112 protein-coding genes, 2 tRNA genes and 6 pseudogenes (2 of these 120 cut by a window edge) are annotated in these 112546 nt (G+C 54.9%); 52 read left to right on the plus strand and 68 right to left on the minus strand.

All coding sequences use genetic code 11. The features are described 5' to 3' along the window. Positions 1–259, minus strand: the 5' portion of a protein-coding gene (locus AC0L7S_RS18690) for a hypothetical protein (protein ID WP_473472368.1). 233 nt of this gene lie to the left of the window's left edge; the window shows 259 of its 492 coding nt (coding positions 1–259); it begins with the start codon at positions 257–259; its stop codon lies beyond the left edge, outside the window. A gap of 122 nt (positions 260–381) precedes the next feature. Here AC0L7S_RS18690 and AC0L7S_RS18695 point away from each other — a divergent pair, with 122 nt between their 5' ends. From AC0L7S_RS18695 to AC0L7S_RS18725, 7 genes are read left to right on the plus strand one after another with little or no spacing between them, the layout of a single operon-like run. Then, complete coding sequence (locus AC0L7S_RS18695; RefSeq protein ID WP_473472369.1) at positions 382–702, plus strand: head-tail connector protein; 321 nt, start codon at positions 382–384, stop codon at positions 700–702. Then, positions 702–1079 carry an HK97-gp10 family putative phage morphogenesis protein gene (locus AC0L7S_RS18700; RefSeq protein ID WP_473472370.1) on the plus strand — a complete coding sequence of 126 codons (378 nt, stop codon included), beginning with the start codon at positions 702–704 and terminating at the stop codon, positions 1077–1079. The genes AC0L7S_RS18695 and AC0L7S_RS18700 overlap by 1 nt, the downstream gene beginning before the upstream one ends. Then, positions 1076–1495, plus strand: a complete 420-nt coding sequence (locus AC0L7S_RS18705; protein ID WP_473472371.1) for a DUF3168 domain-containing protein — start codon at positions 1076–1078, stop codon at positions 1493–1495. The genes AC0L7S_RS18700 and AC0L7S_RS18705 overlap by 4 nt, the downstream gene beginning before the upstream one ends. Further along, on the plus strand, positions 1495–1815 hold the full coding sequence (locus AC0L7S_RS18710; RefSeq protein WP_473472373.1) for a phage head closure protein: 321 nt from the start codon (positions 1495–1497) through the stop codon (positions 1813–1815). Before AC0L7S_RS18705 ends, AC0L7S_RS18710 begins: the two co-directional genes overlap by 1 nt. After that, positions 1812–2219 carry a phage terminase small subunit P27 family gene (locus AC0L7S_RS18715; protein ID WP_473472374.1) on the plus strand — a complete coding sequence of 136 codons (408 nt, stop codon included), beginning with the start codon at positions 1812–1814 and terminating at the stop codon, positions 2217–2219. The genes AC0L7S_RS18710 and AC0L7S_RS18715 overlap by 4 nt, the downstream gene beginning before the upstream one ends. Then, a complete protein-coding gene (locus AC0L7S_RS18720; protein ID WP_473472375.1) occupies positions 2188–3819 on the plus strand; it encodes a terminase large subunit in 1632 nt (543 codons plus the stop codon). The genes AC0L7S_RS18715 and AC0L7S_RS18720 overlap by 32 nt, the downstream gene beginning before the upstream one ends. A gap of 8 nt (positions 3820–3827) precedes the next feature. Beyond that, complete coding sequence (locus AC0L7S_RS18725) at positions 3828–5642, plus strand: hypothetical protein (RefSeq protein WP_473472376.1); 1815 nt, start codon at positions 3828–3830, stop codon at positions 5640–5642. 32 nt (positions 5643–5674) lie between these two features. Here AC0L7S_RS18725 and AC0L7S_RS18730 read toward each other — a convergent pair whose 3' ends face one another. Beyond that, positions 5675–5851, minus strand: a complete 177-nt coding sequence (locus AC0L7S_RS18730) for a DUF2158 domain-containing protein (RefSeq protein WP_473472377.1) — start codon at positions 5849–5851, stop codon at positions 5675–5677. 70 nt (positions 5852–5921) lie between these two features. Then, entirely contained in the window at positions 5922–6089 is a 168-nt protein-coding gene (locus AC0L7S_RS18735) for a hypothetical protein (protein WP_473472378.1), read from the minus strand. A 100-nt stretch (positions 6090–6189) separates the two neighbouring features. Between AC0L7S_RS18735 and AC0L7S_RS18740 the strand changes: the two genes are divergently transcribed. The 7 genes from AC0L7S_RS18740 (at position 6190) to AC0L7S_RS18770 (ending at position 9810) form a co-directional block, all read left to right on the plus strand. After that, positions 6190–6468 carry a hypothetical protein gene (locus AC0L7S_RS18740; RefSeq protein WP_473472379.1) on the plus strand — a complete coding sequence of 93 codons (279 nt, stop codon included), beginning with the start codon at positions 6190–6192 and terminating at the stop codon, positions 6466–6468. Next, on the plus strand, positions 6465–6605 hold the full coding sequence (locus tag AC0L7S_RS18745) for a hypothetical protein (RefSeq protein ID WP_473472380.1): 141 nt from the start codon (positions 6465–6467) through the stop codon (positions 6603–6605). Before AC0L7S_RS18740 ends, AC0L7S_RS18745 begins: the two co-directional genes overlap by 4 nt. A 6-nt stretch (positions 6606–6611) precedes the next feature. Further along, a tRNA-Arg gene (locus tag AC0L7S_RS18750) sits at positions 6612–6688 on the plus strand. A gap of 307 nt (positions 6689–6995) precedes the next feature. Continuing rightward, entirely contained in the window at positions 6996–7286 is a 291-nt protein-coding gene (locus AC0L7S_RS18755; RefSeq protein ID WP_473472381.1) for a hypothetical protein, read from the plus strand. After that, positions 7270–7872 carry a hypothetical protein gene (locus AC0L7S_RS18760; protein ID WP_473472382.1) on the plus strand — a complete coding sequence of 201 codons (603 nt, stop codon included), beginning with the start codon at positions 7270–7272 and terminating at the stop codon, positions 7870–7872. Before AC0L7S_RS18755 ends, AC0L7S_RS18760 begins: the two co-directional genes overlap by 17 nt. A gap of 676 nt (positions 7873–8548) precedes the next feature. After that, a complete protein-coding gene (locus AC0L7S_RS18765; RefSeq protein WP_473474365.1) occupies positions 8549–9310 on the plus strand; it encodes a copper homeostasis protein CutC in 762 nt (253 codons plus the stop codon). Continuing rightward, complete coding sequence (locus AC0L7S_RS18770; RefSeq protein WP_473472383.1) at positions 9307–9810, plus strand: GNAT family N-acetyltransferase; 504 nt, start codon at positions 9307–9309, stop codon at positions 9808–9810. Before AC0L7S_RS18765 ends, AC0L7S_RS18770 begins: the two co-directional genes overlap by 4 nt. Before the next feature lie 95 nt (positions 9811–9905). Here the strand turns inward: AC0L7S_RS18770 and AC0L7S_RS18775 are convergent, their stop codons facing one another. The 12 genes and pseudogenes from AC0L7S_RS18775 to AC0L7S_RS18830 all read right to left on the minus strand — a co-directional run bounded on the left by AC0L7S_RS18775 (position 9906) and on the right by AC0L7S_RS18830 (position 25338). Further along, positions 9906–10700, minus strand: a complete 795-nt coding sequence (locus AC0L7S_RS18775) for an FAD binding domain-containing protein (protein WP_473472384.1) — start codon at positions 10698–10700, stop codon at positions 9906–9908. Between the two features lie 11 nt (positions 10701–10711). Next, a complete protein-coding gene (locus tag AC0L7S_RS18780) occupies positions 10712–13060 on the minus strand; it encodes a xanthine dehydrogenase family protein molybdopterin-binding subunit (RefSeq protein WP_473472385.1) in 2349 nt (782 codons plus the stop codon). A gap of 116 nt (positions 13061–13176) precedes the next feature. Beyond that, positions 13177–13677 (minus strand): (2Fe-2S)-binding protein, encoded by a 501-nt coding sequence (locus AC0L7S_RS18785; RefSeq protein ID WP_473472386.1) that lies wholly within the window; start codon positions 13675–13677, stop codon positions 13177–13179. Positions 13678–14046: 369 nt separating this feature from the next. Next, complete coding sequence (tatC, locus tag AC0L7S_RS18790) at positions 14047–14862, minus strand: twin-arginine translocase subunit TatC (RefSeq protein ID WP_473474366.1); 816 nt, start codon at positions 14860–14862, stop codon at positions 14047–14049. Between the two features lie 214 nt (positions 14863–15076). After that, entirely contained in the window at positions 15077–15667 is a 591-nt protein-coding gene (gene tatB / locus AC0L7S_RS18795) for a Sec-independent protein translocase protein TatB (RefSeq protein ID WP_473472387.1), read from the minus strand. A gap of 31 nt (positions 15668–15698) precedes the next feature. Continuing rightward, entirely contained in the window at positions 15699–15926 is a 228-nt protein-coding gene (locus tag AC0L7S_RS18800; protein ID WP_473472388.1) for a twin-arginine translocase TatA/TatE family subunit, read from the minus strand. Positions 15927–16160: 234 nt separating this feature from the next. Further along, a pseudogene (gene scpB / locus AC0L7S_RS18805) lies at positions 16161–16900 on the minus strand (SMC-Scp complex subunit ScpB). Then, positions 16897–17697 carry a segregation and condensation protein A gene (locus AC0L7S_RS18810; RefSeq protein ID WP_473474367.1) on the minus strand — a complete coding sequence of 267 codons (801 nt, stop codon included), beginning with the start codon at positions 17695–17697 and terminating at the stop codon, positions 16897–16899. The pseudogene scpB and the gene AC0L7S_RS18810 overlap by 4 nt, the downstream one beginning before the upstream one ends. Before the next feature lie 61 nt (positions 17698–17758). Next, positions 17759–18778: a beta-N-acetylhexosaminidase gene (gene nagZ, locus AC0L7S_RS18815; RefSeq protein ID WP_473472389.1), complete on the minus strand. Its 1020-nt coding sequence runs from the start codon at positions 18776–18778 to the stop codon at positions 17759–17761. 244 nt (positions 18779–19022) lie between these two features. Beyond that, positions 19023–22187, minus strand: coding sequence for an SPOR domain-containing protein (locus AC0L7S_RS18820; RefSeq protein ID WP_473472390.1), 3165 nt, complete (start codon positions 22185–22187; stop codon positions 19023–19025). Positions 22188–22290: 103 nt separating this feature from the next. Next, on the minus strand, positions 22291–24048 hold the full coding sequence (gene argS / locus AC0L7S_RS18825; protein WP_473472391.1) for an arginine--tRNA ligase: 1758 nt from the start codon (positions 24046–24048) through the stop codon (positions 22291–22293). Positions 24049–24109: 61 nt separating this feature from the next. Then, positions 24110–25338, minus strand: a pseudogene (locus AC0L7S_RS18830) (deoxyguanosinetriphosphate triphosphohydrolase). A gap of 84 nt (positions 25339–25422) precedes the next feature. Here AC0L7S_RS18830 and erpA point away from each other — a divergent pair. Further along, a complete protein-coding gene (erpA, locus tag AC0L7S_RS18835) occupies positions 25423–25761 on the plus strand; it encodes an iron-sulfur cluster insertion protein ErpA (protein ID WP_473472392.1) in 339 nt (112 codons plus the stop codon). Between the two features lie 69 nt (positions 25762–25830). Here erpA and AC0L7S_RS18840 read toward each other — a convergent pair whose 3' ends face one another. After that, positions 25831–27315 (minus strand): nucleobase:cation symporter-2 family protein, encoded by a 1485-nt coding sequence (locus tag AC0L7S_RS18840; RefSeq protein ID WP_473472393.1) that lies wholly within the window; start codon positions 27313–27315, stop codon positions 25831–25833. Positions 27316–27439: 124 nt separating this feature from the next. On the opposite strand from AC0L7S_RS18840, the gene xth reads away from it, so the two are divergent. Further along, positions 27440–28234, plus strand: a complete 795-nt coding sequence (xth, locus tag AC0L7S_RS18845; RefSeq protein WP_473472394.1) for an exodeoxyribonuclease III — start codon at positions 27440–27442, stop codon at positions 28232–28234. A 118-nt stretch (positions 28235–28352) separates the two neighbouring features. Further along, positions 28353–28637 (plus strand): hypothetical protein, encoded by a 285-nt coding sequence (locus tag AC0L7S_RS18850; protein ID WP_473472395.1) that lies wholly within the window; start codon positions 28353–28355, stop codon positions 28635–28637. 132 nt (positions 28638–28769) lie between these two features. On the opposite strand, the gene nirK is transcribed toward AC0L7S_RS18850, so the two are convergent. The 6 genes from nirK to AC0L7S_RS18880 form a co-directional block, all read right to left on the minus strand. Next, positions 28770–30005 carry a copper-containing nitrite reductase gene (gene nirK, locus AC0L7S_RS18855; RefSeq protein WP_473472396.1) on the minus strand — a complete coding sequence of 412 codons (1236 nt, stop codon included), beginning with the start codon at positions 30003–30005 and terminating at the stop codon, positions 28770–28772. Between the two features lie 22 nt (positions 30006–30027). Further along, positions 30028–30258: a hypothetical protein gene (locus AC0L7S_RS18860; protein WP_473472397.1), complete on the minus strand. Its 231-nt coding sequence runs from the start codon at positions 30256–30258 to the stop codon at positions 30028–30030. 287 nt (positions 30259–30545) lie between these two features. Continuing rightward, on the minus strand, positions 30546–31400 hold the full coding sequence (locus AC0L7S_RS18865; RefSeq protein WP_473472398.1) for a tetratricopeptide repeat protein: 855 nt from the start codon (positions 31398–31400) through the stop codon (positions 30546–30548). Positions 31401–31750: 350 nt separating this feature from the next. Beyond that, positions 31751–32986 (minus strand): OmpP1/FadL family transporter, encoded by a 1236-nt coding sequence (locus AC0L7S_RS18870; protein WP_473472399.1) that lies wholly within the window; start codon positions 32984–32986, stop codon positions 31751–31753. Between the two features lie 352 nt (positions 32987–33338). Further along, positions 33339–36122, minus strand: coding sequence for a valine--tRNA ligase (locus tag AC0L7S_RS18875; RefSeq protein WP_473472400.1), 2784 nt, complete (start codon positions 36120–36122; stop codon positions 33339–33341). A 68-nt stretch (positions 36123–36190) separates the two neighbouring features. After that, positions 36191–37735: an NAD(P)H-hydrate dehydratase gene (locus tag AC0L7S_RS18880; RefSeq protein WP_473472401.1), complete on the minus strand. Its 1545-nt coding sequence runs from the start codon at positions 37733–37735 to the stop codon at positions 36191–36193. A gap of 382 nt (positions 37736–38117) precedes the next feature. On the opposite strand from AC0L7S_RS18880, the gene AC0L7S_RS18885 reads away from it, so the two are divergent. From AC0L7S_RS18885 to AC0L7S_RS18900, 4 genes are all read left to right on the plus strand, one after another. After that, positions 38118–38456, plus strand: coding sequence for a P-II family nitrogen regulator (locus tag AC0L7S_RS18885; protein WP_473472402.1), 339 nt, complete (start codon positions 38118–38120; stop codon positions 38454–38456). Positions 38457–38512: 56 nt separating this feature from the next. After that, positions 38513–39922, plus strand: a complete 1410-nt coding sequence (glnA, locus tag AC0L7S_RS18890; RefSeq protein ID WP_473472403.1) for a type I glutamate--ammonia ligase — start codon at positions 38513–38515, stop codon at positions 39920–39922. A gap of 342 nt (positions 39923–40264) precedes the next feature. Then, positions 40265–40354: transfer RNA gene (locus tag AC0L7S_RS18895), tRNA-Ser, on the plus strand. Between the two features lie 699 nt (positions 40355–41053). Continuing rightward, positions 41054–42805, plus strand: coding sequence for a hypothetical protein (locus AC0L7S_RS18900; RefSeq protein WP_473472404.1), 1752 nt, complete (start codon positions 41054–41056; stop codon positions 42803–42805). Between the two features lie 255 nt (positions 42806–43060). Here AC0L7S_RS18900 and AC0L7S_RS18905 read toward each other — a convergent pair whose 3' ends face one another. Next, positions 43061–43864, minus strand: a complete 804-nt coding sequence (locus AC0L7S_RS18905; RefSeq protein WP_473472405.1) for a thermonuclease family protein — start codon at positions 43862–43864, stop codon at positions 43061–43063. 242 nt (positions 43865–44106) lie between these two features. On the opposite strand from AC0L7S_RS18905, the gene AC0L7S_RS18910 reads away from it, so the two are divergent. From AC0L7S_RS18910 to AC0L7S_RS18950, 9 genes are all read left to right on the plus strand, one after another. Then, the gene (locus tag AC0L7S_RS18910; RefSeq protein WP_473472406.1) at positions 44107–45372 is read left to right on the plus strand and encodes a Y-family DNA polymerase; all 1266 of its coding nucleotides are present in this window, start codon (positions 44107–44109) and stop codon (positions 45370–45372) included. Further along, on the plus strand, positions 45369–45623 hold the full coding sequence (locus AC0L7S_RS18915; protein WP_473472407.1) for a hypothetical protein: 255 nt from the start codon (positions 45369–45371) through the stop codon (positions 45621–45623). Before AC0L7S_RS18910 ends, AC0L7S_RS18915 begins: the two co-directional genes overlap by 4 nt. A gap of 412 nt (positions 45624–46035) precedes the next feature. Continuing rightward, positions 46036–46506, plus strand: a complete 471-nt coding sequence (locus tag AC0L7S_RS18920) for a helix-turn-helix domain-containing protein (protein WP_473472408.1) — start codon at positions 46036–46038, stop codon at positions 46504–46506. 50 nt (positions 46507–46556) lie between these two features. Continuing rightward, positions 46557–46766: a hypothetical protein gene (locus AC0L7S_RS18925; RefSeq protein ID WP_473472409.1), complete on the plus strand. Its 210-nt coding sequence runs from the start codon at positions 46557–46559 to the stop codon at positions 46764–46766. Positions 46767–47276: 510 nt separating this feature from the next. After that, positions 47277–48224 carry a SagB family peptide dehydrogenase gene (locus tag AC0L7S_RS18930; RefSeq protein WP_473472410.1) on the plus strand — a complete coding sequence of 316 codons (948 nt, stop codon included), beginning with the start codon at positions 47277–47279 and terminating at the stop codon, positions 48222–48224. Between the two features lie 283 nt (positions 48225–48507). Next, positions 48508–48822 (plus strand): hypothetical protein, encoded by a 315-nt coding sequence (locus AC0L7S_RS18935; RefSeq protein WP_473472411.1) that lies wholly within the window; start codon positions 48508–48510, stop codon positions 48820–48822. A 200-nt stretch (positions 48823–49022) separates the two neighbouring features. Continuing rightward, positions 49023–49664, plus strand: coding sequence for an SOS response-associated peptidase (locus AC0L7S_RS18940; RefSeq protein WP_473472412.1), 642 nt, complete (start codon positions 49023–49025; stop codon positions 49662–49664). A 542-nt stretch (positions 49665–50206) separates the two neighbouring features. After that, the gene (locus AC0L7S_RS18945) at positions 50207–51094 is read left to right on the plus strand and encodes a tyrosine-type recombinase/integrase (RefSeq protein WP_473472413.1); all 888 of its coding nucleotides are present in this window, start codon (positions 50207–50209) and stop codon (positions 51092–51094) included. A 12-nt stretch (positions 51095–51106) separates the two neighbouring features. Next, positions 51107–52300: an IS91 family transposase gene (locus AC0L7S_RS18950; RefSeq protein WP_473471428.1), complete on the plus strand. Its 1194-nt coding sequence runs from the start codon at positions 51107–51109 to the stop codon at positions 52298–52300. 477 nt (positions 52301–52777) lie between these two features. Here the strand turns inward: AC0L7S_RS18950 and AC0L7S_RS18955 are convergent, their stop codons facing one another. The 6 genes from AC0L7S_RS18955 to AC0L7S_RS18980 form a co-directional block, all read right to left on the minus strand. Next, on the minus strand, positions 52778–53164 hold the full coding sequence (locus AC0L7S_RS18955) for a DUF302 domain-containing protein (RefSeq protein ID WP_473472414.1): 387 nt from the start codon (positions 53162–53164) through the stop codon (positions 52778–52780). A 481-nt stretch (positions 53165–53645) separates the two neighbouring features. Then, entirely contained in the window at positions 53646–54317 is a 672-nt protein-coding gene (locus AC0L7S_RS18960; RefSeq protein WP_473474368.1) for a DUF1236 domain-containing protein, read from the minus strand. Between the two features lie 295 nt (positions 54318–54612). Then, positions 54613–55071, minus strand: coding sequence for a MarR family winged helix-turn-helix transcriptional regulator (locus AC0L7S_RS18965; RefSeq protein ID WP_473472415.1), 459 nt, complete (start codon positions 55069–55071; stop codon positions 54613–54615). Between the two features lie 311 nt (positions 55072–55382). Then, a complete protein-coding gene (locus AC0L7S_RS18970) occupies positions 55383–56594 on the minus strand; it encodes an NAD(P)/FAD-dependent oxidoreductase (protein WP_473472416.1) in 1212 nt (403 codons plus the stop codon). A 141-nt stretch (positions 56595–56735) separates the two neighbouring features. After that, positions 56736–56975: a hypothetical protein gene (locus tag AC0L7S_RS18975; protein ID WP_473472417.1), complete on the minus strand. Its 240-nt coding sequence runs from the start codon at positions 56973–56975 to the stop codon at positions 56736–56738. 191 nt (positions 56976–57166) lie between these two features. After that, the gene (locus AC0L7S_RS18980) at positions 57167–57472 is read right to left on the minus strand and encodes a DUF982 domain-containing protein (RefSeq protein ID WP_473472418.1); all 306 of its coding nucleotides are present in this window, start codon (positions 57470–57472) and stop codon (positions 57167–57169) included. Positions 57473–58119: 647 nt separating this feature from the next. On the opposite strand from AC0L7S_RS18980, the gene AC0L7S_RS18985 reads away from it, so the two are divergent. Both AC0L7S_RS18985 and AC0L7S_RS18990 read left to right on the plus strand, forming a co-directional pair. Further along, a complete protein-coding gene (locus tag AC0L7S_RS18985; RefSeq protein WP_473474369.1) occupies positions 58120–58860 on the plus strand; it encodes a MauE/DoxX family redox-associated membrane protein in 741 nt (246 codons plus the stop codon). A gap of 15 nt (positions 58861–58875) precedes the next feature. Then, entirely contained in the window at positions 58876–59385 is a 510-nt protein-coding gene (locus tag AC0L7S_RS18990) for a DUF305 domain-containing protein (protein ID WP_473472419.1), read from the plus strand. A 131-nt stretch (positions 59386–59516) separates the two neighbouring features. Here AC0L7S_RS18990 and AC0L7S_RS18995 read toward each other — a convergent pair whose 3' ends face one another. Continuing rightward, on the minus strand, positions 59517–59864 hold the full coding sequence (locus tag AC0L7S_RS18995) for a hypothetical protein (RefSeq protein ID WP_473472420.1): 348 nt from the start codon (positions 59862–59864) through the stop codon (positions 59517–59519). Between the two features lie 254 nt (positions 59865–60118). Between AC0L7S_RS18995 and AC0L7S_RS19000 the strand changes: the two genes are divergently transcribed. The 4 genes and pseudogenes from AC0L7S_RS19000 to AC0L7S_RS19015 all read left to right on the plus strand — a co-directional run bounded on the left by AC0L7S_RS19000 (position 60119) and on the right by AC0L7S_RS19015 (position 62474). Next, positions 60119–60835 carry a Crp/Fnr family transcriptional regulator gene (locus tag AC0L7S_RS19000; protein WP_473472421.1) on the plus strand — a complete coding sequence of 239 codons (717 nt, stop codon included), beginning with the start codon at positions 60119–60121 and terminating at the stop codon, positions 60833–60835. A 67-nt stretch (positions 60836–60902) separates the two neighbouring features. Then, entirely contained in the window at positions 60903–61154 is a 252-nt protein-coding gene (locus tag AC0L7S_RS19005) for a DUF6894 family protein (RefSeq protein WP_473472422.1), read from the plus strand. A 347-nt stretch (positions 61155–61501) separates the two neighbouring features. Then, positions 61502–62199: pseudogene (locus tag AC0L7S_RS19010) on the plus strand (DUF899 family protein). A gap of 140 nt (positions 62200–62339) precedes the next feature. Further along, positions 62340–62474: a DUF1428 family protein gene (locus AC0L7S_RS19015; RefSeq protein WP_473472423.1), complete on the plus strand. Its 135-nt coding sequence runs from the start codon at positions 62340–62342 to the stop codon at positions 62472–62474. 167 nt (positions 62475–62641) lie between these two features. On the opposite strand, the pseudogene AC0L7S_RS19020 reads toward AC0L7S_RS19015, so the two are convergent. The 3 genes and pseudogenes from AC0L7S_RS19020 to AC0L7S_RS19030 form a co-directional block, all read right to left on the minus strand. Then, a pseudogene (locus AC0L7S_RS19020) lies at positions 62642–63999 on the minus strand (IS5 family transposase). Between the two features lie 281 nt (positions 64000–64280). Next, entirely contained in the window at positions 64281–64448 is a 168-nt protein-coding gene (locus AC0L7S_RS19025) for a VOC family protein (RefSeq protein WP_473472424.1), read from the minus strand. Then, positions 64445–64696 (minus strand): VOC family protein, encoded by a 252-nt coding sequence (locus tag AC0L7S_RS19030; protein WP_473472425.1) that lies wholly within the window; start codon positions 64694–64696, stop codon positions 64445–64447. The genes AC0L7S_RS19025 and AC0L7S_RS19030 overlap by 4 nt, the downstream gene beginning before the upstream one ends. A 147-nt stretch (positions 64697–64843) precedes the next feature. Here AC0L7S_RS19030 and AC0L7S_RS19035 point away from each other — a divergent pair, with 147 nt between their 5' ends. Next, a complete protein-coding gene (locus AC0L7S_RS19035; RefSeq protein ID WP_473472426.1) occupies positions 64844–65053 on the plus strand; it encodes a DUF1059 domain-containing protein in 210 nt (69 codons plus the stop codon). A 485-nt stretch (positions 65054–65538) separates the two neighbouring features. Here AC0L7S_RS19035 and AC0L7S_RS19040 read toward each other — a convergent pair whose 3' ends face one another. Beyond that, a complete protein-coding gene (locus tag AC0L7S_RS19040) occupies positions 65539–66153 on the minus strand; it encodes a hypothetical protein (RefSeq protein WP_473472427.1) in 615 nt (204 codons plus the stop codon). Positions 66154–66613: 460 nt separating this feature from the next. Here AC0L7S_RS19040 and AC0L7S_RS19045 point away from each other — a divergent pair, with 460 nt between their 5' ends. Beyond that, on the plus strand, positions 66614–68293 hold the full coding sequence (locus tag AC0L7S_RS19045) for a sensor histidine kinase (protein ID WP_473472428.1): 1680 nt from the start codon (positions 66614–66616) through the stop codon (positions 68291–68293). 157 nt (positions 68294–68450) lie between these two features. Here the strand turns inward: AC0L7S_RS19045 and AC0L7S_RS19050 are convergent, their stop codons facing one another. Beyond that, positions 68451–69413: an SDR family oxidoreductase gene (locus AC0L7S_RS19050; RefSeq protein WP_473472429.1), complete on the minus strand. Its 963-nt coding sequence runs from the start codon at positions 69411–69413 to the stop codon at positions 68451–68453. 832 nt (positions 69414–70245) lie between these two features. Here AC0L7S_RS19050 and AC0L7S_RS19055 point away from each other — a divergent pair. Both AC0L7S_RS19055 and AC0L7S_RS19060 read left to right on the plus strand, forming a co-directional pair. Continuing rightward, positions 70246–70818 carry a DUF421 domain-containing protein gene (locus AC0L7S_RS19055; RefSeq protein WP_473472430.1) on the plus strand — a complete coding sequence of 191 codons (573 nt, stop codon included), beginning with the start codon at positions 70246–70248 and terminating at the stop codon, positions 70816–70818. Between the two features lie 282 nt (positions 70819–71100). Next, positions 71101–72216: a cation:proton antiporter gene (locus AC0L7S_RS19060; RefSeq protein ID WP_473472431.1), complete on the plus strand. Its 1116-nt coding sequence runs from the start codon at positions 71101–71103 to the stop codon at positions 72214–72216. Positions 72217–72253: 37 nt separating this feature from the next. On the opposite strand, the gene AC0L7S_RS19065 is transcribed toward AC0L7S_RS19060, so the two are convergent. From AC0L7S_RS19065 to AC0L7S_RS19105, 9 genes are all read right to left on the minus strand, one after another. Beyond that, positions 72254–72697 carry an MgtC/SapB family protein gene (locus AC0L7S_RS19065; RefSeq protein ID WP_473472432.1) on the minus strand — a complete coding sequence of 148 codons (444 nt, stop codon included), beginning with the start codon at positions 72695–72697 and terminating at the stop codon, positions 72254–72256. A 47-nt stretch (positions 72698–72744) separates the two neighbouring features. Continuing rightward, a complete protein-coding gene (locus AC0L7S_RS19070; RefSeq protein WP_473472433.1) occupies positions 72745–73791 on the minus strand; it encodes a glutathione synthetase in 1047 nt (348 codons plus the stop codon). Positions 73792–73800: 9 nt separating this feature from the next. Beyond that, complete coding sequence (locus tag AC0L7S_RS19075; RefSeq protein WP_473472434.1) at positions 73801–74910, minus strand: flavohemoglobin expression-modulating QEGLA motif protein; 1110 nt, start codon at positions 74908–74910, stop codon at positions 73801–73803. Further along, positions 74901–75674 (minus strand): hypothetical protein, encoded by a 774-nt coding sequence (locus tag AC0L7S_RS19080; RefSeq protein WP_473472435.1) that lies wholly within the window; start codon positions 75672–75674, stop codon positions 74901–74903. Before AC0L7S_RS19080 ends, AC0L7S_RS19075 begins: the two co-directional genes overlap by 10 nt. Further along, positions 75671–76492 (minus strand): N-formylglutamate amidohydrolase, encoded by an 822-nt coding sequence (locus AC0L7S_RS19085; protein ID WP_473472436.1) that lies wholly within the window; start codon positions 76490–76492, stop codon positions 75671–75673. Before AC0L7S_RS19085 ends, AC0L7S_RS19080 begins: the two co-directional genes overlap by 4 nt. A gap of 117 nt (positions 76493–76609) precedes the next feature. Then, positions 76610–76963: a PRC-barrel domain-containing protein gene (locus AC0L7S_RS19090; protein WP_473472437.1), complete on the minus strand. Its 354-nt coding sequence runs from the start codon at positions 76961–76963 to the stop codon at positions 76610–76612. A gap of 169 nt (positions 76964–77132) precedes the next feature. Beyond that, on the minus strand, positions 77133–77945 hold the full coding sequence (locus AC0L7S_RS19095; protein ID WP_473472438.1) for a PRC-barrel domain-containing protein: 813 nt from the start codon (positions 77943–77945) through the stop codon (positions 77133–77135). 442 nt (positions 77946–78387) lie between these two features. After that, the gene (locus tag AC0L7S_RS19100; RefSeq protein ID WP_473472439.1) at positions 78388–78597 is read right to left on the minus strand and encodes a CsbD family protein; all 210 of its coding nucleotides are present in this window, start codon (positions 78595–78597) and stop codon (positions 78388–78390) included. Between the two features lie 295 nt (positions 78598–78892). Beyond that, positions 78893–80029, minus strand: coding sequence for a flavin-containing monooxygenase (locus AC0L7S_RS19105; RefSeq protein ID WP_473472440.1), 1137 nt, complete (start codon positions 80027–80029; stop codon positions 78893–78895). Between the two features lie 161 nt (positions 80030–80190). On the opposite strand from AC0L7S_RS19105, the gene AC0L7S_RS19110 reads away from it, so the two are divergent. Then, positions 80191–81228 carry a phosphatidylglycerol lysyltransferase domain-containing protein gene (locus AC0L7S_RS19110; protein WP_473472441.1) on the plus strand — a complete coding sequence of 346 codons (1038 nt, stop codon included), beginning with the start codon at positions 80191–80193 and terminating at the stop codon, positions 81226–81228. 158 nt (positions 81229–81386) lie between these two features. Here AC0L7S_RS19110 and AC0L7S_RS19115 read toward each other — a convergent pair whose 3' ends face one another. The 3 genes from AC0L7S_RS19115 to AC0L7S_RS19125 are packed head-to-tail and all read right to left on the minus strand — an operon-like array spanning position 81387 to position 83843. After that, positions 81387–81728 carry a response regulator gene (locus tag AC0L7S_RS19115; protein ID WP_473472442.1) on the minus strand — a complete coding sequence of 114 codons (342 nt, stop codon included), beginning with the start codon at positions 81726–81728 and terminating at the stop codon, positions 81387–81389. A gap of 28 nt (positions 81729–81756) precedes the next feature. After that, on the minus strand, positions 81757–83622 hold the full coding sequence (locus AC0L7S_RS19120) for a PAS domain-containing sensor histidine kinase (RefSeq protein ID WP_473472443.1): 1866 nt from the start codon (positions 83620–83622) through the stop codon (positions 81757–81759). Beyond that, positions 83613–83843, minus strand: a complete 231-nt coding sequence (locus AC0L7S_RS19125; RefSeq protein WP_473472444.1) for a hypothetical protein — start codon at positions 83841–83843, stop codon at positions 83613–83615. The genes AC0L7S_RS19120 and AC0L7S_RS19125 overlap by 10 nt, the downstream gene beginning before the upstream one ends. A 653-nt stretch (positions 83844–84496) precedes the next feature. Between AC0L7S_RS19125 and AC0L7S_RS19130 the strand changes: the two genes are divergently transcribed. Then, positions 84497–84790 carry a hypothetical protein gene (locus tag AC0L7S_RS19130; protein ID WP_473472445.1) on the plus strand — a complete coding sequence of 98 codons (294 nt, stop codon included), beginning with the start codon at positions 84497–84499 and terminating at the stop codon, positions 84788–84790. 29 nt (positions 84791–84819) lie between these two features. On the opposite strand, the gene AC0L7S_RS19135 is transcribed toward AC0L7S_RS19130, so the two are convergent. The 9 genes from AC0L7S_RS19135 to AC0L7S_RS19175 all read right to left on the minus strand — a co-directional run bounded on the left by AC0L7S_RS19135 (position 84820) and on the right by AC0L7S_RS19175 (position 92176). After that, positions 84820–85473: a cytochrome c oxidase assembly protein gene (locus tag AC0L7S_RS19135; protein ID WP_473472446.1), complete on the minus strand. Its 654-nt coding sequence runs from the start codon at positions 85471–85473 to the stop codon at positions 84820–84822. Next, positions 85470–85865, minus strand: a complete 396-nt coding sequence (locus AC0L7S_RS19140) for a c-type cytochrome (RefSeq protein ID WP_473472447.1) — start codon at positions 85863–85865, stop codon at positions 85470–85472. Before AC0L7S_RS19140 ends, AC0L7S_RS19135 begins: the two co-directional genes overlap by 4 nt. Then, positions 85865–86104, minus strand: a complete 240-nt coding sequence (locus AC0L7S_RS19145; RefSeq protein ID WP_473472448.1) for a hypothetical protein — start codon at positions 86102–86104, stop codon at positions 85865–85867. The genes AC0L7S_RS19140 and AC0L7S_RS19145 overlap by 1 nt, the downstream gene beginning before the upstream one ends. Before the next feature lie 439 nt (positions 86105–86543). After that, positions 86544–87194 carry a cytochrome c oxidase subunit 3 gene (locus tag AC0L7S_RS19150; RefSeq protein WP_473472449.1) on the minus strand — a complete coding sequence of 217 codons (651 nt, stop codon included), beginning with the start codon at positions 87192–87194 and terminating at the stop codon, positions 86544–86546. Next, positions 87187–89139 carry a cytochrome c oxidase subunit I gene (ctaD, locus tag AC0L7S_RS19155; RefSeq protein WP_473472450.1) on the minus strand — a complete coding sequence of 651 codons (1953 nt, stop codon included), beginning with the start codon at positions 89137–89139 and terminating at the stop codon, positions 87187–87189. The genes AC0L7S_RS19150 and ctaD overlap by 8 nt, the downstream gene beginning before the upstream one ends. A gap of 12 nt (positions 89140–89151) precedes the next feature. Beyond that, the gene (gene coxB / locus AC0L7S_RS19160) at positions 89152–90117 is read right to left on the minus strand and encodes a cytochrome c oxidase subunit II (protein WP_473472451.1); all 966 of its coding nucleotides are present in this window, start codon (positions 90115–90117) and stop codon (positions 89152–89154) included. After that, positions 90114–90887, minus strand: a complete 774-nt coding sequence (locus tag AC0L7S_RS19165) for a c-type cytochrome (protein ID WP_473472452.1) — start codon at positions 90885–90887, stop codon at positions 90114–90116. Before AC0L7S_RS19165 ends, coxB begins: the two co-directional genes overlap by 4 nt. A 278-nt stretch (positions 90888–91165) precedes the next feature. Further along, a complete protein-coding gene (locus AC0L7S_RS19170; protein WP_473472453.1) occupies positions 91166–91609 on the minus strand; it encodes a CHRD domain-containing protein in 444 nt (147 codons plus the stop codon). 156 nt (positions 91610–91765) lie between these two features. Further along, on the minus strand, positions 91766–92176 hold the full coding sequence (locus tag AC0L7S_RS19175) for a host attachment family protein (RefSeq protein WP_473472454.1): 411 nt from the start codon (positions 92174–92176) through the stop codon (positions 91766–91768). 183 nt (positions 92177–92359) lie between these two features. On the opposite strand from AC0L7S_RS19175, the gene AC0L7S_RS19180 reads away from it, so the two are divergent. Continuing rightward, entirely contained in the window at positions 92360–93628 is a 1269-nt protein-coding gene (locus AC0L7S_RS19180; protein ID WP_473472455.1) for a cation:proton antiporter, read from the plus strand. 189 nt (positions 93629–93817) lie between these two features. Here AC0L7S_RS19180 and AC0L7S_RS19185 read toward each other — a convergent pair whose 3' ends face one another. Then, positions 93818–94309 carry a hypothetical protein gene (locus AC0L7S_RS19185; protein WP_473472456.1) on the minus strand — a complete coding sequence of 164 codons (492 nt, stop codon included), beginning with the start codon at positions 94307–94309 and terminating at the stop codon, positions 93818–93820. A gap of 334 nt (positions 94310–94643) precedes the next feature. After that, the gene (locus AC0L7S_RS19190) at positions 94644–97226 is read right to left on the minus strand and encodes a glucose/quinate/shikimate family membrane-bound PQQ-dependent dehydrogenase (RefSeq protein WP_473472457.1); all 2583 of its coding nucleotides are present in this window, start codon (positions 97224–97226) and stop codon (positions 94644–94646) included. A gap of 441 nt (positions 97227–97667) precedes the next feature. Between AC0L7S_RS19190 and AC0L7S_RS19195 the strand changes: the two genes are divergently transcribed. The 5 genes and pseudogenes from AC0L7S_RS19195 to AC0L7S_RS19215 all read left to right on the plus strand — a co-directional run bounded on the left by AC0L7S_RS19195 (position 97668) and on the right by AC0L7S_RS19215 (position 100151). After that, positions 97668–97877 (plus strand): FAD-dependent monooxygenase, encoded by a 210-nt coding sequence (locus tag AC0L7S_RS19195; protein ID WP_473472458.1) that lies wholly within the window; start codon positions 97668–97670, stop codon positions 97875–97877. Continuing rightward, a complete protein-coding gene (locus AC0L7S_RS19200) occupies positions 97874–98461 on the plus strand; it encodes an FAD-dependent monooxygenase (protein ID WP_473472459.1) in 588 nt (195 codons plus the stop codon). Before AC0L7S_RS19195 ends, AC0L7S_RS19200 begins: the two co-directional genes overlap by 4 nt. Positions 98462–98610: 149 nt before the next feature. Next, the gene (locus tag AC0L7S_RS19205) at positions 98611–98805 is read left to right on the plus strand and encodes a helix-turn-helix domain-containing protein (protein WP_473472460.1); all 195 of its coding nucleotides are present in this window, start codon (positions 98611–98613) and stop codon (positions 98803–98805) included. Continuing rightward, positions 98732–99556 (plus strand): annotated as a pseudogene (locus AC0L7S_RS19210) (IS630 family transposase); the annotation flags it as partial. The gene AC0L7S_RS19205 and the pseudogene AC0L7S_RS19210, both read left to right, overlap by 74 nt. Before the next feature lie 88 nt (positions 99557–99644). Further along, positions 99645–100151: a nuclear transport factor 2 family protein gene (locus AC0L7S_RS19215; protein WP_473472461.1), complete on the plus strand. Its 507-nt coding sequence runs from the start codon at positions 99645–99647 to the stop codon at positions 100149–100151. A gap of 355 nt (positions 100152–100506) precedes the next feature. On the opposite strand, the gene AC0L7S_RS19220 is transcribed toward AC0L7S_RS19215, so the two are convergent. Continuing rightward, positions 100507–101781, minus strand: a complete 1275-nt coding sequence (locus AC0L7S_RS19220) for a tyrosine-type recombinase/integrase (protein ID WP_473472462.1) — start codon at positions 101779–101781, stop codon at positions 100507–100509. Positions 101782–102029: 248 nt separating this feature from the next. Next, entirely contained in the window at positions 102030–102986 is a 957-nt protein-coding gene (locus AC0L7S_RS19225) for a LysR family transcriptional regulator (protein ID WP_473472463.1), read from the minus strand. Between the two features lie 114 nt (positions 102987–103100). Here AC0L7S_RS19225 and AC0L7S_RS19230 point away from each other — a divergent pair, with 114 nt between their 5' ends. From AC0L7S_RS19230 to AC0L7S_RS19245, 4 genes are all read left to right on the plus strand, one after another. Continuing rightward, on the plus strand, positions 103101–103736 hold the full coding sequence (locus tag AC0L7S_RS19230) for a sulfotransferase family protein (RefSeq protein ID WP_473472464.1): 636 nt from the start codon (positions 103101–103103) through the stop codon (positions 103734–103736). Between the two features lie 90 nt (positions 103737–103826). Further along, positions 103827–104258 (plus strand): YybH family protein, encoded by a 432-nt coding sequence (locus AC0L7S_RS19235; protein WP_473472465.1) that lies wholly within the window; start codon positions 103827–103829, stop codon positions 104256–104258. Positions 104259–104441: 183 nt separating this feature from the next. Continuing rightward, positions 104442–104591, plus strand: coding sequence for a DUF6538 domain-containing protein (locus AC0L7S_RS19240; protein ID WP_473472466.1), 150 nt, complete (start codon positions 104442–104444; stop codon positions 104589–104591). A 47-nt stretch (positions 104592–104638) separates the two neighbouring features. Beyond that, positions 104639–104908 (plus strand): hypothetical protein, encoded by a 270-nt coding sequence (locus AC0L7S_RS19245; protein WP_473472467.1) that lies wholly within the window; start codon positions 104639–104641, stop codon positions 104906–104908. A 56-nt stretch (positions 104909–104964) separates the two neighbouring features. Here the strand turns inward: AC0L7S_RS19245 and AC0L7S_RS19250 are convergent, their stop codons facing one another. From AC0L7S_RS19250 to AC0L7S_RS19285, 8 genes and pseudogenes are all read right to left on the minus strand, one after another. Continuing rightward, positions 104965–105330, minus strand: coding sequence for a methyltransferase family protein (locus tag AC0L7S_RS19250; RefSeq protein WP_473472468.1), 366 nt, complete (start codon positions 105328–105330; stop codon positions 104965–104967). Between the two features lie 530 nt (positions 105331–105860). After that, positions 105861–106637, minus strand: coding sequence for an L-fucose dehydrogenase (locus tag AC0L7S_RS19255; RefSeq protein WP_473472469.1), 777 nt, complete (start codon positions 106635–106637; stop codon positions 105861–105863). After that, complete coding sequence (locus AC0L7S_RS19260; RefSeq protein ID WP_473472470.1) at positions 106638–107918, minus strand: L-fuconate dehydratase; 1281 nt, start codon at positions 107916–107918, stop codon at positions 106638–106640. After that, positions 107915–108774 (minus strand): annotated as a pseudogene (locus AC0L7S_RS19265) (fumarylacetoacetate hydrolase family protein). The gene AC0L7S_RS19260 and the pseudogene AC0L7S_RS19265 overlap by 4 nt, the downstream one beginning before the upstream one ends. A 73-nt stretch (positions 108775–108847) precedes the next feature. Then, a complete protein-coding gene (locus AC0L7S_RS19270; protein WP_473472471.1) occupies positions 108848–109795 on the minus strand; it encodes a substrate-binding domain-containing protein in 948 nt (315 codons plus the stop codon). 71 nt (positions 109796–109866) lie between these two features. Continuing rightward, positions 109867–110874, minus strand: a complete 1008-nt coding sequence (locus tag AC0L7S_RS19275; protein WP_473472472.1) for an ABC transporter permease — start codon at positions 110872–110874, stop codon at positions 109867–109869. Further along, positions 110759–112396, minus strand: a complete 1638-nt coding sequence (locus tag AC0L7S_RS19280) for a sugar ABC transporter ATP-binding protein (RefSeq protein WP_473472473.1) — start codon at positions 112394–112396, stop codon at positions 110759–110761. The genes AC0L7S_RS19275 and AC0L7S_RS19280 overlap by 116 nt, the downstream gene beginning before the upstream one ends. Continuing rightward, positions 112393–112546, minus strand: partial view of an amidohydrolase family protein gene (locus AC0L7S_RS19285; RefSeq protein WP_473472474.1) — the final stretch only. The gene runs 719 nt beyond the window's last position; 154 of the gene's 873 nt are visible here — the last part of the coding sequence; its start codon lies beyond the right edge, outside the window — the gene reads right to left on this strand; it ends in the stop codon at positions 112393–112395. Before AC0L7S_RS19285 ends, AC0L7S_RS19280 begins: the two co-directional genes overlap by 4 nt.

Consider the following 112546-nt stretch of genomic DNA (forward strand, 5'->3'; position numbering starts at 1 on the left):
ATACCGTACATTTGATTTCATCGCTGTCTCCAGCAAGAGAATATAGTACTTGTATATTTATCTCCTCGCCGTGCGTTGGTTGGGTCATCTCCTTAACATCTTCTGCATGCAAACGGCATGCTGCATGCCCCTTAACTACGCGGGTAGCTTGATAGACGCGGAAATCTTCGTCATCGCCTTTGAGTTCAATCCCCGGCACGAACTGAAACACAGCTTCAACGTACTGCGGGAATTTGTCCTCCCAGAACCCTTTAGCCATTCAGCCCTCCGATCGGACGTCCACCATGCACCTACCGGGGCGGGTTTTCAACTTTACGCCCCTACGTCCTGACCACCCGCGCCCCACTTTTCGCATTTCTCTCTAAATAGGATTTTAAACCTATGTCAATCGTTGACCTGACCGTCATGAAAACCGAACTTGGCATCACCGACTCGGTCGACGATGCACTGATCCAATCAAAAATCGATACCGCCGAAGCGCATCTGGCGCGCCTGCTGGGCTTCGATTTTGCTACCGAATTTCCAGACACTGTGGACGATGATTTTCCCGACACAGTGCCGGCCGATCTGGTTGGCGCCATCAAGATGCTGGCGGCTCATTTTTACGAGAACCGGGAGGCTACGGTAATCGGAATCTCGGCCGCGGATTTGCCGCTCGGCGTTTGGGATCTGGTGCGCGAGCGCCGGAACTATAGTTTCTGATGGCCCGCGATGATTTGGCCAGCGTGATGAGAGCGTTCGATGCCATTCCCAAAGAGGCGCGGAAGGCCATCCGAAAGTCGATCGACAAGGGCGCAGATGAGCTTCTGGCGCGGATGCAATATCTCGCCCCGGAGGATTCCGGCGAACTCAAGCGCAGCATCAAGAAGACACAGCTTTCTGAGCTTGCGGTGCGAGTTGGCAGCGACGATCCAGTCGCGCTTTATCAGGAATACGGCACGCTTCACGGTGGCAGCGGCACACGATCGGCAAACTCACAACCGTGGTTCTGGCCGTCAGTCAACACGCTCAAAAAGCGCGTGCGCCGGCGCGTTGATCGGGCAATCGGCAAGGCAGCGAAAGAGGTTTTCAAAAAATGACTGAAGCAACTTTAGCAGCGCAAAAATTCTTGCGCGCGCTGTTCATTGCACGTGATGCGCTAACAGTGCTGGTGCCAGCCGCGTCGATCTTCGACCGCAATTCTAGGCCCGAAACTTTTCCATGCCTCATTATCGGTGAGGCCCAATTCGTGGCTGATGATGCGGGATGCGTGTCGGCTGGCGACGTCTACGCCACTCTGCATGTCTGGACGACTGAAAACGGCTTCGCGGCTTGCAAGGGAATTGTCGGAGAGATCAGGCGCGCGGTTCGCGACAAGTCGGACGTTGTCGATGGTTTCGCGCTTGACGCTTATTTTCAAGATGCGATTTACCTACGAGATCCGGACGGTGTGCATTCACACGGTGTCGTGTCGATCAAGTTGTTGGCTGAAGACACCTTAGCGGGAGTCGTATGATGCGCGCTGGTAAACTCGATCGCACGATCATCATCCAAGTATGGGGCGATGGCCCGCCGGATGAATACGGAATTCCAACTGAAACGTGGACTGATTTTGCTACGCTTCGAGCGCAGCTCATTGAAGCTTCGACTGAAGAATTCCAACGTGCATATGGTGCGAGCGGCGAGACTGCAATCGTATTTCGCACGCGCTTTATCGACGGCGTTACGCTTGCCCATCGAATTTCATACGATGGCGAGATTCACAACCTTGTCGAGATCAAGGAGATCGGCCGGCGTCGCGGGTTGGAACTGCGCACCAGAAGGATAGGCGAATGAGCCGGGGAAGGAAAGCCGCTGTAACCGCGCTGGATGGGGCGTTGAGCCGCGTGCCATCCGTACCCACCGCAATGCCAACACGGGCCGCTCGCGAGTGGCGCAAGGTGTTGGGGGTGCTTGTGGCACAGCGCAAGATTGCCGATCACGAACTTCCGCTCGTTGAAGCTTATTGTCGCGTCGTGGCGCACATTGTCGACTGCGAGGCGGCCATTTCGTTGAACGGATTGACGATGGTTTCACCTACAGGCGAGACGAAGCGGCGGCCCGAAACCACGCTGCTCAAGGAATATCACGCCACCCTTGCCCGCCTTGCCGGCGAGCTTGGCTTAACACCGGCCAGCCGGACCAAGAACAAAGGCGGCGCTGTTGGCAATGACGAAGACGACGACCTCGGGGATATCTGATCCAAACGCATGGTTATTTGATGAATCGGAAATCCCAGATCCGCAAGGCAAGGGCGAACGTGCCGTCCGATTTATCCGGGCTTTACGACACCCTAAATCGGGGCTTGCCGGACGAGCATTTCAGCTTGATCGTTGGCAGGAGCGTCTTATTCGGCGCGTGTACGGCGACACACGCCCGGACGGCACGAGGAAAATCAAAACCGTCTTTGCGCTAATCCCGCGCGGCAACAGAAAAACTACGCTAGGCGCGGCGCTCGCGATGCTCCACCTCGGCCCGGATCGCATTGGCCGTTCGCAGGTTGTGTCATCCGCAGTCGACCGCGACCAGGCGCGTATCGCGCTGGAAGAGATGGTTGGGATCATTCGGGCGCATCCACGTACCGCAGAAGCATTCCAGATTCAGGATACGAAGAACCGTATAACGCACGGAAAGTCTGGCGCGTTTTATCGGGCTATGTCCGCCGATGCCGCGACCGCACACGGGCGCACGCCTGTCTTTGCGTTGGTCGACGAACTTCATGCATGGAAAAAGCGCGACCTGTGGGACGCCATCAAGACCGGCCTTGTGAAGACGCCCGGCTCGCTGCTAGTCGTTACGACAACGGCAGGTGTAGGTCGAGAAAACATCGCCTACGACATGTATTCATATGCGCGGCAGGTGGCGTCCGGCGCCATTGTCGACGATGCATTTCTGCCCATCCTTTTCGAAGCTGACAAGGACGATGACTGGCGCGATGAGGCGGTATGGCACCGCGTCAATCCTGGTCTAAGTTGCAGCCCGCCTTATCCTGATATCGACGGCCTGCGCCAAATGGTGCGGGAAGCGGAACACCGGCCTGCCGATCGGGCAATGTTCCAGCAACTCCACCTGAATATCTGGCAAGACGGTGCTGCTAATCCCGAATGGGACTTGTCCATATGGGACGAGTGTACCGGATCGGTTGATTTGGAAAGCATGCGCGGGCGTCGGGCATGGCTGGCAGTCGATCTTGCAAAGCGCACCGACCTTGCCGCCGTTGCGGCATGCATCGAGCTTGATGACGTCGATGGCGTACAGCGGTATGTCCTTCACGTCCAATCGTTTGCGCCGGATGAAGGCATCAGACGGCGAGCAGACAACGACTCCGCACCGTATCCGCTATGGCGCGATCAAGGGTTTCTGACGGATTGTCCCGGCGACATTGTTGATCGGCTGGTTATCGAGGACCACATCCGACATATGGCCGACCTATTGGACGTGCAGGAAGTGGCCTTCGACCAATATCTGGCCCGCGAGATCATGGAAAATCTTGAGGCGGACGGCATTCCGGTTGCGGCATTTCCGCAGACGCTGGCAAATTTCGCCAAGCCGGTTGATGACTTCGAATCCCTGATGCTCACTCGCGCAATTGTCCACGACGGCAACCCGCTGTTGCGGTGGGCAATTGGCAACGTGGTGATGATGAGCGACCAGTCCGGCAATAGACGTCCAAACAAGGCAAAAGCTGCTGACCGCATAGATCCAGCGGTGGCAAGCATCATGGCTTGCGGTCGGGCTATGGCAGGCGCCAGCGGTGCGTCGATGTACGAAACAGCGTCCGAAGATGCGTTATTCTTTTAAGGAAAACAATGGCAAACGACCAATCAAAATCGCTCGCAATCGATGTCATCGCGCGTGTCGATAAGCTGGAAAAAGGCATGGCGCGGGCGAAGAAAGTTTCGTCGGATTCGTTCCGCGATATCGAAAAGCGCAGCGCGACCATGACGTCGCGCGTCAACGCGCAATTTGGAAAAATCAGCTCCGGCATCAAGAGTTTTGGACTCGGAATCAGCGCCGGAATGATTACTGCGCTGGCACCAATGGCGCTGTTTTCCAAGACGCTGGACACGATTGGTGAAGCGTCCAGTTTGGCCAAAGCCGCCGACCGCGTTGGTTTGACCACCAAGGCTTTCCAACAGCTTAGTTTTGGTATGCAGTTGGCAGGCATTGATGCCACCGCTTTTGAAGACAACATGGACCAATTCACCCGGCGCATGGGCGACGCCGCGACAAAAGGCGGACGGCTGGCCGACATACTTAAGGCCAACGGCGTTGCGCTGCGGGATGCCGGCGGTAACATTCGTTCGTCGAACGATTTGCTTCGCGATTATGCGGACTTGGTCAAGAACGCCGCCACAGAGCAAGAGCGGGCTATCTTAGCTCAAGAGGCGTTCGGGCGCGGTGGCGCGGACATGGTCACGGCGCTCAAGGGCGGCAAGGAAGCGCTCGATGACATGGCCAAAGCTACCGAGAAAGCCGGTGGTGTTATCGATGAAAAGCTACTCCGGAAGGCCGAAGAACTCGACGATCGATTTGCCATCCTGTGGCGCAACTTCACGGTAAATTCCAAGGCTGCGATCCTGACCGCAGCCGATGCTATGGACGGCCTGCTCGCAAAATATAACGAATTCGAACAGCGGAAGGCTGCGGCTGACGTCGGGTCGTTGGCCGGGTCACTTGCCGGCCAACCTGGTGATGTCCTAACTACCGGTAAGTCCGGCCGCGCGTCGCCACTTGATGCGCGCATGGGCGGTGCGGTTGACACGGCGCTATCCGAGGCGGATCAAAAGCTTGTTTCGGCGCTACAAGCGCGCTACGGCGCCGCTGCCGATAAGGCGACTGTGATCCCCATAACAGGCGGTGGTGCGCGTAGTGGCGGCTCTAGCGGGGCATCACGCAAGGCCTCGCTGGCGAGCGCGAACACAGAAGCGGAAGGCGTTCTTCGGGTTATTGAATCGCTCAAGGAAGAACAAAAACTTATTGGCGCGACTGACCTCGAACGCGAAAAATCAAACGCCTTGCGCGAGGCAGGTGCCAGCGCCACAGCAAGCCAGCGCGGCGAGATCGAGCAACTTGTTACGGCAATTTACAGCCAGCGCGAAGCGACAGAAAAAGCCGCAGACGCAGCCGCCGATTTGCGCGACATCGGTAAGGAAGCTGTGAATGGCTTCGTGTCGGATTTGATGAACGGCAAGTCAGCAGCAGATGCACTTGCGGATTCACTAAAGCGGGTTGCTGACCGCCTGTTGAACACCGTGACAGACAATGTATTCGGGAGTCTGTTCGGCGGATTCGGGATACCAGGATTCGCGAGTGGAACGAATTTTTCGCCGGGTGGCTTGTCTATTGTCGGAGAGCGCGGGCCTGAGTTGGTAAACTTGCCACGCGGTAGCCAAGTCACGCCAGCCGCAGCCACTGCGAGAGCGCTGGCGAACATAGCACCGACCACACGTTCTAGCGGCGGCGGGCAGGTGATAAACATGCCTGTGACAATTAATGCTCCCGGCGCGGACTCTACGGCGTTGGCGCGTGTGGAACGTAGTGTACAGGAGTTAGGTAGGAACATCCCCAAGATGGTGGATGCACGCACCGACACGCGACGCGTGCGGGGCACAAGGGCTTAGTGGTGAGTTATGGTGTTGGCGTTTTAAGAACATTATTCTTGCAGTAAATTGATAGAACTAAGCGGAAATCTTGCGCCTCCATTTTTACCAGTTGGTTTATCTGTAGGGAACCATTCGCAATAGGCTTCATTATCCTCTACCCATCGAACCGTCATTCTCGGGCCGCCCGACTTCAAAACAACCACGCTACCAGCTTTGATATCCGCCAACTTCTCGACTCCCCAAAATGATCTAGATCAATATGCAACCGCAGGGTGAGTTGGAATATTAGACTCTAGTCTAATCCGCAGCGCCTTTCGGAAGGAATCCTTTAGCTTCAAGATCGGCAATAATCAGCATCTCAACATAGGCTGATATTGATCGGCGATCGGCTTTGGCGGCCGCGTCCAGTGCAATTTTGACGTTCTCCGTGAGCCTTATCCCTATACTACTGTCGCGGCGAACCATGGGCGCTCCAAGAAATGTTCAACATTGTTGAACTTTGTTGTTGACGATTGTTGAACATCGTTTTATACCGTTCAACATCAGAACGCAAGGAGACAACACAATGCCCGCAACACCGTTTGCGGCAGCCGCCGAAGGCTTGCCGCGCCACAAGATTGAAAAAGCTATACAGCAGTTGATCGACCTTCTCGACGCAACCGAACCCGATCCCGATTTCGAACCGGCGCTGGGCTGGTGCAATCCCACCAGTTACAGCGGCTTCACACGGGGCGGTTCTGACGATCGAGAAGAAGAAACAGACTGCGAGCCGGACACGGACATGGAAATTAACGCAGCACCACAGCTTGCCGACAGGGCGCTATTTTATGGGGAACGGTCATGACCGCCGCAGAAATACGCGCCAAACGAGCCTCGAACCGCAAACGGATGAAAACCGCCACTGGCGAGATGCTGGCGCTTTGCGAGCAGTTGGAAGACGTGCTTGCCGTTATGGCGTACCGGACACGCCATCCGCTTTGATAGTTTGGTCCCGTAGCTCAGCCGGATAGAGCAAACGACTTCTAATCGTTAGGTCGCAGGTTCGATTCCTGCCGGGATCGCCAAGTTCAACCACGAGCCCAACCCGTCGTCAGCAGATCGGCGGCGGGCGCCAGTCCCTCTGAAATAATGTCGGCCCATCGATCGATTTCCCGATTTTCTCATCACCGAGAAGAACGAGAATTGCGCGCCATTTCGAGACACCATTGCTAGTTGGGCGAGAGCAAACTATCTATACCGTGAGATTTTTGCCACCAATGACACTTAAGGTAAAATTAACTAATTTTTGTCAAAATATTTCTATTAGTTGGAATAAATTTCCAATTTCGATCGAGATTTAACCTCTCATCTAATCGTCCTTTAGACGATTAGATGAGAGGCGACACCTTGTCAAGCGGCGGTCACGACTATATATACTTTATCAATATGGGCCGCAAATCGATGTGGTTCATTTACAATGGAATGGAGATGAACATGGATAGCCAAATGGAGGTCGCCAAGCATCGGCTTTTCGCTATTGACGAGCTGCATGCTTCTGATGTCAAGCTGTTCCCTGGTTCCGATAGGGACGTCACGCCGCATCAAATGGCAGTAGAAATCAACAAAGCGATAGCTCAGATCATTAGTGGAAATTCCACACCACTTGATGAAGACGCCGACTAAGTGTGTTAGTCAGTACATGAGTTACTCGCAGCTCTTTGATTTCTGTCAAGACAAGCCAATATACATCCGCCGTAATGTTATACGCGACAAGGTTCTCGAATTGACCGGGACACCGAGAGTCGCAGTCTGCATTGTCGACTTGGATACGGCGATCACGAGAGGGTTTTACTTCTCTGCGCGGAATAATGATCATGTGATCGTAAGACAGAATGGTTGCGACGTGATCGCCCTCTCCCGCGGCCTTAACAGGTGCTGGCAGCGTTTTGTGATCGTCAAAGAGTTAATGCATCTTCTTTGCGGTGAAGATCAGGCTGTCGCATCTGGCGAAAGTTTTGAAGAGTTGCTCGAAGAGTTTGCAAGTGCTTCTGCTAGCCCGAGCGATCAGATGCGATCTGAGTATGATTGCTTCTGGATGGCTTTGGGTGTTCTGTGTCCGGAACATTTGCGTGTTGAATACCAAGCTCGCCGTGCAGCAAACGAGATCGATGATTACGCGATAGCACTCGAGCTCAAGATTCCACAACAATATGTGCCTAGGCTTTTTGAGAAAAGGTATGTTCCAATATTGGAGCGGCTTAAGGCTTGACGGCTTGCAGAAATTAGCGGTGCGTACCTTTAAGCAATTACGCGGCCGGGAATACCATGTAGGAGACTGCGCAAGCCCGCGATCAGAAATGGTCGCGGGCTTGTCAACTTTATGGAAGGACGCTCCACATTCAAGTGGGTACAACAAATAGTACAACACACCCCAAAAGCCCCCCTACTTTACAAGGCAGTCCGTCCAATCCATCATGGGGGCGATGGAAATGACAGGCGGGCGCGTGGCGGTGCCACCAGCGCTCGAAACCGGGTAGAGAAAATTCATCAAATTCGGCCCGCTTGTCGTCTCAAAATCTTGTCTCATGCGTGAAATCGGCCCACCCAAGTGACATTGTCCGGTGCTGCATAGCGTGTCGCGGTAGCATTTCGCAAGAAACGTACAAGAGATGACGTCCCTGTCCACCTACCGAAACGGTGAAGGGCTGCCCGAGTAATTTTTCGGATGCGCTGAGATAAACAGCAGTCTGTGACCCGGCCGCTGCTTCTTCCGTATCGTGTGAGGCAATGATACACCGGTCAAAATCATAGCTAACGGGTAGAATCGACCTTGAGTGACGACAAAGCCCATCATGCGCCGTTAGAGCATCGGGCGACTAAATAGAATCATAGGTTTGCCAGTGTCCTTATCGAAACCGAAATCCGCACAGCGACCCTCGAATGAGATAACGAATTTCAAATTCGGGACACTGGTTGAAATTTGCGTTGAAGGCATTGACGGACTGATCTCCGCGCAAAATGCCGGAGCGGACCGCGTCGAACTTTGCGCCAGCCTCGTTGAAGGCGGCATCACGCCAAGTCTTGGAACGGTGCGTGCGGCGCTGGCCTGCGCCAAAATTCCGTTCCATGTCATTGTGCGTCCGCGTGGCGGCGACTTCCTCTATAGCGAGGCAGAATACCGCTCCATGATCGCCGATGTTGAGGCATTTCGAGACATGGGGGTAGCGGGCGCGGTTGTCGGCTGCCTGTGTGAAGATGGCACCATCGATGCACAACGTATGGGCGAACTGGTTGAGGCAGCGGGGCCGATCAATGTCACCTGCCACCGGGCATTTGACATGACGCGAGACCCGACAGAAGCGCTTGAAACCCTGATCGCCTGCAAGGTTGGCCGCGTTCTTACCAGCGGGCAACGCGACACCGCCATCGAAGGCGCAAGCCTGCTCGCAAAACTGGTTCAGCAGGCAGATGGTCGAATTACCATTCTTGGATGCGGTGCGCTCGATCCCGCCAACATCGCTGCGGTATGCAAAATGACCGGCCTTACCGAAGTCCATTTTGCCGCGCTCAAAGACATGCCGAGCGCCATGAGCTATCGCAACCCAAATGTCGGGATGGGCGGCACGGATGCAGAGCGCGAGTATCGCAACACCGTGACCGATGAAGAGCTTGTTGCGGCGACCATCGCGGCGGCGCGCATATCATGAGGCATTCTTCACCATCCCGGATTGAGAACATCTCATCGGCTGATGAAGCGGCAATTCTGACGCTGAACAACCGGCACGCGGCAGAACTCTCGTGGCTGGAGCCGGAACGCCTCAGCACCCTGCTTGGCGAAGCCTTCTATGCGCGCCGCATCGGCTCGATCGAAGCTTTCATCATGACCTTCGATCAATCTGCCCATTATGACAGCCAAAACTTCCAGTGGTTTTGTCAACGTTACCCGCGTTTCATCTATGTCGACCGCATTGCGGTTGATGAAGCGGCACGCGGGCGCGGCCATGCCCGCCAGCTTTATGAGGAGCTGTTTGCGCATGCAGCGAATTCCGGCCACGCCCTGGTTACCTGCGAGGTCAATGCGCAACCTCCCAACCCGGCGTCTGACGCTTTCCATGCCAAACTCGGCTTTGATGAAGTTGGCGCTGCCGTCATCCACGATGGCAAAAAGGCAGTCCGATACTACGCGCGCGGTCTCGGAGCGGGATGAGGAAAAGTGGGGCGCGGGACTGAGGAACGGACATTGTCACAAACAAGCCGGCGGATGATCCGCCGGCCCTTGTCGAGCGTGAATGTTTGTTCGGGTCAGGAGTTGGCTGTCGCCAGAGCACGCCGCGCCATGACCACGACGAGATGAGCCCGGTAATCCGCCGATGCATGCATATCGCTCATCAATGCCTTGGCTGGAACTTTGGCCGCGTCCAGCGCCGACGCGTCAAACTTCTTGGCCAGCGCAGCCTCCAATTCCTTTGAACGGAATACGCCGTCATCGCCTGCACCGGTGACTGCCACGCGCGCACCGTCACTGCTTTTTGCGACAAACACCCCGACAATAGCGTAACGCGAGGCCGGGTTGCGGAACTTTTCGTATCCCGCCTTTGCAGGTGCCGTGAATTTGACGCTTGTGACGATTTCACCGTCCTTCAAAGCGGTTTCAAAGAGACCCTTGAAGAATTTGTCGGCAGCAATTTCACGTTTGTTGGTAACAATGGTCGCGCCAAGCGCGAGCATTGCTGCGGGATAGTCGGCTGCTGGATCATTGTTGGCGATCGAGCCGCCTATTGTTCCTTTATGACGCACCGCCGGATCGCCAATCAGCGATGCCAGATGGGCAAGAGCCGGACAAGCCCTCTTCAGCTTCTCGTCATTGGCCACTTCGAAATGCGTTGTCGCGGCGCCAATGGTGACTGTCTTGCCGGAAACCTTGATGCCCTTGAGGGCAGCAATCCGCGAAATGTCGACAATGTCCGAAGGCGCAGCAAGCCGCGTCTTCATTGCCGGAATAAGCGTCATGCCGCCAGACAGAACAGCCGTGTCTCCCTTGGCCAGTTTCACAGCCTCGGCTAACGAGGTGGCACGATGATAATTGACAGAATACATAGTCGTGCCCCTCAGTGTTTCGTTGACTGGATTGCCGCCCACACTTTTTGCGGTGAAGCGGGCATTGTCAGGTTTTCGGTACCGATCGCATCGGTGATGGCATTGATGACCGCAGGCGGCGAACCGATCGCACCCGCCTCCCCGCAACCCTTGAGACCGAGCGGGTTTGATGGCGAAGGCGTGTTTGTCGTCGATACTTTGAAGGACGGCAGATCGCCTGCGCGCGGCATGGTGTAATCCATATAGCTCGCCGTCAGCAATTGGCCTGTTTCGTCATAATTCGCGCCTTCGAGCAGCGCCTGACCAATCCCTTGAGCAACCCCGCCATGCACCTGACCTTCGACGATCATCGGATTGATGATGTTGCCGAAATCGTCAGCGGCAACAAACTGGATAATGTTTGTCTGCCCGGTCTCGGGATCGATCTCGACTTCGCAAATGTAGCAACCCGCCGGAAAGGTGAAGTTGGCCGGGTCGTAGAAAGCGGTTTCCTTCAACCCCGGTTCGAGGCCAGCAGGAAGATTGTGCGCGGTGTAGGCTGCAAGCGCCATCTGGAACCAAGGCACGTTCTTGTCGGTTCCGGCAATTTTCAATGCGCCGTCCTCGATGACGACATCACTTTCGTCAGCTTCCATCAAATGCGCGGCAATCTTCTTTGCCTTTGCCTCGACCTTGTCGAGCGCCTTGACGATTGCACTCATGCCGACCGCACCAGAGCGCGAGCCATAGGTGCCCATGCCCATCTGTACCTTGTCGGTGTCACCATGAACGATGGAAATGGAGTCCAGCGGCACAGCGAGGCGCTCGGCTACCAATTGTGCAAATGTCGTCTCATGGCCCTGGCCGTGGCTGTGCGAGCCGGTCAACACTTCAATCGTGCCGACTGCGTTGACGCGCACTTCCGCCGATTCCCACAGGCCGACACCAGCACCCAGCGAACCAACCGCAGCCGATGGTGCGATGCCACAGGCTTCAATGTAACAACTGAAGCCGATGCCGCGCAATTTACCGGCTTTCCTGGCCTTCTCCCGGCGTTTCTCGAAGCCCGCATAATCGGCCGCTTTCATTGCCGCATCGAGCGATGAGGCAAAATCGCCAGCGTCGTAGCACATGATAACCGGCGTCTGGTGGGGGAAACTGGTGACGAAGTTCTTGCGACGAAGTTCGGCTGGCGACACGCCAAATTCGCGGGCCGAGACTTCCATCATCCGCTCAACCAAGAAGGCCGCCTCCGGGCGTCCGGCTCCGCGATAGGCGTCGACCGGCGCGGTGTTGGTGTAAATAGCCTTCACATTGGCATGGATGGCCGGGATATTATACTGGCCGGAGAGCAATGTCGCATAAAGGTAGGTCGGTGTTGCCGACGAAAACAGCGACATATATGCGCCGAGGTTTGCCTTGGTTTCGACCTTGAAGCCGAGGATATTATGATCCTTGTCGAAGGCCATTTCCGCGTGGGAATGATGGTCACGCCCATGCGCATCGGTGAGGAAGCTCTCGGTGCGGTCGGCAACCCATTTGACTGGCACGCCGGTCTTTTTCGAGGCCCAAAGGCACACGATCTCTTCTGGATAGATGTAGATTTTCGAACCGAAGCCGCCGCCGACATCCGGTGCAATGACGCGCAGCTTGTTTTCGGGCGCGACGTTATAAAAGGCACTCATCACCAGACGCGCCACATGCGGGTTCTGTGAAGTCGTCCAGCAGGTATAGTGATCTTCAGCCTTGTCGTAATGGCCAAGTGCGGCGCGCGGTTCCATGGCGTTGGGAACAAGGCGATTGTTGATGACATCCATCTTGACGATGTGAGCCGCCTTCTTGAAGGCCGCTGCGGTGTCATCGGCATTGCCGATATCCCAATCGAAGATCAGGTTGTTGTCTGCTTCGGGATGAATTTGCGGTGCGCCCTTGTCCATCGCCCTGGATGCGTCCACGACGGATTTGAGTTCCTTATAGGTGACCTCGACCGCTTCGGCGGCATCGCGCGCCTGTCCTTTGGTATCAGCCACGACGATTGCGACTGCATCACCGACATAGCGAACCTTGTCTGTTGCCAATGGTGCCCATGCGCCCATCTTCATTGGCGAGCCATCTTTGGAATGGACCATCCAACCACAAATGAGATTGCCGATGCCGTCCGATTTCAATTGTTTGCCGGTCAAGACGCCAATCACACCCGGCATGGCCTGGGCCGCTTTGACGTCGATCTTCTTGACTTGCGCATGGGCGTGCGGGCTGCGTACGAACACTGCATGCTTCATGCCCTGCACCACCATGTCGTCGACATAGCGCCCGGCGCCCGTGATGAAGCGTTTGTCTTCCTTGCGCGCAACTCTTGCGCCTACGCCTTCAATACCCATCTGGAAACTCCTCCGTATTCTGGCACCCACGGTCTGACCGTGCATTGCGCTGGCCTCACGGGATGCGTCGAAAAATGTGGCAACCGCTCGGCTTTGCTTTTCTCAAACGCTGGAACTCAGGCGGCCTTTCTAGCCTTACCCTTCGCGGTCTTGGCCATACTCTTCGACGCGGCAAGTATGGCTTTCACGATGTTATGATAGCCGGTGCAGCGGCAAATATTGCCCTCAAGTTCCTCGCGCACAGTGGCCTCATCAAGCCCTTCCGGGTGGCGCGCTATCATGTCCGTTGCAGCCATGATCATGCCCGGCGTGCAGAACCCGCATTGAAGGCCGTGATGTTCCTTGAACGCGGCCTGAACCGGGTGCAGATCAGCATCTTGCGCCAGCCCCTCGATTGTCACCACCGTCGAGCCGGAGGCTTGAACCGCCAACATCGAGCAAGATTTGACTGCCTTGCCGTCGACATGGACAACACAGGCGCCGCATTGCGACGTATCGCAACCAACATGCGTGCCGGTCAGGCCCACATGTTCTCTCAAAAAATGAACAAGAAGTGTGCGGTCTTCGACTGTGGCACTGACGTGCCTGCCATTTACCGTCAACGATACATCCGACATGAAGCCTCCCTGGGTGTGAACCTTGGTATCCGGCATCCGTCGCCATGCCGGAAGAATTATTCATATACCGAACGAGACGAGGAAAACAGCCCTCACCTGTCGCGCTACTGTGCGGCATTCATGCCTCGCGCGAAAGTAGACTTTCTGCTGCCAAGGCAGTTCGAGCGAACCTTCATTGAAAGTGCCCGCAACTGACCCTGCTGCATGCCGGCGACAGCTATTTTCGTCGAAATCTCTGGAAGCCAAGAAACCGCGCATTCGGCAGGCTTAGAGCGGCTCAGCTTTTGATAAAAGCACTGAACCGCTCCAAGGTTTTTTACGCAATTCCGGACGGAAAACCGCTGCACACTTTTCCTGGAATTGCTCCAGTTATGCGTCACCGTCTGCGGACGGTTCATCCGACGCTTTTTCGGTCGTCTCGCTTTCGTCGCTGTCACTGGCCGCACGTTCCTGCTCGCGTTTGCGCTCAATCATGCGCGCCGTCCAGATGGACACCTCGTAGAGAAGGATCGTTGGAAGCGCGAGGCCGATCTGGCTAAGCGGGTCCGGCGGTGTCAGCACAGCCGCCACCACGAAGGCGATGACGATGGCCCATTTGCGTTTGTCTGCCAGCGCTGCCGAAGAAAGAAGGCCGACGCGCGTCATCAGACTGGTTACGACTGGCAACTGAAATACCAAGCCGAACGAAAAGATCAGTGTCATGATCAAGCTGAGGTATTCGGAAACCTTGGGCAGGAGCGAAATCTGCACTTCGTCGCCGCCACCCGTTTGCTGCATGGCCAGGAAAAACCACATCACCATGGGCGTAAAGAAGAAATAGACCAGCGAAGCACCCAGCAAAAACAGGATAGGTGAGGCAATCAGGAACGGCAGGAAGGCATTGCGCTCATTGTTATAAAGACCGGGCGCGATGAATTTATAGATCTGGGTTGCGATCAACGGGAAGGCGATGACCATGCCGCCGAACATCGCCAGTTTGACCTGCGTGAAAAAGAATTCCTGTGGCGCGGTGTAGATCAATTCTACCTTGTGCGGATCAAGCCCCGCCCATTGCGTTGCCCATTTGAAGGGAACAACCAGCAGATTGAAAAGCCGTTTTGCGAAGAAAAAACATACGAGGAATGCGATAAAGAAACCGCCAATCGACCACATCAACCGCCGACGCAATTCAATCAGATGCTCCATAAGCGGAGCCGCTGACTTGTCTATCTCATCCCTGTCTGTGCTACTCACTATGCGGTCCCCGCCGACTTCTTAGCTGATGTGGCAGGCTTTTTTGCCGTCGTTTTTCTGGTAGCGGATTTGGTTGCGTCAGGCGTTGTACGCGTCTTGGACGCGGCCTGACCTTTCGGCTTGACGCCAGCCATATCTCCGTTTGCAACCGATTTGGCCTTCGTCGTTACCGCCTTGGCTGGCGCAGCACTTTTTTCTGGTTCGCGGACGCTGGTGCACTGGCAGCCTTGCCAGCAGTTTGCGAAGCACCAGCCTTTGCCACCTTGGTCTTTCCCGCACTTGCCGAGGTCTGCTTTTTGGAGGTCGCTTGTTTTCGCGCTTTCGGCGTTGTCGTTGCGCCATCCGTCATCGCGGGGAATGTGGGGGACGCAGGCATCGTCTCAGGGCCTTCCGATGCGATTTTCGCATCGCTCGCCTTCGAATCGGAGTCCTGCGCCTTAGCTGCCGGTTTTGGCTTCATCACATCATCAAGACCGGAGCGAACATCGGCCGCAGCTTTCTCGAACGGATTAAGCTGCTTCTTGATCTCGGACATCGGATTGAGACCGCGCAAGGAATCGACCGATTTCTTGACATCATCAAGTTCGGCTTCCTTCAACGCATCATTGAATTGCTTTTGAAAGTCGCCAGCCATACCGCGCATTTTCGCCGTCATGCGGCCAAATGTGCGCAGCATGTTGGGTAAGTCCTTAGGGCCGACAACCACAATCATGATGATTGCGACTACCAACATTTCGGTCCAGCCGATATCAAACATCGTTATTTATCCGACTAATGCCGCAGCGGGATCAGCTCTTTTTGGCTTTTTCCGATGGTGTCGACATTGCCTCGTCGGCACGATGTTCAACGGTGCGCTTGTCTTCTGTCACCTCATCGTCGTCGTCGGCCATACCCTTTTTGAAACTCTTGATGCCTTTGGCCATGTCACCCATCAGTTCGGGAATTTTTCCTCGGCCAAATACCAAAAGCACGATCACCAGAACGATCATCCAGTGCCAGATTGAAAATGAACCCATTTTAACTCTCTCTCGAATGTTTTCCCAAACACTGATCTATGCGTTTTCGCATTTGGATTCAAACACAACCACAGTAATTTCGACGAATGAATGGCGCACGTTACGTGTTTTCGACCATTACAGCCATCGCAAAACCAAACTTATAAAGGGTAAATCGACGCATGTTGCGGAGCGGGCGCACATTTGTAGCGATTTCCAGCGGCCTTGTTCACACTCACAGTTGTCCGTGACGCGTCAGTCGTCAGTAACACGTGGCGTCAGCAGACCGAGTTCTTCCAGATCAATATCCGTCAGCGCGTCCTCGTCTTCGGTCAATTCATCAGGATCTGCTGGCGGCAAAGGAATGGAAAAACTTGCAGGCATCCGGCCGGACAGCAATCCAGCCCCTTCAATTCATCCATTCCGGGGAGGTCGCGCAACTCTTCGAGCGCGAAATGATCCAGGAACCCTTCGGTTGTGCCATAAGTTACGGGCCGGCCTGGCGTGCGGCGCCTACCGCGCATGCGCACCCATTCCGTTTCCAGCAGCGTATCCAGTGTTCCCTTCGATGTTTCGACACCGCGAATATCTTCAATCTCAGCGCGTGTCACCGGCTGGTGGTAGGCAATGATTGCCATGACTTCGAGCGCTGCGCGCGACAATTTTTTCTGTTGCACGGCATCGCGGCTCATCAGAAATGCGAGATCACCAGCCGTGCGAAATGCCCAGGCATCCCCGACACGCACAAGATTTATGCCGCGGCGCGCATAAATCTGCTGTAGCTCGTCCATCGCGGCTCCAACATTGATGCCGTCGGGCAAACGCGTGGCAAGTTGCTTTTCGCCGACCGGTTCGGCGCTGGCAAAGACAATCGCCTCGGCCATCCGAACCGCCTCGGCCATGTGTAGCCGTTCGGCCGGATTCTGAAGATGGGTGTCGCTCTCGTCATCATCCGCCTTGAAGGGGATGACCGATGCGTTGACGCGGTCATTCATGGTGCAACCTCGACGGTCTTTGCGGCGGATGGGCGGCCTCTCAAATAAAGCGGCGCAAACGCCTGTTGCTGGCGCATCTCGATTTTGCCTTCGCGCACCAATTCAAGTGAAGCGGCAAACGAGCTTGCGGTCGCAGTGCGCCGGTCATTCGGTGTTGCCAGATATTCGATCAGGAAACTGTCCAGTGCCGTCCAATCGGCGAACGAACCGACCATTCTTGCCAGAAGATCGCGCGCCTGTTTGAGCGACCAGACGCCGCGCTGCGCTATCTGGACATTGGTGATCGCCTGGCGTTGGCGCTGTGTCGCATAGGCCGTCAACAGATCGTAGAGCGAGGCCGAATATTCATTGCGCTTATCGACGATCACCAATTCAGGCATGCCGCGTGCAAACACATCACGACCGAGCCGGTTGCGGTTGACCAACTGCGCCGCGGCTTCGCGCATGGCTTCAAGGCGTCTCAGACGAAATTGCAAAACAGCGGCCAATTCCTCGCCGCTTTCCCCCTCATCACCCGGTTGCTTGGGGATCAGCAGTTTCGATTTCAGAAAAGCAAGCCACGCAGCCATCACCAGATAATCGGCGGCAAGTTCCAGCCGCACCGCCCGCAGCTTGTCAATAAAGACGAGATATTGCTCCGCCAGTGCCAGAACGGAAATGCGCGCAAGATCGACCTTCTGGTTGCGGGCAAGGTGAAGCAGCAAATCCAGCGGCCCTTCAAAACCGGCTACATCGACAACCAGTTCGGGATCGCTTGTGAGACGGTCATCCTCGGTTTGCGTCCACAGCCGATCCATCGGCGCGGCAGTCTCGGCCCTGGGATTTCGTATGTGCGCCACTTCGCTGTTCCCCTCGCGGTTACGCGACCGCCTCAAAATACTGCCCAAACTCGGCACGCAACTCCGCTTCGATGCCCTCGTCACGCTTGGTCACCGATGAAAGTGCGCGATTGGCACGCTCAAGCGCCCTGCCCTCAAGTGGTTTTGCCCGCGAGGCCGCCGCCGCCATTTCTTCCATGACGCCGTTGCAGTGAAGGACCAGATCGACCCCGGCTGCAAGGATGGAGGCAGCCTTTGTCTGGAAATCCCCAGAAAGTGCCTTCATTGATATATCGTCGCTAATCAAAAGGCCTTCGAAGCCGATTTCGCCACGAACGATCTCTTCAATCACTTTGGGCGAAGTCGTTGCGGGTGCATCTGCATCTATCGCGCTGAAGATGACGTGTGCGGTCATGGCGATGGGCAAATGGTTCAGCGCTTTGAACGGTGCAAAATCATGTGCCCGCAACTCATCGAATGACGTATGCACGGTAGGCAATTCGAAATGCGTGTCGGAGACAGCACGCCCGTGCCCTGGAATATGCTTCATTACTGGCAGAACGCCGCCAGACATCAGGCCATTAGCCGCCGCCCCGCCAAGTGCGGTGACTATTTCGGGGTTCTTGCCATAGGCGCGCGCGCCAATAACGTCGCTCGCCCCCTCAACAGGTACGTCGAGCACTGGCAAGCAGTCGGCATTGATGCCGTAGCGCAGAAGATCGAAAGCGTGAAGCCTGGCGAGCAGCCAAGCAGCGCGCAACCCTGCATTCTCGTCATCATTATAAAGCGCGCCAAGTGCTGCACCTGCCGGGTAATTCGGGGTCAATGGCGGTCGCAATCGCTGCACGCGGCCACCTTCCTGATCAATGAACACCGGTGCCGATGCACGCCCGACACAATCGCGCAAGGAATCAACGAGATCACATATCTGTTCAGGCTCGCTGATATTTCGAGCAAACAGAATAAAACCCCAAGGACATTCGCCGCTAAAAAAGGCGATCTCCTCGCGGCTCAGTGATTTCCCGGCACAGCCGAGAACGAGTGTCTTTGATTCGCTCATATCTCGATTCTAGAACTTTCCTCTCAGAAAGGGAATCGCGTCAGACTCGATCACCACAACATCTCATGGATCTTACAACATTGAATCGTCAAATTGCGATAAGACTTTGCTTTTGCATGATTTAGTGATCTAGCCATGAAAGGCAACAGGCCAGGATGCGGCTTCCCGTATCCCCCAACCCTTCGTCAAAATAAAAACCGGCGCAAGCTCTCGCGCCGGTTTCCTGTAATATGCAAGGACAATTTTACTTGGAAACGAAACAGTTCCCGCCTGCTGCCTTGTAGCTGGTGCAGAGATTGACCGCATCATTGCGCGACTGTGCGGCAACCCTGACACGATAGAATGTGCCTTTGCCCGCTATCTCAGCTTTGACGATGTTAACCGCTCGTCCGCCAAGAACATTTTCATAACGGCGCGCCAGATTCTGGTAGGTCGTCTGCGCACTTTCGACACTTGGCTGCGAAGCAATCTGCATCGACCATGCGCCCGAGGCGGGAACGACTGCCGCAGGATCGATTGCCGCGACCTGATCCGGCTTGACCTCGCCGACGATATCGACCGGTTGTTCCGCCGGTCTCTGCGGTGCGACAGGGACAGCTTGTGGCGTGTTGCTGGATTGTTTCCTGGCAACAGGCAGTGCCGTGGCCGGTTCTTCCGCAGTTGCGGAGGCTATTTCCTCAGTATTGTCTGCCGAAGGAGTTGAAAGCGCGCCGGTCTGATCCTGACTGGATGAACTGACGACGTTTTGTGGAGCCGGATCGGCCGGTTCTGTCGCGGCTACCTTTGGCGCATCCTGTGGCGCTTCTTCGCGTGGCACCAGCGATCCATCAGGCCGGACCACGAGGGTACGAACCTTGTGCGGCGTGACCGCGATAATTTCCGAATTGGCATCGGTTGCTTCATCGGCTTGCGCGATTGCCGATGCGACGCGGTCTTCAGACTTGCCGACAGGGGCTTGTGCTTGCGTATCAGCACTTGTCGAAGAACCTACGACACGCACATCGGGCGTCGCAGCTTTGACATCAACCGGCTCTTGCGCATCTGTCACAAGTGTCTGCTGCTCTGGCGCCACCGGCTTCGCCCCGTTGGCCACCATGTCATAGACCTTATTGTCCTGATTGGGGATGACTGTGCCACCGGGATTTTCCGGCTTTACCTTGATCGGTTGATTATCAGCCTTGACGAGAACCGGTGCGCCAGCTTCACCATCACCGCCAAAAGAAAGCGCAAAGGCACCAAGCCCGCCAACGACCACCAAAGCACCGAAGAGGCCAGCAATCATCAACCCACGACTGCCTCGATATCTGCTGGCTGAGGTTTCGACCGGACCGGCAGGGCCCTCTGCCCCATCCAGATCAGGATCGTAGTCGAATGCGTCATCACCGATGTCGCTTCTTGCCGCTGCGAACGCAACGTCATCTGAAACGGCATCCATATCGAAGTCATCGGAATGGGTCTGACCAGCCGGGTACACCCTTGAACCGCCCGCAATTTCTTCAATCTGTTGTGGAACATCACCAGCGTGCGCACTGTCGGACTTGTATGAGAAGCCCGCATCATAGGCGTCGTCGTCATAAGTTGTGGCGCGCGTTGGAACAGACGTCGGTTGCGAAGAATTCATTTCGGTGATCAGGTTTGAAAATTCCGCATCCAGGTCATCGTATCCTGCCACCTCGGGCGGCTCATTTTCAAACGCAAGTTCCGGTATATCAAGATCATCGTTCAGGGACGCAACCCGCTCCGGCACTTCGACCGTTTCGATGTCCGGGCGCTCGTCGTAAGCAGACGATGCAATTTGCGTGATGGCCGCCGGCATCATTGGCGTATCCTGTGGTGCAGGCACGTCATCAACGCCTGGCATTTCCGCGACAGGCTGCTCAGCAACAGGCTGTGGCGCGACGGTCGGCTGTGGCTGCGCAAACGGTGTACCTCGGCTCCACAACCGGCTTGGCTCCTCTGGAACGGCGGCAGGCTTGTCGGCAAGCCAATTCAGGGTACCTGTCTGATTTTCAGCGGCATCTGACGATGTTGGCTCGGCGAGATCGGCGACAGTCTCGGCCTCCGGGGCATCGACCATGACTTCAGTGGCCATGACTTCGGTGGCCATATCTTCGTCGGCCGTGATTTCATCGAAAGCCGCTTCATCAGGGGTGGTTGTCGCCAAACTGGCTTGGTCGTCATCTGGAAGCAGATCGACTTCGGCAAATTGCAACTCTTCCAACAGCTCTTCGTCGATGCTCGCCAGTTCCGTTGACCCAACCAGAATTTCGTTCTCCGGCGCAAAGGATGGCGTTTCAAGCGCCTGCTCGGCTTCTTCGGCGGCGCCGAGTGCCTCCACGGGAGAGGCGTCCTCAGGTGCCGATGACGGCAGATCAGGATTTTGACTATGGGCACCAGCCGCGAGTAAGGCTGGAGCAGACATCCTGTTGAGAAGTGCGTTCAGCTCGTCTTCCAGGCTCGTGCCCGCTTCGGGTTTTGGCGAAATCTGATTTTCAGCACCCAGGTCGCCAACGGTCTGGAGTGACTCGTTCAACTCGCCGCCAGCCGTGCCGTCATCAATGACAGAACCCTCATCAGAAATATCAGAGGCGCTCGGTGCATTTTCATGTGCAACAACGCTGTTTTCACCGTCCACGGAATCAGTCGCAAAGTCGGGGGTGTCCGCTTCAGTCACACGCGGCGTGAAATCCATATCGACACCTGCCATCGCAAGGCCGAGATCCTCATCGAAATCCTCGCTAATGAGAGATTCGACCGGCGCGGCTTCCTCCACAGGTTCAGCTTGATCGAACTCGTGGGAGGCCAGTTCGTCGAAATCGCCATCGTCGAACGCATCATCGGACGAAAATTGATCGTTTGCCGATTGTGTAAAAGGATCTGTCGCCTGTGCCTCGTCCTCAAACGATACGTTTTGGTCAAGTTCAGGCTGACCAAGTTCGGGTTGACTTGGCTCAGATTGGGCTAGTTCAGGCTGCGCCACATCAGGCACAAAGTCCTGTGCTGGCTCCGGTGCAATCTCGGCAACAGGCTCAGCAAACCCGGATTCCGCTATCTCATCGAAATTGAAGTCTTCCTCAAGTGACGATGCAATCGCCTCGTCGAAATCGGTGATTGCAGAAGCGTCATCAAACGGCTGCTCGACGATCTCAGTTGCACCATCCGACATGGACATTTCCGAGACAGCGGCGCTATCTTCGTCGCCAAACTCGCCCATCAATTCCTTTTCGAGATCGATCCCGAAATCGTCAGCAGATACGAGTTCGTCCGAAGCGTCCTCCACAGAAGACGGCTCCTGCGGCTTGGCAGGCTCGCGGGGGTCAAACCCCATGATGCGCGTCAATTCCGCAAACGGATCGTCATCGGCGAAGTCGCCATTGTCGGCAAGTCTAGACTGGTTTCTGTCTGCCATTGTCGTTCCCGAACTCGCACATTATCGGACGCCATGGACGCCGCACAAGGTTGGCCCTACCAGCGTAATGTGGGCAAACGGTGACAGTTTATCTTGGTCTTGACTAGCGCATCTCCGACGGCGCGTCTGCCCCAATGAGGGCAAGACCGGACATCAATACGACCAAAACAGCCTGCACCAGCCCTAGTCTGGCATAAGTCGATTGTGGATCGTTAACCTTAATAAACCGTAAGTCGGGGTTTTCGGTACCCCGGTTCCATTGTGCATGGAGGGAACTGGCCAAATCATACAGGTAAAATGCCACCCGATGCGGCTCCAGCGCAAGTGCTGCCTGATCAATGACCCTCGGGTATTGCGCGAGTTTCCTGATAAGGCCGATTTCGCCCTCGTCTTTCAAATTGGAAACGGCCGCCGCGAGTTGGCGTGGATCGAACTGATCAACTTCGAACAATTCCCGCGCTTGCCGAAACACGGAATGACAGCGCGCCGAGGCATATTGGACATAGAAAACCGGATTGTCCTTGGATTGCTCCGTCACCTTGGCAAAATCGAAGTCGAGCGGCGCATCGCTCTTGCGATAGAGCATCATGAAGCGGATCGGATCGCGCCCAACCTCTTCCACCACCTCCCGCAAGGTGACAAAATCGCCGGAACGCTTGGACATCCGTACCGGTTCGCCATCGCGGTAGAGTTTCACCAATTGACACAGCAGAACGGTGAGCTTTACCCGGTCACCGGCAACGGCACGAGCGAGCGCCTCCAGACGCTTCACATAACCTCCGTGATCGGCACCCAAAACATAGATCAGATCGCTAAATCCCCGATCAACCTTGTTTTTTAGATAGGCCACATCGGCGGCGAAATACGTGTAAGAGCCATCTGATTTGACCAATGGGCGGTCGAGATCATCACCAACGGCAGTTGAGCGGAACAGCGTCTGCTCGCGATCTTCCCAGTCATCTGGCCGCTCACCTTTTGGCGGAGGCAGCGTGCCTTGGTAGATATGGCCTTTCAGCGTCAGATCATTGATCGCGGAGCGGATCGCCCTGGCGTTGTCGGCGTGCAGGGAGCGTTCCGAGAAAAAGACGTCATGATGCACGTTGAGCAGCGCCAGATCTTCACGGATCATCACCATCATAGCATCAATGGTGCGGTCTTTGACGATGGCAAGAGCTTCGTCCTCTGGCATTTTGAGCAACCCGGCGTCGAACTCCTTCGCCAATGCCTGCCCTACCGGCACAAGATAGTCGCCCGGATAAAGCCCGGTGGGGATTTCGCCGATTGCTTCGCCCAGAGCCTCACGGTAGCGCAGCATCACGGAACGGGCCAACACATCTATCTGCGAACCCGCGTCGTTGATGATGTACTCCTTGGTTACATCGTAACCGGCAAAAGCCATCAGATTGGCAAGCGCATCGCCAACCACCGCACCACGACAATGGCCGACATGCATCGGTCCGGTCGGATTGGCCGAGACATATTCGACATTGACCTTGCGCCCTGCCCCGATGCCTGAGCGTCCGTAATCGACGCCCTTCCCGATGATACCGGCAAGATGCGCCTGCCAAAATCCATCGGTAAGGCGCAAATTGACAAACCCGGGTCCAGCAACTTCGGCTTTGGCAACGTCCTTGTCGCTGGCCAGCGCAGCCACGAGCCTTTCGGCAAGAGCGCGCGGATTTTGGCCTGCCGGTTTGGCGAGGACCATTGCAGCGTTGGTTGCCAGATCACCGTGACTGGCATCGCGTGGCGGGTCTATGGTTATGCGGGAAAGATCAAGTTGGCCGCCATCTTTATCTCTCAGATCAAGGGCTTCGACAATCTTTATAATTCGCGCGTTGAAATCGGCGAAAATATTCATGGATATGGCTCTGACAGCTTGCGGGACAGCCGGAAATGTGACCGGCAAAATATGGCTCGACCTAGCTCAAATCTGGCGTATGGTCAAATAAGCGGCGGTGTTCTTTCAAGGCATAGGTATCCGTCATCCCGGCCAGAAAATCGGCAACGTGGCGAGCTTTAACTCGTTGCACAGTCCATTCGCGTCCCTCGCGCCAATCTTCCGGCAGAAGACTCGGGTCTTCGAGATAGATGTCGAACAAATCCTTGACGATCTTCTCGGCGTCCACGCGCACGCGCATGACCTCTGAATGGCGATAAAGGTGCTTGTAAAGGAACGCCTTCAATTCCTTCTCAACCGTTGCCATTTCTCGCGTGAAGGTGACGACGGCCTCACCAGCTGCCCTGATATCATCTGCACTCTCCGGTCTGATACGCGCCAGATTGGCATGTGAAGCCACGATCACATCCTCGACCATCTGCGTGATCTGGCGACGCATCAATTCATGGCCGGTTCTGACGTGGTCGAGCGCGGGATATTGTTGACGCACGGCTTGAAGGAGCGCGCCGGGCAGCGACACGTGCTCCAGCATCTCCAGCGTCAGCAATCCAGATCGCAGCCCGTCATCTATGTCATGGGTGTTGTAGGCGATATCGTCGGCAATCGCCGCACATTGCGCCTCGATGCCGGCAAAGCGATCAAGCTCGAGGTCATGGCGTTGGCAATATGCAAGGATCGTTGGCGGTACCGACTCATTCAGGCCCTGCCCGCTGGCACAGGTCAGTGGCCCGTTGTGCTTGACCAGTCCTTCGAGCGTTTCCCACGTCAGGTTGAGACCGTCGAACTCGGCATAGCGCCGTTCCAAGCGCGTGACAATGCGCAGCGACTGCGCATTGTGATCGAAACCGCCCCAGCCAGCCATCTTTTCGTTCAATGCGTCTTCGCCGGTATGACCAAAGGGGTGTGGCCGAAATCGTGAACCAGCGCCACCGCTTCGGCCAAATCCTCATCACCGCGCAATGCACGCGCCAAGGCCCGCGCAATCTGCGCCACTTCAATCGAATGTGTCAGACGTGTCCTGTAATGATCGCCCTCATGAGCGACGAATACCTGCGTCTTGTGCTTCAGCCGCCGAAACGCCGTGGAATGAATGATACGATCACGATCTCGCTGAAATGGCGTGCGGGTCGGACTTTCCATTTCATCAAACAAACGTCCGCGCGTAGCCGCGGGATCAGTTGCGTAAGATGCTCGCGGGCGGTAGCCGAAACCGATATCGCCGAGAGCTTGCCCGGTCTGCCGCTCACTCATTTTATCACCAGTAGACGCTCGACCGTTGACTTGGCCACGCAGGCTTCATACCTATCATGCATACTGAAACGCAAGGTGACGTTTATGAGCGCCGAAGCCACGAATGTCGAAGTAACCGATGCCGCAGCCCAGCGCATCGCCCGCATTGTTTCGGGCGAACCGGGCAAGACGGCACTGCGGGTGTCCGTTGAAGGTGGCGGATGCTCGGGCTTTTCCTACAAATTCGACCTCGTCGAAAGCCGCAATGATGACGATATCGCCATCGAGAAAGATGGCGCGACCGTGCTGATCGACGATCTCTCCCTTGTCTATATGGGTGGTTCGGTGATCGACTTTGTCGATGATTTGATGGGCCAATCGTTCCAGATCAAAAATCCGAATGCTGTTGCCTCGTGCGGTTGCGGCACCAGCTTTACGGTGTGAAGCGGTTCATCGCGCGCTCTGGCGTGATCGAAAGAGGCCGCCCTTTCGCGACCTCTTTCGCGGGATAGTTCACGCTTCGGCAGACATAGCCGCCTCGCGCAAACCCTCCGCATCGCCACTTGCCCCGTTGAAGATCAGGTTCAGCACGACTGAAGCGACCGATGCGAGAAGAATCCCCGAATCGACCAGCGGACCAATCGCTTTGGGCAGCCACATGTGAAATTGCGGTGCGACGACCGGGATCATGCCGAAACCCAAGGCAATGGCCACGATGAACAGATTGTTGCGATTTCGCTTGAAATCGACTGCTGCAAGTATGCGAATGCCGGTTGCGGCAACCATGCCGAACATAACGAGCCCGGCACCGCCGAGAACGACGGTCGGCAGTGCCTCTACAAGTGCGCCCATCTTGGGTATGAGGCCAAGTACGACCATTATCAGGCCGCCTGCCACGCATACGAACCGGCTTCTGATGCCGGTTACTCCGACCAGCCCGACATTTTGCGAAAAACTGGTGTAGGGAAATGTATTGAAAATGCCGCCGAGCAGCGTGCCAAGGCCGTCCATCCTGAGACCCGCCGAGAGCATGGGCCGCGAAATCTTGCGGTCCGTCATCTCGCCCAGCGCCAGAAACATGCCGGTCGATTCGATCATCACGACGATCATCACCAATACCATGGTGAGGATCAGCACCGGATTGAAGATAGGCGCACCGAAATGAAACGGCATGATCGGCGCAAACCAGGCCGCGCTTGCCACCTTGTCAAAATGCATCATGCCGAGCGATGCAGCAATAATGCCGCCGACGACAATGCCGATCAAAACGGCGACGTTGGACAAGAAGCCCTTGGCATAACGGGCAACGCCGATAACGACGGCCAGCACGACAAGTGACAAAATGATGTTGGAAACCGGTGCGTAAGCCACGTTGGGTACGGTAGGCGTAAGCGACAAGCCGGCGGGAACGGAAGGCAAATTTGAACCGGCCGTGCCTGCCGCATCGGTGATCGCCTTCAACCACGCCGCGTGTTCGGGATTGACGATTTTTGGCGCGGTCGGCCCGAACGGAAGACCGAAAATCCAGTTGATGCCGATTTTCATGAGCGAGACGCCGATAACCAGGATTATCGTGCCCGTAACAACGGGCGGAAACAGGCGCAACATGCGGCTGACGAAGGGAGCGATCAGAATGGTGATGATGCCCGCACCAATGATTGCTCCAAATATCATCCGCGCGCCTTCGGTGCCCGGATTGACGACAGCCATCGACACCATAGGACCGACTGCAGCAAAGGTAACACCCATCATCACCGGCAATTTGATGCCAAACCACTGGGTCGCGCCCATCGACTGCAAAATCGAGGCGATGCCGCAGACGAACAGATCAGCTGAAATGAGAAATGCCACATCGGACGGTTCGAGTTGCAATGCGCGGCCAATGATGAGCGGAACAGCGATGGCGCCCGCATACATGACCAGAACATGTTGAAATCCAAGTGTGAACAGCCGAGGTGCCGGCAACATTTCGTCGACGGGATGCGTCGATGACGACATGGTAGTTCCTCCCCTTCGCGTCACCACCAGGAATCGGGTTCCCTAATCAGTGACAATGGTGCAGGATCGCCCCGATTTATCTTTTGCACCATCAAGAATCGTTTGAAATTCTCGCGAGTTTTTTATGAAAATCGTTACGTGGAACATAAATGGCGTGCGCGCCCGTATCGCAAACCTTGTTCATTGGCTTGGCGAAAGCGCCCCCGACATTGTGTGCCTGCAAGAGATCAAGAGCATGGACGACCAGTTTCCGCGCGCTGAAATCGAGGCACTTGGCTACCAGGTCGAAACGCATGGGCAAAAAGGCTTCAACGGGGTCGCCATTTTATCGAAAATCCGTTTCGACGAGGTCAATCGCGGCCTTCCCGGCGACGATGAAGACGAGCAAGCGCGGTTCATAGAAGGCGTCTTTTCCACTGACAAAGGCGCATTGCGGGTCGTTTCGCTCTATTTGCCCAACGGCAACCCGGTCGATGACGACAAGAAATTTCCTTACAAATTGTCATGGATGGCGAGACTTGAACGATGGGCTGGCGAACGCCTCCAATTGGAAGAAGCGCTGGTTCTGGCTGGCGATTACAATGTCATTGCCGAACCGATCGATGCGCGCCATCCCGAAAACTGGTCAGGCGATGCGCTGTTCCAGCCTGAAACGCGACAAGCGTTCCGACGGCTAACCGGTCTTGGTTTCACCGAAGCGGTGCGCGCTGTAACCGATGCACCGGAGGTTTACACCTTCTGGGACTATCAGGCTGGCGCGTGGCAAAAGAACAATGGCATCCGTATTGACCACCTGCTGTTATCGCCAGAGGCGGCCGACAGATTTGCCTCGGCATCAATAGAAAAGCATGTTCGCGCTTGGGAAAAACCATCCGATCACGTTCCCGTCGCTATCGACTTGATGCTTTCTGCGGCCTGAAGATCGTTTTATCGCCACATTTAACCTTCTGGCTAAAGCAGTTGCGTTGAACAGGAGACGCTGTGTGGCTCGATCTCATTGTACAAGTATCGGATCTTTCCGAAAGCGGTTGAAGTTCATGAAAACAGAATTTGCACGCCATGTCTTTCTTGCGGCGTTATTGGCGACGCCTTTTGCATCCCCTGCTCTTGCGGCACCGATGTGCATCGCAAATGGCGAGTCTTTTCCCGTCGGAGAGACGACCTGTTTGACTATTACCGGCACCAGTCACCTCGCGCGCTGCGATATGGTACTTAATATCACCTCATGGACGAAGATCGAGGATACATGTCCTGCCGACTCCAGCGGCGCGCCAGACAAAGCGGCACCGGACCCGAATATTGCCGCTCCAACTGCCAATTAGAGCATGATGCCCAACAGTGTGCAGCGGTTTTCCTGGGACTGTTCTGGGCTTGATATGCCTGCGCCAAATCCGGCGGAGCGTAGATAGAAAAAGGCCCGAAACCAGAGCGGTTTCGGGCCTTGTACATTGGCGCTATTTTGCTTCTTCGGTGGCCGGGCCAGCATGCATGAACTCGTCGTTTTCCGGCCCATCGACGATAAGATACCCGGCCAACCCGCGCTCGGCACGTGACAAGGCATGATCCACCAGCACGTAATGTCCAGCGCGTTCGATGGTAAAGTCGACCATCGTTGCGCCGCCCGGCGGCACGCTTACCGTCTGCACGTCAGTAAGGGTCGGCGATCCAACACTGCCCAGCGAATAGACATGATCGAATATCTCGCCAATGACATGGAATGACGACGTAAAATTGGGGCCGCCCACTCCAAAGAATATCCGAACCGTTTCTCCGGCATTGGCATAAAGCGGGTGTGATTTGGTCAACGCGCCGACAGATCCGTTGAAGAGGAAATACTCAGGGCGCTCGGAAATGAGCTTGTCATAGTCCATTTCCATCTCACCCTTCGTGCCGAATGGCTCGACGGTATAGAGTTCACCCTGCATCACATAGAATTCACGATCGACCTGCGGCAAACCACCCTCGGGTTCGACCAGGATCATGCCATACATGCCGCTTGTTATGTGGTGAGCCACGCTGGGTGTTGCACAATGATAGACGAAAATGCCCGGCTTCAGCGCCTTGAACGTCACCACGGTTTCTTCGCCGGGAGCCGTTTGTGTGAATTCCGCCCCACCTCCGGGCCCGGTCGCGGCATGGAAATCGACCGAATGCATCATGACGCTATCGGCTGGATTCTTGAGATGAACTTCGACGGTGTCACCTACCCGGACCCGTAAAAGCGGCCCCGGCACTTTGCCATTGAAGGTCCAGTAGATGTAGCTTGTGCCATCATCCAGCTTGCCCTCCAGTTCCACGGTTTCAAGATCGACGCGCACCACCTGAGAGGCACGCTTACCGATCGGCCCGGGAATATCTGCAGGATCATGAACGATGTCGGCCGCATCCGTGCCAGCGTCGGTGCGCGGTCCAGGCAATACCTGGATCAGCCCTTCCATACCGGCAGCACGATGACCGGCGATCGAGCAGAAATAGGAAAACTCTCCGACCTTTGTTGCAACGAAAGAGAAGGTGGACGAGGCGTTCTTTCCTACCACCACGGAGGAACGGGCGGCATATTGATCGAGTACGATGTCGTGTTCGGCACCCTCGCCATTGATCAAGTTGATCTGAATGAGTTCGCCTTCATGCACCACCAGCTTGGGATTGACCGCACCATCAATGCTGCCGCCAACGCCCAGATAGACCATGCGCCCCCGGCGATGCCGGTTTTCAGGGTAAATGTGGTTGGTGCATGATAGTTGACGGCTGCTCCAGCCCCTGAAACTGGGGCGCGGGGTCAGTTGCCGGCTGGGTTTGTGCAAATGCTGTGGTTGCACAAATGCCGATGACCGAGAAAGTCATCGCTATCAAGCGCATGATTTTAGGCGGCCCATGCCTGACCCCATTCCAGATTTCCTGAGACATGATCTGCTCCATCGTTTCTTCGGTGAGACGGTTCATATGCTACGACGCTACTGATTATCGACGGCGGCCTCGATTGACACGCGACCGATTTCCCAGCGGCATGTCTTCCTATAGTCAGAGGTGAGGAGAAACATTGTTGCAGCGCAAACTGCCGTGCATTCGATTGAATGCACCAAGGATGCTCCAGCTTATCGACAGAGCACCACAATGATCCGAAAACCGGAAACGACTTTTCGGCCTTACGTTCTGAATTTTCGCGAAGTTCGCTGAAACAAGGCTGTTCTTGTCAGAAAAATCTCACCGCAAGCCGAACAGATGCAAGCCTATTGGGCCACGCCTTTGTTGAGCATGTCGGCGGCAAGCGATATCGCAGTTCGCCGATCAGCCTCAGGCGCCAGCGCGAAGGCTTCTTCCTGCAATCCACGTATCCATGTTTGGTCAACGGGTGCGGCTCTTTCAAGAGCCGCCGTCATCATGGCGAGCCCACGAACGACCTTGCCACTATGGAAGAGAAGATTTCCAAGCGTCGCCTGAGCGCCCGCATGCCCCTTTGCAGCGGCCAGATGAAGCCAGCGCCCAGCAAGTTTTGCGCTTGCCTTGACGCCGCCTTCGCCACTCAGGAACATTTTGCCCATCTCATACTGGGCAACCGGATTGCGATAATTGGCGGCAGCACGCATGAAATATTCCTGAGCCGCCGCCGGATTGGCGCTGATCGGGGTGCCGGGAATACCACTTTTCAAATAGTCGCCCAGTGCCACGAGCGCATCCGAAATATAGCTTTCATCGGGCGAACCGGGTTCCACGTCCTGATCGACAATCTCGCTGAAGAATTTGTAGGCTTCGTAGTCATTCTGAGCGACACCGTCGCCTTGCGCATACATGCGTGCCAATTTCCACGTCGCACCAATCTGGCCGTTTTCAGCGGCATATTTGTATGCCTTGACCGCCTGACCCTTGTGACCGCTCTTATAGGCAGAAAAGCCAAACTGGAAAACCGCCCACGGGCTGGACTCCGGCTTTACCCCGGTCTTGTCGTCAAACACCTTGTCATCAAAAGCCAGGGCACGATCAACGGCCCCCAAAGTCGCCACGACGACAAGCGCCGAAAGCGCCAACGACCTGACCAGCGCAGCTACGCCGGGCGTTACTCCAGAAATTGGCGAACGAACAGGCAACAGTGCTCCAGAGCCGCGCTCACTTACGCAACTGCTTGTCAAACCAATCCTGGAATTCACCGTGGCTTCCATATTCTTCCTAGCCGCCCTGTTGCGACCTGCCCCCGCTTTCGCAAAGAGTTTATGTCCAGAGCCTGATTGAAGTGCTCCGGGTTTATGGCGGGAAGTGGGCGATTTCGGTTGAACAACTTGCCGCCATCATGAACAGCAGGCTGATGTTGCAGAATCGCCACAACTTTCATGGCGGGATAACACTCGATACAGAAATCCCCACCCGTCAGAAGCCGAAGCTGTCATGAGCGAATGGGGACAAGCGGTTCAATAGTATTTTAGTATTTAATTTCAGCTTCTTACCACTTGACCTTCAAGGAAGCTGAAAGAGCGCTGACGAGATCGTTGCCGAATGTATAAGAAACACCATTGTTGATGCCGCCGACAACTTTCGTCTGACCGCTGGTCAAAATGCCAAGTGCGCCACCGAGGCGAATTTCGACATTTTCGGATGGCGTGTAAGATGTGCCTGCCGAGAAGGTCCATGTATCGGTCTGGGCGCTTAGGCCGGTCGTCGTTCCGCGATCCCAGGTAATTGACGCCGCGCCGCTCCACTGATCGTTGAATTTGTGGCCGACACCACCTGAAACCGTCCAGCCGTCGCGGTAGAGCAGGTCGAGCGATGTTACAAAGCCTGTTCCTTTGTAGGTACACCCAAGACCCGCAGCCTTGATCGCAGGCGAGCAGAAGCTCACAATGCCGATTTCGCTCCATTCGACCCATTTGACCGAACCGAAAGCCAACCAGCCGGGTGCAATACCCGACTGAACCTTGAACTCGAGGGATTGCGGCATGGTTTGATTACCGAATACCGGGATGACCGAACCATTGACCTGTGAAAGATCAACCGCTCCGGTAATGTCACCAAGATCGACCTTGCTGTTGTAAACGAGGCTGGCGCGCAGTGCGATTTCCGGAATTTCATACGCCGCGCCGATGCGCCAACCCACACCTTTTCCCGCAAGATCCAGCCGGCCGACACCTGTTCCTACCGCTGCAAATGCAGGCGCAACCAGCCTGGTCTTGAAACCACTTACTTCCTGATAGAAGACACCGCCGATAAAGCGCAATTGACCTTTGCCAGCATCCATCTTGTAGGAACACGTAGCCGCGTAATTGTCACTGTCGATCTTGGTTTCGATATTGTTGTTTGCGCCCATCCAGTTGGCGCCGGGATTCGTATGAGCACCCCAAGGCTGCGAATAATCCGCCATACAATCGATGTTCTGGCCGATACCGACTTTGAAACCCACGCGAGGAGAGAAGTAGCTGTCAGTTTCACGAACCCCTTGGGTGGCGCCGCCGCCAATACCATTGGAGCCAATCCCGTCTGCGGGGTTGGTGTCCACCACGTTGTCCAGTTTTCGTTGCGGCATGACATAAGTGCCGGAGACTTCCCCGGTAATCCGAGCCGGATCAAAAAGCAGATCAATATTATAACCGCTGCGCTCAAGGCCACCGGCCTGGGCAATCCCAACTGCGGCTACGGTAAGTGCTGATGCCCCCAGCAATACCTTAAGATGGCTCATGTTCATGCTCGTCTCCCCGAAACTAACTTGCATTAGCAAGGGCCATTTCAGTTAACGACGCAATAACGATTTGTGGAAACTGCCGATACGCGGTTGCTCACGGCGCACGACTGGGTCGCTGTACCAGCAAATTCGGTACAAAAAATGCTCTATTCCACGGCAGGAACGATCACTTTTCCGAATTTTCCTCCAAAAACCGGCCTAATTCAGGCAATTTTTGGCGCTTCAGCCCAATTTGTCACATTACGGCAACAATACGGCCAAAACTTACGTGCACGTCAAAACTTACGTTGCGGCACATCGCGAAATATGGGTTTCGCGTCTTGCGGCATCAGCCAAACCGAGATGATTCGCGCGATTATCCCGCGTCGCGAACCCGTTCCAACGCCACGGACAGCTTGCCTTGCACCTCGCCATACTCGGCGAGTTTTTCCCGTTCGGCTGCGACCACATCTTCCGGCGCATTGGCGACGAATTTCTCGTTCGACAGCTTCTTGTGCAGGCGGGCAATCTCATCAGTGATCTTGGCGAGTTCCTTTTGCAGCCGAGCTGCTTCGGCCTTCAGGTCGATGAGACTGCCGAGCGGCAAGCAAATCGTCGCCTCATTGACGACCAACTGGGCTGCGCCTTGCGGGGCGCTCTGTTCCACCGAAATCTCGCCAACACGTGCAAGGCGCTTGATGGCGCTGTCATGGCGTTGCAGGCGTTCATTGGTCGTGACGTTGGCGTCAACAACCACCAGAGGCGCGACAGCAGCCGGCGGCACATTCATTTCCGAGCGGACGGAACGAATGCCCGAAACCAGATCGATCAGCCAATTGATGTCGGCTGCGGCATCCTCATCTTCAAAATCGGGCGTTGGCCAAACCGCATGGCACAACAATGTCGACCGTTCATCGCCCTCGCCTGCCGTCTTTGCCCATAATTCCTCGGTCATGAACGGCATCATCGGATGCAGGAGCTTGAAAATCTCGTCCAGCACGAATGCGAAACAGGCACGGCTTTCCACTTTTGCCGCCTCATCGGTTCCCATGAAAACCGGTTTCAGCAGTTCCACATACCAGTCGCAGACCAGATTCCAGACGAAGCGATAGGCCGCGCTTGCCGCATCATTGAAGCGGTATGAAGTGATGCCGTTGGTGATTTCGCGTGCCGCGCGTGTCAGTTCGGTGAGTATCCAGCGGTTGACTGCGAGTTTGGCGTCTTGCAGCCAGAATTCGTCGTTGCGCGCAACGCCATTCATCTCGGCAAAACGGGTCGCATTCCAAAGCTTGGTACCAAAATTGCGGTAACCGGCAATGCGTGCCGGGTCCAGCTTCACGTCGCGCCCCTGGGCCGCCATGACCGTCAGCGTGAAGCGCAGCGCGTCCGCGCCATACTCGTCGATCAGGTCGAGGGGATTGATGACGTTGCCTTTCGACTTCGACATCTTCTGTCCGTTCTTGTCACGCACCAGAGCATGCACATAGACCGTGTGGAACGGCTCCTCCTCCATGAAGTGCAGGCCCATCATCATCATGCGGGCAACCCAGAAGAAGATGATATCGAAACCTGTCACCAGAACATCCGTCTGGTAATAGGTTTTCAGTTCCGGGGTTTTGTCAGGCCAGCCAAGCGTCGAGAACGGCCAGAGGGCTGAGGAAAACCACGTATCCAGCACATCCTCATCGCGCGTCAGGATTTCGCCCGGCTTGAAATTTTCGAGTTGTTCTTCAACCCATGCCTTCCACGGACCCTCATGCGCCAAATAGTGCTGGATAGCGGCTTCGAGTGCTGCTTCCTCGCTTTTTTCGACGAAAACGGCACCATCGGGACCATACCACGCCGGAATCTGATGCCCCCACCAAAGCTGGCGCGAGATACACCATGGCTGGATGTTCTCCATCCAGTCGAAATAGGTCTTTTCCCAGTTCTTTGGCACGAAATTGGTGCGGCCTTCACGCACCGAGGCAATTGCCGGCTTGGCGAGTTCGGCAGCGTTGACATACCACTGATCGGTCAGGAACGGTTCGATCGGCACGCCGCCACGGTCGCCATGTGGCACCATATGGCGATGCGGCTCGACCTGATCGAGAAAACCGCCCTCCTCCATCAACTCAACAATTTTCTTGCGCGCCGCAAAGCGGTCCAGACCGTGTAGTTGATCCCATACGGCTTGCTGTTGAGGATTTGATTCAAGACCGTGCAGGAAGTCTTCGTTTTCATTGATGTCTATGTGCGCATCGACAGTCAAAGTATTGATGGCGGGCAAATGATGACGCTTGCCGACCTCAAAGTCGTTGAAGTCGTGCGCAGGCGTGATCTTGACTGCGCCGGTGCCTTTTTCGGGATCGGAATATTCGTCGGCAACCACGGGTATCTTGCGGCCAACGATTGGCAATATGAGGTTCTTGCCAACCAACTCGGTGTAACGCTCATCATCGGGATGTACGGCAACGCCGGTATCGCCCAGCATGGTTTCCGGGCGCGTGGTTGCGACCGTGATGTAGGTTTCTGGATTTCCGGGATCGTATGTTGCGCCTTCAACGGGATAGCGGAAATGCCAGAGATTGCCGTTGACCTCATGCTGCTCGACCTCGAGATCGGATATGGCAGTGAGCAGTTTCGGGTCCCAGTTAACAAGGCGCTTGTCCTTGTAGATCAGACCTTGCTTGTAAAGTGTCACGAAAACTTCCAGCACGGCTTTCGACAAGCCTTCGTCCATGGTGAATCGCTCACGCGACCAGTCTGCCGAGGCACCCAGCCTTTTCAACTGGTTGAAAATAACGCCGCCGGATTCAGCTTTCCATTCCCATACCTTGTCGATGAACTGCTCGCGCCCGATGTCGCGGCGATGAATCTGCTTTTCCTGCAACTGACGCTCGACGACCATCTGCGTGGCAATGCCTGCGTGATCCATACCCGGCTGCCACAAGACGTTTTTGCCGCGCATACGCTCAAAGCGCACCAATATGTCCTGCAAGGTGTTGTTGAGCGCATGGCCCATATGCAGGGAGCCAGTGACATTTGGGGGTGGGATGACGATTGTGAATGGATCAGCACCCTCGTCTGCGCCTGCGCCAGCACGGAAAGCATCTGCCTCTGCCCAGATTTTCGCGATCTTCGGCTCGACGGCATTGGCGTCGTAAGTCTTCTCAAGCATGGGAAACGGTCCGGGCTGTCGGGATTTGTTGATGATGGTGTAAATCGGAAGGCTGTTGCCGAGTCAACCTAGGACGGGTCTCGTTCGTCAACACGGTCCAAATGCTGCGCAACCAGTTCACACAGCAATGGCAAGATTGCATCTGGCAGGTCTTCTGCAATCAGGCCGGGGCCAAAGCAGCGACCAGCCTCAGCATGTAGCCACACGCCAGCACAAGAAGCTTCGAATGCAGCCATGCCTTGCGCCAGCAATCCGCCAATGAGCCCCGCAAGAACATCGCCCGAACCAGCGGTTGCCAGCCATTGTGTCGCGTTCGCATTGATTGCCGCGCGGCCATCAGGTGCTGCGATCACCGTATCCGCGCCCTTATAGACGATCACACCATGCGAACGTGACGCGGCCTTGCGCGTCTTTTCGAGCTTGGATAATTTTTCATCCGCTGCGAGGTCGCCAAACAGCCGCGCGAATTCGCCCTCATGTGGCGTCAGGACAAGTGAGGGCGCATTGGTGGCACCCGCTGCAATGAACAACGAGGCTGGGGCATCGCGAAAGGATGTTATGGCGTCGGCATCGAGCACCAGCCCTTTAACGCTTTCGGGGCGGCCATCTCCATTGCCGAGCATGGCGAGTGAAAATTCGCGTGCCTTTTCGCCAATGCCGAAACCCGGCCCCAACACGCAAGCAGAGGGCCGCCGCTCGGTAAGAAAATCATGCAATTCCGTGGCATTTGCCAATGGATGCAGCATGATCGACGTCAGATGCGCGGCATTGACCAGCAATGCATTCGGTGGCGAAAGGACGGTCACCGCCCCTGCCCCGCTTCTGGCCGCGGCAAGTGCGGACAGGCGCGCGGCCCCCGTGGCATGGGGGCCGCCTGAGAACACACAGGCATGGCCGCGCCTGTATTTGTGCGTATCCACCGCAGGTGACGGGAATTGGTGCAGCCACAATGCGGGCGCGTTTTCGAATGTTCGGGTTGCCACTTGATCAATGAGCACATCGCCAATGCCTATATCGGCGACGACAACTTCACCGCACATTTCGCGGCCAGGGAAAAGCAGATGGCCCGGCTTTTTCCTTGCAAATGTAACAGTCATCCCGGCGCGAAATGCGCATCCGATGATTTGTCCGCTTTCGCCCGAGATGCCGGAAGGCAGGTCGATAGCAACGACCGGGATGTTTAGCCGGGCCGCGCGTTCGATTGCGCTTGCCGCTTCATCTTCGAGAGGCCTTGAAAGACCCGCGCCGTAAAGTGCGTCAACGATGACAGAACCCGGTTCGGGCGCAAAATCCGATATGGGCATTGCCACCACCGGGCATGTTGCAGCAGCGATTGCTGCGTCGCTTCCATGTCTTGGCTTGCCCGAAAACCATACCGACACGGCACAGCCACTTTCGTGCAGCAAGCACGCCACGATATAGCCGTCGCCACCATTATTGCCTGGGCCACAAAGAACGTGAACCCTGTCTGCCGACGCGTAACGAGCCAGAACCAACGCCGCGACCGCCGCCCCCGCATTGCGCATGAGTGCCATTCCATCAAATGGCCCCTGCTCCGCCGCCATGAGGTCGACCCTTGCCATTTCTGACGGCGAAAGAAGTTCGTTGCTCATTCTGTTTTATTCCGTCCCATGCTTTCGCCGCCCACAGATAGCCGGTTTCCCGCATTGCGCAATTCATGACTTCGACGAGTAGATGACGTCGACAGGCAGATGATTCAACGCGACGCTCCGGGGCGCAGACTTTCCGCCATTGCCTGCTCAAACCACAGGCTTCCTGCTTAAAAATTATGCACGCCATTGCCATAACGCCGAAACAGCACGGTTCCAAAACGCTCTTTCGGACAACAAAACATTGCTAAATCCTCGATTTTTCTACCGGTCAGTCTGGATTTCAGACATATGTACTGGCTCTCCTTCAGACTGGCACGGATCGTGCTTTAGATAGCGCATGCAGAGTGAAATCTGTTGAATGGCAGTGGAGGCCCTTACTTACATGAAAAAGATTGAAGCGATCATCAAACCGTTCAAGCTCGACGAAGTAAAAGAAGCGCTTCAAGAAGCTGGACTGCAGGGCATCACCGTCATTGAAGCCAAGGGCTTTGGCCGACAGAAAGGCCATACCGAACTTTATCGCGGCGCCGAATATGTGGTGGATTTTCTTCCCAAGGTGAAAATCGAACTGGTGCTAGGTGACGATTCCGTCGAGGCGGCCGTCGAGGCCATTCGCAAGGCGGCACAAACCGGGCGCATTGGTGACGGCAAGATTTTCGTTTCCAACATCGAGGAAGTCGTGCGCATCCGCACCGGCGAGACCGGCATCGACGCGGTCTGATCACAACACAACACATCGAAATCCAAGTTAAACGGCATCACACAGGAAATCATAATATGACGACAGCCGCCGACATCATGAAGCAGATCACGGATATGGACGTAAAATTCGTCGATCTGCGCTTTACCGACCCCAAGGGCAAATTGCAGCACGTCACCATGGACATCGCGGAAGTCGAGGAAGACATGTTCGCCGATGGCGTGATGTTCGACGGATCGTCCATCGCCGGCTGGAAGGCAATCAACGAGTCTGACATGGTGTTGATGCCTGATCCGGAGACGGTCCATATGGACCCGTTCTTCGCACAATCCACCATGGTTATCTTGTGCGATATTCTTGATCCGGTTTCCGGCGAATCCTACAACCGCGATCCACGCGGCACCGCGAAGAAGGCCGAAGCCTATATGAAGGCCGAAGGCATTGGCGACACCGTTTTCGTCGGCCCCGAAGCCGAGTTCTTCGTGTTCGACGACGTTAAATACAAGGCGGACCCATATAATACCGGCTTCAAGCTGGATTCCACGGAACTGCCTTCCAATGACGACACCGATTACGAAACCGGCAACCTCGGCCACCGGCCGCGCGTCAAAGGTGGTTACTTCCCGGTTCCGCCGATCGATTCATGCCAGGATATGCGCTCCGAAATGCTTACGGTGCTGGCCGAAATGGGCGTGCGCGTAGAAAAACATCACCATGAAGTGGCTGCAGCGCAACATGAACTCGGTATCAAGTTTGACGCGCTGGTGCGCAATGCCGACAAGATGCTGATCTACAAATATGTCGTGCATCAGGTCGCCAATGCTTATGGCAAGACGGCAACCTTCATGCCGAAACCCGTTTTTGGTGACAACGGCTCAGGCATGCATGTCCATATGTCGATCTGGAAAGACGGCAAGCCCACTTTCGCTGGCAACGAATATGCGGGGCTCTCGGAATCCTGTCTCTATTTCATCGGCGGCGTTATCAAGCACGCCAAGGCGATCAATGCGTTCACCAACCCGCTGACCAACTCCTACAAGCGATTGGTGCCAGGTTATGAAGCGCCGGTTCTGCTGGCTTACTCGGCCCGTAACCGCTCAGCTTCCTGCCGTATCCCCTTCGGCTCTTCGCCGAAGTCGAAACGGTTGGAAGTGCGGTTCCCCGATCCGGGCGCAAACCCGTATCTGTGTTTCGCGGCTCTGTTGATGGCCGGGCTCGACGGCATCAAGAACAAGATCCACCCCGGCCAGCCAATGGACAAGGATCTTTACGATTTGCCGCCAAAAGAGCTGAAGAAGATCCCGACCGTTTGCGCGTCGCTGCGTGAGGCTCTGCAGAGCCTCGACAAGGACCGCAGCTTCCTGAAGGCTGGCGGCGTTTTCGACGACGACCAGATCGACAGCTATATCGAGCTCAAGATGGCCGAGGTCATGCGCTTTGAAATGACACCGCATCCGGTTGAATTCGACATGTATTATTCGGTCTGATTCAAAGCCGTTTTTACTAACAAGGCCCCGGCTGGCAAACCGGGGCCTTGTTGATTCCATGCAATATGGTCGGTTTTGCACGTTCGATATTGAAATGGCTTTGGACATCCATCGGTTAGCAAACCCCACTTCGTGCAACTGTTTGCTGGTTATGGCTTGGCAACCGGCGTCGGATCGACTAGATGAGCCCCGCACCCTTTTCATCAGCGATCAGGGCGCACTGGACAGGATACCATCCGGTTGACGGTATCCACGGCGTGATCTCTTCACGCGCAAGCTCCAAAGGGACATGCGATATCCCCAACCAGCACGGCAAAACCGGCCGCTGCAAGACGCATGGATGGAGAGGTGGCCGAGTGGTTGAAGGCGCACGCCTGGAAAGTGTGTATACGGGGAACCGTATCGCGGGTTCGAATCCCGCTCTCTCCGCCAATTTTTTTATAAACATCTTATATATAACGATCTTTTTACTCTTATTTAGATGAGCCCAACATATGGCCCCACATTCGGCTGGGTCTTATACATAAAGATGCGTCATTCAATCTGCATTCGGCACCTCAAATCCGGACCCGATAATTCGGCCAGTTGAATAATTTCGCGAATCAGTGCAGTTTTCGTAGACCTTGGATGCAATTTGACTCACCAAGGCTAAATTTTAACATCGCGCATGACGTGCACCAACTCCGCAACGCGGGGGAGCACGCACATGCCGACACCGAGATTTTCTTCCCAATTTGATCTATTCCCTGCCGCGCCACCGCAAGAGTGCGTGCCAGAAAAGCCGTGTCCAACCACGGCAATTCCCTCCCCGCCTTCACGGAAACCGGGGCCAGATGAAGAAATAAGCGGTGCGGCGGCGCCCCAATCATATCCAGATGAAACGGGCAACACCCTCGAAGCGACACAGAAAGTCTTTCTGTCTGACCGAGAAGTGGCCCAGCGTTACGGTGTTTCCAGACCCACCATATGGCGCTGGTGCGACACCAATCCCGGTTTTCCACGTCCCAGGCAGGCATCGCCCGGTACAACCCGTTGGACCCTTTCAGAACTACTGGTGTTCGAAAGGCAAATGCCGTCGAAGGAAAGGCGCAACGCCGTAAACCGGAACAGAGCGGAAAAAGGGAGCGGAAAATGAGCCGCTCTTACCGTGGCATCCGACCCAAGGCCAACCGGGTCTATTCGATTGAGGACGCGCTGTCACTCTACGGCATTTGTCGAAATACCCTCTTCAACTGGGTCAAGGCTGGTCTGCAACCGGTCGATGAAGGCCATAAACAGCTGTTTCGTGGTTTGGAGCTCAAACGCTTTCACGATCAGCGGAAACTCAAAAACAAAAGCCCGCTGCGTTTGAAGGAATTTAAATGCCTCACATGCAAATTGCGCGTTGTTCCAGACGTCAGCACATTGTCTCTTGAGGAGTTCCTTCACCAGCATTCATGGGCAAAAGCCAAATGCCCTGACTGCGCCCGCTCACTGCCCAAACTACTGAATGAGACAGCATACAACACGCTCAAAAAATGCCTTGAATCCAATACGAGCCTGCATTGCATAGACGAAGTGCAGGGCGCAACCCCGACTGGTATTGGGATAAAACCGGGGCAAACTTGTGTGTCTTGCACAGCTGAGAACGAGCGGGTCATCTATGACTACCAGATATATGCGGGACGGTATGGCCCTAAAACCCTCGATGCTCATCTCAGTGCGATCAGGCATTTCGAACAATTTCACAATGGCAAAGCCTTTTCGACGATCAAAAAAGAAGATGCTGCCGCGTATCGGGATGAATTGATCAAGCTCGCTGGAAAAGACCGGCCAAATCCTCTCTGCCGCTCAACAATTTGTCACATGGCTTCTCATCTCGCAGCATTCTTTGGTTGGTTGGTGCAACAGGAAGGCTATCGCCGCATGAACAAGACCATCGGCGACTATTTTAAGCTGCCTCGCAGCCAGACTGCCAAAGCGATACGACTGAAACCTCGGGAAATTCCAACAACGGCAGAAGTCAATTTGATCTTTTCTACAATGCCGCTTGAAACACTCATCCAGCACAGGGACAGCGCTATTGTCGCCGCAAGCTTCCTGTTTGGGACCCGATCAAATGCCACGGCCTCGCTGCTGATTGGAAACGTGGATACAGAGGTCCGCAAAGTCTATCAGGATGCAACCGTCGTACGGGTGAAAAATTCGAAAAGTCAAACGACGTTTTGGTTTCCGGTTGGCGAGCAGATCGAGGGCATAGTCGTATCATGGATCAAAAAGTTGCTAGCCCTTGGGTGCACTCCAGAAGATGCTCTGTTTGCGCCCGATGAATTTCTCACCAACAGCAGTCGGCTCCCATTGCAATGTCGCTTGCCAATCGAACCGTGGAAGACCGATAGCGGGGTACGACGTGCTTTTCGAGAAGGATGTGATTGCGCGGGCCTTGGATATTTCAATCCTCACTCAGCAAAGCATTACTTGCGGTCCATACGTGACGAGTTTTGCATGACGGATGACCAACGAAGAGCCTGGTCATACAATATGGGCCATGAAAACGAGCAAATCACCGAATCCAACTACGCCAAGATGACGGATAAGCGTCGTGACGTGATCTTCACCAATCTCCACACCGGAAATGTTGAAACCGAAGAAGAAAAGGATTTGCTTTTGGCCTATCATGACCACGAACTTGTAAAGGGGACATTGGAGTTCGATCGAGCGGTCAAACTAGTGGAAGCCAGGCGTAAACGACAGAAAAAAAGCAGCAGCGCGAATGATTGCAAAACTTCACCGAATTGTGGTCAGCCTGCTCAGAAACATCAACCAACTGATTCCACAAGGCTTTCAGGTGTTGGAATAATCCTGTGTCGGCGCAATTTTCGTCCATATGGAAACGTCGTATGATGTCGTCATGTCCGTCGTCGGACATTTGGTGTGAATTTTCACCCAACTTGGCCCTGGCATAAAATTGGCTTTATCGCGCTGATTTATGACCTTAAATTGGCATCCTCATAAGGACAAAATTGCATTGTTCGCACCCCCTGCCAGCGTCCGAAAACTTTGCGGTATCAGATGGATGTTGTTCGGCAGCCAACCGTCGCAATTCGACTTAATTTCTCAGAATGTTTGAGCTCTTGCTCATAGCATCCATCTGTCCCCTCACCTCTTCGCAGGACGCCAACCAGAAGCTCGCGCCTCATCTTCAGAACAAAACCATCTCTCGCCTTTGGACGTCGAAATCCGCGTCTTCGTATAATTTTTCTGCCCGGGAACGTGGTATATGCGCTCGCCGTGCCTGGAAATGTTTCCCTTGATATTGCATCCGCTACCGCCCTTTGTGGTCACCAATGGCACGATCGACGAATTCGTCTTCTCGCGCTGTGCGGCTCGCCATTCCCACGGCCGCTGAAATTCGCCCTGCCAGATGCCGATCTTTTCCGTTTGTGCAGATTGTTGCTCTTTCGAGAATGCACCACGGCTATATCGTGGCCAATCCATGGCGTGCCCGTTGCGAACGAGCCACCGCTGCACACTTTCATTGTCTGCCCGCGAGCAATTGCCGACAAAGCGTCCATATTGGTCTCGCTCTACGTATTCGCATCGTGTCGGGGATGAAGCCGCCAGGAATTCAGACAGGGCATTCGCAGCTCGCGCTCCGCATCGGTAATCCCGACCGCCACCGTCTTTGCAAAGTTGACTGCTCTCAGGCGCATCGATGCCGTTGAAACGGATGCGTTCGCCGTGGATTTCGATTGTGTCGCCGTCTACAACGGATGCCTTGCCGACAATGGTTTCCACTGTACTCGACGTGACGACCTGCGTGGCATCTGGGATTGGTTGTTTTTCGAACAGACCGGGACCGAAATAACCAGCCGCTCCCGCGCACACCATGGCGGCCAGTATAGTGCTGATGCCGCGTCCCTTCTTCGGTCCCTGCTGCTTGAACCGGACGACCTTGCTCATTTTCGAGCTCCCTGTTGCCCATCGAAAAGGGTATCAGAGAAAACTGAACACGGTCTTTCAGGATTTGGTCAAAACAAACTGGACCTACGCCCAGCGAGTCGCGAATAGGATTTATTTCCTCGCCTGCTTGACTCTCTTTCCCAATGAGAACATTTTAGGAACATCGCTAGCGAAGGTGCGAGCGATCATATCTTGAAACATCGGCGAAATGCGCGTTTGCCGCGCCACGGGAGAGCTTTGCCTTGCGCAAACCAGAGACTATCGAGCGCATGTATCTTGATTTCGACGGCTTCTTTGCGTCAGTCGAGCAACAGGCAGACAGGCGGCTGCAGGGCCGTCCGGTCGGCGTTGTCCCGTTCGAAGGTACAGACCGCACCTGTGTCATCGCCTGTTCTCGTGAGGCTAAGGCGTTTGGCGTCAAGAACGTGATGAAAGTTGCCGATGCCCGAGCCGCCTGCCCTGATATTGTTCTGGTACCGCAAAAGCCCGATCTTTATCGCCGCGCCCACAACACGTTGCTTGCCGAGATTGAGACCGTCATTCCGATCGATACGGTCAAGTCGATCGATGAATTGACATGTGTGCTGGACGAAACAGGACGCGACGATCCCGAGGCACTGACTACGCGCCTCAGGTCGACGCTGGCCCGCAATGTCGGTGAGCACATCACCGCATCGGTCGGGTTTGCGGCCAATCGCCAATTGGCCAAGATGGCCTGCAAGGCCGGGAAACGATCTAACGGAACATATGGCAATGGGTTGATGATCTGGCGGCCGGAAGACTTGCCGGCACCATTGCTGGCGCAGCCACTGTCTGATGTTCCCGGCGTCGGTCCGAACATGGAGCGCCGCCTGGCCAGATCGCACATATTTACGACTGAGGACCTGTATCGGTTGCAGCCCAAGCATATGCGCAAACTGTGGAACAATGTGACGGGCGAGCGTCTTTGGTACGCGCTGCACGGCTATGACATTCAGGCTCCCAATGCGGAACGCGGCATGTTTGGGCATGGTCGAGTACTCCCGCCAGAAAGCCGAACAATGGCAGGTGCGTTCGAGATTTGTCGCCTGCTTTTGATCAAGGCCGCCCGTCGGTTGCGACGCGCCGGATATTATTGCCGGGGCTTGCTGCTTTGGCTCTCCATTCGCAATGGCGACTGGTCAGGAAAGATCACACTACCGATCATAAATGACGATCAGGCAGCACTCGCAGGGCTCGACCGGCTATGGGCGCGAATGAAACGCGACCATCCGCGGGGCACTCAGGTGTTTCGCGTTGGCGTCACGCTTTGCGATATTTCACCGGCAGACGAGCGCCAACTCGACATGCTCATCAACGATGACCGTGCTCGCCAGAAATGGGAACGTGCATCCGGCGCGATCGACAACCTCAATGCCCGCTATGGCCGTACCGTCATGAGCTTAGGCATGTGGAGGCCCTCGGCCGGTGGCCATGTTGGCGGCAAGATCAGCTACACGCGCATTCCAACTGCGGAGGACTTTTGGTGACCAACTGGAAACAGAACGTCCAGGTTCGCGATCTTGATCCTGGTCAAGAGCTCGAAATCACCTGCAAGCAATGCGGCTATGTCCACTATCTCACACCTGAACTGATCTGCTCATCGCCGGAGCGGGAATTCCTCTATCTCGACGAGATCGAGAGGGAAACGCATTGCCGGGCTCGTAGCTGCAGGGGTGCCGTGCGCCTCGCCATGAAGAGAAAGGGCGATACGAGCGCGTTTGTCGGTGGGCTGGCGTAAGATCGAGGCAACCGGGGCCTGCTTGTAAATCGAGTGGACAGTATTGGCTAACTAAGCCATTGCCCGTTTATCAACGAGAATTTTAGTCACTACTTAAACGTGAGACGCCGTCGTCCGAGCGAGAATGGACTCATCATTCGGGCTAAGAGTTTACAACGCTCATTTTGACCAATGTTGGGCTAATTGAGGCAATTTTCTGGAACTATTTATCGGTTCCCGGGTTTCCCATCCAAGGCGGCGTCGACCAACCTAGGGCTGTTTTTACAATTGAAGCCGGATAATTTGAAACCGGATGAAAAGCTAACCTACGGAATAAAATAAGTTTTTTTGTGTTACTTACAATTTTAATAATCGTATCGTTTCCCGCAGAGCAAATGATCATGCACGACTTTGGCATTTGGGGGACAGATAAATGGAAATTCGCGCGGTTTTTGCCGCAAATCTCTCGCGGCTATGTAGCTCCCAGAAATCCATCAGCGCAATCTGCAGAGGCTTGCAAATCAATCGCACTCAGTTCGAGCGCTATCTACGGGGAGAAGTGTTACCGCTTGAACCGGTGCTCACGAAAATCTGCAACTATTTTTCAGTGCCCCCAGATGAACTTTTCAAAGTTGTTGGCTCAGAAACGATGGATATTGACACAAATGTGCTTCGTATCTACCAGCGTTTCATTGCGTCTCCGCCCCCATTAATTGAGGCGGGTACTTATTTCACATATTTCGCGGTACCAGACCGGGACGACATGGCAGTGCGCGCCATCACGTTTGTCCGGAGAGATGACGTTGCCGTTTCGTTTCGTCGCGTGACTGGTTGGGCTGAACGCAGTTCGACCAGTTGGCGCGCGCGCGCGGCAATCACTATGGGATCATCGTTGGGCGGCTGAACTGGATATATTTTTGTGCCATCAATCGCCGTCAGACAGCGGAACCTTCGATGATTGCGGTTCAGTGGGCTCCGATTTCGGACCCCGCACTAACTGGTGTCGCTTCGCTGATGACGGAAAAAGGTCCGGCCTTTGTTCGTGCGGTCCTCATCAAGGACAGAACCAACATGGCACCTCGCAGAATTATTCGAATGGCGCAAGCCGTATCCATCGATCAGGTCGATTCCGTCGCAAGGTCACTCCTGTCGCAGCCGGGCTGACTGGTCGCTCCTGCCGCCGTTCACAGTTACGCACTTATTGCGTTTCTTTATGCGCAAATCTGCAGCATAGGTAATTTAGTGCGTAATTTTGTATTATATTTATGCTGCCATCGAAGTATTTTAATCTGTAATTAATAGAATTAATGCAAATCTATATTCTATAATGTAAGTATTTTAACCATTTTTTATTAAATTGATACCTAGCCTTCACCTGCCTCGATGTCGAGGTATGGAAAGGTAAAACAATGTCCAAGAAATCATCCTCAGCACCAAAAATCACCAGTGTTGCAGCGGGCTCATCGCTCTTCGTGTCGCAGGGCATGCACTACAACAAGCGCTGATCACGGTAGCGCCGGCGAGATCCTCTCGCCGGCGTACTGACATGATGGGACTGACATGAAACTACGCAGATCACGAACTCTGATATTCTATCCTGAACAAGACGCAATTATTGGCTGTAATTTTCTCACCAAGAATGTATTTCATTGCAATCAATCAGTTGTTGAGCTTTTGAACTCTTGGAACGACTGGGCGACAATTGGAAATGTCAGCAGAAATATCGGCTTCGATTTAGATGAGCTATCAGCTCTCGCCGAGGAACTGCGTGACCATACGGCGCTAGTCGAATACGACTCAGAACTCGAGGCGCGAGAGCAGGAATTCTCCCAGCAATGGCGATGGAGTTTGCCCACCGCGCTCATGCATTTTTGTGTCCAGGACGCTGAATACATCAGCGCCGAAGAGTCTGAGCGCCAGCAGCTTGTTCATCTGAATGATGAACCTTCACCAGCCCTGCATCGGCACAATACGGCAGGCGCTCTGCCTCTGCCATCGCCAAGTGACACAGAAGTCATTCGAGTTATGGCGCGTCGTCGTACAGTTCGAACGGCGGCAGAGAAAACCATCGATTTGCAGCAATTGTCCGACTGCCTATTTGCCGGACTGGGAATCACAGGTGAAACTTCAAACTGCACTGGAAAGCTGCCTCTTGCCATGACCCCTTCGGGTGGTGCCAGAAATCCCTATGAAGCTTTTGTCGTGGCCCGCGCGGTCCAGGGGCTTGACCCAGGTATCTACCACTATTCAGCTTTAGACCACGATCTTGGCAGATTGACTGCAAATCATTTGCCGCGATTTTCGGAACTGGTCGGCGGACAGGATTGGGCAGATGACATGCCCTGCCTCATTCTGCTCTGCGCCGATCTTGGACGCACGATGTGGAAATATTCAGACGCCAATGCCTATCGCGTGGTCATGATCGAGGCCGGTCACATAGGCCAGAACATCATGTTGGCGGCCACTTGCCACGGCCTTTCCGCCTGCCCAACAGCCGCCTTGAACCATTCGACCATCAATCAACTGCTAGGCGCCGAGCGGCTGATAGATGCACCCGTCTACGCGTTAACCCTCGCGAATCCGGGAAATATGCATGAAGCACATCCGAGTTACCTGAATTAATTCTCCTTCTTTTTGAGTATGCGTAAAATTAGAGTTTATCCAAGCAAGGAAACAAGGCATGATATCTAATAAATTACGCGCATCAGAAGCAGAAACTCTAAAATATATCATGACATTACTTAAGGAATTGATCCAAATGGCCGAAGCGGGACGTATGCCGTTGATCAGTCACTTCATGAGTATGGCTTACATTGAATCTGGCGATGTTCTGCGTGGCTCCCGACCCGTGCGACCATCCTCAAAAGCGAGTTCGACTTTGACCCATAAAAAAGCGGCTTAACCAATGAATATGATCGCGCCATATATTGTTGCGGACCAGCAATCAAATCACTTTACCAAATTGAAGCAATTGATTGCAGAACCGCGGACTCCGCGCGAAGCAGCCTATCTGAAAGCTTGTCAGCTGCTGTCGAGCGCAACCGCAGAAGCCTGCCCACATGACAATCTATGGGGTGCCAAGGATGCGTTCTTGGCACACTTCAATCTGATGTCGCACGGGGCTGAAATTCACGGATCTGATGATCCAGCTTTGTCTGATCTGAAAGATCAATGCAGATATTACCTGGAATTGGTCGAAGCGATGACGCTTCAGCAATAACCTGACCGCACTAAGTTAGGTCGCGATATTGCGTCTGCCTGGTACCATCCGGGCGGTCGCAATCATGGTTCATCGATTCAGTCTGCGGGCTCAGAATCATCTCGCCCGACCGCTTGTCACTGTTGCCCTTTTTCCCATTCACGAAGGAGGGGCGCAAAAGTCCATTGCGGTAATGGACCCACGGTGGCATCGTCGGCGGAATGTGCAACCTTTACAACATCACCACCAATCAGGAATCCATCCGGCAACTTGCCCGAGTGATGAGCGATGTTTCAGGAAATCTGGAACCATCGCTCGATGTTTACCCTGATCGACCGGCACCTGTAGTTCGAAACATGGATCATGGCCGCGAATTGGCCCGCCTCACCTGGGGCATGCCGTCACCGTCATTTGTAACAAAAGGCCGTCCCGATTCAGGTGTCACTAATATACGCAATACCGATTCCGCGCACTGGCGACGCTGGTTGAAACCGGAAAATCGCTGTGTGGTGCCGTGGACAACATTTTGCGAATGGGAAGATACCAAGCCGAGGAAAACAAAACGCTGGTTTGCGCTGGATAACGACAAGCCTTTGGCCTTCTTCGCGGGCATCTGGACAACATGGGAGGGCGAGCGAGGCTCAGCCAAGACACCCCGTCAGGGCAAGCACGAACTGTTCGGCTTTCTCACTATTGAGCCTAACTGTGTCGTCAAACCGATTCACTCCAAAGCCATGCCGGTTATTTTGACGTCATCGGACGATGTCGAGCTCTGGATGAATGCCCCGTGGGAAGAAGCAAAGGCGCTTCAAAGACCTCTACCTGACGATGAGCTGGAATTGTTGCCGTTCGAAACGGATTAGCGGAATTTGTTTTGACATGTCTGCATTTGACGCACTTGACAGGCTGATTGAAGAAGTACCCAACCCTATGAACTGTTGCATTTGCGGGCGAGACGGCTCGTTTTGAAGGCAGTTTAAAATATGCCAATGAGTGACCAACTGGATTCTGTGATCGAAGCCTTCCACGCCGATCTCGAATACATGACGCTGAGCTGTGACACTTACAATCGAGAGCAGATAAGTCTGAAGTCCTATCAGGATATTTGCCGCGCCAGTCTCGAAGCTTTGAGAGAGTTGTGCAGCACGTTACACTGATAAATCGCAGAAATATGCTTCGCGACCAATACCACCAACTGGACCGACAAATGACGCCGGCTATGAGGCCGGAAGCTGCCGGATCGCATCAAATCACTATGTCTCGATCTGGGTGGAGGGACTAAGCCGCTCGCGCGGCAATGGCGCTTGTGACAAGCGGTGCGCCTGCTGATTGACCGTGCTTCTTTGTAACTCGGGTTCCTGGCCTGACAATTGGGGTCTTCTCAATCATCAGACAGGAGGTTCCTATGAAGGAGGAGAGGACCACCCCACTGCGCGCGCGCATGATCGAAGACATGCGTATTCGTGGAATGGGCGACAAGGCTCAAGAAGCCCATATTCGGGCCATCAAGGATTTCGCCGGGTTTTTGAGGCGATCTCCGGACCTCGCGACACCCGACGATTTACGCGCCTATCAACTGCATATGACGAATGCCGGGGTGTCACCCTGGATATTCAATTCCCGGATTGTCGCGCTGCGGTTTTTCTTCGGCACCACCTGCGGTCGCGAAGAGATGAAGCGGCATATGCAGTTTCAACGCAAACCGCGCAACCTACCGATTGTTTTGAGCGTCGAAGAGATCGCCGCGGTTATGGCTGCGGTTCCCGGGCCGGGTCTGAAGTATCGCGCTGCGCTTGGCATCAGTTATGGCGCAGGATTGCGGGCCTCAGAGGTTTGCCACCTCAAGGTCATTGATATCGACAGCGAGCGCATGTTGATCCACGTCGACGAAGGCAAGGCCGGTAAGGATCGCAAGGCCATGCTCTCGCCGGCCTTGTTGGCCTTATTGCGCGAGTACTGGCGGGAATCGCGGCCGCGGGGATGGCTATTTCCGGGCCAGCCGAAGATCAATCCGCTGTCGCCGCGTCAACTCAACCGAGCCTTCACCTCGGCCAAGCACAAGGCGGGCATCGCCAAGCCCGCCACGCTGCACACCTTGCGCCACTCATTCGCCACACACCTTCTGGAGGCCAACACGGATGTACGGGTGATCCAGGTTCTGCTCGGCCACGCCAAGCTGAGCACGACTGCCCGATATGCCCATGTCGCCACAAAGATAATCCGCGACACCATCAGCCCCTTCGAGCGCCTGAAGCAGTTGGAGGATCAAACCCTTATGCGTCGGCTGGAGTGACACGCCGTCGGGGTGACCCGGCCGAAGCTGGAGATCGCTGATATTTTCCGTGCCCATGGGCCTGCGTGGCGGCAGGCCAATGCGGGGCATGTCAGTCTGAGCCAGCTCAAGGTCATGTCGGCGATCGAGGCCTGCCGGACGGAGGCGCTGGGCGGGCACGTGGCCGCCTGCGCAAAATGTGGACACCGCCATATCTCTTACAATTCCTGCAAGAACAGGCATTGCCCGAAGTGTCAGGGGCCCGCAGCGCGCGACTGGATGGCAGCGCGGATAGAAGATCTGCTGCCCGTGGAATATTTCCATGTCGTATTCACTGTACCCGCAGAGATCGCGCAGATTGCCTATTGGAACAAGGAGGCGATCTATGGGCTGCTGTTCCGGGCGTCGGCCGAGACGCTAACCACCATTGCGGCCGATCCACGCCACCTCGGTGTCCGCATCGGCATGACCAGCGTACTGCACAGCTGGGGCTCGGCGCTCACCCATCACCCCCATGTCCACATCATCGTGCCCGGCGGCGGGCTGTCGCCGGACGGCACGCGATGGATCGCCTGCCGTCCGGCGTTTTTTCTGCCAGTGCGGGTCCTGTCGCGGCTGTTTCGACGGTTGTTCATCGAAGGGCTGCTGGCGCTGCATCGCACACGCAATCTGGTATTCTTCGGTGATCTGGCCGGGTTGGCTGAAGCTGACACCTTCGCCGCCTGGCTTGCCCCCTTCCGCAAATCCGAATGGGTGGTCTACGCCAAGCCTCCCTTCGGCGGGCCAGAGGCCGTGCTGGCCTATCTCAGCCGCTATACGCATCGCGTGGCCATCTCCAACAACCGCCTGATCAGCGCCGATGCCAAGACGGTGACCTTCCGCTGGAAGGATTACCGGATCAAGAACGGCGACCGTCAAAAGGTCATGCGGCTGGCCACTGACGAGTTCATCCGCCGCTTTCTGATCCATGTGCTGCCCGATGGCTTCCACCGCATCCGCCATTACGGATTTCTGGCCAGCACAGGCCGCAAGGCCGCAATCGCAAAAATCCGAACCCTGCTCACAGCGGAAGCGGTCAGACAGGATGATCCGCCAAGCGCCGAGATCGTTCCGCTCACCCTACGCGAACCATGCCCAGCCTGCGGCGGCCCGATGCGCATCATCGAGATCTTTCGACGCGGCCAGAAGCCGAGATCGCGTGCCCCACCAAGGGAGCAGGCAGCATGACGAGCCGCCCGTCAACGTGGCCAAAGCTGCCCCGGAAAGATATGACGCTCCGGGATGGCATCGGTTTGCGCCACACAACGCTGAACACCGCAAGACCGTCGAACGCGGCAAGAAGGAGGCCGTCAGACCTGCTTCCGATCATGTCATCGCACGCCCCCAGATCAGCCCGTCTGCTTCTGCCGCCAGCGTCGAACTCCACAACAGGCGTTCGCTCCCGCGCGCTTTCCCCATAGGTCCCGCCCAAACTCCGCGGCTTCCTCCTTCCAAGGTTTGTCAACGCGGGCCGCCAATGCCGGTGGCCAACATCGCGCTGCGGCCCGCATCGAAAAACCTTCAGGTTACTAGTCGAGCAGCTTTTAGGTCGAGATTTGAGATAGCGGACGGTCTTTCGATTACCAAATTGGGGCCGGCAACAGATCGTCAACTCTCGGTGCGTCGTCTGCGCTTAGCAAGTTTCCTGAAACATTACAGTGTCCGTCAAATCGCGGCGACGGTTTCGACTAGAAGGTCACGCACCTGACCCGCGACCGCATGCAGAGCCGGATTTTCGATAGCCTGCATGGACGCTACCGGGTCGATCGCACTGACCTCGATCCCGCCATCAACCTCGCGAAGAATCACATTGCAGGGCAGCATTGCGCCTACGCGCGGTTCCATCCCAATGGCCTGGTGAGCCATCTTCGGGTTGCAAGCGCCGAGGATGCGATAAGAGGGCATCTCCACATCCAGCTTCTTCTTCATCGTCGCCTTGACGTCAATTTCCGTGAGGATTCCGAACCCGTTGTCGGCCAGCGCCTTGCGGACGCGGGCATCCACCTCGCCAAAGCTCGCCCCGCTGATCATATTGTTGATGGTATATTCCATGTAAGGTCTCCGTCCGATGTTCATTTACGCAAGTATTTGAGTAATGCTGCGATCGCCAGACCGACAAGAATGACGATAAGGATCATCCAGATCCAACCGAAGCCCATTCCATAACCGTTCATCATCGTCGTATCCTACTCGCACATTGTGGAAATTCACCGACCCGCACCCCTTTACGGTGGAACATCAGCCGACTGATTTCGCTACCCTTTCGGATCTTGCCTCATGGCATGATACCCAGCAAATCTAGCCCAATGGGAATGGCAGGTTCTCCTGTTGAATCGGAAAGATAAAACCTGATCGATGACGGCCTCAAGTTGAGTGTATCGTCACATTTCAGGTTCAGAGCCGAGTGAAACACAAGTCACATGCCTGATCGGGATTTGCCCTTTCCATTCTGCACTCCGCATATGCGAAAGCCGCGTTTCAATCGCGGCTTTCGTTCCTTGTTAACGATGCTCAACAATCGAGAGCAAGAACGTCAGCGAACTACATAGACGATCTGGCGAGTTTGCGCGTCCACCAAAACAGGCTGACCATTCACGTTAACGTAGCGATATTCGTAGTCTGGGATCTCCTGGAGCTCGACCGTGTCGGGAAGACTCGCTCCAAGAACTACTTCACCATCAAGATAAACAGGCTTCAGCTGGTTGGAGGTCACGTAAGTGCGCACTTTTTCCGGTGGATCGATAACAGTTCCTGTTGCCCCACCGGCGACAGTTCCCACTGCTCCACCAACGACTGCGCCGACTGGCCCCCCGATGATCGCCCCAGCGACGGCACCTGTTACCCCGCCTGCTACGGCACCAGTGTCACCACCACCTTTATCCGCAGGCGCAGGTACCAACTTCACTTCTGAATCAGGTGGCCGCTGTGTCACTACGACTTGGTTTCCTCCGAAGTCCCCAGTGAGGTAATCGGAGTAAACCCAGCCCTCTCCGTTATTGGTGGCGACAACGCACCATTTGCTATTTTCCAAGCAGCCATTGAGAGTTGCGCTTTGGCCAGCACCAATCATGCCAACGACAGTATATTGTGGCCCTGGGCCGGATCGCACGTTCAAGTCGGTTGTAGCTGAAACCGCGGATTGAGCCATGGCTGCACCAGAAAATGACCCAAGCAACAGCGCACTAGATAATAGAACATTTCTCATATTTTCAATCTCCGTTTGTCCCTTCAAGCGGAAAACGGAGTTACAGCAATTCAGTTCCCTTTTTCTGCCGACGATCTGCGACGATGAAATATGCGTCATAATAGGAGCCGACAGCAGTCTGTCGGGTAATGGGTCCAACGTTATGAGAAGCTGCCGTTCTGCACACGACCCCAGTCCGGACATCTGGTTGCCGCGCATTATGCCCTCAAGCGGACGTTCACCGCATGAAGCGGAATACTACGATGCTGGCTCAATCGGGGAAGTCGAACGCCAATCCAGAATCGATGTGATAGCGTCATTTTCCGCCCTGTCCCTTCGCACTACCGGGCACGACTCCGCCAAGCGCGTCACGCAATTCTCGTGTCAGCACGGCAAGCTGTTCTGTCTTCTCGTGCCCCATCTTGGCATTGATCATCAAATCTATGTCCTCCCAGGCGCTGTGGATCTCTGAGAGCCGGCTGCGACCTTTGGCAGAGAGTTGCAGGACATAGCTGCGGGCTTCATCCGGGTGAGACGCACGCGAGATCAAACCTGATTCCAGCAACCGCACGGTCATCGTGCTCATGCTGGCAGGCGTCAGATCAAACTCACGCGCAAGTTCTGCCTGTGAGGCTTGGCCCATCCGGTCGAGCGCGTCGAGAATGCGGGCCTGACGATGTGAAATACCAACACTGGCGAGCCGTACCCGGAGCCGTTCCTCTACAAGGTTCGCCGAGTGCAGGAGGAAATGGAGTTTCGAAGAGCTATGTTGCATGTTAATCTGTGAATTTTCACGGTATCGGAACCCCGCGGCGGAAGAAAACCAACCAACTGATTCCGCTACACTTTGAGATGTTGAAGTGGGGTTACGACTGGCGAATAATTCGCCATTGTAAGACGGTCTATTTTTTACGTAAATCAACGTGTTAGAGCCAGTTCGTGTGGGGCCCATGTTCTACGCGATTTTACACTCTTGTGAATCCCAAGTGTCCACACTTCCTAGGGATTAATGTCAAAACTAAATGACACGCGTTGTCTATGCAATCTCGAACGCAACGTCGCGATCACACCTTCAGAACGGTTTTCCTAGCGGTCAAAAGCAAACAAACGGGCATCGGCGTCGTGTAACCCGTCAAGTGAAGCAGAGACGATCTCGGAAGCAATCTGTGAGAAGGTTATACCGTTGCCACCATACCCCATCACGACAAAAATACGAGGGTGATGGGGTACTACACCAATATATGGGAGGCCTGTCGAAGTCGTGCCGAAGGAGCCTGTCCAGGCGAATTCGGGGGTCACGTCGAGCCGGGGCATCAGCTTCTTCAATTTCTCCGATATCCGCAACGTCTTTTGCGTGATCAATTCGTCGCGTTTTTTTTCATTGGTGAATTCCTCGTCTTCGCCGCCGCAGATGACACGTCCATCCTCTGTCGCGCGTATATAAAGATACGGGTCCGAAGCCTCCCAGATGAAAGCTGAAGATGGCCAAAGGTTTCCAGCCTGTGGTCGCGTCGCGATGGCCCAGGTCGAGATGATCTGATGAGCTGTCGCGGGAACAATATCGGTTAGTTCGTAGCCGGTCGCCAGCACCAAATGTTTTGCCGTAATTGTCGGGCCGCTGTTTGTGCCAACTATCACCTCATCGCGCGTGTCCTCGAACTTGATGGCCTCCACCGGTGCATATAACCGCGCCTTGCGTTGCTGTGCTATGCGCAGCAGGCTGGCAGTCAGCTTGCATGGGTCAAGCGCCAGATTGTCGTGGCTAAGAATAGCGCCGTCGCGTTCTATTCCAAATTTGTCCTCTAGATGCGTTGCCGTCAGATAGCTGGCCGCAATGCCAGCCTCGCGTCGTGCGTTGGCCTCCGCTCGCAAATCTGAAGGACCAAGATCGGTGCCTGCCAGATAGAGCGACTGCCTGCTTGTGACGTCGCACTCAATGGCAAGTTGTGCAATGCGGCCCCGAAGATTGGTGACGGCTAGGCGTGAGCGTCGCCACGCCTGCTGCGCAGCACCTTTTTCGATCATGCGTGAAAGTGCTTTCAGCGGTTGATCAATTTCGAACTGTACCAGAGCAGTGGTGGCAGGTGTCGAGCCTTTAAGGGGCCCGCGTCTGTCGATGCAGATCACGGAGTGGCCATCTGCGGTTAGGGCTTCGGCCATCATGGCGCCGCTTATGCCCATGCCGACAATCAGCACATCGGCTTTGGCATTACGGGCCAAACTATCAACGGGAACGGTGGGCGCGCGATAAGCAAACCAAACCGGGCGCCCGGTTCTCAAATCAAGTTTGCGGGGCATAAAATGTCTCCACTCAGACCTTGTTAGCGCGCTGGAATGCCCGTCTTAGCGTTCAAAATGCACAGATTGCGTTTTTCTTTTCGACACGAACGCGGCCGCACCGCCGAATTTCTCTCCGCTTCGTTTGGGCCGCAACTACTCTTACGGCTTGTCTGTGGGCAGAGGTGGTTTTCCGGCTTCTCTCGGTACGTCGTTCTTTCTGCCAGCGAATGGGACAAGCAACGGTCCCTTGCTCCTATCGGTTGTGCCAGACGTCTTGGGGATAACCGTCGTTTTGCCGCCGGCTTTTCCTGTCGTTCCCTTGCGCTCTATTTCAGTCCCGGCGGCTTCCGGCTCCCGCACGATGGCATTGGTATTCTTCGGATCTTTGATTTCAGTCATGTGAGAATCTCCTTGGCCAGCCAACGGCGAACACCGATGATGAGTTCCCGAAAGTGCCGATGATTAGCAATACAGAAGCAATATTCCGCAGACCGACTTTCGAGCGGGTTTCTGCAACCGAGTTCGATCACCAAGCTTTCGACTAGGAAGATCGCTTCGTCACTTTCAGCACGGTCCCGATCGGATCATTTTCAAAAACGGCGCGCGACTGGAACCCTCTTGAGGATGCCAGCATCCGACGCAAGCTTGCTAAATGCCATGAGGGCAAATGTGGATTTGCAATGACCTGATAGTGCATCGTTGGCAATACGCACCGCTTCAGCATATTCTGCTGCATCCCTGTTGGGCCAGCGGGGGTCAGCGAGCAATTTCACCGCGTCTGCTACACAAATGACGGAATGGCACGTTCCATTGGGAAAGCGGACAGTAACCGGTGATTTTAGCGTCAACACACAGCTCCGAAATAGAGTCCTGAAATCGATTGGCGTTTCACACACCAATGCGCCAGATGGGTGAAAGTTGCATTCGAATTAGAGAAACTTCGGAGTGGAAGCTTGCCTGCATGAAAATATCAAGCATTTAACGAAAATAACCGATCCAACCGAACGGGTGCTGCTTCAAGGACGAGAGCTGGTGCGAACGCACATCGCCAAGGCCAATTATCCCCCTTGGTGCCTTCGATACATTGCAGATGTGGCTCAGTGCTGGAAAGCCGTGTCATGTAGATCGATCTTAGCTAGCGATCGATGCCGACTCATCAGTGAACACTGCAGCAATGCGCGACATCAACTCAAAGTGGAACAATCACATCGCTGGCGGGTTTTTCACTTATTGAGGCTATGGAACTCAGCATTTGCGGGGATACAGAACGGTCGAAAATAGTTCGATTAAACCGGATCGCTTGGTAGGTTCGAGGCTTTGCGCACATGGTTTTACAAGACCGTTACTGCCTCGCATTCTTCATCAAGTGCAGGCTGCGAAGCGGTGTCAGGGCGAGCTGGATGGGAGATTCTTTTTAGTGTTGCCGCTCATTGTGTCGCCGATGCAATTGCAGTGCGCGATGCTGTCAAGCAGCGGCAAAAGGTTGATCAAGTCGTTGATTTATTCGACCACACCACACGCTAATTCAAGCGGAGATGAGTTGATGAGTGCTAATCCACCCAAAGCAATACTTTATCGAATGGTCATGCCGGAGCATATCTGCCCTTTCGGATTGAAATCGCTCGATTTGCTTAAACGTGAGGGATTTGCCGTCGATGATCGTTGGCTGAAAACGCGCGAAGAAACGGACGCCTTTATGGTTGAGCATAATCTCAAGACGACACCCCAGACTTTCATCAACGGCAATCGCATCGGTGGGTATGACGACCTCCGGCGTTACTTTGGAAAATCTGTCTCCGATCCCGGCACGGTAACATATCAGCCTGTTGTTGCAGTCTTTGCCATGGCAGCGGCGATGGCACTCGGTTTCAGTTGGGTGGCATTCGCAGATCTACTAACTGTCAGAACGGCTGAATGGTTTATTGCTATTTCGATGTGCATCCTGGCGATCCTGAAGCTTCGCGATATCGAGAGCTTCTCCAATATGTTTCTTGGATATGACCTGCTTGCCCAAACGTGGGTGCGCTACGCCTATTTCTATCCTTTTGGTGAGGCTCTTGCGGGCGTCCTGATGATCGCCGGCGCGCTCCTGTGGCTCGCCATTCCCATTGCACTTGTTATTGGCACCATCGGCGCGGTCTCAGTATTCAAGGCCGTCTATATCGACAAGCGCGAGCTTAAATGCGCCTGTGTCGGGGGTGATAGCAATGTGCCATTGGGTTTCATTTCGCTGACCGAGAACCTGATGATGGTCGCCATGGCAATCTGGATGCTCATAAAATAGCAAATGGAGACAAGCATGACCTACGGCCGTTTCGCCGCAATGATAATCACCTCGACCATCGTCATGTTCGGGCTGATGTATCTGAACACCTACGCTCTCGATCACGTCACCTACAGCCAGACAAGGATCTGGATGGCCATATTAATGGGTGCTGTTATGGCCATCATCATGATGGGATTCATGCACTCAATGTATAAGAATAAAACTGTGAACGCAGCTATCATTGCGTTGAGCGTTGTTGTGTTCGCTGTGTCTCTCTGGCTCGTGCGTAGTCAAGAAACTGTCTACGATGTCGGCTATATGAAAGCGATGATTCCACATCATTCGATCGCGATCATGACCAGCGAACGAGCCCACCTCAGAGATCCGCGAGTGAGAAAGCTGGCGGACGGCATTATTGAAGCGCAGGTCAGGGAAATCGATGAGATGAAGTCATTGATCGCAGATTTGCAGGCACATCCAATTCCCGAAAAAGCGCCAGATCTTCCATCCTATCGGGAGCGAGGTGAGCCACCGCCACAATAGGAGCTGTAGATCTGGCTGTGGTTTCTGCGTGTCATGCTCCGTCCGTTCCGAAGCGCCGCGGCGATCACGAACAGGTATAAACAACGATGTGCGCGATTGTCGGCTGCTTGCCGCGCGCTGCCCGGTGTAGGTTACGTCGCAGAATCCTCTGCCTTTGAAACGAGCACTACCTCGGTACTTGTTTCGCGGGAGCGCACAAAGACCGAGGTAGCACGCTTAGGCGGCCGTGAGTGTAATTCAGCTTTATCCCCCTCGTTGGCGTCAAAATGGATATCGAGACCTCTCAGGATGGCATGATCGGAAACGATATCCGCAACTTCACGAAACGTCAGTCCGTCAGTATTGGCAACATCTTGCAAGCGTTCGACCGTGTTTTTGATGGAAAGAGGCCGATCATGCGGCTTGAGGGTCGCGAATATCTCGTTCAACGCAGCGTGAAGTTCCTGACGTAGTGTGGATGGGCGCGCGTAGCTTCCCATGGCAATGACCTCCTCTATGCAAAAGGCCCGGCCCCATGTTCTTCAAGGTTTAGGGTGCGAGCAAAGTTGTTAAAACAAACTTAGATTAACGCCGTTTTTCGCCCAAGGGCGATTTTGTCTGATAGCGTACATTTCTGCAGGTTGTACTTGTTTTGAGCACATTGGTCAGGCAGAGTAGTTTCATCGTTTGCAGACCAACGGGCGCAAACGGCTGAGAGACGCGAATATGGCTCTTGCCCTTTAGGGAGAGAGCCATGCTGGCACCTAGCCAATCATCTATTTCCAATCGTTTGTTGTCATACGCTACAGAGGCCGATTTCCAGTGTCTTGCACCGCATCTTGAACAAATCGATTTGCCGAATAAATTTATGCTGGCAGATGTCGACCAGCCAATTGGTTACGGCTACTTTCTTTCTTCAGGAATCGGTTCAATCGTCGCACAATCACCAGAGGGAAACCGCGTCGAAGCGGGGCTCTTTGGACGCGAGGGCAGTACCCCGCCTACCCTTATTCTCGGCTCTGACATCAGCCCTTATGACATTTTTATGCAAGTCGCTGGCGACGGATATCGCATTGAGCGCGGTCGGCTTGTCGAAATACTGCAAGCAAGACCGACCTTTCAAAGGTTGATGATGCTTTATGTTCAAACACTTTCGACACAAACGGCATTCACTGCTCTCTCTAACGCGACCCACCACGTTGATGAGCGTCTCGCGCGGTGGCTCTTGATGTGCCACGACCGTGTTGATGGCGACGAAATTGCACTCACCCATGAATTTCTGTCACTGATGCTGGCGGTGCGTCGACCGAGCGTGACGACCGCATTGCATGTTTTGGAGGGCAACCATTTCATTCGCGCCGAACGTGGCTATATCACCATAAGAAACAGGCAAGCCCTTGAGGCGTTTGCAGCCGACGCCTATGGCAAGCCCGAGGAAGAATATCAGCGTCTCATTGGATCAATGCGCTAATCTTGATCACTGATTGCTCATCATGAAAAATGTTTGAACCCGATCACCACTTCCCGCGTTGCGTACTATGCCGCGCTATTTCTTCGACATTGACGACAATGGTGAGGTTTACCCAGACGGTGAAGGGACCGATTGCAAAACGCTTGCCGTAGCCAAGAACGAAGCAATTGCATCCTTGGTCGAAAGCCTTGGTGATGCGTTGCCGAATGGAAATCATCATACCACGACCATCAAGGTTCGCGGGGAAAACGGTAATGTGGTTCTTGTTGTTACATTACAATTTGATGTTCGGTTCGAACAAGAAATCTCGGGCGGTTAGAGCTAAATCGCGTGCAAAGGCATTCGCCCACATATTGTGGCACGTTTTTCGACTATGGGGGTTAAGCGGCCACGCACCTCACCTCCAGTCTGTCTAATGTTCGTGAACGAGCGTTGTGAACTTGCACGACAATTCCGTGCACGAACACAGTTACTCAAGCGTCGAAAAACTATTGTCTCGCACGGCGAGGTAATTGTAACAGGCCTCGGCAACCGCCCATCTAACGAACTTCAGATAATTTCTAGGTCCTGGAAGCGCCCTCGTTTGCGCTGGTGACAGGGAACTTAGCTCAAGAAGCAACGTTAAAAAGGTTGATCCATCCGAGTCCGCGAATAGGAGAAGGTCACGTGACAAATGCTCAGACTCTTACGCCAGCGAAAGAGTTGGCGGACAAAAACAACGCCCGTTTTCCCAACGAAACCGACGACTATCGCAAGTCACGTAATGAATTGTTGGCTGAGGAGATCGAACTTCGCCGTCACATCTGGCGTGTCGGCGCGATGCGCCGCTCACTGCCTCCGGGAGGCGAGGTCACAACCGAATATCGTTTTGAAGGCCCGGAAGGTGATGTTGGGCTTGCCGATCTATTCGGCGACAAGGAAACGCTTGTCATTTATAGCATGATGTACGGGCCAAATCGCATGGAGGGCTGCCCAATGTGCACCGCCCTGTTAAGTTCATGGGACCCTGAGGTTCCACATCTGGAGAAGCGCATTGCCTTGGCAGTCGTTGCTCGTTCGCCGTATGAGCGCATCAGGGATTATGCCGACAGCCGCGGCTGGACACACCTAAAACTCTATTGCGACACCGATGGTGAGTACACCAAGGACTTCGCCGGCGAACGCGATGCCGATATGCCAGCTTACGCTGTTTTCCGGCGAGATGGCGAAAGCATTCGCCATTTCTATAGCGCAGAAGGCAACTTCGAAATGGCCGATCCGGGGCAGGATCCTCACAATGCACCGGACATGAACCCGTTATGGATCATTCTCGATACCACCCTGAAGGGCGTGGGATGGACTGGTATCCGAAATTGAACGACTGAAATCGAAATCAAATCAGGGAGTACGACCCATGTATATCAGCCGCTTTCTGCTCCCCGTTTCTACCGTTCGAAAGGAGGACTACCCTAAAAATAGCTGCGGACGTATTCAATGATTACCGCGCGCTTGAGATCATGGAGGCGTGGGGCGAGGATGTGCGCGAAGGGGAGTAACGGATTTTCGCCGCGCCGTCGCCGCCAAAGAGGGCGAGGCGGTAGTATTTTCCTGGATCGTATGGCCGGATCGAGCCACTGCTGATGCGGCGGAAAAAGGATGAAGTCTGATGATCGCATGAAGCCCCTGCCGACGCACCTTTCGACGCCAAGCGCATGATTTTCGGAGGCTTCGCTCCCATTTTCAGCATGGATCGGTAGATTGGGAAGCAAGCACTTTCGGAATCGAACTAGTCGGTCGTGAAGAACGCGAACTTGGCGATTTGTGAGTTTAGTCGAACGCCGGTCGGCTCATTGTGATCGAGGTCTGCGCTCCGACGGGGCCGAGCATTGTCAGGATCAAAGCGCAATAAATCCTCAGCCATGCTAGGAGCAGGCGGATGTTGTGTCCGGCGGCGGCGAGGATGACGTTTATGGCGTCGCCCTGGGCGCCCTTCAGCCAGTGGCGTTCGAGTTTTCCGTCGGCCTTGGTGTGCCCGATGATCGGCTCGACGGCGCTGCGCCGCCTGAGTTCGCGCTTGATGGTTGGCGATGCGATGCCGCGGGTGTTGGACAGGTAAACCTGCGGTGCAGCCAGGCGGTGACCACGATAGCCACGGTCGACATAGGCGCGCTTGACCGTGGCGCCGGTCAGACGTTCGACCTGGGCGATCTGGCTTTGGAGGGTATGGCCATCATAGGGCAAACCAGGGCAGGCTTGGGCGCCGACGATGAACTGTCCGCCCCTGGCGCGGGCGTTGGTGACGGCGAAGGACGCCTTGACCCCGAATTCATAGCGGGTGCGAGCCTTGCCCTTGGCGATGCATTCCACCTCAGGAGCATGCAGGGCATACAGCTTGTTGGCGTCGCCGGCCTTCTGTGCGAGCAGCCGGGCGATCGGCTCAGCGACCGGCCGAAAGGCCACTTCCAGATCCGGCTGACCAGCAATCTTGCGGCCGATGTCACGATAGAGCCGGCCGACAAAGGTGCGCATGCGGCGGACTTCACGCAGCGCCTGCTTGTGGCCCCGGGTGTGGATCAGCCGTGAGACCTCGCGTCGGGCGCGGCTCGCCAGCCGAACGAAGGATTGACGAAACACCAGGCCATGTTGCCTGGCGAAACGGTTCAGCCACTCCACCGCACGCAGCAGCAGGCCACTGTCGGTCGGGTGTGCCACGGCCTTGGTCTGGGCGGTCGCGTATCGATGGTTATGCGTTCAAACTTGCCAGCATCCACCGCTTTGGCCTTCTGGGCTGCCGTGAGGGTCTCGGCCAACAATTCCTCCAGCTTGTCCTGGCCAATCCGGCGCCGCCAGCGCGTCATGGATGAGCGGTCCAGCGGCAGCTGGTGCTGGAAATGGGTTTCGCCGCAGAAGACCTGGAAATAGGGGTTTTAGAGCCACTGGGCGCACACCGCATCGTCGGACAGGCCCTTGGCGTGCTGGAGCAGATGTAGCCCGGCCATCAGCCGTGTCGGCAACCCAGGCCGGCCTTTCTTGTCCACGTAAAGCCCGCCAAACGCCACCTCGAAGCGGTCCAAGTCGATCAGACCGGCCAGCCGAACCAGTTCGTGGCGGCCATCCACAATCGCATCCAGCCGAGAGCGGAACAGGTCCTCGTTGCGAATTTTCGACGGAAGCTTTGGACGCATCGGGCGCTCTCCGGTTTCGATCCGAGGAGAGAATCCCACTTCTCAAACGCCCAAAAACCTCAAATCCGGGCGCCCGACGAAAACACAAGCTTTTGCGCACCAAAGTCCAAATCCCTTGTGAAATAGAATACTTGAAACCGTCGAAAACCCCAATCCGCGCAAGCAGTTGCGAGTTTTTCACGACCGACGAACTATTCAGAGAAATTTTTCGCGACAGTACAATGGCCGAGGCCGAGCTAATGCTGTCACTACACGAATTTTACGCTCGTCAAAAGCTGTCGTTACTGGTCCGCCCAAGGGTCATAGCTTCCAAAGCTCCAGACATTTCCTTCAGGATCGCGCGCTGAGTAGCCGCGCCCACCATAGTCTTCATCGTTCGGTCCGAGAATGATTTCTGCGCCTGCAGATCGCGCCCGTTCCGCATGGGCGTCCACATCTTCAACAATCATAGGCCAATAGTCGGTCCTCCGACTTCAGTGACCGTCTTCATCTGAGCCACGCGAGCATATTCAGTGTCGTACGTGCTGGAGACCATAACCATGCGATCGGCCCACACCAGTTGCGCGTGCTGAACTATCTTTGGATCGGCTTCGCTCAGATAGACGGCGCGTTGTTCAAATCCGAATGCCGCACATAGAAACTCAATCGCCGCCAGCGCGTCAGCATAACGAAGGTTGGGAATGATCTCGTGGCGCATGGCAGATGTCTCCTTTTCTCGTCTTATCAACGAACGTCTGTCTACAACGTCCGGTTCCAAGTCGCCATGTCGGTCGCATCACGCCTGTAACCAATAGGTGAGTAATTTCGTTCGAACTGACGGGATACCCTAAAAGAGAGATACGTGATGAAGACCCTGACCTGCATAGAACTTGGCGGAAAATGCGATCACAAGCTTTCGGCCGAAACGTGGGACGAAATGGTCAAGAAGATGACCGCGCATGTAATGGACAAACACCCCGACGTTGCCGAAAAGATGAAGAAAATGCACGAGGAAGACCCAAAAAAATGGGCACGCGAGATCAAGCCAAGGTGGGATGCCGCACCGGAAACATAAAGTATCCGGCGTCTGTGCCCATATCGCCAAAATGATGTTGTGATGGGGTGTTTTGGTCTCGTTACGATCAAGAGAGATCGAATATGAGACCGAAGCGTTTGAACGCCACGAAGCCTGCAGAACAGGTAGTAAAAGACATCCGTCGTGCGACGCGCAAAACAACACCTGATCGAAAGAGAGTCTATGGGAGCGAACTTTGCCGTTAATTTCGATTTCCTTTCGACAACGATATTTATGGAACCGGAAGTTCGCGGCTGCGTTGCAACTGAGTTGTGTGCCGACCCCATCTTTTTCCCAAGCCCTTCGGCAGACAATAGAAGGCGGATCCTCCCCGGGATCCGCCTTTGGCCATTTGCATAGAATGCATAGCTGGTGCAATTCTGAGCATCCTTGCGAGCATGGACACTCAGCTACTATTGGATAGCTCGCCTATTCGCCGTTATCGACAGTCGCATTGCGACCGTGACATTGACACTGCTCGGTCGCTAGCGCCTGCGCAGCATAACCGGTACAACTTCGTGGAAGCTGGTTCCTTTATCGCGGTGTTCGCCTCCGATGATTGCGGCAAACCATGCAGCTGCAGCACCAAGTGCAGAACCTGCCGCCGTCGCGAAACTAAATATCGCCGTGACGTTAGCCGACAGACGAACCGTTGCATCACTGAGTTTCGTATCTACCGCATTTATTAAATCGGCGCCGCCCCCACTGGCGGTAATGGCAACGAAAAATGCCACGCCGAGCGTTGCGAGGGCCCATACAGCAATGCCGTGTATGCCATCGCGAAATTCACTCTCACCTTCGTTTCCGTCGCCCCAGCGCGTACGCATGCGACCGGCAACATAACTGCCGGCAGTGGCGCTAGTGATGGCGACCACAACTACCCACAACCCAGCCACCAGCACGTTCCAAGACGCGCTGCCGTCGGAAAGGGTAGCGGATCCAAGCGCCAAGCCGGCACTTGACCCGAACTGCAAGAGGACGACGGAAATAGCGCAGGCGATGATGCCGCCGCCAAAAATGCCACCCCATTCGAGATAGGACGATCCGGTCGGATTTGCCGGGGCGAGTGAAACGTTTCCAGTAGGGCTTTTTTCGACCATGGATTTACCGCAATCCAAGAAGTGACAAGATGAACAATACGACCACAACGAGGCCCACGAGGTAAATGATTCCGTTCACGACGATCTCCCTTTGATTGTCTGACAGTCAGGTAACGTATTCGTGACGCTTTGGTTGCAAAGCGCGTCCAGAAGGCAATCAGATTTTTCGATAGTTACCGTGTCGTATTGGGTTCAGATCCAACGTCTTGACACGATTAAAGACCTCCCCGAAATGGCCAACTGGGGCGGGAAAGGATTACATCGGCTCGCTCGACCTCCAAATTGTCTCCGGCAGCAATCAGCTTCGTCTGCAAAGCTCCATCGAGGACAGCAACTTTTTTGAGATTATCGACAAAATTTTACTGCCGAAACGGGCTGCCAAACACATGAAAGACATTGAATTTCCAAAGAATGTCTGCTCGATTGGATGGTTGAAATAAAGGCAAACAGGACGATGGCAATGCGTTCGCGGCGTCCCAAATCGATCGGCGTCTATTTGTTTGGGATGGCAGCGGCAATTATCCTGCCATTGCTTGTATTCGTTACTGTCTTGCTGGTTCAAATAGAACGTAACGAGAAAGAAGCTTCGCTTCGGCGAACCAACCGCGAGGCGCTTGGTTTGGCTAGTTCGATTAGCAGGCAAATTCAGGATACCAAAACTACCTTGCGCTTATTGGCAACATCGCCTGATTTGAAAGTCGGCGACCTCAAAACTTTCTACAGTAGAACCCAAGCAGCTCTGAACTCCAGCTCGATGTTCGTGCTCGTGGTTCGTGCCGATGGCCAACAACTGTTTAACACCAGAGTGCCGTTTGGAACGTCTCTCGGAAAAATTACCAATCCAGAGTCAATCCAGTCTGTTTTACGTTCAGGGCAAATTGAGGTTTCTGAGGCTTTCTTTGGCCAGACCAGTGGCAAATGGGTTTTCAATGTCACGATGCCCCTCGAGGATAAAAATCCTTCGGGTGCGGCGGCACTCATTATCACGCACAATGCGACAGACATTGCCCGCTCGATTGGTAAAATCGCGCCTGAAGCGTCGGTAGTCCTGATTGATGATTACAGCCGCATATTGATAGCTGTGGGAAAAGCCGATGGCAAAGTCGGTGAGGTCTATGCATCTTCGCCGCCTTCAGCATTTGGATCCTCCAGTGGGGTGTTCGAGGAGGGATCAAATACTGTGGCCTACGCCCGCCCACTGGAAACGCAATGGCGGCTTATCTTGTGGAGGCCGACAATCGCAACCACAACCGTCCTGAGTGACTGGTGGATGCTTTTGCTTGCCGGCCTAGCTCTTATTGGTCTCACGTTGTGCGCTGCGTTCGTTCTAAGTCGGGAATTGCGCAAATCGATCAAGGGCATCTCCGAGATGGCAGAGCAATTGGGTCTTGGCGAAGTCGTCGCGCCGATCGCGACGCCGATCGTTGAGGTCAATCGAGTCGGAGTCGCACTGACTGAAGCTTCCTATGAGAGAAGCGAGGCCGAGAACAGACTGTGGCACACAATGCGCGAAGCCGTTCATCGCACGAAAAATATGATCAGCGTGGTGCAGGCTATGATGCGTCAGACGGCTCGGCACAGTTCGTCGGCTGAGGAATTTCGATCAAAAATGCAGGGTCGATTGGCGGGGCTTGCTCACACTGTCGACCTGTTGACAGCAGAGAAATGGACCGGAACTTCAATACGCCAACTAGCGCAATCTCATCTCGATACATTTTCCGCAGAAAATGGTCGGATCACCATTATTGGTGATGACTTCACCGTAAGGCCGGAGGTTGTTCAGGCGCTCGGTATGGCGCTGCATGAATTGGCGACCAACGCCGTCAAATATGGAGCCTTATCTGGCCCACAAGGGGCCGTTGTCTTTAGCTGGGAGGCAAACCGCTCCGATAGTAGCGAGATCATCTTTCGCTGGATTGAAAAAGATGGCCCTTTGATTGTGTCCCCCGAGATAACTGGTTTCGGCACTGCGCTTCTTGATGGATTTGTCGCTGCGGCTGTGAACGGTCGCGTCCATTTGGACTATCTGTCCTCAGGATTTGTAAGGCAGCTTACTGCCCCAAAAAGTGCTGTCGAGGCGGACCGCGACAAGCATTTCCCACCAAAGATCAAAAAACATGCTGATCTTGGAGAAGGCTAAAGCCCTCTTTGCGCGACCACCAAAATCCGGCATCCTAGCGGTAACAGCTGCCGTCAACATTTTCGCCTGCTCATGTGGTCTTAACTATCTGGGGTGCTGGAATTTCGATCACCGGCAAGTTTTATCACTGGTATTCAAGAATAAATGATAGAAAATTTTAATACCCGCCTATCACGGGAATGACTTCACCGGTGATGTAACTTGAGCAATGCGGCGACGCCAAGAACACATAGGCGGGCGCAATCTCCTCTGGTTGGGCCGGTCGCTTCATGGGTGTGTCTCCACCGAACCTGGTAACATCTTCGGCTTCCTTGTCTGATGGGTTTAGGGGCGTCCACACGGGCCCCGGCGCAACAGCGTTTACACGAATGTCTTTATTGACGAGGCTGCCCGCCAATGCTCTTGTGAAGGCATGGATCCCGCCCTTGGTCATTGAATAGTCAACCAGCCGCGCTGATCCATTGATGCCGGTTACCGAACCCGTGTTGACGATAGCGGAGCCGGATTCCATGAATGGAACCGCTTCCTGCGCCATATTGAAATAGCCATAAAGATTAGTCTTCACTGTAATGTCGAAATGTTCTTCGCTTAGGTCGGCGAAGTCCTCTGCATGATATTGAAAGGCTGAGTTGTTGACCAGCACATCTAGTCTGCCCAACTGCTTAACCGTCTCGTGAATGGCGCGGCGGCAGTCATCCCGCTTGCTGACATCGGCTTTTATGACAAGTGCGCGTCTCCCTTCGGCTTCAACAGCCTCTTGCGACTCATGAGCATCTCCATCCTCCGACAAATAGACAATTGCCACATCTGCTCCTTCGCGAGCGTACAAAACGGCGACAGATCTACCGATTCCGGAATCCCCTCCTGTTACAATGGCAACCTTTCCGTCAAGTTTTTTGGAGCCAACATAATACGGTGCATCAAAAAGCGGTGACGGTTCGATTTGGGATTCGATTCCAGGTTTTTGGTGATGTTGCTTTGGGAACGGAGGTTCGGGATAGATACGAGCGCCCGCTTGCATGGCACAATCGGTCCTTGTTGAGCTTGTCTTCCCGTCTTTCTTGTCAATCCGGGCTTGAATCTCCCGATGTTGTTCGACAACGTCAGTGTTTTCGGCCATGTTGATCGTTCCTCCAAATTGCGGCAGGTCGGGTGGGACAAGAGCTCGTCTGCCATTTCGTTGGCCAAAGCGAGAAGCCGGAAAAATCTGCTCTGTTCTCTTTACCACCGGGTCCGGCTGACGCGACCCGCGTAAGGCAACGGCTTGCCTAACAACATGTTCCCGCAAATTGTTGCGAATCATTTTCCACGGTTACGACAAGTCGCATCTGGAATTATGTGTTCGGGGGCATTGCCGATTTGGCCACGACCAAGATTTCCCAAACTGGTGAAGAGCTACTTCTGTGCTTCAACCGCCTGCGTAACTGAACTGCGTTATATATCTCTACATCACTGGTGCTTTGACCGCCCGATCGTTGATGCAGCAGTCGGAAAAACATTGTCGAAATCAATGCTGATTGTGTCCACGTAAGTTTTGGCCAATGGGGCAGCCTCAGGAAACTCCGGAGGCGAAGCGTTGCCGGTGGTGTCAACATCGTAAGCGGTGGTTGACAGAACTAGTCCCGCCGTGATGAGCGCGCCGGCTGTGAAGTTAAGCCGGAAGGTGCCTTTTTTCGGTTTTCCGCGCTGCTTGGTAATGACCGCAATAGGCGCTCGGAACAAAATAAAACTAGCTACAACGACTACAACGATCTGTAAGAACACGATGGCGGAGAGATTTTGACTTGGGTATTTTCATCATGAGAAATGGGAATCTTGTTTATCATTCCCCAAGGCCACGGACGGTCACCTATTCGGAATGACTACGAAAAACACTAACCAATGGAACATCAGTTATACCGCTTCGTTCGTTTGGTATAGCAACAGCGCGACGTAGAGATAGAAAGAATTTGATGTCGGACCCGGTAATCCCCTTCGATTTGGCGCGTATGTTCGTCGGAGATCAGCCTCCACTGTTTTTTGCTGAAATTGTATTTCGAACGGTAGTAATTTACGGTTACGCGTTTTTATTGGTGCGCTGGGTTGGGGGCCGAAGCATCGCTCAGCTTTCCGTGGTGGAATTCATTCTTGTAATCGCGCTGGGATCGGCTGTCGGCGATCCGTTGTTTTACCCCGACGTGCCGATCCTCCACGCTATGACCGTTATTACTGTAGTGGTGCTGCTCAACAAAGGCTTAGACAGTTTGATCTTCAAGTTTACGTCTGTCCAACAGGCTATCGACGGCATACCGCTCCTGATTGTGAAAGACGGGGTGTTGCTGACCGACAATGCTGCGGCGCGCAAATTGGGAAAGGCTGAAATTTATGAACAGCTGCGCTTGGCTGGAGTTGAAAATCTTGGTGAAGTCGCCAACGCATATCTGGAATCAAATGGACGAATTAGCGTGTTCAAAACTGATACTCCAGTAAAGTACATACAGATCGTTCCCCCACCCGAGAGCGAACCACGCACAGACCGTCGATAGCGACTCCCAGCTTTATATCTGAAAACGTATTGGAATGAGTTTTTGGGTCTGCGGTTTATGATTACGGTTCGTTGCAATTTTGCTGGAGAGGCTTTGAAATCCGTTGGAGTTCCGGACAATTTTTTACTGTACGAAAATGAGGTCGGCTCAAACTTGCAAAATGATGCGTTTTTTTCATTAGAGTCCTATCATGTTGCTCTTGCTGTCGTTGGGGCGATCGTGATCCTCGCGCGATGGTTCCCTCGACTGATTTCCAATCGAGAACCGGTGGCCGCGCCTTTGATGATCATATTTGGCGCGGGCGCTGCGATGTTCTTGCCCAACCTGCCGATATTGCCAGACCCGCGCCAGACCCCCTTGCCGTGGGAATTGGTAAGCGAACTGACGGTCATAGTGGCTCTATTCGGCGCCGGCATGCGCATAGATAATCTGCGCCCTTGGAAACGGTGGAAGCCTACCTTTCGGATGCTGGTTATCGCCATGCCGCTGACTATTTTGGCCGTTGCGTTACTGGGTGTCGGACTGGCGGGCTTGACGGTGGCCGGAGCGATCCTTTTGGGAGCCGTGCTCGCCCCTACCGATCCGGTATTGGCAGCCGATGTTCAGGTAGGCCCGCCGCAGGAGGGAAAAGAGCATCCCGTGCGCTTTGCCCTGACGACCGAAGCGGGTTTGAATGATGGGCTTGCGTTCCCATTCGTCTATCTGGGTCTGATCGTGGCTGCGCAAGGTTTGAATCCCGGCGCATGGGCGCTGGATTGGATTGTCAGGGATGTCCTGTATCGTATTGCTTTGGGTACCGTTATGGGATGGGCAGGTGGCAGGGCCTTGGGCTACATCCTGTTCACCGTGCCCAAAGGTTCAATCCTGGCTGAAACAGGGTCTGGCGTTATTGCCCTTGCCGGGGTGTTACTTTGCTACGGCTCGACTGAACTGGTTGAGGGATATGGTTTCATTGCCGTCGCAGTCCTCGGCCTCACGTTGAGACGGGTTGAAGTTGACCACCATTTTCACCGCCGGCTACACGATTTTTCAGAATCTATTGAACACGCCCTGACAGCCGTGTTGCTTGTGGCCATCGGCAGTGTTCTTCCGATACTTTTTGTCGATCTGACATGGACGCATGTCTTCATTGCCGTAGCGCTGATAATGGTGGTTCGTCCAATTTCGGGGTGGGTCGCTCTACTCAAGACCGACCTGAGCCAACGCGACAGAGCTGTGGTTTCCGTCTATGGCGTGCGAGGGATCGGATCCATCTATTACCTGTGCTATGCGGGCGGCCACATGGAATTCGCGAACGAGAGCCAGCTTTGGTCGCTTGTCGGCCTCGTCATATTGATTTCGACGGTCTTGCATGGTTTCAGCGTAGGCTGGGCAATGGAAAAACTGAACAAGGAATAAGTCACGACGCAGTCGGCTGATTTTGACCTGATTACCTTCACTCGTCGCTCCCATGCGTGCCTGCCTGTTGTTCCAGCTTTCGCACGAGCGCGACAATGATCAGCGTCAAGACGACCGTGAGGCCAGCGATGGTCCATTCACCCAAGCCACAAGCGACACCTACGGCCGCGGCAACCCACATGCTGGCACCCGTCGTCAGCCCACGCACTTTTCCTTGGGAAAATACGATCAGACCTGCTGCAAGGAAAGCAACACCACCCGTGACAGCTTCAATGATTCGCAGGGGATCCATCCTCACAGTTTCGCCGAATTCGGTCGCTCGGGACAAAAGTGCGAGGGTCAGAAGACAGTAGATGCAAGCAGCAAGACCGATCAACATGTGTGTGCGCAAACCGGCCGGACGTTGCGCCGCCTCACGCTCCAGCCCAATGAGGCCGCAAAATACAACTGTCGCAAGCGTGCGTGCTACAATTACGCTCACAGGCAAGCTCGGCTCCCGCCCGAATTCTGTAATCAGATCGCCCCACATCAGAGCACGGCCAGTTCTCGGTTCGAAAGAGTGCCCTGGCTGCCTGCGCGCATCGCAAGTTTCTTTTCCAGCGATTTGATGACCGTCTCTGAAAAATCGATGCCTTGCATGTCGCAAATGCTCCACATGCCACCCGGTGTGAACACATTGATCTCTAGAATTTTGTCGCCGACGATATCCAAGCCGACCATGAAGAGCCCGTCGTGAATGAGCTTGGGTCGAACCAGTTCCGTCACTGCAAGAATCTCATCAGTCACCTCGACTTTCACCGCAGTGCCCTTAGCGTGCATATTGGAACGTACATCCCCCTTAGCGGGCACACGTCGCAATGCTGCGTAGTTCCCATCGCTTTCCAGCGGTATTCCGTTCATCACAAATACCCGAACATCGCCATCTTTGGCCTCTGGCATGAAGCCTTGCGCAATCATGTAACCCTCTTCGCTTACGGCCTCGAATATCTGATTGATGTTTGCATCATCGGGACCGTCAATCTTAAACACATTCTTGCCGCCCGACCCCTGCAACGGCTTGATAATGACCCCCTTCGGCTGAGTACCAATGAAATCGCGGATTTCTTCGAGGTTTTTCGAAATCAGCGAGGCAGGACGTGCGGCTTTGGGAAATCCTTGCAGGTATAGTTTGTTCTGGGCGAGTGCCAGTCCGTCTGGATCATTGACCACCAAAACACCTCGGTCCGCCGCAAGTCGACCGAACATGGGGCCAGCGTGCGCGGCCCACGGATGTTTTTCGGTATCCTGGGACGGGTCGTTGCGCAGCATGAGGATATCGATTTCCGTCACATCGATTGTTTCGCGTCTGGTTTCATCTGACTGTAACGCCTTGTGAAGTGTCTCAACTTTCTGAAACGTTTTGTCAGGCAGGTTCAACACGCTGACATGGAGCGTATCGTCGGCCCGCAATACAAAATCCCCAGGCGTAATGTAACAAACCTCGTGCCCGCGGGTGCGAGCGGCCAACGCGAAAACTGTTGTTGTGTAACGGGGATATTCATCCTTGATGGCATTGACGAAAAAAGCGATGCGCATGGGTTTGTCCTAACCTGATATAAGGTCGGCAGGCGTCATGCCTGCACGAGCTGCAGCAAGACGCTTTTCTGCACAAATGCCTTTGAGAAATGCGGGAGTGATCGGCGGCCTTTTGAGCAATCCGCGTGTTGCAAGTTCATAAATCATTGGAAACTGGGCTTTCGAGAATTTTCCGAGCCAGAATGGATCGAGCGATTTTCCCGCGCCAACATGTTGCAGAACGTCGCGCAGGCCGCGCAGATAAATAGCATCTTTTGCCAAGCCACCAGAGCGATAGAGCCGCACAGTTAGGTTGAACGCGGCACCGGCGGAAAATCCGTGTTCCCGCGTTAACATCCGATAGGTTTCAATGAAACTCGCCCCTTCCAACATGGCCGCACAACCGACGACCCGCGCCGCTAGAAGTCGCAAACGGCCCGTTGTAAGCCCACCGGAAAGATATTCCGCGAATACTGCCAATCCTTCCTGTGTTCCTTCATAGCCCGCAAGACCCGTACCGAAAATTTTCAATCCTTGTGCGTCACCCGCAAAATGCGTCATGAGATGAACCCCTATTTCATGGCTGAGTAACGCATGGACTCGACCACGTGTCATGCGGGTGCTGCGCGATATCATCAGGCATCGCCCCGATACCATCATACCTGCCGGCAAATCATCGCGAATTACGATCTCAGCTTCAAACCCCGTATATTCTGCTCGATAAGCCGCAACCATCCGACTGGCCGCTTCCTTCAATTCGTAGCAATCAACGTGACCGTCGAGACCGCCTTCTCCCTTCAACGCAGTTCCCTGAGGCACAGGAAGCGAAAGGATATCCTCCCCAAGACGTAAAAGCTCCGCTTCGACAGGGCCGTACAGAAGCCTAGTGGCCTCTCTGAACCGTGGCGTGCCTCTCATGTTGATTGCGGTCAGTTGGAGATCAAGTTCCTGCTGTTTTTCACGGTATATTTCGTAGAGGACCGGATCTTCCAGATTTTCGAAAGCTAGGGCGTGAAGAGCTTTTTTCTCAGTGTCCACGTCGACCGTAAGTGGACGATAGAGGAAGTTTGGCGCACGTTCCCGCTCGTGCTCGTTGAATTCTTCCCACGCTGCCGCAGTGTTGATCGGCGTTATCGCCATGAGAAAATCAAAGAGGCGCAAACCCGATCGATCTGCTTGTCCAGCTTTTTTACGGTGTCCACAAATGAACGGCGACCCAGAGCACGGTGCGACAACAGCTCAACTGCCCCGTTGGCCTTGGAAAATGCGGCAGCGCCGTGAAGAAGCGCGTCGTATATATTGGCAACCACGCGTTCGCGCAGATCGGGATAGACCGCGTCGCCGTCGGGTTGTTTGTAGATGGGCGCGAAACGCATTGAGAGCAGTCCGATCGACGGATCAAGGCCATCGAGCATCGTATCGTCACTTCTTTGCGTAATGGCTGTAGAAAGAACTGGGGAGCGATATTTGACCGCGACAGCCTCGATCGCTTTGACCGTCGCGTTCATTGCCGCCTGTGTGTCTGCTCGCGGTACGGTCCGTAGCTCGATATCGAAGTCGGGCAAATAGGGGCTGTCGTCGGTGAGATGTCTGTCCTGAACGAATTCGGACACGACAATCATCAGAAACGCCCCGAACCGGTCGATCATTTCACGACTTAGCTTGTTCAGAGTACTGATGTCTGCGGCAAGGTTCGGAGAAACAAGGTAACACGCATTTGACGTTGTAATATCATGGGCGGCCTGTCGAACTTCACCTTGTTCCTGATACACGACGATGAAGGGAAGTGGGCGATCGATGTGCAGCCGCGCACCTGACCGCAGCGTTTCGCGAATTGGTTTTGCTGTTGCCAGAGACGATATGATCGCCCCGATTGTCCGGGTTTTCCGTGCGGCCGTGTTCATGTCGTATCTTCAACGATGGCCTCAAGCAACGGCAAGCTTGATCGGATCATGCTCCGCATCGCGACAAGCGCCTCGCGGTCAGGTTTTCCGGTCCATTCGTCCATGAAGAATTTCTTGAACTCGATCGCTATGGCGCAGCCGGTGTCAGGAAACATGGAATGGATAAACCGGGTTTGCTCCCCTTTGCCCTGAAACGCCACGTTTTCTCGCACATCCATCTTTTGCCCACGAAGCTCACATTCTCCCAGCCTCTCAATGAAGGGATCAACGACATGAGCCCATTTCTCTCTGTTCATTGAATGCGTGCCGATGTTGATTTCCGGCATGGCGTCCGGATCGCTTGCGGGAGTGTCAGGTCCATCGCGACGGTGATTGTAGCTATGGATGTCCAGCACTACAAAACGACCGTATTGCTCTTCGAGTTCGCGCAGCATCGTCTTGAGCATAATATAGTAGTGATCGTGCATCTGAAGCGATTGTCCGATCATTTCATCTGATGGTTCGTCCTCCCATACCTCAAGCCCCCACGATTGTTCAGGCGACAGGTACACTGCCTGGTCACGTGCTCGATTGAGATCTACAGCAAAGCGGGATCTATGAAAGGCAACGCGATTTGGGAGATCACGGATTATGAATTCGGTGAAGGGATCTTCCTCGCGTAACCGTTCATCTTCTGGAAGGACCATCTGGCTTTCCAGATCGTACCTCACTTCATGCCCATTGTGGATCGCGGTGCCAAGAACGGGAGAAGCTCCCCGGTGAACGGTGAACCAGTCCCGGTCAGTCGTCTTAAGAAAAATCCCCTGTTCCTTGGGCATGTGATGATCCCATAGAATTCTTCAGTTTCAGGTCGGGACGGAAGTTCAATTTGTTTAACAGCTTCACAAACAGATTGCGGTCCCGTTCGGGGCCGCAATCAATTTAACGATGACTTGTCAAAGCCAGTAATTTTGAACCCCGTAGTGTTCATGGGTCCGGCGTTCCCAATCGCGATCCGCATACCAGTTGTCGTTGCGCTCCGGCGCGCCTTTGACTTCTTGCTCTGTGATGTCGGTCGTGAAGCCATCCTTACTGGTGTCATATTGAAGCTTGCTCCAGGGAACCGGGTGATGGTCCTCGCCAATCCCGAGAAAACCGCCAAAGCCCATCACCGCATAAGCAACTTTGCCAGATTGCTTGTCGATCATAAGGTGGTCGATCGACCCAATGTGCGACCCTTCGCGGCTGTAAACCTCAGTCCCGTTCACATCGGATGATGAAACAAGGCGTGCGTGTGTTGAAGTGTTCATGTTGATTTCCTCCTTTGCTTGAGAGAATAACCAGTTCAAGAACCATCGGTTCCCGACGAGTCGGCAAACCTCCACTGAAGCGATTCATTGAACTGGTGCTCCACACATCTCACGTTTCTGCAGAACGCTGTTGCGGCCCGAGGTTCACGGCCTCGGGCCACATGGATTTTCATTTGTCTTCGTATTCGGGCTGAGCCTTCAATGTCTCTTCGGTAGAGTCGATATAAACGCGAACATCATCACCCTTTTCGTTTCTCATGATATTGAGTTGATCGAGGCCAACAGCGATTTGATGCTCTCCCATCCCGAGAAACCCGCCGATGTTCATAACGAGTTGTTTGACTGAGCCATCGGCGTTCAGAACCAGCTTGTCGACTTCACCGATATCTTCATCCTTTGGCCCGTAGACATGCGCTCCGGTGAGATTTTCAGATGTCAAATCCGTCATTTCGGTTGCACGATAACCTTCGCGCGTTACATCTGGCCGAACCAGTGTCGTTTCACCTGATGGTGAGGCAGGGGTCGTCACATTCGTCGAGTTGTCAGCCATCGCTGTCGGAGCAACATAGGCTGGTGCATCGGTTAACATCTGCTTGTTTGCGTTGACCACCAGGAAATAATCGTCGGCATTGTCGCCATCCCTGACGAACTTGATATCTTTCATGGGAATGGCGACATCTTTTTCCCCTATTCCCAGAAAACCACCGACGCCAAGCACAACAGCTTTGACTTCACCCTGACGGCTTAGGATAACCTCATTGACTTCGCCAATGTCATCCCATCCCTTTTCTGCACCTGGCTTCACGACGGCATCTGCTGTCATATCTTTTTCAGTCGCGTAAAGACGCATCCCAATGAACTTCGACGCCAAGATGTCGGTCGGCTGCTGTTGATACATCGCCATCGGTGCCATATTGGCTGCAAAGGCGTTGCCGCCAAGCAGGACGATAGTAAGTGCTGTGGTTGCCAGAAACTTGTTCATAGATATCTCCTTGAGATTGCCCGATCGCGCCTGATGCAACGGAGATTTCATGCACCGCGATATTCACTTTTGGAAGAAGTCTGAAGTGAACGAGCTGGATCAACTCCGCTCGACCTTAACTTCAAACACCACCAGATGTTCCACTGAATGTGTCGTCACCAGAATATTTGGCGCTGACTTGTGCGTAAAAACAGCAGAGTGTCGGCCTTGTCAGTTGATAAGTTTTTTGCAGCGAGCTAGCGATGCTGCAAATGGCGTCTTTCGATGGTCTGTCGTTTGATGTCTTCCGACACAACCTTGTAAGTGGCGGTGCGAGGAGGTTGATTTTCCGCAAAGCATTATGAGGGCAATCCAAAACCCCCGATCCGTCCAACAATTATTCCAAAAGAAAACCCGCTGACTATATGGCCAGCGGGCTTTCTTTGCTAACTTCTATCGGAATTCAGTCCGGCCATCGCTGGGTTCCGTACCAAGCGTCAACATCCTGCTTTACGCGATCCTTTTCGAGGCCGTAACGCTCTTGAATCTTGCCTTCCAGCTGATCTCGTTTGCCAGCAATCACATCCAGATCATCGTCGGTGAGTTTGCCCCACTGTTCTTTGACATTACCTTTCATCTGCTTCCAGTTTCCTTCGACGCGGTTCCAGTCCATGGTGTTCTCCATAAGGCGGGGATCGCCTGTCGTGTAAACGCGCGAGCCGCCTTTTTGTTCTCACAATGATACGAAATTGTGCAAAATCGTTAGATGCTGCCGCATGCCCACCGAGCTCGCCCTCTCTGTCGGAAACCAAATCGGAAAATCTAATAGTGGCAACCGGATAGCCCGCTTCGTCGTATACTTTGGGGTGCCGATCGTTGGTCCGCTCCCTGGACCAATCTCGTCCGTCACAGCCTCCCTTTTGAACATCCAGCCGCTGAGTATATCCGGTCAATTGCTTGCGGGTCGCTCACTTGCTATGCGCGATTTTCCGTGTGATTGCATTTGCATGGACTCGGGCAATGGCAAAATAGCCTTCAATGCCGGGGCGCATTCCGATAAACCACAATCCCGGCAAATTCGGGTTCGTTTCATGTCCGTTAAAAAGTGGCACACCTTTGCTGTCCAGGACGCCCAATTTGCCAAGCATTTCATTCAGCCCGGTGCTGTAGCCGGTCGCTGCAATGACTATGTCTGGATCAATCGACGTTCCGTCGGCCATGAACACACGATCGCGCTCAAATCTCTCCACTCCGGTGACGACGACGATTTTACCTGCCTTGATCGCTTGGATCGCACCATCGTCGGTCGCGATTGCGATATGGTCGGTATCTAGACGGCTCGCGCCACCAGAGGGTGCTGGCGGCAATCCGAATTTGGTCAAGTCGCCAAAAGCAAGTCGTTGTGTGATTGCTATAAATGCGTCCGCAACCTTTAGTGGCAGCGGGGCCAGAAACGTTGAAAGCCGTTGGATTGCGACCTTGCTTATTCGCTTGGGCAGAATGGACGGTCCGTTTCGCGCCGATAGCCAGATATTTGCGGTTTTTGCGCCTGCCAGATGATTAAGGACATCGAACCCAGAATTCCCAGCGCCGACGACCAAAATCTTTTGTCCTTCATAGGCATTCCTGTCCGCAAAATCTGCCGAATGAATGATCTGGCCGACAAAATTCTGAATACCTGGCCAAGGAGGAATGAACGGTTTCTGGTCGCGTCCCGTTGCAATGATTACATGGCGCGCTAGATGGACGCCAACATTGCTACGTACTACCCAGTGGCTGCCATTGAAAATGACTTCTTCGACGGAAACGCCAAATTGAACAGGCAGTTGGTATTTGTCCTTGAATTGTTCGATATGGCTGATTACCGCATTACGATGCGGAAAGGCAGGAGTCCCTTTCGGATAGTCGACGCCAGGAAGCGCCGATAGATTGCGATGGGTATTGAGAGAAAGGTTCTTGTGCCGCCGCCGCCAAGGTTCTGCGACTCGGGACTCTTTTTCAAGGATGACTGTGGGCACGCCAGCCTTCAACAGCGTGTGGCCAACGGTTAAGCCTGCCAAACCAGCGCCAATCACGACCACCTTTTCACTCTGCTTGTCGGTCATGCTCTCAATTCCCGTTTCACATCAATGTAGATTCTCAACGATTGTGGTCAATCTCACACAGATGTGCCTATGATCGACGTCAAATGCGCCAAAGCGGCCTGTGCAGGCTTGCGATAACCGAAATTGATCCCCCACATGCCCTAACGATGAGAAAGCTAATCATGCCTCCGTTGCGCGTCCGAATCGATCGCTTCCTTGATGCGCGCGCGCCAAAGGTGGCTTCGGACGTTTCTTTACAAGACCGACTGGCATTGTTCCATCAATATGGAGATTTTTCGCTCGCCTATTCGACAGTTGTTCAGTCAGCTTTATCCTATTTTGGCGATGACAACGGGTACATCGCTTTCGGAACAAAAATGGGTCATCACTTTGCGCTCGGTGATCCGGTCGCCGATGCGGCCGACCATGCGGACTATATTCGGCGTTTCACCGAAGCTGGAAACAATCCGTGGTTCGTGCAGATCAGTGAACAAACCGCGCGGGTGCTTTCCGGGCTTGGCTATAAGGTCAATCGCTTGGGGATCGACACGCGACTCGACTTACCGGGGCACGATTTCTCGGGAAAGCCAAACGAAACTGTTCGCTATTCTGAGCGATGGCTACTCAAAAATGGCTATACGTTGGCGGAAGCCGACGATCAAACCATAATGCACGATGAGTTTGAAAGGCTTTCCACGAACTGGCGCGCGGGGCGGATCGTTCACCGATGGGAGATGAAATTTCTGAATCGACCATTTGCGGCACAACTTGGTGTCGACATGCGCCGCTTCGTTCTGCTTGGACCAGATCGGCAACTCGCAGCCCTCATCGATTTTGACCCTCTTTTCAGAGGCGGTGAATGTATCGGCTATACGACCGCGTTCAAACGTAAATACAGCACCGTGTCGGCACATGCTGAAGTCGGGCTTACCAAATTTTCAATAGACCGTTTACGCCAGGAGAAAATTTCAATGGTGACTTTGGGCTTGTCGCCGCTTGCCGCCATTCAACCGAGCAGGTTTTCCGAAAGCAATTTCTGGCGCGGCACTTTCCAGAGCGCATATAACTCAAATTTCATCAATCGACGAAAGTTCAACCTGAAAGGCCAGGCGGCTTTCAAACGCCGCTTTCATGGAGTTGAGGTTCCCACCTACATAGCGTTTCGCACCGGTACTGTCATCGAAATGCTAGGGCTGCTGCGCTTGGCAAAAGCAATTTGACTCTGAAATTGTCTGAGACTGCGAGTAACCGCGAATGGGTCGTTGACCGACAATGAAGAAAAGCGCGGCTCTTCGCAAAAACCGTTGCGCGCCTCAACCACCCGAAAACAAACTCGGAACAAACACCGCCATGGCCAGTAAATGGGCCAACTGTCCGCCTAGACGGCCAGCAATTGACGCATCGTCGCCGCTACTTTTGCGGCAGCGTACGGTTTAGACATGAACACGCTGCCATTTGGCATCAAACCTGCATCCGGTTTGTGCTTTCCGGATGTAACCACAATTTTGATCGGGGGCCATCGATCACGGACAGCAGCGGACAACCGCAGCCCGTCCATCGAGCCAGGCATATCGATGTCGGTGAACAGAACCCCAATGTCTTCATGGTTCTCGAGCTCGGTTATAGCAACATCCGCATTTATTGCCTCGTAAACCCTGAACCCTGCCTCCCGCAGTTCATCTGCAATTGTGAACAGCAATAGGGCTTCATCTTCAACCACGAGTACGCTCGAGTGAGAAACTTTCAAATCATTTGGCCTGTTCTGGAACGGTCGCAACTACGGGCAGCGGTGCAGTAAGTACACACTCAACGCCTCCGACAGGATATTCGATCCGCACATCGCCACCAAAATCTGTCGCGAAAACCTTTTCTATTAAAAAGCTGCCAAATCCTTTGCGGGATGGCGCCGTGACCGCCGGCCCTCCTAACTCACGCCACCGCCAGATCAGTTGGGGATTTTCAGGATAGGAGACGTTCAGCGTCCAGTCTATCGTCACACTCCCTTCAGGTTCAGATAGCGCACCATATTTCAGCGCATTGGTTCCGAGTTCGTTTACCGCCAGCGCCAACGACAGCGCCATTTTGGGTGCAATCTGAACTGGCGGGCCTGAAATGGAAATCTGGGTTTCTGGAAGAATTGCTACTGCGCTTTCAACCACCTGGTTGAGCGATGCAGTGGTCCATTTTGTGCTGTTCAAGATGTCGTGGGCTTGTGCCAGCACACGTAGCCGGTCGGTGAATGCAGCCCTGGCGGTATCCAGATCAGTGTTGCGCAAGGTTTGGGATGCGATGGCTGATACGGTGGCAAGAATGTTCTTGATGCGATGCTCGAGTTCATGGGTGAGCGTAGTCTGGCGAGACTGAGCTTCCTTGCGCTCAGTGATATCTTGCATGACGCCATACATTTTCACAGGTTTGCCTGCAGTATCGTACTGAAAATCGATGTGTCGCGATAACCATCGCTGTTCGCCGGTGTCGGGGCGACGAATGCGGTACTCGACATGAGGAATAGCCGTGCCCTCGCGACGGGTGTCGGGGTTGGAGCGGATGTTCTTATCTTCTGGCAACACGATGTTTTCCAGAACGCTGATGTGAACACTATCGCGCGGGCTCAAGCCCCAAAGGCTCCAAAACCCTTCAGAGCCAAATACTTCACCGGAGGCAATGTCCAGTTCCAAAGCGGCAATGCCAGCTGCCTCTTGGGAAAGCTGCAAGCGGCGCTCGCTTTCGAACAAGGCCTTGGCAGTTCGTTTCTGATCGTCAATATCAGTATTCGAGCCGATCCATTGCAACACGTTACCGGACGCGTCGTGGATCGGAACCGCCCTTGCGATATGCCATCTATAAGCTCCATCGTGGCGCCGCAGACGGAACTCTGTTTCATAGAGCATCCCGATGACACGAGCGTGTGCCCATCTCTTCACTGCCTTTTCGAGATCATCCGGGTGGACGATACCGGCCCACCCTTCGCCATCAAGTTCTCCCAGGCTTTTTCCAGAATAGTCGTACACTCGAGGATTGAACCAATCCAACTGACCATCAGGTGTCGCTGTCCAGACATGGTTGGGCATTGCTTCCGCGAATGTACGGAATTTGGCTTCGTTCTGACGCAGGGTCTGCTCGGTCCGGACACGTTCGGTGACGTCTACCCCTTGTGCAAAAATACCTGTTACAGTTCCATCAGGGTTGCGAACCGGGTGATAGACAAAATCTAAAAAACGATCTTCTTTGGGGGCGTCGGGTTCACGTTGCAGTTGCGCTTTCAACGCATGACCAATGAATGGCTCGCCGGTGCGATAGACCTCATCGAGCAATTCGAAATATCCTTGTCCTTCAACTTCCGGCAACGCACTGCGGATAGGCAAGCCAAGGATGTCGCGATGACCAATCAGTTGCATGTAAGCAGCATTGGTTAGTTCCACGACATGTTGCGAGCCGCTCAACATAGCCATAAAACCGGGTGCCTGTTCAAACATTTGTCGCTGGCGTTCTCGCTCACTGGATTGCCAGCGCTCTGCCAGGACCTTTTCGGTAGTCTCAACAACGATTGCGATTACCCCGGCGGGTACAGCCTGGTCGTCCAGAACTGGGGAATAGTCCAGATTCAGCCACACGGATTCCGGCCGTCCTGAGCGGTTGAGGGTGAGGCTTTGGTCGCGATACGATAGCGTACCCCGCCCAATACAACTTTCATGACATTATCGTTGAAATCTGCCACCTCTGGCCATCCCTCCCTCACCTTAGAGCCAAGAAGGTGTGGATGGCGCGTTTCGGCAACGACCGAGTAGGCATCATTGTAGATCATCACGCCATCGGCACCCCAAAGCGTGGCCATGGGGACCTGTGATCTAAGAATGAATGAGATTGTCGTCTTGAGATATCCAGGCCATGTAGAGATTGGGCCCAAGGGAGTGGAAGCCCAAGCGAACTTGGCGATAAGACAGCCGAGCTCTCCGCCTCCTGTCAGAAACCGGAGTTCATCTGGGGACGTCAAACCAATCTGAGTAAGCGTATCGTCTGAAAGATGCAAAGGCGGAAATGTCTCCTCTGATAGGCAATATGTCAGCGACCAACTTGTGCAGTCACTGGGAAATAATCGTAATGTGAGATCGAACCATCAATCATCAAATAGGTTCCAAAAGACTCTGCTCTCTAACCATCGTGACGTTGAATCAGCGTATCATTGCATTGCTTTTGATCAAATTTGGCACTGGACAAGGTAAGATTGCCCGTAGGTATCGGTTGCTCGCCTATGAGTATAGCACGTTCAGGCGGATCAGCCAGAACGTCAGCCGACTCTCGTAGCAAACGCCTCAGTTGTTCGCGATCCCTTGTTCTTCAAGAGGATGCGTGACATCGTCGGACTCCACATTGCACCATCTGACGATGCGCTGGTCCTATGCGTCGACGAAAAATGCCCTATTCAGGTACTGGGTCGCACGCAGCCGGTGCTGCCGAAGCGTGCGGGCCAAATCGAACGGCGCAATCATGGCTACACGCGTCACGGTACAACATCCCTGTTCGCATGATATCGCCACCGGTCGCATCATCGGCAAATGCCAACGGCGCCACCGCTTACAAGAGTACCGTCGCTTCCTCGACGAGATTGAGGCGGCGGTTTCCGAGACTTTCGGCGTGAATCTGGTCACGGGCAAAGACACCAAGCGGGATGAAGATCGTGTGTTTATCTGCTCAGCGCGTGAGATAGGTGCAGGGGTAGATCTGCCCTTCGTCGACATCGACGCTATACAACTTCTGGAGCCAAAGCCGCTCAGTGATTGATACGCGCGGCCGCGCCAGATAGCGTGACCTCAGCGCAGCAATTTCGACATCGTCCAACCCGTACCGATCAGGTAAGGCAGGCCCCCGCCTACCGCCATGAGCACGCCGCCCAGATGTTGGTTTTGTAGTCTATCCAGCCCAAATGCGCCGCGACAGAGATCGGGGTCGTAAAGTAGTTTTGGCGCAAGCGTTAGAATGAGCCCGAACATTGTCATATGCGTGAATGTGAAGAACAACGCGAGTGCAGCTGCCGGTGCCGTCTCACGACTTTTCGCGGCAAAAGCGACGGTCCAGACGGCTAGGCCCGCCAGAAGAAAAGACGCCTGCTCAAGGACAAACAGGTTCGTATTGCGGTTTGCCGCATCGTGCAGTAGCGGGATGTGCCAGCCCCAGACAGCAACCATCTCGACTAACATCGCCAACAGGCTCCACGACAACGCATTGCCGAAGCCGGTAAATGGTGGCAAATAATATGCGAGACCGAATGCCATGAAAGGCGCGGCAACCACCACAATTCCCAGATGCAATAGCATGTGCGGCGAGAATGCCGTCCGGCTTAATGGCGTCAACGGACCGAGCCAAAGTGCGGCCAGAACCAATAAACCGGCAGCAAAACTGGCGCAGGCCCAGCGTGCTCCTTCGCTGGCAGTCGCCGCCCCCAGCCGTGCCCCTGCATGTCTCATTTCAACGTCGCCAGATAGGCGGCGATCTGGTGCGCGTCGCCATCCGATATGCCGAGATTGGGCATGGCATTGCCGGGAACGACTTTTTGCGGGAACCGCAGCCAATGCACCATATTGTCGGGCGTGTTGCGCAGCATTCCGGCAATGTATTGACGGCTAGCCATCCGGGCTAGCGGTGGCCCGACCATGCCATGCGCACCAACGACGCCCGGAATATCGTGGCAGGATCCACAACCGAGCTTTTCGATCAGCGCTTGTCCCTTTGCGGGGTCGCCTATGTTGTCGGGGTTGCCAGCAAGTCTCGCCGCCTGCGGTTTCGAACAAGCGGTGATGGTACCGATCAATACGACCGCGACGGCAAAGCGCCAAAAATTTGTTGCTCGATTGAACATCAGGTTCTGCATAGTGGCACCAGAAATAATGAGAGCGAATTGGCTAGCATTGCGACGATAAAGACGAGTGAAATAAAAACGCCCCAGACCGCAAGGAATCGCGTGCGCCCTTCGCCAGCGTCCATGATGGCGCCCGAACGTTGACGATGCTCATGGGTGGTCCGTCTGAGCAACGTCAGCGAGAATGTCAGGGCGGCAGCGGCAATTGCCAATCCCGCGAAATTGAATCCAATGATCATGGGGCCCATCCAGCCTGGAACGGCACCATGTCTTGCATCTGTGCAGACATAACTGGTTGAAGCGAAGCCGAAAAGGAGCTGGATCAGCCATGCCATTGGCGCACCCATTAAAACAAACAGGAGCAGAGAGGGATGAGACTGATGCCGTTGCGGTGCGGGGTGACCGATATTTAGACCGTTCGCGTGAGGGGTGGTCGACATGGGTTATCCTAGGGTCAGGACTCATTAATGTGATTGGAATGGCGGCTGAAACGGCAATGAGATGCAAAGAGAAGCGCGAAGAGCGGGGTCCACCCCCGGTCGAGTGGTTCGACGACGCAGGTCGCAGCCGTTTCGCCGTCCGGGTGGATATGGCAAATTTGCCCGCCTACAGTGTCGCAAGCCCTTGAAAACCGGATGGTTTCCTGTGGGCTTTCTCCTCGTATCCGAACAAATTTGCTCATACCAGTCCAACCAGATCAATGAGTCCTGACCCTAGATACGGGCTGACATAGATAGTGAAGAACACGACGAGCCAAACCGCATCGACGAAATGCCAGTAGATGGCACCGATGGCGACGGGGGCATGTCGTTTGCTGTCGAAGTATCCGAGCAGCGACCAGACCAGTAAAATCAACAGAATCAACATGCCGACAACGACATGGGCAAGATGAAAGCCGGTAATGGTGAAATACAACGAACTGTAGGCGCTAGAGTTGAACCGATAGGGTTTGCCCGACCACTCGAGCAATTGCACTCCGACGAAAATAGCCCCGAGGACTATGCCTCCGAGCAACCCCAGCGACAATTGTCGGCGGCTGCCTTTGCGCGCGCCTTTCTCGCCCCACCAGACGAAGACGCTGCTCAACAGCAAAATTATTGTATCAGGACCGGACAGATCAAACTTCGGAGGGTCCTTTGGCAGGAAAGCACCATTGCTCCAGATAACGAAATAAAAGTAGCTGAACAGCAGATAGACAAAAAGCGGCACTTCGGTCGCGATAAGCATCATCATGCCGAACCAGCCCGATGACTTTCGGCCCGGGCTGCCGATCGGCAACAGCCGAACCGCAATGTCTTCCTCCCCGGATCGAAGGCTCAACTCAGCCATGACCCGCCCTCGCTATCTGCAAGAGTTGTCGTTTTGGCCACAGCCAGAAGACAAGGCAAAGGGCGATGCCTATGGCCGCGACCGCTGTCCCCCACCACGATCGCACCAACATGCTGGTAAACCCCGAACTGATGGCAAGGGTCAGGATGAATGGCCATGGCGAATCCTCCGGCATTTTGAGGATAACGTCCGGTTCAGCGTCGAGCACCGTCGTTGCCAATGCCTCCTTGCCTTGATCGAGGACAAAACCACGATCCAGCATGGAGCGGCCGGATCCTTCCCGCAACCGGTCCTCCCATAAAGGGTGTCGGCTCGCTATGGCGGGAACAAGTGCGAAATTATAAGGCGGTGGCGGTGAGGAAGTCGACCATTCGAGCGTCGGTGCATCCCATGGATTGTCTGGCGCGATAAGACCCTTGCGAAGGCTGATCCAGACGTTTCCCAAAAGCAGGAGAATGCCGACGGCGAGAAGGAATGAGCCGGCAGTCGAGATCATGTTGATTCCCCCGAGCCCCATGCTTTCCGGATAGGTATAGATCCGCCTCGGCATTCCCATCAGGCCAGTCAGGTGCATGGGCAGGAAGGCGACGTTGAAGCCGATGAATATGATCCAGAAACTCCACTGTCCGAGCCGCTCATTGAGCATGCGCCCAGCAATTTTGGGGAACCAGAAATAGAGCGCGCCGAGAACCCCGAACAAATTGATGCCGATAAGGACGTAGTGGATATGGGCGACGACGAAATAGGTGTCGGTGAGTTGAAGATCGGCCGGTACAGCGGCTGTTACCACGCCCGATACCCCACCAATGACGAACATCACGATGAAACTGGCGAAATAGAGAAACGCCGTTGTGAATACCGGCCGCCCGGTCCAGATCGTCGCCACCCAGGCAAAGGTCGCAACAGCACTCGGGATGGTGATGATGAAAGAGGCGCCGGAAAAGAAGGAGGAGGCGATAAGCGGCAGGCCGGTTGCGAACATGTGGTGGACCCAGACGCCGAACCCCAGCACCATGGTCAGAACGGTTGCCAGCACTACCAGCGTGTAGCCCACAATAGGTCGGCGGCAAAGAATTGGCAGCGCGTCAGAAACCAGACCCATGGCGGGCAACACGATGATGTAAACCCACGGATGGGCAAACAGCCAGAACAGATGCTGCCAGAGCAGCGGCAAACCATCTGTCTGGGCGTTGAAAAAATGGGTGCCGAACTGGCGATCGAGCCACAACATGAAGAATGCCAGGCTCACCGCCGGTACTGAGAGAAGGATGCCAGCTGAAACCGTGGTGGTGCCCCAGACAAGGATCGGCAGGCGATTGATGGACATCCCCGGCGCCCGCATCCTGAGAACGGTGACGACGAAGTTTGCGGCACCGACCGTGGTCGAGATGCCCAGGAAAATCATCCCCAGTGCATAAAAGTCCATGTTGGGACCGGGGCTGAACGCCTTCAGTGAATTCGGCGCGTAGTTGAACCAACCGTCATCGGGCACAGCCCCGACGAGGAAGCTTGCATACATGAAGATGCCGGCTCCGAGATAGACCCAGTAGGAGAACGCGTTGAGGCGCGGGAATGCCATATCGCGGGCTCCCAGCACCAGCGGAAACAGGAAATTTGAAAATCCTGACAGCACCGGCAATGCGTAGAGAAAAATCATGGTGATGCCGTGCATGGAGAATAGTTGGTTATATTGTTCCGCGGTCAACACATGCACGCCTGGTTGAGCGAGTTGAATGCGCATCACCAGCGCTTCGAGCCCACCCAGCAACAGAAAGACGAAAGAGGTTACGAGGTAGCGTATGCCAATCGACTTGTGGTCAACAGAGGCGATCCAACCGTAGAAACCAGGCTTGGTTTCCCACAACGCTTCGAGGCGTCGTGGCAGGTCAGGATCGTCCGCCAGGCTTCGGATTTCAGGAACTCGTTCGTATTTGGTAACGCTCATCTCACGCGTCCTTCATCTCAAGGTCTCGACATAAGCAAGCACTGACTGAAATTCGGGGCCCGACATGGCGATATCGGGCATCAGCGCGCCAGGCTTGAGACCCTGAGGGTGTGCGATCCATCCAGAAAGATTACCTATATTGTTGTTCAACATACCGGCGGCGATTTTTGAGCGGCTCATCAAATGGGTAAGATCCGGGCCTTTGGTACCGTGTGCTGGTGTGCCGCGCACGCTGTGACATTTGCCGCACCGATCGACAAAGCGGGCAAGGCCGCTCTGGATTTCATTTGTGGTTGGCATTTTTGCGGGAACCAACTGGGCTGATTTCCACACTTCGAACTGGGCCTTCGGTTCGGCAACGACATAAAGTCCCATTTCGGCGTGTTCCTTTCCACAATATTCAGAACACTGCCCTCGGTAGACGCCAGGCTTGTCGGCTTGGAGCCACATCTGATTGATGCGTCCGGGTATAACGTCAGTTTTGCCCCCAAGTGCTGGCACCCAGAAGCTGTGGATGACGTCAGGTGAGCTCAAATTGAAATGCACTGGAACGCCAACCGGAATATGCAATTCGTTGGCGGTGGTGAATGCCTTGGCAGGATCGGAATCGCCATAGTGGAAGTCCCACCACCACTGGTGCGCCGAGACGTCGATGGTGAGGTCTGCAACAGCCGGCGGCTTGGCGATGTCGGCGATGATTACGACTGTCCATCCCGTAAACACCATCAACATGATCGTCGAAATTCCGACACCACCATAGATCCACCAGATACCATGGCCGGATCTCGTAGGCACAACCAGCCTGGGATCGTGATTGCCTCTCGCCCGCACGAAACTGCCCACGACTACAGCAATGGTAACAAGGACGACGACGACGACCGAGAGCCAAATCAGCCCCCAAAGCAACGGCGAAATGGCCCGCGCGCCCGCGCCTTCAGGTGAGAAGAGACCGAGCGGCAAGCGTGAACCCGCGTTCATAGCGAGGGAATCTTGTCAGGAAGAGCAGAATAGTAACTCGCCGCCTGCTCAATCTGCACGTTCGTCAGGGCTGCTGCAACAGGCTGCATGAAACCGCTGGGCTTGCTGCCATCGCGATAGCCCCGCAATGACTGAAGAATACTCGTGACGCTCAGGCCGGCGATTTTGGGAGAAACGCCATTTCGCCCCTTGCCATCGGGGCCATGGCAACGGGCACAGACGCTCGGATCGAAATTACCACCCGGCGCAACCACGGGCATGCCTGAAAGAAACGATGCCGTCCCGCTCCAGCCGCTGATCCTGGAAAATGCCTCGGTATTATAATCCGGGAGGTGTTTGACGAAGGCGACCAAAGCCCAGATTTCATCATTGCGCTTCTGTGCCGGCCAAGCCGGCATTGCAGTCATCTTGACGCCATTCTTGATGATCCAGAAAAGCTGGCTCGGAGTGAAATCGCGTCCAGCAGAATAAAGTCCGGGCGGTGTTGGGGTTATCTGCTGTGCGATGGGCGACGCCAACTCGCCAGGAGCGCCATGGCATGGTGCACAGCCGCTCGCATAGTGCGTCGCGCCGCGAAGGATAAGCGTCGGATCGTCCAAGTTGGGAGAATCAATATGTGGGGCGTGAAACGCAACTGATTGTCTCATGGTGTAGTGCATGAGCACCGCCACCGGCCACGAATGCTTGCTTGTTGCAGCTACGTCGAAGACGCCCGACCAGACAAACACCCCTCCCAAGATAGCTGCGACACAGCCAGCACTGACAATCACCACGGCTCCGAATTTTATTCGGCGCCACGGCCACGAATGCCGTTCACTAAGTTTCATCCCAAAACTCTTTTATACCGCTTTGACGTTAGGGCGTTGACGGGAACAATGTATCGGGAAGATCGGCCGCGGTAGCATTCGAATATGAAAGTATCACCTTCCTTGGCTGGTGCGCGCAGAACTCGCAATTATCGCAACCTGGCACCGCTAAGAATCCGGTCGATCAGAGGTATCGCCGCCGCGTGTCTAGTCGCAACCAGCCTACCGTTGCTCGGATATAGCTACATTGCGCCGTCTTTAACCACTTGACCTCGGATTTCTCCGCCGGGGAACTTGTCGCTATGAAGATTGAGGTACCACTTTCCTGCTTCTAGGTCAGCCGCCTGAGCATCGGTGAGCGTCGCTTCACCCGCTATCGGGCTTGTAAGGGCACCCTCAATCGGGACGACAGGTTTGGCGTTCTCACCAATATCGGCTGGGCCGTGAAAATGAGCTGCGGTCGCGTCGCCACTCAAATCTTTGTATGTAATTGTCCAGTTCAACTTTTTCGCGTCGGTATCGTACGTCATATCCGACGTACCAGTAGCTATGGAGTCTGCAGCGGGAACCTCTGCTTTAGCAGTCAAATCCGCCTTGTAATTTACAATTTCTGCGAAAGTTGGGACCGATGAAAGCAGTAGCGAGACGCTAGCTGCAACGATAGTTAAATTTGAAAAGCGTTTCATAATTGCTCCTAAACCCGGCGAATAGTTTCGCCGCCACAATAAGAAACGTCGAGGTGCGCTGCTGGTTCCATATGCACCGAGCCAGCGCATTGTGGGTGACATGGTCAAAATTGCCAGAGCCATGCACAGTCCGGCACTCCTGCAGATGGTGTCACCTCACAATGCGGCTTTCAGGGATTTCAAGATGTCATCGGTGGAATTGTTGGTCAGTGTTTTGGCCAAATCAAACCGCAGCCTGTCTTGAACTTCCTGGTGCAATAGAGGCCGGACTTCGCCCAAAGTATCGGGATCTAGAACAAGTACGAGATCGTCGAATTTCCCCGCATGCACCATGGTGTATAGCCGGTTGGCCAATTGTTTGGAAAACGTAGCCTCCATTGATTCTTTACCGGATTGCTCCGGAGGGCTTTTGCCCGCCGGACCGTCATCCGCCATATCACCGGCATTCATCTGGCCATCCGGCTCCAGTTCGATAGTGTTGCGGTCGCCCGCATTACGGAAGAATTTGGCACCTTTGCCTGTGCCAACGACGACGAGAGCGTTTGCTGGAACCTGTTTCTTGGTCATGAAAACGTCCTTATGTATGTGTGGGACAGAAGGAATTGCGTAACAGTCAATTCGTGTCCTTAACGCACCAGAGGTGGATTGGTTCGCACTCACACTGAACATCGAGAACCTGGACGCCAAAATGCCTCCAGCGACAACATCCACGCAGACTGGATATTGCTCACTACCATTGGGAAAAAGCCGATGCTGTCGATCTTTGAAATGTCCGCTTTGCTTCTGACGCTTTCAGCGGCACTTGGGTGGATCAATCACAAGTTTCTCCCGATGCCGCACACGATCGGCCTTCTCACCATGAGCGTTGTGGTTTCCCTCATTCTTGTCGCCATAGACTTTATGCTGCCGAACCAGCAGTTGTTCGAGCCTCTGACCAAAACCTTGCTACAGATCGACTTCACCGCGTTCGTCATGAACGGGATACTGGCATTTCTGCTGTTCGCGGGCGCGCTCCATGTCGATCTGAGAAAGCTGTTCAGCCGCGCGGTACCGGTGATCGTGCTTGCGACCTTCAGCACGATCGCTTCGACCTTCATCGTCGGGGTTTTGTTCTGGCAGGTGGCGGGTTTCCTTGGCCAGTCGCTGACACTGCCTTGGGCGTTGGTTTTTGGCGCCCTCATCAGTCCAACGGATCCGGTGGCGGTCATGAGCACACTCAAGAATGTAAAAGTTCCCGCAAGCATCGAGGTCGAGATGCGGGGCGAGTCGTTGTTCAATGACGGCGTAGGTATTGTAGTGTTCACGATACTGCTGGCGTTTGCTACAGGAGCCAGCGGCGAGCGCATCAGCACCTCGGCCGTCGCAGAACTTCTGATCGTCGAAGCTGGAGGCGGCCTCCTTCTTGGCATGGTGACGGGCTACATTGCCTACTGGGGCATGCGCGTCATCGACGATTACGCAATCGAGGTACTCATTTCATTAGCCCTTGTTACCGCGACTTATGCGCTCGCCCAGCGACTTCACATGAGTGGGCCGCTTGCCGTGGTTGCCGCCGGCCTGTTGATCGGATATCGCGGCCCCCGCGACGCCATGAGCGACCGCACCGAAACCTATGTCTTCGGCCTGTGGACAATCATCGATGAGGTTTTGAATTCGCTCCTGTTTCTGTTGATCGGTCTGGAGGTGCTGATTCTACGGTTCGACACGGGCGCATTACTTGCAGCGGGGGTGGCCATTCCAATCGTGGTCGCCGCCCGATTTCTTGCCGTAGGAGCCCCCACATTAATGCCCTTTGCGAACCGGTTGATGTCAACGCGTAATGTGTTTTTTCTGACCTGGGCGGGCATCCGCGGCGGCATCTCGATTGCGCTGGCGCTTGCAATTCCCGAAGACCCCGCAAAGCCAACGATCCTTGCTGCAACTTATGCTGTCGTATTGTTCAGCGTTATCGTGCAGGGATCGACGCTCGGTTACGTCGCCCGCCGCACCGTGCTGATGCGCAGGATTGGTGACGATTGAGAAAACGGCCATATTTGTTTGACGGATCACCAGCCAAAGAGCCGCGTTGGCGCTCCAGAAGGCGCTACCAGCCAAAAAAACCAAAACCTTCAGAGTGGGACAGTCACGATTGCTCCACAATATTCTTGGCCTTCACGCTGTTTTTGTGGCCTCGCAAGCTTTCGCTTTGAGGCCCAGCAGTGCGATTTTTCATCGCACGAATACGGTGATCGAGTCATCGTCCTCGATTTGCGCAGCGACAATGAATTTGACGGCCACGTCCTTGGCTGCGAGTTCATGCGACCAAAACTGGTTGGCCGACAACACTGAGCGCAACTTATCCAAGCCATTCTCATGTTCGCGCAGCGATGTCTTCAGGATGGCTGTCTTGGCTCCTTGAAACACGACGGAAATATTGACGATGTTGATTGGGGATTGGTCGTGGGAGGCCTCCAATTGCTCGGCAACCTGGGATGAATTCCCAATTGCCGCCACGATTTGATCGACGCCCGATCCGGCATCGATTGCCTTTTTGGTTTTGGAACCGTTCCCGTCTGTAACAGCATCTTTATTTTGCTCCGGCAAAGCGCCAGGCGGGATAATCGGCGTCGTGCCGACGTGGGGGGCCGGCTCGACAATTTCTTGATCCCCGACTTTCGGGGGTTTGATCACGCCATTGCAACGATCAAGTTGCTCGGTCAAATTCTCGGTGTCGCCAACATTATCGTTATTCCCCGGGCCATTCCCGGGGTTAGCGCGACAATCCTGTGCCAACGTGCTGCCTTCATTAGGCTCAGCATCGGTTTGCGAAAATGCGCTCGTATGTAGCAAGACACCAAACGAAATGGCTGCGGCTGATAGAGCAAATCTCAATTTCATTGTTTTGCCTTTCCGACATTTGAATGCCCGATAGTTTCGATCCCAAAATTACCGGGCATTCAGTGGAGCGTTCTTCGCCAACTGGGCTCTGGTTCAATTGGAACCGCTCATGATGCGAGCCTGTTTGGCAGGCGAGGTATCGCATGAGCGCCGCTATTCAGCCCGACTTGGGCAATGCATAGGCGATGATGGCGTCGCCGGCTTGCGTGCCCGTCGAACCATGGCCGCCGGCAACGACTACAAGGTACTGACGTCCATCGGAGCCTTCATAGGTTGAAGGTGTTGCCTGCCCGCCTGCAGGTAGCCTGTCACGCCAGATCTCCTCGCCGGTCCTGAGATTGTAGCCGCGCACATAGTAGTCGAGCGTACCCGACAGGAAGGCGACACCACCCTTGGTAATGATCGGCCCGCCAATGCCTGGCACGCCCATCTTGAAGGGCAGGGGTATCGGCGAGAGATCGCGCACCGTGCCGTTGACATGTTTGTAGACCGTCTTTCCGGTGGTGAGATCAACTCCGGCCACGTAGCCCCACGGCGGCGACTGACAGGGCAAGCCGATCGGCGACAAGAACGCGCCCATTTTGGCGGCGTAGGGCGCGCCAAAATTCTCGTTGAACACAGCCTCGCCGTCCTTGGTCACGACGCGGGCAAATTTATCGGGACGAGGTATCATCTTTGATGTGAACGCCAGGTAGACAGGCATACCGAATATGATCTGCCGATTGGGGTCTACTGCTACAGCGCCCCAATTGAATGCGCCGAAATTGCCTGGATAGATGATCGAGCCCTTTTCCGTTGGAGGTGTGTATCGGCCCTGATAGTCCATTTTTCGGAAGGCGATACGGCAGGCGAGTTCGTCGAGCGGCGTTGCCCCCCACATATCCTTTTCGGTCAACGGCTTTGGCTTGAATGAGATTGCCGAGACAGGCTGGGTAGGAGCCGTGAAGTCGCCCTTGACTGCACCTTCAGGTGCGGGCTCCTCGGTGACCGGTAGAACGGGCTCGCCTGTTTTGCGATTTAGTACATAAATCTCACCCTGCTTGGTTGGTGCGACCAGAGCTGGCACTTTCACCCCATCGATTGTCAGGTCGATCAGGCTCGGCTGAGCCGGAACGTCCATATCCCAAAGGTCGTGGTGAACGGTCTGGAACACCCATGCCGGTTTGCCCGTATTGGCATCTAGCGCCAGGATCGATGAAGAGTATTTCTCGACAGCATCGCTGTGACCGACGCCATACTGGTCAGGTGACTGGTTGCCCATCGGTAGATAGATCATGTGGAGTTCGGGATCGTAACTCGATACGCTCCACGAATTAGGAGCGTTTTCCGAATAGGTCTGACCATTGGCGATCGGCTGCGTGTCTTCGGGTTTCCTGGAGTCGAAATTCCACACCAGTTCGCCGGTATTGACATCATATGCGCGGATCACGCCCGAGGGTGAAGTGGTCGCGACGTTGTCGTTGACCGCGCCACCGACGATAACAAGGTGGTCCGTGACAACCGGCGGAGACGTAGAATAGATCGAGCCGGGCGTGATATTGGGCATGTTGGCCCACAGGTTGATCGTCCCGTCGCCACCGCCGAAGCCCGGGCAGATCTTGCCGGTATTGGCGCTGATCGAGATCAGACGACCGTCCGAAGTCGGCGCAAACAATCGTTTCACGCAGTCTGTGCGCACTGAAGTTGTTCTGGTCACATCCTTCCGGTCCACCTCGGGGTTGGGCGCGCCCTTCTTGGCTTGCCCGGTGACGATGTTTTGAGGGACACCGGCGGCCTGCGTGGTCACCTCGGCCGCACTGTTGGCGACAAGGTTGCTCTCTTTTTCATTGGCTGCAGACAGGGCGGCTCCTTCCTGCTGATCCATATTTCTCGAGGCAGTGTCTCCAGGCTGCTGGCTGGAAGGTGCGGCTGGAACGGCCGTGCCGTCGAAGTAGGAAACGCCGCGGCAAGTCAGGTGCTGAGTCGTTTGCTTGGCCGTTTGCTTGAGATGCGGATCGAATTTCCACTTCTGTTTGCCAGTCACTGCGTCCAGGGCGATCACCAGATTGTGCGGCGTACAGATGTAGACCGTGCCGTCGATCATCAGAGGTGTGACCTCATAGGTTGCTTCACCGGGATCGTTGGGACCGCGAATGTCGCCTGTGTGATAAGTCCAGGCAACCTCAAGCTTGTCGACATTGTCCGGCGTGATCTGACTGAGCGGCGAGTAGCGCCGGCCTGCTGCGGTGCGTCCATAAGCGCGCCATTCGCCGTCGGGCACATTTGTGTCGCTGACGTTTGTCGCGGCCATCTGCTTGCTGGAGAAAGCACCGCTTTGATCATGCGGGTTTTGAAACATCGAGTAGACGCCGACCACTGCGCTCAAAACGAGTGTTGCTGCCAATATACCGCTGCCCATTCGATACCGTTGCCAACCGACATCGGGAGAATGCAGGGATCTCACCATCACAGGCAGCAGCAGCAATGCACCCATCACGATGAGCAGGCTGCCACGCGCGGACAAAGCCCACCAGTCAAAACCCACCTCCCATAGGCTCCAAACGATAGTGCCGAGCAGAACCAGCCCATAGATGGCAAGACCGTACTGTTTGCGTGAAAACAGCGCCCAACCCGATCCCATCAGCCCAATGCCTGCGACGAAATAATACCAGGAGCCGCCAAGTGCCATGAGATAGGCACCACCGCCAGCGAACACGATACCCAACAGGATGACGATCCACGAGAGAACAATTCGGTACATGAGAAACACCTTGAAATGCTTGGACGATCAAGCAGCCGTCACACGCTCATCCGGAGCAACAGACCCAAGACCTTTGAACCCAAACGCGGTGTGTCGGATAACGTTCCTTTAAAGGCTGAAATCTTGTGTTTTGAACCACAAGGAACGTGCTGAAATCTAACTGGCATCGCAGAGTGGCGGAGCTGACAAATGCCATGCCAAAGTCGGGCACGCCAAATAGGGCGGTTGTGAAATTGCACCGCACTGTAACCCTTGACTGCGGAACATCGTTCAGCTGATCCCGCAAAGTTTTTGGGCGCCGGCAGGGGGACGACCAATGCAATTTTTGTTCCTACGAAAATGTCAATTTATGGTTCTGTATCAGAATGATAAAACCAATTTTATTCTAGTTTCCAAGTTGGGTGAAGATTCACACTATTGCGTCTACCGGAGGATGTCACCATGACCATGTTCCCATCTCACACAGACATTCTGGTCGTTGGCGCAGGGCCGAGCGGGCTCGCACTTTGCGCGGAGCTATATCGACTGGGAGTGACACCATTGCTGCTGGACCGACAGGTCGAAGGAGCAAATACATCGCGCGCGGCGGTGGTGCATGCGCGAACCCTGGAAGTACTCACGCCGTTGGGCGTTGCATCTGACCTCATGTGAAAATTCCGATCTTCCGGGTACGCGATCGCGACAAGGTGTTGATGGAGGTAAGCTTCGCAGGACTTGATACACCATACCCATTTACGATCATGTGCCCCCAGAACAAGACCGAGGCCATTCTTCTTGATCGGCTCCGAACGCTGGGTGGCAAGGTGATACGCCCGACTGAAGTGATTAAGATCGAGCCGCAGGACGATGGCGTCAAGGTCACGGTGCAGCGTAATGGCGAGTCGCAAACGATCCGGGCGGACTGGGTTATCGGTTGTGATGGGGCACACAGCATCGCGCGTGAGGCCGCCGACGTTGGCTTCGAGGGCGGTGCTTATGAAGAAAGCTTCGTTTTGGCTGACGTTAGGCTGGACTGGCCATTTCCGCGCGAGGAGGTCGACTTGTTCTTTTCACCCACAGGATTGATGGTGGTTGCGCCGCTGCCGGACGAGCGGTTTCGGATCGTTGCGACGATCGACAAGGCACCCGAGCATCCGACAACATCAACCGCCAGTCCAGTTGAGTGGATCTCCATACTCATACCAACGGTCGCGGGTGCTGACTCTTTTGTGATTTCGGGGTTCGCCGAAGCGTGATTCCATGTTGTCGAAGGAGATTCGGCGATGGGATCAGCGGTAAAGTATCGAGCGGACTACTCGGCGGCCGAGCTTCGTCGGCTTGCGAAGAGTTCAAAAACACCAACCAAAGCCGGCGACTTTTGTCGCTTGCGGCTTTGGTTGAGGGGATGAGCCGGGCCGATGCGGCGCGGGTCGGAGGCATGGACCGCCAGACGCTGCGCGACTGGGTGCACCGTTTCAACACAGCAGGCCCGGACGGACTTCTCAACCGCTGGTCGCCGGGGCCGTCATCGCGGCTGTCGCCCGCGCAGAAGGTGGAACTGGCGACCTCTCGTGGAGAAGGGCCCGGACCGTGCCATTGACGGCGTGGTGCGCTGGCGTCGGATCGACCTGCAGAAAGTCATCAAGGGGCGTTTCGGCGTCGATTATCACGAACGCTATGTCGGCAAGCTCTTGAAGGAACTCGGCTTCTCCCACATGAGTGCGCGACCACGACATCCCGCACAGGATGTCGAGATCATCGAGGCTTATAAAAACTTCCCGCGCACGCTGAAGGCGCACTTGGCCGACTTGCCGAAAGGCAAACCTGTCGAGATATGGTTCCAGGACGAAGCCAGGATCGGCCAGAAGAACGGCATCGTCCGGCAATGGGCAAGACGCGGCACCAGGCCGCGCCAGCCTGCCGACCAGCGCTACAAGAACGCCTATTTGTTCGGCGCCATCTGCCCGGCACGGGGCAAGGGCGCGGCCCTTGCCCTCCCGTTTGCCGACACCGACGCCATGCAGTTGCACATCGACGAGATCAGCCGTCACGTCGCCACAGGTGCGCATGCGGTGCTGCTCATGGATCGCGCCGGATGGCACACCACAGCAAAGCTCAACGTGCCCAGGAATATCACGCCGATCTTCCTGCCCTCCCGCGCACCGGAATTGAACCCGGTCGAAAACATCTGGCAATATCTGCGCGCCAACTGGCTCTCCAATCGCGTCTTCGACATCTATGAAGACATCATCGATGCAGCGTGCGACGCTTGGCAGAAACTGCTTGCCCAGCCGAAGTCCATCACCTCAATCGGAATGCGTAAATGGGCTCATGTCGGTCAAATGTCATGACCCTTGGTATCATGCAGTTGCGCGTTGGCCTTTGCGTTCGGGTTCCTCCACATGGGCGGTCACGAACCGATGGCTCAGAAACGGATATTTGGCTGCAATTCACTGCCTGATTGGAGCAGCGATTGGGAACAATTTTGCTGCAATCAACGTTGTTGCAACCAGTACTTTAGAGAGCGAACTCGTTATTTGGAGGTTTCCTATGTCAGCCAATTCAAAACCCACAAAGGACGAAGTCATCGCTCTGGAGAAATCCTATTGGGACGCGATGAAGAACAAGGACGGAGCTCGCACAGCTGAGCTTTCCGGAACGCAAGCTTTGGTCACGGGTGCGCAAGGAGTGACGAGCATACCGAAAGCCATGATGAGAAAGATGACGGAGGAAGGCAAGTGGACGCTAGAGTCCTATGCCTTCAATGATATCAATGTGACCATTCCAAACTCAGACGTTGCGATAATCGCCTATATTGTCCAGCAAACGGTCACTATGAACGGGAAACAACAAGCATTGAAGGCTGCCGAAAGTTCCACTTGGTTGAGAGGCGATAGCGGTTGGGAGTGCCACGCGCATAGCGAATCCTTCCTGAATGACGACTAAAGAGTCCGACGTAGTCAATTGAGACTATGAATGTAATTTTTCACCCAACTTTGACCGTTGTCGTGTCGCCTAATCGTGTTGATTGGGTAGCACAAGTTAATATGTCCCTTGGGATGCAAATTCCGTTGGTCGCAACCTCATGTAAGCACTTGAATACATAGCGAAATCAGGTGTATGAAATCACGTCATCGTAGGGTTGCGGTTCGGTGAAATTTCACTGCGCCGAATGAATGAAGCAAAAGCCCACTTTGTCGTCATATCTGGCGAAAGGTCCGTCATCAGATAATGATAACGGGCCTCACACACAAAAACATCAGACAGTCCCTTCATATAGGTCGAAAGTGCGATCACCTCGTTACTCCCAATCCCCATCAATCACTTGCCCCCAAGCCTCCATCATCTTGCGACGCGCTTCGAGCAAGTCCGTGCGGTGGTAGGCAGCCTCGGTGGAGTCCCTGATGGTATGAGCAAGCGCTCGTTCTGCAATATCCCTGGCGTAACCATTTTCTGACGCCCAATCACGGAACGCCGAGCGAAAACCGTGTGCAGTTGCGGTCCGTCCGGGAGTATCACTCTTGATTTCGGCATCACGCAATAACTTGGTCAACACCATGTCACTGAGAGGGGTGTTTCGCCGCGAGGAAAAGACCAAAGGACAATCACCACGGCTTTGACAACGTCGTGCGAGTAGTTCCCCCGCCCGCGTGACAAGTGGAACACGATGGGGTGCTTTGGCCTTCATCCGCACAGCCGGCACCGTCCAGATCGCATTTTCTCGGTCGATCTCATCCCAGCGCATCCCACGTATTTCACCTGAACGGGCGGCCGTAAGGATCAGCAATTCCAGCATTTGCTTGCCATCAGAACTCTTCCCGTCCCTCAAGATCGAATTTACAAACTTTGGCACATTGCGCCATGGAAGAGCTGGGTGATGAAGGACCCTTTCTCTTGTACCCGGTTGTTTGGCAAGAAGCTTGCTAACTACGCCAACAGGGCTAGCAACTATGAAATCGTGCGCTGCGCACCAGTTCATCACCGTATCGCAACGTTGACGCACCCTCGACGCGGTTTCAGGCTTGGACAACCAAATGGGTCGCAGAGCATCAGCGAAATCAGATGCCCGAAGCTCACTTACCTGACGATCACCAATCACCGGAAAGACATAAGTTATCAGCGTGTTTATCCATTGGTCGGAATGTTTGTGATTTCGGAAGCCAGCCTTGATTTCCTGATGTACACGACGCGCCGCAACTTCAAACGTCGGCGTTTCCTGCAAGAGCCGTTGTTCCGCTTCCTCTAGCCGTCGAGCTTCGATCGGGTCCCTGCCCTCAGCAATCTGCTCACGACAGATTGAGGCCGTTCTTCTGGCGTGAGCAATTCCGATATCCGGATATGATCCAAGTCCCATATCGCGCCGTTTGGCGGTCATGGGCGACACGAAGCGCAATATCCATTTTCCCTGACCACGGGTTGAACCTGGGAATAGATACAATCCCGGCACCAACCCCGCCGCTACCGGCTTATCACCAGGTTTCAGGCTTCGCACCTTTGCATCAGTCAACAAGGCCATTTCGTTACTTTCACCATCGCTTCGCCCCACATCTAGCCCCACATCATCGGTAAGCTGCAATGAGACGAAATAAGATTAAGTGAAATTGAAACGACGCACAACGTGTTGTATTACCTTTCTTTATTGACACGAATTGTAACATACTAAGATGTGTTGAGCCATATATATGGCGGACGCTCTCTCCGCCATCTTGCACGACGGGGATCGAATTTTTCACGTCGCTATGTGATCTTCGGTTTGACGGCATGCGCCATATTCTCGCACACGACGCTGTATCCTGCCCGGATTGTGCATCGGTTCATGTGATGTCATGCAGGCTGAAGCAGAATTTTGCCGGAAAGGCGTTTTTCTGCCTCGGACTGAACCTGCCGATAAGCCTCTATTACGATCGACCGTATCCAGGTGCCGCCGGCATCGTTGGCAAGGCGCGAGCTCCAGAAGAAGCGGACAAGAACCGGATCGAGGATGAGGGGTGGCTTCATCGCGCGCAACCCAAAGGCCTCCATGTCCCACGCCAGAAGCACGGCCGGGAATGTTGCCAGGAAGTCCGACTGCGCAAGCAGAGACGCCACGCCAGCCGAATCTCCGATCATTGCGCTGACGCGACGTGCGCCTGCGTCGCCTTCGGGCATGACGGGGAAGGGATTCTGCATCGACCGCGTGACGTTGACCATCAGATGCGGAAAACTCTGCCATGCCTCAATGCCCCATCTAGCGCAGGCCGGGTGATCCTTTCGTGCGAAGGTCACCCAGGAAAAGGGTTCCATGACCTGCTGTTCGAGCCCTTCGGGCAGGCGCGGCCTGCCGCCAAGGTGAGCCAGATCGATCAGGCCCTCGCTGAGGGCCGCATAGACATCGTGATGCGCCGGCAGCCATTCAATCTTCACGTTCGGCGCCTCGGCCTCGACCCGGGCAGAGACCTCTGCGATTACCTTCGTCAATGTCGGCATGGCGACCCGGAAGACCCGGTCGCTTGTGGCGGGGTCGAACAGGGACCGCGGCGCGATCACCCTGCGTATGCTGCGAAGGATTGGGCGTACATCTTCCACGATCATCTCAGCAAACGGGCTGGATTGCATCGTGCCGCCCACCCGGACCAGCAGTGGGTCGCCAAGCTGGTCTCTCAACCGGGCTAGCGCATGGCTGACGGCCGATTGTGTGCGCCCGATCCTTTCGGCGGTCGTGGTGACACTGCGGGTCTCCATGAGAGACTCGAAAATCACAAGCAGATTGAGGTCGACACGATGCAGATCAATTTCATTCATGGCATATGAAATCGTTTCGTTAGACAAAATAGGGCATCAGATGTCTAATCCTCGCCAGAACGAGTCAAGCAGGCGATCTTGATAAATTTCATTCATACAGGAGATTAGGGGGCGATGACACTCGAAATCGTTGGTGCCGGATTTGGGCGAACAGGTACCTACTCATTGAAGGCGGCGCTCGAGCGTCTGGGTTTCGGGCCCTGCCACCACATGTCCGAGGTGATCGACAACGCCGAGCAAATCAGGCTTTGGACCGAGGCCACGCAGGGCCGCCCGGATTTCGAGCGGATATTCGATGGTTTCCGCGCGGCGGTCGATTTTCCGGTTTCGGCCTTCTGGCAGGAGGTCCTTGCGGAGACACCCGGAGCGAAGGTCATCCTGTCCGACCGTGAAGCCGAGCGGTGGTATGCGAGTTTCTCGCAAACAATCCTGCCGTTGATCCTCGACACAGCATCCTGGCCCGAAGCGCGCCGCCCCTGGTTCGAGATGATCGACAGGGTGATCATCGGAAAGGCCCTTGGCGGGCGGACCGACCGGGACGGCATCCTTGCCGCCTACCGGGCGAACGCGGCCGCTGTGCGTCAGCTTGCACCGGACGGGCAGGTCCTTGTGTTCAGCGCAAGCGACGGGTGGAGGCCACTGTGCGATTTCCTCGGCGTCGAGGTGCCGGACGAGCCATACCCGAAGACCAACCCTCGGGCTGAATTCTTTGCCGCGGTAAAGCCTGTCGTCGAAGTGCAAGACAGCTGAGCCGGCCCCACCCCACCGAGCCCACCAATCATGAGCGAACGCGGTTGGGGCGGGACCAGTTTCTCTCATCCTCAAGAAAGGAGACTAACCATGTCTGCAATGACCCAAGTCCAGGCCGCTTCGGCCAGATTCTACGACGCGCTCAACCGCATGGCCGCCGGCGACGCCGCGCCCATGTCCGATGTCTGGCACCAAGGCGAGGAGGTGTCGGCACAACACCCGATCGGGGGACGCGATCAGGGGCATGAAACAGTGATCGAAAGCTTTGCCAAAGTCGCCAATATTGCCGGCGGCGGCGAAATCAAGCTTCTGGATCAACAGATCGTCGCAGGATCCGACATGGCGATGGAGACCGGGATCGAGACCGGAACGCTTGTCATCGCCGGCCACACGGCCACGATCAATCACCGGGTGACCAACGTTTACCGGCGGCTGAACGGGGAATGGAGGCTGGCACATCACCACACCGATCAGTCCCAGGCCATGCTGGACATCCTGAAACGTTTGACCGAGCCGGCATAAGAACCGCCCAACGAACGGGTTCGGGCGGAGCAAACCGCCCACCCATCAACCGAGAGAAGGTTCGATCACAGCCCCGCCTGCCTCGCCAATTTCCAGAGAACCTTTTGAAATTGCTGATCTTTTCAAGAGCATTAGGCCTATGAATTTCGGCTCTGGCACACTTTGTTGGCCATAGGAGACGGCATGGCGCGTTATGAGAACCAGCGATTGCAGCAGCGTGGGGATATTTTCTACTTCCGTGCGGTGTTCCCGATCAGTTTGCGTCCTGTTGTTGGCAGATCGGAAGTTAGGACTTCGCTCTCGACCACGTTGAGATCGACGGCAATCCTTTGATGCAGTGTCCTGAGCAATAGCTTCGACCCGTCTATTGCGTACGTGTCATGTTTCAGTCTCTACCTCCCGAAGAAGTTCATGCCATCGCACGTGAGTATTTTCAGACCTGCATCAATCAGACTCTGGAATGGTGCCACGACCTTCCTCTCGATGAGTCCGACATCGAGCACGAGATCGAACTTCTAAACGCCGACATGGCCTCCGCCCGAGATGCGCTCAAGCAGAGGAAATTCGCGTCCCCCATGGTTGTGAAGGCCGACGAACTTCTGGCGGCACATATGTCGGCGAGCCAAAAGCGGATGGCGACACGCGGATGATGATGCGCGAGGCAGTGACCAGAGCCTATGTAGAACAGCTTCGGTTCGGAAAGCGCCTATATCCAGCGGCGCACTCGCCTCTTGTAATCAAGATAGGTGTCGCCGAATTTTCGTTCGAGGTAATTTTCTTCGGGAAGGATCACCAAAAAATATAAAGCCATCGCGCATAATGGCGTGAGCATCAATATCCAAAGATTGGCGAGCAAGACCGCAAAGCCGATGCAGACCAGCACCATTTGCAAATACATTGGGTTGCGTGTCAGCCTGAATGGCCCAGTCTCTATGATTTCGGTGGTTTTCTTGTAGGGATTTTCCGACTGTCCCGAACGACGCATAGTCCGAACCGCTTTGAAGCCGAGCAGGTAAACTGCTGCGAGAATGATTGCCCCGCCCACCCAATACCTAAGCGGCGCTTGCAGCATCAGATTTGAACCAAACGGGAATACACGCCCCATCGCTATTCCAACAAAAACCGTCAATAGTGGAACAGCGGGCGGAAATATGCGAATTGCCGCCGCGTCTTTTTGAGAGCCATTTGCCGACGAAGTTGGGTCGGTTATATTCATAGGAAGAAATCTTAGCACGGCAGCTGCGTTCCGTCACAAAAGTGACGTCGTTTGTGCAATCCAGAAACCGGTTTCCGCCTGAAGTGAGAACAGATAAGTATTGAAGGACAAGGCCGGGTCAAACTGCTTTGGCCTTGGGTGGGCGTTGGTGAAGCCCGATTACATTGCTGAAGAGATACGAAAATCCGCGACCACCCTCGTCGACGCATACAAGGAGTCGTCCAGCGTATGACCAAATCCTCGCCCGTAACTGGTGGTGCCACCGGTATCGGTGAACAGTTCCTCGACCTCCAGAATCGTGTCGTGGCCATTTAAAGCACATCGCGTCCAAAGGAATTCATGCAGGGTGCTTTAAGCCTTTGTTTCAACCCGTAGCTGGTTCACTGCTAATCGAGCGCACGATCCAGATGGGTATAACCGCCGTCGACGAAGACCCATTGCCCGGTCGTGTGTCCGGCTCGTGGTGATAACAAAAACACAACCTGATCGGCCAGTTCCCCGGGGCTGGTCATGCGGTGACCCAAAGGTATCCGCCGAGTTATTTCAGATAGCTGCGCCTGCGGATCGTCGAATGTCTGTATCCATCGCTCATAAAGCGGCGTCATGCTTTCTGCGGGAATGACCGCGTTCACCCGCACCCCATCCCGTGCAAGAGCTGCCGCCCATTCCCGCGTCAACGCAAGCTGGGCGCCCTTCGCTGCGGCATAGGCCGATGTGTTTCCCTGACCGGTGATCGCCGTCTTCGATGAAATGTTGACGATTGCACCCTTCGTGGCCTTGAGATGCGGCACGCACAGATGCGCCATCGTATAATAATGTGTCAGGTTCCGTTCGATGGACGTGCGAAAAGCCTCCGGCCCGGCTTCCAGCCCGACGCTGTCATTTGCACCGGCATTGTTGACCAGGCCATCAATCCGTCCAAATTGCGCCATTGCCTGATCAACTGCAGCCTTGCATTGCGCGTCGTCCGTCAGTTCGGTCAATATCGCCTGCGCCTCAGGTTTCTTGGCGGCCAACTGTGCCATGAATTCCGTATCGGCTTCACGCCGGGCCAGAACAACCGGAACGGCACCTTCTGCGGCGAGCGACGCAGATATGGCGGCTCCGATGCCAGACGCGCCACCCGTGACAAGAATGACCTTGTCCGTGAGTCCCATATCCATTCAATCGGCCCCTGCAAACGCATATTTGCGCAGAGATTCAGGCTTCATCTCGATGGAAAAGCCGGGCATTTCCGGCGGCATGTAGGCCGCGTCGCGGATCACACAGGGTTCCAGGAAATGCTCGTGCAGGTGATCGACAAACTCGATCACGCGGCCTTCTCTTGTGCCTGCGATGCACAGGTAATCGATCATCGACATGTGCTGGACGTATTCGCATAAACCTACGCCACCGGCGTGCGGGCATACCTTCAGGTCATATTTCGCGGCCATCAGCATGACTGCCAGGACCTCGTTCAGCCCGCCCATCCGGCAGCTGTCGATCTGTACCACGTCAATTGCGCCGCGCATGATCAGCTGTTTGAATATGATCCGATTCTGGCACATCTCACCAGTTGCGACCTCTACGGGCGCAACAGCTTCCCGGATTTTGCGGTGCCCTTCAATATCATCGGGGCTCGTCGGTTCTTCGATGAACCACGGGTTCACAAAGGACAGTGCCTTGACCCAGTCGATGGCCTGATCGACCTCCCAGACCTGATTGGCATCAATCATCAGGTTCACGTCTGGCCCACATTCCTCGCGTGCGATGGTCAGCCGGCGGATGTCGTCCTGCAGGTCGTGACCTACCTTCATTTTCACATGGTTGAATCCGGCATCAACCGCCTCGCGGCACAAGCGGCGCAGCTTGGCATCGTCATAGCCAAGCCATCCGGCCGAGGTTGTGTAACAAGGATACCCCTCAGCTTTGAGTGTGGCGATGCGAGCTTGTTTGCCTTCCGCCTGTTTCGTCAAGAACGCCAGCGCCCATTCGGGCGTTATGCAATCGCTCAGATACCGAAAGTCGACGCAACGCACCAGTTCTTCGGGTGTCATTTCGGCGACAAGTTGCCAAACGGGTTTGCCTGCCATTCTGGCCCAAAGATCCCACACTGCGTTGACCACGGCCCCTGTGGCCAGATGAATGGCCCCCTTGTCCGGACCGATCCAGCGTAATTGACTGTCCGATGTGATATGCCGCCAGAAACGGCCCATATCGGCAGCGATCCAGTCGGTTTCCAGGCCGACCACCAGCGGGCGCAATGCTTCGATCGCTGCTGTACAAATCTCGTTCCCGCGACCAATCGTGAAGGTCAATCCGTGCCCTTCATGTGCGCCTTCCGTTTCCAGTATCACATAAGCGGCCGAATAGTCCGGATCGGGGTTCATTGCGTCGGAACCATCCAGCGACTGCGAAGTCGGAAATCGAACGTCGACGGTTTTCAGGTTGGTGATCCTGGTCATGCTACCGCTCCGCGCACATGTTGTGTCTGCTCACCCAGCTTTTCGATTCCAAGCCGCATCACCTCGCCCCCTTTCAGATAAACGGGGGCTTTTGGCCCATGCCAACGCCCGGCGGTGTGCCCGTGGAAATGACGTCGCCCGGCTGCAATGACATGAATTGCGAACAGTAGGAGATCAGGAACGGCACTTTATAGACCATCGTTGAGGTCGACCCGTTCTGGTAGCGTTTGTCGTCCACGTCACACCACATGGCCAGATTGTCAAAATCCCCTACTTCTTCAGGGGTCACCAGCCAAGGTCCGATGGGACCGAAAGTGTCACAGCCTTTGCCCTTGTCCCATGTCCCCTCGCGTTCAATCTGAAATGCCCGCTCGGACACGTCATTGACCACACAGAATCCAGCCAAATGCGACAGCGCGTCGGCCTCATCGATATAGGCACCACCGTTGCCAATGACGACGCCCAACTCGACCTCCCAGTCGGCCTTGACCGACCCGCGCGGTATTTGCACATCGTCGTCGGGGCCGACGATGGCTGATGTCCATTTGTTAAAAATTACTGGTTCTGCCGGAATTGCTGCTCCTGTTTCGGCGGCGTGATCCGCGTAATTCAGACCAATGCAGATGAACTTTCCGGTGCCCGCAACGCAAGCGCCCAAGCGCAAATCCTTTTGCGGAGTACCAGCCACCACCGGCAGTGTCTTGATGTCCATCGCAGCGACACGCGCCAGCTCCTCAGGTGCCAGCGCAGCACCGGACAAATCCGGGATGATCCTGCTCAGATCGCGAACTCTACCGTCATTATCCAGCACGCCTGGTTTTTCTTGGCCTGCCGGACCATAGCGTAGAAATTTCATCGAGACCTTACTCCATCACGGGGAAAATGGACAGGGCGACCACGTTTTGGCGGCCGCCCTGTATTTTGATCGTTCAATCGTAAAGAACGGCCGCGATTTCCGGAACGTCGATGCTGTCCTTGTCGTACCAGAAGAAACCGGTGTCGATCATCGGCGGCACGGACTCGCCCTTGGCGGCCATGTAGCAGGCTTTCACCGTCTCATAGCCAATGCCCACCGGGTTCTGGGTGATTGCGCCCGCCATCAGACCCGAGCGGATCGCGTCTGTCTGCGCCTTGCCGCTGTCATAACCAACGACGACGAGGCCCTGGACTCCGCTCTCCTGTACCGCATTGACCACGCCGATGGCCGAACCTTCGTTGGTGCCGAACATGCCCTTCAGGTCCGGGTTGGCGGTCAGGATCGACTTGGCGACCTCGGTCGACTGCAACTGGTCGCCGGCACCATACTGGACCGTGACAACCTCGATGTCGGGATGCGCCTTGGCCATCTGGTCGAGGAAGCCGTCGCGGCGGTCGATGCCGGTGCGGCTGGTCTGGTCGTGGGCGACCACGGCGACCTTGCCCGTGTTGCCGATCAGTTCGGCCATCTTGTCGGCGGCAAGCGCTGCGGCGGCGACGTTGTCGGTAGCGCAGGTCGTCACCGGGATGTCGCTGTCGACGCCGCTGTCGAAAGCGACGATCGGGATGTTTGCTTCCTGGGCCTTTTTCAGCAGCGGAATCGCCGCCTGGCTATCGAGCGCTGCAAAGCCAATCGCGGCCGGCGATTTGGCAAGTGCCGCCGCCAGCATGTCGATCTGGCGGTCAACCTGGGCTTCGGTATCGGGACCCTCGAAGGTCATCTCGACGTCGAATTCGGTTGCGGCCTTTTCAGCACCGGCTTTCACTGCCTGCCAGAACTGATGCTGGAAACCTTTCGAGATCAGCGGGATATACATCTTGGTCTGCGCCCGGGTGAGCGTCGTTCCCGATAGCAGCGCTGCCGCGCCCATCGTGCCAATCATTGTGCGTCTGTTCATCATGATATGTCCTCCATATGATGTTGTGTGTGGCTTGTCTGAACGAAGGCGTTGATCGCCCCTCTTGGTTTTGGTCATGCGGACTTGTTGCGCCGAACCTGATCGGCATAGACCGCCAGGATGATTATCGCGCCGGTCACGACGGTCTGCCATTCTTGCGCCACCGAGAGGATACGCAACCCGTTGGTCAGCACCGCCATGATCAGCGCGCCGATCAGGGTACCGAGAATGGTGCCGCGGCCGCCCGAAAGTGAGGTGCCTCCGATCACCACGGCGGCAATGGCCTCGAGCTCGTAACCGAGGCCGAGCGCCGGCTGGGCCGAGTTCAGGCGTGACGCGATGATGAGCCCACCGATGCCGACGATAGCACCCGACAGAGTGTAGATGGCGATCTTCCATCGGTCGGTGTTGACGCCGGACAGGCGTACTGCCTCCTCGTTCGATCCCAAAGCGAAGCAGTAGCGCCCCAGCACGGTTCGACCGAGGATATAGGCGACGGCACCGGCGACCAGGAACAGGATCAGCACGCCGTTCGGGATCGGCACGGCGGGGAATATCGCACCGATGATCGACCCGCGCGAGATCAGGTCGAAGCCGGGCGTGTCGTTGAAATAGATCGGTTTCGTGCCGGAAATCACCAAGCTTAGCCCCTTGAGAATCAGCATCATGCCGAGCGTGGCGATGAATGGCGGGATTTTCATCTTGGCAATGAATGTGCCCGAGCAGAACCCGACGCATGCGCCGCTGCCGATGGCAGTGATGATGCCCAGTGGGAGCGGCATCCCGAAGTTGGTCAGGGTCACGCCGGTCAGCACCGCAGTGAAGGTCATCAAGGTTCCGATCGACAGATCAATACCGCCGGTGATGATGACCATCGTCGTCGCCACCGCTAGCACACCATTGACGGATGTCGCCTGCAGGATCGCGATGATATTCGAGGTCTGCATGAAATTGGGTGATGCAAGGCTAAACCCCAGCAGCAGGAACAGAAGGCTGGCGAAGGCGAGCAATTTCTGATGTGCGCCATTTGCGGAAAGTCTCGCGAATACACCTTGCCGGGCCTCTGGATTGGCTGAAGTCATTGGACAGCTCCTCTTCATGCGACGGTTCACGCATGGTCTGCGTCGCCAAATTCATGATGCTTTCCTGAGTGGCCTCGGATCGGTCCAGAATGCCGGTCAGCGTGCCTTCGCACATGACGGCGATCCGATGGCTCAGCCGCAGTACTTCCGGCAATTCCGAAGAAATCACGATGATCGCGCGGCCCTGTTCGGCCAGATCTACGAGCAGTTTGTAAATTTCCGCCTTCGCACCGACGTCGATACCGCGCGTCGGTTCGTCGAAAATCAGAACATCGCAATCGCGCAACAACCACTTGGCGATGACCACCTTCTGCTGGTTACCGCCGGACAAAAGGCGCACCTCTTGATTGTCCGATGGTGTGCGAATGCCCAGTTTCGTGATGTACTCGTGCGCGGTCTTGCGCATCGCGCCTTCGTCCAGCACACCAAGGCGCGACGAAAACTGTCCAAGGCTCGTCATTGCCACATTGGCTCGCACGTCCATGCCAGTGGCAAGACCGAAGTGCTTTCGGTCCTCTGACAGATACCCGATCCCGGCTGCAACCGCGTCAGACGGGCTTTTGATATCGACCTGCTGGCCATGCACATGGATGGTCCCGCTGTCACGCGGATCGGCACCAAATATGACACGCGCAACTTCTGTCCGCCCCGCGCCCATCAATCCGGCGAACCCAAGTATTTCCCCCTTGTGCACATTGAAGGAGACATCCTTGATCTCGCGCCCCCGGTTCAGGCCGATGACTTGCAGTGCCACTTCCGTGTGATCAACTTTCGGGAGGTCCAACGCCTCGTCACCCAAAGCACGTCCGACCATCATCGAGATGATCTCGCTTATGGGTGTGTCGGCTGCATCCACCGTACCAACGGTTTCGCCATCCCGCATAACCGTCACGCGGTCTGCAATCTGCTTCAACTCATCCATCTTGTGGCTGATGTAGATAATGCCGACCCCTTCGCTCCGCAGCTTGCGGATGATTGTGAACAGGTCGGCGATTTCCGCATCATTCAGCGCAGCAGTGGGTTCATCCATCACCAGAATATGACTGCGATAGCTTAGTGCCTTGGCGATCTCGACCATCTGCTGCTTCGCGATTGTCATCAGGTGAATGGGCATCCGCGGGTCCAGCTTCAGATTCATCTGTGCGAAGATCTCCGCGCCCTGGGCGTTGAGCGCCGCCTCGTCCAGCCGTCCAAAGCGTTTGCGCGGCTCTCGCCCGATAAGGATATTTTGCGCCGCTGTCAGATCATTCATCAGGCTCAGTTCCTGATGGATGATCCCGACACCTGCATCCTGCGCCGCACGCGGGTCGTCGAAGTCAACCGCTACACCGTCCACGGTGACTGTGCCTCCGTCGCGCGTATAGACGCCTGACAGAATTTTCATCAGGGTGGATTTACCCGCTCCATTTTCCCCCATCAGCGCATGAACCTCACCAGCACGCAGATCAAAGCGTACATTCTTGAGTGCGTGCACACCGGGAAACCGTTTTTCGATGCCTTCCATGACAACAAGGTTTTTCATGCCGCTTCTCCAAGGCTGTAGAAACCGCGCGCCGTGCCCGCCTGGATCTTCGCCTGGTCCGAGACCCCGAGACCCGACAGGAGTTTTGAACTCATGGATCGCCAATCGTCGATGGAGGCAGCCAGATTTACAACTGGCCAGTCGGAACCC

The organism is Mesorhizobium sp. G2-6-1 (assembly GCF_055809095.1).

What these genes read in the sequence shown, in the direction of transcription:
- AC0L7S_RS19080 (WP_473472435.1), bottom strand. Translation starts at nt 75,674, where the DNA reads ATGAACACGGCCGCACGGAAAACCCGGACAATCGGGGCGATCATATCG.
- AC0L7S_RS18995 (WP_473472420.1), bottom strand. Translation starts at nt 59,864, where the DNA reads ATGGGAAGCTACGCGCGCCCATCCACACTACGTCAGGAACTTCACGCT.
- AC0L7S_RS19205 (WP_473472460.1), top strand. Translation starts at nt 98,611, where the DNA reads ATGAGCCGGGCCGATGCGGCGCGGGTCGGAGGCATGGACCGCCAGACG.
- AC0L7S_RS19135 (WP_473472446.1), bottom strand. Translation starts at nt 85,473, where the DNA reads ATGAGACATGCAGGGGCACGGCTGGGGGCGGCGACTGCCAGCGAAGGA.
- AC0L7S_RS19270 (WP_473472471.1), bottom strand. Translation starts at nt 109,795, where the DNA reads ATGATGAACAGACGCACAATGATTGGCACGATGGGCGCGGCAGCGCTG.
- AC0L7S_RS18975 (WP_473472417.1), bottom strand. Translation starts at nt 56,975, where the DNA reads ATGACTGAAATCAAAGATCCGAAGAATACCAATGCCATCGTGCGGGAG.
- AC0L7S_RS19060 (WP_473472431.1), top strand. Translation starts at nt 71,101, where the DNA reads ATGATCATATTTGGCGCGGGCGCTGCGATGTTCTTGCCCAACCTGCCG.
- AC0L7S_RS19090 (WP_473472437.1), bottom strand. Translation starts at nt 76,963, where the DNA reads ATGAACACTTCAACACACGCACGCCTTGTTTCATCATCCGATGTGAAC.
- AC0L7S_RS18745 (WP_473472380.1), top strand. Translation starts at nt 6,465, where the DNA reads ATGACCGCCGCAGAAATACGCGCCAAACGAGCCTCGAACCGCAAACGG.
- AC0L7S_RS18785 (WP_473472386.1), bottom strand. Translation starts at nt 13,677, where the DNA reads ATGTCGGATGTATCGTTGACGGTAAATGGCAGGCACGTCAGTGCCACA.
- AC0L7S_RS18725 (WP_473472376.1), top strand. Translation starts at nt 3,828, where the DNA reads ATGGCAAACGACCAATCAAAATCGCTCGCAATCGATGTCATCGCGCGT.
- AC0L7S_RS19035 (WP_473472426.1), top strand. Translation starts at nt 64,844, where the DNA reads ATGAAGACCCTGACCTGCATAGAACTTGGCGGAAAATGCGATCACAAG.
- AC0L7S_RS18900 (WP_473472404.1), top strand. Translation starts at nt 41,054, where the DNA reads ATGAGCCGCTCTTACCGTGGCATCCGACCCAAGGCCAACCGGGTCTAT.
- AC0L7S_RS19190 (WP_473472457.1), bottom strand. Translation starts at nt 97,226, where the DNA reads ATGTACCGAATTGTTCTCTCGTGGATCGTCATCCTGTTGGGTATCGTG.
- AC0L7S_RS19230 (WP_473472464.1), top strand. Translation starts at nt 103,101, where the DNA reads ATGACACTCGAAATCGTTGGTGCCGGATTTGGGCGAACAGGTACCTAC.
- AC0L7S_RS19140 (WP_473472447.1), bottom strand. Translation starts at nt 85,865, where the DNA reads ATGTTCAATCGAGCAACAAATTTTTGGCGCTTTGCCGTCGCGGTCGTA.
- AC0L7S_RS18925 (WP_473472409.1), top strand. Translation starts at nt 46,557, where the DNA reads ATGATTGCGGTTCAGTGGGCTCCGATTTCGGACCCCGCACTAACTGGT.
- AC0L7S_RS18780 (WP_473472385.1), bottom strand. Translation starts at nt 13,060, where the DNA reads ATGGGTATTGAAGGCGTAGGCGCAAGAGTTGCGCGCAAGGAAGACAAA.
- AC0L7S_RS18985 (WP_473474369.1), top strand. Translation starts at nt 58,120, where the DNA reads ATGAGTGCTAATCCACCCAAAGCAATACTTTATCGAATGGTCATGCCG.
- AC0L7S_RS19275 (WP_473472472.1), bottom strand. Translation starts at nt 110,874, where the DNA reads ATGACTTCAGCCAATCCAGAGGCCCGGCAAGGTGTATTCGCGAGACTT.
- AC0L7S_RS18880 (WP_473472401.1), bottom strand. Translation starts at nt 37,735, where the DNA reads ATGAGCAACGAACTTCTTTCGCCGTCAGAAATGGCAAGGGTCGACCTC.
- AC0L7S_RS19245 (WP_473472467.1), top strand. Translation starts at nt 104,639, where the DNA reads ATGTTTCAGTCTCTACCTCCCGAAGAAGTTCATGCCATCGCACGTGAG.
- AC0L7S_RS18755 (WP_473472381.1), top strand. Translation starts at nt 6,996, where the DNA reads ATGAGAGGCGACACCTTGTCAAGCGGCGGTCACGACTATATATACTTT.
- tatB (WP_473472387.1), bottom strand. Translation starts at nt 15,667, where the DNA reads ATGTTTGATATCGGCTGGACCGAAATGTTGGTAGTCGCAATCATCATG.
- AC0L7S_RS18800 (WP_473472388.1), bottom strand. Translation starts at nt 15,926, where the DNA reads ATGGGTTCATTTTCAATCTGGCACTGGATGATCGTTCTGGTGATCGTG.
- AC0L7S_RS18850 (WP_473472395.1), top strand. Translation starts at nt 28,353, where the DNA reads ATGAAAACAGAATTTGCACGCCATGTCTTTCTTGCGGCGTTATTGGCG.
- AC0L7S_RS18940 (WP_473472412.1), top strand. Translation starts at nt 49,023, where the DNA reads ATGTGCAACCTTTACAACATCACCACCAATCAGGAATCCATCCGGCAA.
- AC0L7S_RS19180 (WP_473472455.1), top strand. Translation starts at nt 92,360, where the DNA reads ATGCTGTCGATCTTTGAAATGTCCGCTTTGCTTCTGACGCTTTCAGCG.
- AC0L7S_RS18970 (WP_473472416.1), bottom strand. Translation starts at nt 56,594, where the DNA reads ATGCCCCGCAAACTTGATTTGAGAACCGGGCGCCCGGTTTGGTTTGCT.
- AC0L7S_RS19225 (WP_473472463.1), bottom strand. Translation starts at nt 102,986, where the DNA reads ATGAATGAAATTGATCTGCATCGTGTCGACCTCAATCTGCTTGTGATT.
- AC0L7S_RS19025 (WP_473472424.1), bottom strand. Translation starts at nt 64,448, where the DNA reads ATGATTGTTGAAGATGTGGACGCCCATGCGGAACGGGCGCGATCTGCA.
- erpA (WP_473472392.1), top strand. Translation starts at nt 25,423, where the DNA reads ATGAGCGCCGAAGCCACGAATGTCGAAGTAACCGATGCCGCAGCCCAG.
- AC0L7S_RS18715 (WP_473472374.1), top strand. Translation starts at nt 1,812, where the DNA reads ATGAGCCGGGGAAGGAAAGCCGCTGTAACCGCGCTGGATGGGGCGTTG.
- AC0L7S_RS19125 (WP_473472444.1), bottom strand. Translation starts at nt 83,843, where the DNA reads ATGGCCACGCTTTGGGGTGCCGATGGCGTGATGATCTACAATGATGCC.
- AC0L7S_RS18960 (WP_473474368.1), bottom strand. Translation starts at nt 54,317, where the DNA reads ATGAGAAATGTTCTATTATCTAGTGCGCTGTTGCTTGGGTCATTTTCT.
- AC0L7S_RS19280 (WP_473472473.1), bottom strand. Translation starts at nt 112,396, where the DNA reads ATGAAAAACCTTGTTGTCATGGAAGGCATCGAAAAACGGTTTCCCGGT.
- AC0L7S_RS18885 (WP_473472402.1), top strand. Translation starts at nt 38,118, where the DNA reads ATGAAAAAGATTGAAGCGATCATCAAACCGTTCAAGCTCGACGAAGTA.
- AC0L7S_RS18720 (WP_473472375.1), top strand. Translation starts at nt 2,188, where the DNA reads ATGACGAAGACGACGACCTCGGGGATATCTGATCCAAACGCATGGTTA.
- AC0L7S_RS18870 (WP_473472399.1), bottom strand. Translation starts at nt 32,986, where the DNA reads ATGAACATGAGCCATCTTAAGGTATTGCTGGGGGCATCAGCACTTACC.
- nirK (WP_473472396.1), bottom strand. Translation starts at nt 30,005, where the DNA reads ATGGTCTATCTGGGCGTTGGCGGCAGCATTGATGGTGCGGTCAATCCC.
- xth (WP_473472394.1), top strand. Translation starts at nt 27,440, where the DNA reads ATGAAAATCGTTACGTGGAACATAAATGGCGTGCGCGCCCGTATCGCA.
- AC0L7S_RS19255 (WP_473472469.1), bottom strand. Translation starts at nt 106,637, where the DNA reads ATGGATATGGGACTCACGGACAAGGTCATTCTTGTCACGGGTGGCGCG.
- tatC (WP_473474366.1), bottom strand. Translation starts at nt 14,862, where the DNA reads ATGGAGCATCTGATTGAATTGCGTCGGCGGTTGATGTGGTCGATTGGC.
- AC0L7S_RS18710 (WP_473472373.1), top strand. Translation starts at nt 1,495, where the DNA reads ATGCGCGCTGGTAAACTCGATCGCACGATCATCATCCAAGTATGGGGC.
- AC0L7S_RS18905 (WP_473472405.1), bottom strand. Translation starts at nt 43,864, where the DNA reads ATGAGCAAGGTCGTCCGGTTCAAGCAGCAGGGACCGAAGAAGGGACGC.
- AC0L7S_RS19040 (WP_473472427.1), bottom strand. Translation starts at nt 66,153, where the DNA reads ATGGTCGAAAAAAGCCCTACTGGAAACGTTTCACTCGCCCCGGCAAAT.
- AC0L7S_RS19235 (WP_473472465.1), top strand. Translation starts at nt 103,827, where the DNA reads ATGTCTGCAATGACCCAAGTCCAGGCCGCTTCGGCCAGATTCTACGAC.
- AC0L7S_RS18700 (WP_473472370.1), top strand. Translation starts at nt 702, where the DNA reads ATGGCCCGCGATGATTTGGCCAGCGTGATGAGAGCGTTCGATGCCATT.
- AC0L7S_RS19085 (WP_473472436.1), bottom strand. Translation starts at nt 76,492, where the DNA reads ATGCCCAAGGAACAGGGGATTTTTCTTAAGACGACTGACCGGGACTGG.
- AC0L7S_RS18920 (WP_473472408.1), top strand. Translation starts at nt 46,036, where the DNA reads ATGGAAATTCGCGCGGTTTTTGCCGCAAATCTCTCGCGGCTATGTAGC.
- AC0L7S_RS18775 (WP_473472384.1), bottom strand. Translation starts at nt 10,700, where the DNA reads ATGTATTCTGTCAATTATCATCGTGCCACCTCGTTAGCCGAGGCTGTG.
- AC0L7S_RS18820 (WP_473472390.1), bottom strand. Translation starts at nt 22,187, where the DNA reads ATGGCAGACAGAAACCAGTCTAGACTTGCCGACAATGGCGACTTCGCC.
- AC0L7S_RS19170 (WP_473472453.1), bottom strand. Translation starts at nt 91,609, where the DNA reads ATGAAACGCTTTTCAAATTTAACTATCGTTGCAGCTAGCGTCTCGCTA.
- AC0L7S_RS19030 (WP_473472425.1), bottom strand. Translation starts at nt 64,696, where the DNA reads ATGCGCCACGAGATCATTCCCAACCTTCGTTATGCTGACGCGCTGGCG.
- AC0L7S_RS19195 (WP_473472458.1), top strand. Translation starts at nt 97,668, where the DNA reads ATGACCATGTTCCCATCTCACACAGACATTCTGGTCGTTGGCGCAGGG.
- AC0L7S_RS18860 (WP_473472397.1), bottom strand. Translation starts at nt 30,258, where the DNA reads ATGAACCGTCTCACCGAAGAAACGATGGAGCAGATCATGTCTCAGGAA.
- AC0L7S_RS19250 (WP_473472468.1), bottom strand. Translation starts at nt 105,330, where the DNA reads ATGCTGCAAGCGCCGCTTAGGTATTGGGTGGGCGGGGCAATCATTCTC.
- AC0L7S_RS19105 (WP_473472440.1), bottom strand. Translation starts at nt 80,029, where the DNA reads ATGACCGACAAGCAGAGTGAAAAGGTGGTCGTGATTGGCGCTGGTTTG.
- AC0L7S_RS19150 (WP_473472449.1), bottom strand. Translation starts at nt 87,194, where the DNA reads ATGGCTGAGTTGAGCCTTCGATCCGGGGAGGAAGACATTGCGGTTCGG.
- ctaD (WP_473472450.1), bottom strand. Translation starts at nt 89,139, where the DNA reads ATGAGCGTTACCAAATACGAACGAGTTCCTGAAATCCGAAGCCTGGCG.
- AC0L7S_RS19260 (WP_473472470.1), bottom strand. Translation starts at nt 107,918, where the DNA reads ATGACCAGGATCACCAACCTGAAAACCGTCGACGTTCGATTTCCGACT.
- nagZ (WP_473472389.1), bottom strand. Translation starts at nt 18,778, where the DNA reads ATGAGCGAATCAAAGACACTCGTTCTCGGCTGTGCCGGGAAATCACTG.
- AC0L7S_RS19130 (WP_473472445.1), top strand. Translation starts at nt 84,497, where the DNA reads ATGGCTACACGCGTCACGGTACAACATCCCTGTTCGCATGATATCGCC.
- AC0L7S_RS19175 (WP_473472454.1), bottom strand. Translation starts at nt 92,176, where the DNA reads ATGACCAAGAAACAGGTTCCAGCAAACGCTCTCGTCGTCGTTGGCACA.
- AC0L7S_RS18760 (WP_473472382.1), top strand. Translation starts at nt 7,270, where the DNA reads ATGAAGACGCCGACTAAGTGTGTTAGTCAGTACATGAGTTACTCGCAG.
- AC0L7S_RS18810 (WP_473474367.1), bottom strand. Translation starts at nt 17,697, where the DNA reads ATGGATCGGCTGTGGACGCAAACCGAGGATGACCGTCTCACAAGCGAT.
- AC0L7S_RS19045 (WP_473472428.1), top strand. Translation starts at nt 66,614, where the DNA reads ATGCGTTCGCGGCGTCCCAAATCGATCGGCGTCTATTTGTTTGGGATG.
- AC0L7S_RS19005 (WP_473472422.1), top strand. Translation starts at nt 60,903, where the DNA reads ATGCCGCGCTATTTCTTCGACATTGACGACAATGGTGAGGTTTACCCA.
- AC0L7S_RS19050 (WP_473472429.1), bottom strand. Translation starts at nt 69,413, where the DNA reads ATGGCCGAAAACACTGACGTTGTCGAACAACATCGGGAGATTCAAGCC.
- AC0L7S_RS19240 (WP_473472466.1), top strand. Translation starts at nt 104,442, where the DNA reads ATGGCGCGTTATGAGAACCAGCGATTGCAGCAGCGTGGGGATATTTTC.
- AC0L7S_RS19100 (WP_473472439.1), bottom strand. Translation starts at nt 78,597, where the DNA reads ATGGACTGGAACCGCGTCGAAGGAAACTGGAAGCAGATGAAAGGTAAT.
- AC0L7S_RS18770 (WP_473472383.1), top strand. Translation starts at nt 9,307, where the DNA reads ATGAGGCATTCTTCACCATCCCGGATTGAGAACATCTCATCGGCTGAT.
- AC0L7S_RS18740 (WP_473472379.1), top strand. Translation starts at nt 6,190, where the DNA reads ATGCCCGCAACACCGTTTGCGGCAGCCGCCGAAGGCTTGCCGCGCCAC.
- AC0L7S_RS19145 (WP_473472448.1), bottom strand. Translation starts at nt 86,104, where the DNA reads ATGATCATTGGATTCAATTTCGCGGGATTGGCAATTGCCGCTGCCGCC.
- AC0L7S_RS18840 (WP_473472393.1), bottom strand. Translation starts at nt 27,315, where the DNA reads ATGTCGTCATCGACGCATCCCGTCGACGAAATGTTGCCGGCACCTCGG.
- AC0L7S_RS18705 (WP_473472371.1), top strand. Translation starts at nt 1,076, where the DNA reads ATGACTGAAGCAACTTTAGCAGCGCAAAAATTCTTGCGCGCGCTGTTC.
- AC0L7S_RS18955 (WP_473472414.1), bottom strand. Translation starts at nt 53,164, where the DNA reads ATGGAATATACCATCAACAATATGATCAGCGGGGCGAGCTTTGGCGAG.
- AC0L7S_RS18945 (WP_473472413.1), top strand. Translation starts at nt 50,207, where the DNA reads ATGAAGGAGGAGAGGACCACCCCACTGCGCGCGCGCATGATCGAAGAC.
- AC0L7S_RS19075 (WP_473472434.1), bottom strand. Translation starts at nt 74,910, where the DNA reads ATGGCGATAACGCCGATCAACACTGCGGCAGCGTGGGAAGAATTCAAC.
- AC0L7S_RS18735 (WP_473472378.1), bottom strand. Translation starts at nt 6,089, where the DNA reads ATGGTTCGCCGCGACAGTAGTATAGGGATAAGGCTCACGGAGAACGTC.
- coxB (WP_473472451.1), bottom strand. Translation starts at nt 90,117, where the DNA reads ATGAACGCGGGTTCACGCTTGCCGCTCGGTCTCTTCTCACCTGAAGGC.
- AC0L7S_RS19110 (WP_473472441.1), top strand. Translation starts at nt 80,191, where the DNA reads ATGCCTCCGTTGCGCGTCCGAATCGATCGCTTCCTTGATGCGCGCGCG.
- AC0L7S_RS19000 (WP_473472421.1), top strand. Translation starts at nt 60,119, where the DNA reads ATGCTGGCACCTAGCCAATCATCTATTTCCAATCGTTTGTTGTCATAC.
- glnA (WP_473472403.1), top strand. Translation starts at nt 38,513, where the DNA reads ATGACGACAGCCGCCGACATCATGAAGCAGATCACGGATATGGACGTA.
- AC0L7S_RS18965 (WP_473472415.1), bottom strand. Translation starts at nt 55,071, where the DNA reads ATGCAACATAGCTCTTCGAAACTCCATTTCCTCCTGCACTCGGCGAAC.
- AC0L7S_RS19055 (WP_473472430.1), top strand. Translation starts at nt 70,246, where the DNA reads ATGTCGGACCCGGTAATCCCCTTCGATTTGGCGCGTATGTTCGTCGGA.
- AC0L7S_RS18875 (WP_473472400.1), bottom strand. Translation starts at nt 36,122, where the DNA reads ATGCTTGAGAAGACTTACGACGCCAATGCCGTCGAGCCGAAGATCGCG.
- AC0L7S_RS18935 (WP_473472411.1), top strand. Translation starts at nt 48,508, where the DNA reads ATGAATATGATCGCGCCATATATTGTTGCGGACCAGCAATCAAATCAC.
- AC0L7S_RS19070 (WP_473472433.1), bottom strand. Translation starts at nt 73,791, where the DNA reads ATGCGCATCGCTTTTTTCGTCAATGCCATCAAGGATGAATATCCCCGT.
- AC0L7S_RS18990 (WP_473472419.1), top strand. Translation starts at nt 58,876, where the DNA reads ATGACCTACGGCCGTTTCGCCGCAATGATAATCACCTCGACCATCGTC.
- argS (WP_473472391.1), bottom strand. Translation starts at nt 24,048, where the DNA reads ATGAATATTTTCGCCGATTTCAACGCGCGAATTATAAAGATTGTCGAA.
- AC0L7S_RS18695 (WP_473472369.1), top strand. Translation starts at nt 382, where the DNA reads ATGTCAATCGTTGACCTGACCGTCATGAAAACCGAACTTGGCATCACC.
- AC0L7S_RS19095 (WP_473472438.1), bottom strand. Translation starts at nt 77,945, where the DNA reads ATGAACAAGTTTCTGGCAACCACAGCACTTACTATCGTCCTGCTTGGC.